The organism is Planctomycetaceae bacterium (assembly GCA_041398785.1).
Classification (GTDB): Bacteria; Planctomycetota; Planctomycetia; order Planctomycetales; family Planctomycetaceae; genus JAWKUA01.
In genome coordinates this window covers 1-115,343 of record JAWKUA010000018.1, presented here as the reverse complement: position 1 = coordinate 115,343, position 115,343 = coordinate 1, and the positions used below count along the sequence as shown (strand labels likewise).

The 115,343-nt window shown below is 60.0% G+C and carries 81 protein-coding genes, 1 tRNA gene and 2 pseudogenes; 36 read left to right on the top strand and 48 right to left on the bottom strand.

Annotated elements, in window-relative coordinates:
- Positions 1-143: 143 nt before the first annotated feature.
- The 3 genes from R3C19_19810 to R3C19_19800 all read right to left on the bottom strand — a co-directional run bounded on the left by R3C19_19810 (position 144) and on the right by R3C19_19800 (position 3,806).
- Complete coding sequence (locus R3C19_19810; GenBank protein ID MEZ6062595.1) at positions 144-1,127, bottom strand: protein kinase; 984 nt, start codon at positions 1,125-1,127, stop codon at positions 144-146.
- A gap of 11 nt (positions 1,128-1,138) precedes the next feature.
- Positions 1,139-2,980, bottom strand: a complete 1,842-nt coding sequence (locus R3C19_19805; protein ID MEZ6062594.1) for a S1 RNA-binding domain-containing protein — start codon at positions 2,978-2,980, stop codon at positions 1,139-1,141.
- Between the two features lie 121 nt (positions 2,981-3,101).
- Entirely contained in the window at positions 3,102-3,806 is a 705-nt protein-coding gene (locus tag R3C19_19800; GenBank protein MEZ6062593.1) for an SUMF1/EgtB/PvdO family nonheme iron enzyme, read from the bottom strand.
- A 354-nt stretch (positions 3,807-4,160) separates the two neighbouring features.
- Between R3C19_19800 and R3C19_19795 the strand changes: the two genes are divergently transcribed.
- The 5 genes from R3C19_19795 to R3C19_19775 all read left to right on the top strand — a co-directional run bounded on the left by R3C19_19795 (position 4,161) and on the right by R3C19_19775 (position 8,969).
- Entirely contained in the window at positions 4,161-4,562 is a 402-nt protein-coding gene (locus R3C19_19795) for a DUF2809 domain-containing protein (GenBank protein MEZ6062592.1), read from the top strand.
- 329 nt (positions 4,563-4,891) lie between these two features.
- Complete coding sequence (locus R3C19_19790) at positions 4,892-5,620, top strand: hypothetical protein (GenBank protein MEZ6062591.1); 729 nt, start codon at positions 4,892-4,894, stop codon at positions 5,618-5,620.
- 222 nt (positions 5,621-5,842) lie between these two features.
- On the top strand, positions 5,843-6,382 hold the full coding sequence (locus tag R3C19_19785) for a hypothetical protein (protein MEZ6062590.1): 540 nt from the start codon (positions 5,843-5,845) through the stop codon (positions 6,380-6,382).
- Positions 6,370-7,365, top strand: a complete 996-nt coding sequence (locus R3C19_19780) for an HTTM domain-containing protein (protein ID MEZ6062589.1) — start codon at positions 6,370-6,372, stop codon at positions 7,363-7,365. Before R3C19_19785 ends, R3C19_19780 begins: the two co-directional genes overlap by 13 nt.
- A 224-nt stretch (positions 7,366-7,589) precedes the next feature.
- Positions 7,590-8,969: a hypothetical protein gene (locus tag R3C19_19775; protein ID MEZ6062588.1), complete on the top strand. Its 1,380-nt coding sequence runs from the start codon at positions 7,590-7,592 to the stop codon at positions 8,967-8,969.
- 375 nt (positions 8,970-9,344) lie between these two features.
- Here the strand turns inward: R3C19_19775 and R3C19_19770 are convergent, their stop codons facing one another.
- Positions 9,345-10,007, bottom strand: coding sequence for a DotU family type IV/VI secretion system protein (locus tag R3C19_19770; protein MEZ6062587.1), 663 nt, complete (start codon positions 10,005-10,007; stop codon positions 9,345-9,347).
- A 53-nt stretch (positions 10,008-10,060) separates the two neighbouring features.
- Positions 10,061-11,476, bottom strand: a complete 1,416-nt coding sequence (gene tssK, locus R3C19_19765; GenBank protein ID MEZ6062586.1) for a type VI secretion system baseplate subunit TssK — start codon at positions 11,474-11,476, stop codon at positions 10,061-10,063.
- Positions 11,477-11,969: 493 nt separating this feature from the next.
- Between tssK and R3C19_19760 the strand changes: the two genes are divergently transcribed.
- The 7 genes from R3C19_19760 to R3C19_19730 all read left to right on the top strand — a co-directional run bounded on the left by R3C19_19760 (position 11,970) and on the right by R3C19_19730 (position 24,074).
- The gene (locus R3C19_19760) at positions 11,970-12,560 is read left to right on the top strand and encodes a thioredoxin family protein (GenBank protein ID MEZ6062585.1); all 591 of its coding nucleotides are present in this window, start codon (positions 11,970-11,972) and stop codon (positions 12,558-12,560) included.
- A gap of 291 nt (positions 12,561-12,851) precedes the next feature.
- Positions 12,852-13,922 (top strand): hypothetical protein, encoded by a 1,071-nt coding sequence (locus R3C19_19755; protein MEZ6062584.1) that lies wholly within the window; start codon positions 12,852-12,854, stop codon positions 13,920-13,922.
- Between the two features lie 219 nt (positions 13,923-14,141).
- Complete coding sequence (locus R3C19_19750) at positions 14,142-17,945, top strand: serine/threonine-protein kinase (GenBank protein MEZ6062583.1); 3,804 nt, start codon at positions 14,142-14,144, stop codon at positions 17,943-17,945.
- A 769-nt stretch (positions 17,946-18,714) separates the two neighbouring features.
- Complete coding sequence (locus R3C19_19745; GenBank protein MEZ6062582.1) at positions 18,715-20,493, top strand: CRTAC1 family protein; 1,779 nt, start codon at positions 18,715-18,717, stop codon at positions 20,491-20,493.
- Between the two features lie 162 nt (positions 20,494-20,655).
- A complete protein-coding gene (gene thiS / locus R3C19_19740; GenBank protein MEZ6062581.1) occupies positions 20,656-20,859 on the top strand; it encodes a sulfur carrier protein ThiS in 204 nt (67 codons plus the stop codon).
- A gap of 58 nt (positions 20,860-20,917) precedes the next feature.
- Positions 20,918-21,787, top strand: coding sequence for a thiazole synthase (locus R3C19_19735; protein MEZ6062580.1), 870 nt, complete (start codon positions 20,918-20,920; stop codon positions 21,785-21,787).
- 280 nt (positions 21,788-22,067) lie between these two features.
- Positions 22,068-24,074 (top strand): S1C family serine protease, encoded by a 2,007-nt coding sequence (locus R3C19_19730; protein ID MEZ6062579.1) that lies wholly within the window; start codon positions 22,068-22,070, stop codon positions 24,072-24,074.
- A 6-nt stretch (positions 24,075-24,080) separates the two neighbouring features.
- Here the strand turns inward: R3C19_19730 and R3C19_19725 are convergent, their stop codons facing one another.
- From R3C19_19725 to R3C19_19715, 3 genes are all read right to left on the bottom strand, one after another.
- Positions 24,081-24,302, bottom strand: coding sequence for a winged helix-turn-helix domain-containing protein (locus tag R3C19_19725; GenBank protein MEZ6062578.1), 222 nt, complete (start codon positions 24,300-24,302; stop codon positions 24,081-24,083).
- Between the two features lie 984 nt (positions 24,303-25,286).
- Entirely contained in the window at positions 25,287-25,829 is a 543-nt protein-coding gene (locus R3C19_19720; GenBank protein MEZ6062577.1) for a hypothetical protein, read from the bottom strand.
- A 38-nt stretch (positions 25,830-25,867) separates the two neighbouring features.
- Positions 25,868-26,629: an SOS response-associated peptidase gene (locus tag R3C19_19715; protein ID MEZ6062576.1), complete on the bottom strand. Its 762-nt coding sequence runs from the start codon at positions 26,627-26,629 to the stop codon at positions 25,868-25,870.
- Between the two features lie 313 nt (positions 26,630-26,942).
- On the opposite strand from R3C19_19715, the gene mobB reads away from it, so the two are divergent.
- Together mobB and R3C19_19705 are read left to right on the top strand one after the other, a co-directional pair.
- Complete coding sequence (gene mobB, locus R3C19_19710; GenBank protein MEZ6062575.1) at positions 26,943-27,440, top strand: molybdopterin-guanine dinucleotide biosynthesis protein B; 498 nt, start codon at positions 26,943-26,945, stop codon at positions 27,438-27,440.
- Between the two features lie 197 nt (positions 27,441-27,637).
- A complete protein-coding gene (locus R3C19_19705; GenBank protein MEZ6062574.1) occupies positions 27,638-28,429 on the top strand; it encodes an SDR family oxidoreductase in 792 nt (263 codons plus the stop codon).
- Positions 28,430-28,555: 126 nt separating this feature from the next.
- Here R3C19_19705 and R3C19_19700 read toward each other — a convergent pair whose 3' ends face one another.
- The 6 genes from R3C19_19700 to R3C19_19675 all read right to left on the bottom strand — a co-directional run bounded on the left by R3C19_19700 (position 28,556) and on the right by R3C19_19675 (position 37,116).
- Positions 28,556-28,810 carry a DUF1559 domain-containing protein gene (locus R3C19_19700; protein ID MEZ6062573.1) on the bottom strand — a complete coding sequence of 85 codons (255 nt, stop codon included), beginning with the start codon at positions 28,808-28,810 and terminating at the stop codon, positions 28,556-28,558.
- A complete protein-coding gene (locus R3C19_19695; protein MEZ6062572.1) occupies positions 28,810-29,145 on the bottom strand; it encodes a DUF1559 domain-containing protein in 336 nt (111 codons plus the stop codon). The genes R3C19_19700 and R3C19_19695 overlap by 1 nt, the downstream gene beginning before the upstream one ends.
- 17 nt (positions 29,146-29,162) lie before the next feature.
- Positions 29,163-29,543, bottom strand: a complete 381-nt coding sequence (locus tag R3C19_19690) for a hypothetical protein (protein ID MEZ6062571.1) — start codon at positions 29,541-29,543, stop codon at positions 29,163-29,165.
- Between the two features lie 120 nt (positions 29,544-29,663).
- Entirely contained in the window at positions 29,664-31,271 is a 1,608-nt protein-coding gene (locus R3C19_19685; protein MEZ6062570.1) for a c-type cytochrome, read from the bottom strand.
- A 159-nt stretch (positions 31,272-31,430) separates the two neighbouring features.
- Entirely contained in the window at positions 31,431-33,551 is a 2,121-nt protein-coding gene (locus R3C19_19680) for a hypothetical protein (GenBank protein ID MEZ6062569.1), read from the bottom strand.
- A gap of 385 nt (positions 33,552-33,936) precedes the next feature.
- The gene (locus tag R3C19_19675; GenBank protein ID MEZ6062568.1) at positions 33,937-37,116 is read right to left on the bottom strand and encodes a neutral/alkaline non-lysosomal ceramidase N-terminal domain-containing protein; all 3,180 of its coding nucleotides are present in this window, start codon (positions 37,114-37,116) and stop codon (positions 33,937-33,939) included.
- Between the two features lie 376 nt (positions 37,117-37,492).
- Here R3C19_19675 and R3C19_19670 point away from each other — a divergent pair, with 376 nt between their 5' ends.
- Together R3C19_19670 and R3C19_19665 are read left to right on the top strand one after the other, a co-directional pair.
- The gene (locus R3C19_19670) at positions 37,493-39,349 is read left to right on the top strand and encodes a M20/M25/M40 family metallo-hydrolase (protein ID MEZ6062567.1); all 1,857 of its coding nucleotides are present in this window, start codon (positions 37,493-37,495) and stop codon (positions 39,347-39,349) included.
- Between the two features lie 24 nt (positions 39,350-39,373).
- Positions 39,374-40,612, top strand: a complete 1,239-nt coding sequence (locus R3C19_19665; protein ID MEZ6062566.1) for a lactate racemase domain-containing protein — start codon at positions 39,374-39,376, stop codon at positions 40,610-40,612.
- Positions 40,613-40,931: 319 nt separating this feature from the next.
- Here R3C19_19665 and R3C19_19660 read toward each other — a convergent pair whose 3' ends face one another.
- Positions 40,932-41,681, bottom strand: coding sequence for a DUF2071 domain-containing protein (locus R3C19_19660; GenBank protein MEZ6062565.1), 750 nt, complete (start codon positions 41,679-41,681; stop codon positions 40,932-40,934).
- Positions 41,682-42,050: 369 nt separating this feature from the next.
- Between R3C19_19660 and R3C19_19655 the strand changes: the two genes are divergently transcribed.
- The gene (locus tag R3C19_19655) at positions 42,051-43,277 is read left to right on the top strand and encodes an acetylxylan esterase (GenBank protein ID MEZ6062564.1); all 1,227 of its coding nucleotides are present in this window, start codon (positions 42,051-42,053) and stop codon (positions 43,275-43,277) included.
- Here R3C19_19655 and R3C19_19650 read toward each other — a convergent pair.
- Complete coding sequence (locus tag R3C19_19650) at positions 43,222-44,430, bottom strand: AGE family epimerase/isomerase (protein MEZ6062563.1); 1,209 nt, start codon at positions 44,428-44,430, stop codon at positions 43,222-43,224. The two genes, R3C19_19655 and R3C19_19650, sit on opposite strands and share 56 nt — an antisense overlap.
- Positions 44,431-44,722: 292 nt before the next feature.
- Between R3C19_19650 and R3C19_19645 the strand changes: the two genes are divergently transcribed.
- Entirely contained in the window at positions 44,723-46,477 is a 1,755-nt protein-coding gene (locus R3C19_19645) for an amidohydrolase (GenBank protein ID MEZ6062562.1), read from the top strand.
- Between the two features lie 39 nt (positions 46,478-46,516).
- Positions 46,517-47,323 carry a copper homeostasis protein CutC gene (locus R3C19_19640; protein ID MEZ6062561.1) on the top strand — a complete coding sequence of 269 codons (807 nt, stop codon included), beginning with the start codon at positions 46,517-46,519 and terminating at the stop codon, positions 47,321-47,323.
- Between the two features lie 46 nt (positions 47,324-47,369).
- On the opposite strand, the gene bioA is transcribed toward R3C19_19640, so the two are convergent.
- The 4 genes from bioA to R3C19_19620 form a co-directional block, all read right to left on the bottom strand.
- Positions 47,370-48,788 carry an adenosylmethionine--8-amino-7-oxononanoate transaminase gene (gene bioA / locus R3C19_19635; protein MEZ6062560.1) on the bottom strand — a complete coding sequence of 473 codons (1,419 nt, stop codon included), beginning with the start codon at positions 48,786-48,788 and terminating at the stop codon, positions 47,370-47,372.
- Positions 48,789-48,865: 77 nt separating this feature from the next.
- Positions 48,866-49,900 (bottom strand): thioredoxin domain-containing protein, encoded by a 1,035-nt coding sequence (locus R3C19_19630; GenBank protein ID MEZ6062559.1) that lies wholly within the window; start codon positions 49,898-49,900, stop codon positions 48,866-48,868.
- 157 nt (positions 49,901-50,057) lie between these two features.
- Positions 50,058-50,507 (bottom strand): vitamin K epoxide reductase family protein, encoded by a 450-nt coding sequence (locus tag R3C19_19625; GenBank protein ID MEZ6062558.1) that lies wholly within the window; start codon positions 50,505-50,507, stop codon positions 50,058-50,060.
- Positions 50,508-51,111: 604 nt separating this feature from the next.
- Positions 51,112-53,394 (bottom strand): tetratricopeptide repeat protein, encoded by a 2,283-nt coding sequence (locus R3C19_19620; GenBank protein MEZ6062557.1) that lies wholly within the window; start codon positions 53,392-53,394, stop codon positions 51,112-51,114.
- Positions 53,395-53,737: 343 nt separating this feature from the next.
- Here R3C19_19620 and R3C19_19615 point away from each other — a divergent pair, with 343 nt between their 5' ends.
- Entirely contained in the window at positions 53,738-54,967 is a 1,230-nt protein-coding gene (locus tag R3C19_19615; GenBank protein ID MEZ6062556.1) for a tetratricopeptide repeat protein, read from the top strand.
- A 106-nt stretch (positions 54,968-55,073) separates the two neighbouring features.
- Here the strand turns inward: R3C19_19615 and R3C19_19610 are convergent, their stop codons facing one another.
- From R3C19_19610 to R3C19_19530, 17 genes and pseudogenes are all read right to left on the bottom strand, one after another.
- On the bottom strand, positions 55,074-55,550 hold the full coding sequence (locus R3C19_19610; protein MEZ6062555.1) for a hypothetical protein: 477 nt from the start codon (positions 55,548-55,550) through the stop codon (positions 55,074-55,076).
- The gene (locus R3C19_19605) at positions 55,532-55,702 is read right to left on the bottom strand and encodes a hypothetical protein (GenBank protein MEZ6062554.1); all 171 of its coding nucleotides are present in this window, start codon (positions 55,700-55,702) and stop codon (positions 55,532-55,534) included. The genes R3C19_19610 and R3C19_19605 overlap by 19 nt, the downstream gene beginning before the upstream one ends.
- Positions 55,699-55,827 (bottom strand): hypothetical protein, encoded by a 129-nt coding sequence (locus R3C19_19600; GenBank protein MEZ6062553.1) that lies wholly within the window; start codon positions 55,825-55,827, stop codon positions 55,699-55,701. The genes R3C19_19605 and R3C19_19600 overlap by 4 nt, the downstream gene beginning before the upstream one ends.
- Before the next feature lie 4 nt (positions 55,828-55,831).
- Positions 55,832-57,112 (bottom strand): tetratricopeptide repeat protein, encoded by a 1,281-nt coding sequence (locus R3C19_19595; protein ID MEZ6062552.1) that lies wholly within the window; start codon positions 57,110-57,112, stop codon positions 55,832-55,834.
- A gap of 87 nt (positions 57,113-57,199) precedes the next feature.
- Positions 57,200-57,745 carry a carboxypeptidase-like regulatory domain-containing protein gene (locus tag R3C19_19590; protein MEZ6062551.1) on the bottom strand — a complete coding sequence of 182 codons (546 nt, stop codon included), beginning with the start codon at positions 57,743-57,745 and terminating at the stop codon, positions 57,200-57,202.
- Positions 57,746-58,245: 500 nt separating this feature from the next.
- Positions 58,246-58,674: pseudogene (locus R3C19_19585) on the bottom strand (DUF1559 domain-containing protein).
- The gene (locus R3C19_19580) at positions 58,599-59,294 is read right to left on the bottom strand and encodes a DUF1559 domain-containing protein (GenBank protein MEZ6062550.1); all 696 of its coding nucleotides are present in this window, start codon (positions 59,292-59,294) and stop codon (positions 58,599-58,601) included. Before R3C19_19580 ends, R3C19_19585 begins: the two are co-directional and overlap by 76 nt.
- Before the next feature lie 759 nt (positions 59,295-60,053).
- Positions 60,054-61,100, bottom strand: a complete 1,047-nt coding sequence (locus R3C19_19575) for a hypothetical protein (GenBank protein MEZ6062549.1) — start codon at positions 61,098-61,100, stop codon at positions 60,054-60,056.
- Complete coding sequence (locus R3C19_19570; protein MEZ6062548.1) at positions 61,100-61,591, bottom strand: ASPIC/UnbV domain-containing protein; 492 nt, start codon at positions 61,589-61,591, stop codon at positions 61,100-61,102. The genes R3C19_19575 and R3C19_19570 overlap by 1 nt, the downstream gene beginning before the upstream one ends.
- A gap of 82 nt (positions 61,592-61,673) precedes the next feature.
- Positions 61,674-61,859: a VCBS repeat-containing protein gene (locus R3C19_19565; protein MEZ6062547.1), complete on the bottom strand. Its 186-nt coding sequence runs from the start codon at positions 61,857-61,859 to the stop codon at positions 61,674-61,676.
- On the bottom strand, positions 61,805-63,946 hold the full coding sequence (locus tag R3C19_19560) for an FG-GAP-like repeat-containing protein (protein MEZ6062546.1): 2,142 nt from the start codon (positions 63,944-63,946) through the stop codon (positions 61,805-61,807). Before R3C19_19560 ends, R3C19_19565 begins: the two co-directional genes overlap by 55 nt.
- Before the next feature lie 203 nt (positions 63,947-64,149).
- Positions 64,150-65,910, bottom strand: coding sequence for a penicillin-binding protein 2 (locus R3C19_19555; protein ID MEZ6062545.1), 1,761 nt, complete (start codon positions 65,908-65,910; stop codon positions 64,150-64,152).
- A 128-nt stretch (positions 65,911-66,038) separates the two neighbouring features.
- Positions 66,039-66,413, bottom strand: a complete 375-nt coding sequence (locus R3C19_19550) for a hypothetical protein (protein ID MEZ6062544.1) — start codon at positions 66,411-66,413, stop codon at positions 66,039-66,041.
- 263 nt (positions 66,414-66,676) lie between these two features.
- The gene (locus R3C19_19545; protein ID MEZ6062543.1) at positions 66,677-68,410 is read right to left on the bottom strand and encodes a LysM domain-containing protein; all 1,734 of its coding nucleotides are present in this window, start codon (positions 68,408-68,410) and stop codon (positions 66,677-66,679) included.
- On the bottom strand, positions 68,407-69,303 hold the full coding sequence (gene rsmH, locus R3C19_19540) for a 16S rRNA (cytosine(1402)-N(4))-methyltransferase RsmH (protein ID MEZ6062542.1): 897 nt from the start codon (positions 69,301-69,303) through the stop codon (positions 68,407-68,409). The genes R3C19_19545 and rsmH overlap by 4 nt, the downstream gene beginning before the upstream one ends.
- A 471-nt stretch (positions 69,304-69,774) precedes the next feature.
- A complete protein-coding gene (locus R3C19_19535; GenBank protein ID MEZ6062541.1) occupies positions 69,775-70,266 on the bottom strand; it encodes a division/cell wall cluster transcriptional repressor MraZ in 492 nt (163 codons plus the stop codon).
- A gap of 339 nt (positions 70,267-70,605) precedes the next feature.
- On the bottom strand, positions 70,606-70,896 hold the full coding sequence (locus tag R3C19_19530) for a hypothetical protein (protein MEZ6062540.1): 291 nt from the start codon (positions 70,894-70,896) through the stop codon (positions 70,606-70,608).
- A 392-nt stretch (positions 70,897-71,288) separates the two neighbouring features.
- On the opposite strand from R3C19_19530, the gene R3C19_19525 reads away from it, so the two are divergent.
- Positions 71,289-72,395, top strand: a complete 1,107-nt coding sequence (locus R3C19_19525; GenBank protein ID MEZ6062539.1) for a hypothetical protein — start codon at positions 71,289-71,291, stop codon at positions 72,393-72,395.
- Positions 72,396-72,446: 51 nt separating this feature from the next.
- Here R3C19_19525 and R3C19_19520 read toward each other — a convergent pair whose 3' ends face one another.
- From R3C19_19520 to R3C19_19510, 3 genes are all read right to left on the bottom strand, one after another.
- The gene (locus tag R3C19_19520; GenBank protein ID MEZ6062538.1) at positions 72,447-74,258 is read right to left on the bottom strand and encodes an aspartate kinase; all 1,812 of its coding nucleotides are present in this window, start codon (positions 74,256-74,258) and stop codon (positions 72,447-72,449) included.
- A 155-nt stretch (positions 74,259-74,413) separates the two neighbouring features.
- Positions 74,414-74,863, bottom strand: a complete 450-nt coding sequence (locus R3C19_19515; GenBank protein MEZ6062537.1) for an Hsp20/alpha crystallin family protein — start codon at positions 74,861-74,863, stop codon at positions 74,414-74,416.
- A 102-nt stretch (positions 74,864-74,965) separates the two neighbouring features.
- Positions 74,966-75,412 carry an Hsp20/alpha crystallin family protein gene (locus R3C19_19510; protein ID MEZ6062536.1) on the bottom strand — a complete coding sequence of 149 codons (447 nt, stop codon included), beginning with the start codon at positions 75,410-75,412 and terminating at the stop codon, positions 74,966-74,968.
- A 303-nt stretch (positions 75,413-75,715) separates the two neighbouring features.
- Between R3C19_19510 and coaD the strand changes: the two genes are divergently transcribed.
- The gene (coaD, locus tag R3C19_19505; protein ID MEZ6062535.1) at positions 75,716-76,228 is read left to right on the top strand and encodes a pantetheine-phosphate adenylyltransferase; all 513 of its coding nucleotides are present in this window, start codon (positions 75,716-75,718) and stop codon (positions 76,226-76,228) included.
- Positions 76,229-76,237: 9 nt separating this feature from the next.
- On the opposite strand, the gene R3C19_19500 is transcribed toward coaD, so the two are convergent.
- Positions 76,238-77,299 (bottom strand): hypothetical protein, encoded by a 1,062-nt coding sequence (locus R3C19_19500; protein ID MEZ6062534.1) that lies wholly within the window; start codon positions 77,297-77,299, stop codon positions 76,238-76,240.
- A gap of 12 nt (positions 77,300-77,311) precedes the next feature.
- Positions 77,312-77,677, bottom strand: coding sequence for a hypothetical protein (locus R3C19_19495; protein MEZ6062533.1), 366 nt, complete (start codon positions 77,675-77,677; stop codon positions 77,312-77,314).
- Positions 77,678-78,437: 760 nt separating this feature from the next.
- Here R3C19_19495 and R3C19_19490 point away from each other — a divergent pair.
- The 7 genes from R3C19_19490 to R3C19_19460 all read left to right on the top strand — a co-directional run bounded on the left by R3C19_19490 (position 78,438) and on the right by R3C19_19460 (position 88,021).
- Complete coding sequence (locus R3C19_19490; GenBank protein MEZ6062532.1) at positions 78,438-79,781, top strand: MotA/TolQ/ExbB proton channel family protein; 1,344 nt, start codon at positions 78,438-78,440, stop codon at positions 79,779-79,781.
- A gap of 172 nt (positions 79,782-79,953) precedes the next feature.
- Positions 79,954-82,488, top strand: coding sequence for a hypothetical protein (locus R3C19_19485; protein ID MEZ6062531.1), 2,535 nt, complete (start codon positions 79,954-79,956; stop codon positions 82,486-82,488).
- Between the two features lie 93 nt (positions 82,489-82,581).
- Complete coding sequence (locus R3C19_19480; GenBank protein MEZ6062530.1) at positions 82,582-83,721, top strand: hypothetical protein; 1,140 nt, start codon at positions 82,582-82,584, stop codon at positions 83,719-83,721.
- Positions 83,722-83,895: 174 nt separating this feature from the next.
- Positions 83,896-84,483, top strand: a complete 588-nt coding sequence (locus tag R3C19_19475) for a (2Fe-2S)-binding protein (GenBank protein ID MEZ6062529.1) — start codon at positions 83,896-83,898, stop codon at positions 84,481-84,483.
- Between the two features lies 1 nt (position 84,484).
- Entirely contained in the window at positions 84,485-86,716 is a 2,232-nt protein-coding gene (locus R3C19_19470) for a xanthine dehydrogenase family protein molybdopterin-binding subunit (protein MEZ6062528.1), read from the top strand.
- 4 nt (positions 86,717-86,720) lie between these two features.
- On the top strand, positions 86,721-87,767 hold the full coding sequence (locus R3C19_19465) for an FAD binding domain-containing protein (GenBank protein MEZ6062527.1): 1,047 nt from the start codon (positions 86,721-86,723) through the stop codon (positions 87,765-87,767).
- A gap of 14 nt (positions 87,768-87,781) precedes the next feature.
- Entirely contained in the window at positions 87,782-88,021 is a 240-nt protein-coding gene (locus tag R3C19_19460; protein ID MEZ6062526.1) for a hypothetical protein, read from the top strand.
- A 250-nt stretch (positions 88,022-88,271) separates the two neighbouring features.
- On the opposite strand, the gene R3C19_19455 is transcribed toward R3C19_19460, so the two are convergent.
- Positions 88,272-88,421: a hypothetical protein gene (locus tag R3C19_19455; GenBank protein ID MEZ6062525.1), complete on the bottom strand. Its 150-nt coding sequence runs from the start codon at positions 88,419-88,421 to the stop codon at positions 88,272-88,274.
- A gap of 300 nt (positions 88,422-88,721) precedes the next feature.
- Here R3C19_19455 and R3C19_19450 point away from each other — a divergent pair, with 300 nt between their 5' ends.
- The 5 genes from R3C19_19450 to R3C19_19430 all read left to right on the top strand — a co-directional run bounded on the left by R3C19_19450 (position 88,722) and on the right by R3C19_19430 (position 102,385).
- The gene (locus R3C19_19450; protein ID MEZ6062524.1) at positions 88,722-96,044 is read left to right on the top strand and encodes a hypothetical protein; all 7,323 of its coding nucleotides are present in this window, start codon (positions 88,722-88,724) and stop codon (positions 96,042-96,044) included.
- Complete coding sequence (locus tag R3C19_19445) at positions 96,037-97,278, top strand: hypothetical protein (protein MEZ6062523.1); 1,242 nt, start codon at positions 96,037-96,039, stop codon at positions 97,276-97,278. The genes R3C19_19450 and R3C19_19445 overlap by 8 nt, the downstream gene beginning before the upstream one ends.
- Entirely contained in the window at positions 97,269-99,212 is a 1,944-nt protein-coding gene (locus R3C19_19440; protein ID MEZ6062522.1) for a hypothetical protein, read from the top strand. Before R3C19_19445 ends, R3C19_19440 begins: the two co-directional genes overlap by 10 nt.
- A gap of 2 nt (positions 99,213-99,214) precedes the next feature.
- On the top strand, positions 99,215-99,664 hold the full coding sequence (locus tag R3C19_19435; protein ID MEZ6062521.1) for a hypothetical protein: 450 nt from the start codon (positions 99,215-99,217) through the stop codon (positions 99,662-99,664).
- Between the two features lie 228 nt (positions 99,665-99,892).
- Positions 99,893-102,385, top strand: coding sequence for a hypothetical protein (locus tag R3C19_19430; GenBank protein MEZ6062520.1), 2,493 nt, complete (start codon positions 99,893-99,895; stop codon positions 102,383-102,385).
- Here R3C19_19430 and R3C19_19425 read toward each other — a convergent pair.
- The 3 genes and pseudogenes from R3C19_19425 to R3C19_19415 all read right to left on the bottom strand — a co-directional run bounded on the left by R3C19_19425 (position 102,338) and on the right by R3C19_19415 (position 106,899).
- A complete protein-coding gene (locus tag R3C19_19425; protein ID MEZ6062519.1) occupies positions 102,338-103,948 on the bottom strand; it encodes a DUF1501 domain-containing protein in 1,611 nt (536 codons plus the stop codon). The two genes, R3C19_19430 and R3C19_19425, sit on opposite strands and share 48 nt — an antisense overlap.
- A 7-nt stretch (positions 103,949-103,955) precedes the next feature.
- Positions 103,956-106,607 (bottom strand): DUF1553 domain-containing protein, encoded by a 2,652-nt coding sequence (locus R3C19_19420; GenBank protein ID MEZ6062518.1) that lies wholly within the window; start codon positions 106,605-106,607, stop codon positions 103,956-103,958.
- A gap of 217 nt (positions 106,608-106,824) precedes the next feature.
- Positions 106,825-106,899, bottom strand: a pseudogene (locus R3C19_19415) (hypothetical protein).
- 36 nt (positions 106,900-106,935) lie between these two features.
- On the opposite strand from R3C19_19415, the gene R3C19_19410 reads away from it, so the two are divergent.
- Positions 106,936-107,091: a hypothetical protein gene (locus tag R3C19_19410; GenBank protein ID MEZ6062517.1), complete on the top strand. Its 156-nt coding sequence runs from the start codon at positions 106,936-106,938 to the stop codon at positions 107,089-107,091.
- 106 nt (positions 107,092-107,197) lie between these two features.
- Here the strand turns inward: R3C19_19410 and R3C19_19405 are convergent, their stop codons facing one another.
- Positions 107,198-107,335, bottom strand: a complete 138-nt coding sequence (locus R3C19_19405) for a hypothetical protein (protein ID MEZ6062516.1) — start codon at positions 107,333-107,335, stop codon at positions 107,198-107,200.
- A gap of 1,108 nt (positions 107,336-108,443) precedes the next feature.
- Here R3C19_19405 and R3C19_19400 point away from each other — a divergent pair.
- A tRNA-Gly gene (locus tag R3C19_19400) sits at positions 108,444-108,514 on the top strand.
- Between the two features lie 876 nt (positions 108,515-109,390).
- Here the strand turns inward: R3C19_19400 and R3C19_19395 are convergent.
- Positions 109,391-114,412, bottom strand: coding sequence for a PA14 domain-containing protein (locus R3C19_19395; GenBank protein MEZ6062515.1), 5,022 nt, complete (start codon positions 114,410-114,412; stop codon positions 109,391-109,393).
- Positions 114,413-115,343 lie beyond the last annotated feature (931 nt).

The following is a 115,343-nucleotide window of genomic DNA, read 5'->3' as shown; positions in this document are numbered from 1 at the left end:
ATGTGCGGAACGTTTCGCGGTGACGTCGAAACGTCCGGCACCAGCGCCTTCGTTGCGGCCCGAATCTCCGTGTGCCACGGCACCCGCGTGTTAATGCGGCACTTTGGAAAAATGGCTGACTGGTCATCCGTTCGGGGAGTCCTCTATTGCCGCGTCAACAGAATGATTGTGATGACAATTGTCGCGATGACAATTGCCGCGATGACCACTGCGACCGAGGAGCCGGGTGATTCCTTTCCGCCTGAGGCACCAGGCTGCGGCGCGCCGGAACGTGGTGGCGCAATATCCAGCGTCTCGGCGTCATCGAACAGTTCATCGACAATCGACCGCTTTCCGTACGACTGGCCGGCACGGTGGTCGACAATTCTTATGGATTCGCCCGCGACACTCAGCAGCAGATTGCCCAGTCGGCCCTGCACTTCACGGGCAGTCGCCGGGAACCGCGAACCGCCGGGCGATTTCAGATCATTCGCGAGGCGATGGATTTCCGATTGTACTGTCGCTCCTGAACAGTCGTCATCCACCGAGTCGTCCGGACTAGAATCGCGTGCGCCGGACAGAGCTTCCAGGATTTCGCCGAAAGCTGTTAAGTCCGCAGCCTGCGAGTTCAGCCAGTCCGCTTCGGTATGCTTTTCGAGTCTGTCGTCCGCACTGTCGATCCATCGGGAAACGCCAAAGTCGGCGACTTTGACCCGCACCACATCACTGACCAGCACGGAGTCTGTCGTCAGGCCGGAATGACTGATGCCAAGATTGTGTGCAAATTGCAAAGCTGAGGCGATCTGCCATCCCAGATCGGCAATTTCGTCCCAGGAAAACTGCTGTCCTCGCTCCAGCCGCTGTGTCAGTGTCAGGCCGCCGGGATACTCGCTGAAGTAAAACAGCGCGCCGTCCGCTTCACCGTGGCCGAGGTACTGAAGGACCGTGTCGTGGTGCAGATGCTCCAGCCGGCCGCAATCCTTGCGAAACGCAGCGCGGAACTGCGGGATATCTGACAGACCGCGGTCAAAGACCGTTACGCGCACGTCTCGTCCGGAGCCTGGCTGCGTAGCGTGAAACACGGTGAACTGCTCCGTGGCGTGCAGTTCCTCCAGCAATTCGAAGTCGGATAACGTCAGCACATCCACGGAATTGAACTTCAGGAAAAGTCCGACGGATTCCCAAAGAGGCCGCTGCCCTGGCCCTGGATACCGGTCCCGCCGCGCAGATCGGAGCTGGGCTTGCGCCGTGGCGGGGCACTTTCTTCCGGAGCAGACTCCCGGTCCGGCTTTTCAGATTCCGGCCGCTGTTCGAGAGCCTTCAGTGACAACGACACGCGTTTGCGTTTCGGATCGACTTCGATGACCTTGAAGTCATGCGTCTCACCTTCTGACAGCACTTCCTTGACGCTGCCGACGCGCCGCCATGCGAGTTCGCTGATGTGCACCATGCCTTCAATGCCCGGTTCCAGCTCCACAAATGCTCCGAAATCGGCGATCCGGCTAATGCGGCCCGAAACGATTCTTTCGGAAGCGTATTTCTCCGAAGCGCTTTGCCAGGGATTCTGCACGAGTTGCTTCATGCCAAGGCTGATGCGCTTCTTCTCTTCATCCAGTTTCAGAATCTTGACCTGAATCTCCTGGCCTTCCCTCAGGACATCGTTGGGATGATTGATCCGCGACCATGACATTTCGCCGATGTGCAGAAATCCGTCGATCGCTCCAAGACTGACGAATGCTCCGTAGTTCTTGATTGTCTTGACGGTGCCTTCCATTTCCTGGCCGACTTCCAGGGTCTTCCAGAGTTCGCCTTCGGCTTCTTCGCGTTCCGCCTGCAGCAGGACTCTGCGGCTGACGACAAGATTTCGCTTGCGGGGATTCACTTCCGTGACCTGCACGGTCAGCTTCTGGCCGACAAAACTTTCCAGGTTGCTGACGTAGCCCAGATCGACCTGACTGGCCGGAAGAAAGCCCTTCAGGTTACTGACCGTGACCTGAAGTCCGCCCTTGTTGGTGCCCGTCACAATGCAGTCAACAACCTGACCGGTCGCCAGAGCACTCCAGTCGCCGCTTGCCTTGTGCTTCGCGCGAGGCAGCCGAGCCCGCAGCAAACCGTCGCCGTCAATCGAATCGATAACGACTTCCAGTTGGTCGCCTGCGGCCGGCGGCTTTCCATCGGGAAACTGCTTCAGCGAAACAAGCAGACTGCTGCGCAGTCCCGCGTCAAGAAACACGTCGTCATGATGAATCTGCTGGACGACACCCCTGACCTTCGAGCCGATCTGCACCTCATCGTCCGTCACGGCGGGACCACCGGACTGCTGTTCGCCACCGTCGGCAGCCGCCACCGGTTCTAAAGGAACTGCCGCCGGTGCTTCAGCCGGTTCGCCCGTCATGGCCGCGTTGATTTGCTCTTCGATCGAAGCGTCGAGTTCGTCGGCTGCCGGAATGTCGATCGGCCCTTCGTAAGTCGGCGTCTCCGGGCGCTGCGACTTCACATCTTCGCTGCCCCGCGCCTTCTCGTCGCTGCGCACACCCAGCTTTTCGCGAAGACGGTCGGCGGATCGCGCTGTGTCCTGAAGTCCTCCGGTTTCGACCGATGTCTGCAGCGCGGCATCGACAACATCGGCTGATGGAACCGAGTCGACCGGTGTCTCCGCGGGCACCACCGGCGACGCTGATAACGATTGCTGGACGTCGGCCGGCTGCGAAACTGGTGCGGTGTTCGAGACTTCGGACACGATCCCGGTCTCCGGCTGCGATGATACCGGCATTTCGCCAACGACCGATGTACTGCCCGCTTCGCCTTCACGACCAGACGCGTCGGAATCGGCAACCGGCACTTCCGCGTTGACTTCCGGCGGAAGAGACTCCTTCACGCCGGAGTCATTCGTCGACAGCACAAACGTCTGTTCGGGATTCGGCTGCGTATCGACGGAATCATCGGTGGTGGTCGTCGACGTCTGCTGCGCGTCCTGGGGACGCTGTTCATCGGTTGTCATTGTCGCGTCGTCCTGATCAGAGTTCGCGGGTCGCCGCGTCCTGACGTCGGTCACCCGGTAACACCGATCGATTCATCATGTTTGTCCGTGAAAAAAGCATATCCAAACGCAATCCGCTTCGCTAGCGCCTGCGAGTTTCCTTTTCAAGGGGCTTTTTGGCGATCACACAGCGAAACCCGATCGCGTCTCCGGATGCGTATTCAGGTACCGGCAGTTTTGAAGACGAGCTCAGCAGCAGGTGATGGTCCCGCCACGATCCGCCGTGCATCGTGCGTATCGGAATTGCATCAGCATCCGAGGAAACCGCATCTGGCTGCCACTGATCCGACGTGTATTCCCAGAGGTACCCATGAACGTCATACAGATCCCACGCGTTCGGCCGCAGAACTCCCACGGCGGGATCGTTGCCGGCGGCATTGCCGGTATGCCACGCAAACTGATCGATCACCGATGTCCCGCTGTCGATCGCAGCGTCACCGAAGGAATACTGCGTGTCGGTCCCTGCCCGGCAACAGTATTCCCATTCGGCTGACGTCGGCAGTCGGACGCTTTCGTCCTTCGAAATCAGATCGGCGGCGTGCAGCAGCGCAGTCAGTTGCCGGCAAAATGCGGTGGCCTCCAGCCAACTGACGGTCTCCACCGAATTGCGAGGTCCCTTCCAGCGACTGGGATTCGCACCGGTCACGGCCTGATACAGTTCCTGAGTCGTTTCATATTTCGCGATTCGAAACGGCTGTGCTGCGCCGGTGCCGTCACCCGAATTCAACGGCGGAAACGGAGCCGTGCCGGGAGTAATCGTGACGCACTCATCGACAAACCGCTTCAAGACATCCTGTCGATCCGCCGAAGGCGCGCGCGTATCTCGCGGGTCTTGTGCTGCATCGATCGGTGGCATTACACATTGCACAAACAGCAAGAGGCAGACGATTCTTTTCATGCGGTTGCATCCGAAAACGGTACCGGGACTCTGACATTATGGCCTGGCGGCTTCAACTTCCCGGGACGATTGATGACAGTGCAGCGGATGCGTGTCAATCCGTCGGCGCAAGTGCCGCCAATCGCCAGGAAGCGCGTTGAGCGCACAGACTCCGACTGGCGTGAGCTGCACCTATGGCGGTCGGTTCCCGCAGTCGGCCCAAAACACGCTGCACGAGACTAACCGCCTTCATTTTGAATCCGGATGAGCTATGAGATGCGCTTATCGCGATTGCGTCTGACCTACGGCGGCTGCATGTTTGTGGTGATCGCGGCGGGACTTGCTTCGCGACGGTACCGTGATCAACTTCCCGCTTTTGTGGCGGAGTTTGCCGGCGACACGTTGTGGGCACTGATGGTGTTTCTGGGCGTCAGTCTTCTGATGCCGAACGCTCCCGCAACGCGTCGCGGACTGGCGGCGATCGGATTCGCGTTCGCGATTGAATTCAGTCAGCTCTATCACGCGCCGTGGATCGACGCACTGCGGCACACAACGTTCGGCGGCCTGGTGCTTGGCATCGGATTCCTCTGGACGGATTTGATCTGCTATTCGGCGGGAGTCCTTGCCGGCGTGGCGGCGGACACCGCGATCCGAATTCGCAGATGATCGCTGCGGCGAAGTGCGGTGCCGTCCATCGGCATGGCCACAGAACTTACCGGGCCGCTACTTTCCGATCGTCCGCGAGGGTTTGCCCACGGGTCGTGCGTGTACAGAAGTTGCCGAATGTCGAAGTCGATTGCGAAGTTTTCTGCGGCGAGCCCTCAATGTTTCTGGCAGAATCGATTGGCGGTTGCGTTACTGATGCGAACCGTCCTGTTTCACGCGTCTGTGAAGCGATCCCAGGAATCCCGGACCGGCGCCATTCGGCTCGGCCGCGGGCTTCGCGGACCCTGGAGGTCTCCGTCGTGTCGTCGTGCTCTGAAAGGCCACAAATCATGTTGATTCGCATTGGAAGACTGCTGCCCGCGGTTGCCCTGTTGTCTCTCGGTGTCGCGCCGGCGAACGCTCAGGTTGACTGCAACTGCAGCCCGCAACCCGTTGAGTTTTCTTCATCTCATGGCGGCTCATTCGGTTCAGCGGGAGGATCGTTCGGTTCGGCGGGCGGTTCGTTTGGATCAGCCGGCGGAGAATTTCTGCCCACCGGCAGTTCGTTCGGCTCTTCCGGAGGTTCGTTCGGCGGTGAAGGAGGTTGCTTCGGATCAGCCGGAGGTTCGTTCGGATCGGCTGGAGGATCATTCGGTTCGGCGGGTGGTTCCTATGGATCGGCAGGAGGATTTCCGCTTAGCCAGGGGATGCTGCGACCGCTCGACGATCAACACGCCCGGATCATCCTGAACGTGCCCGACGAAGCCGTGGTCGTGTATCTCGGCAAGAAGAAAATGACGACCGAAGGACTGACTCGCAGCTACCTGATTCCGGTTCCCAAACCGGACAAGACCTACAAATACGTCGTAAAGATTGTCGTGGCCGGCGACGCGGACGTGCTCAGCAAGGAATCGGAACAGACACTGAAGGCCGGTGAAACGGTTGAGCTGAACGTTTCCGTCGGCGACGAAATTACGATCGACAAAGCCGCTCCGGCTGCGGACGACGGGGCCGCCACCAACGATGCAGACGCCGACAAGGGAGCAGACGGCGGAGGTGATGACGGAGGAGAATCCTGAGCGACCTGCCGCTCAGCAATCAGAATCCCGTGCCACAACCGGAAGCCCGGCTTTTTTGAAAAGCCGGGCTTTTCGCCGTTTGAGTCCTGACGAAGATGCGATAACAATCGGCAATTGGATATCCCGCTCGTCGCGTTGCATGTCAATGACGACATTCGATCGAAACGCACCTTATTGCGACACGCGGCCGCAGGCGGCGGCAACTGCCAGGAACTGACAATCATGAGTTCGGACGAATATCCGCGCTGGTCATCGGCGGCGATGGCGGTCGTCAGCGTATGGCTGATTTACCACATTTCGGCTGTCGTCATCGCGGCCGCGTCGATACCGCCGTCTTCGACATCGGTGCAGTCGACGTGGCGGTTCTTCGCGCCCTATCTTCAGGGGCTGAATCTGAATCACGGATTCCACTACTTCGCCCCGAATCCGGGAGCCAGTTCCATGATCGCATGGAGCGCCGAGCGATCGGACGGAACCACCGACGACGGACGCTTTCCGTCGGTCGACATACAGCCGCGGCTGCTGTACCACCGCTACTTCATGCTCAGCGAGAATCTCAGCAGCGTGTCGGAAGAGATGCGCACTGAACTAATCCGCTCCTATGGCCGTTGTCTGTGCCGAAGGAAATCGGCTTCGGAAGTGACGCTGTCCCGAATCGTGCATCTGATCCCGACCGTTGAATACGTTCAGGACGGCGGAGGTCTGGAAGCGTCGGAAAGTTATCTCGAAGAGCCCCTGGAAACTGTCACGTGCGAGAACTGATCGGCGAAAGAATGCTGGCTCTCGCTCGCTGGTGGCGCGGGCTGCACGCTGCCTGGAACCGATTCTGGTTCTCCGCCGCGGATCCGGCTCCGCTGGGCATCATTCGGCTGTGGATCGGTGCGATTCTGGTCTACGCACACATCGTGTGGGGACTGCGGTTCGACGAATTCCTCGGCAATAACGGCTGGATCGACATCGAAACGCTGCGGCGAATGAGCGCCAACGGTTATGCAATTACGTTCTGGAAATTTGTGCCCGAAGCCTGGCAGGTTCCAGTTCATGTTGCGTCCATCGCCGTGCTGACCTGTTTCTGGCTGGGACTGTTCACTCGCTGGACGGCCTGGCTGACGGTGTTGATTGTGATGTCGTACACGAACCGAAATCCGATTGCAGCGTTCGGTCTGGATCAGATTTTTGGAATCCTGGTGCTGTATCTGGCGATCGGGCCATCGGGAGCCTCGTGGTCACTGGATTCGTGGCGCAGACGTCGTGCTGCAGGCCAGGCAGATCCGTCCACCGGCGATTCCAACTGTGTCGCAAAAATAAGAGGCAGGCCGTCGGTGTCGGCGAATCTGGCGATCAGACTGATTCAGTTGCATCTGTGCCTGATCTACTTTTATGCCGGTGCTTCCAAACTTCAGGGTGTGACCTGGTGGACCGGTGAGGCAATCTGGAACGTGATTGCGAACCGCGAGTACCAGACATTCGACCTGACCTGGCTGGCGCACCATTCTCAGGTCATTGAAGTGATTGCCCACGTCACCATCCTTTGGGAACTCAGTTTTCCGGCGCTGGTCTGGGTTCGTCCGCTGCGACCGATCGTTCTGGCGATGGGCGTCCTGATGCACCTTGGCATCGGTGCCTTCCTTGGCATGTGGACTTTCGGACTGGCGATGATTGCGGGCTACTGGGCATTTGCCGGCAACTGCGCCGCCGCGCCGCCAGCCGCAGATTCTGCCGATCGGACTGTTTCGCCGCGATGACCGCAGTCGCGCCGCCTCTGTGCGCACGACACGGACAGCAATTCGCCGGCACTTCCTTCGTCACGCCGGAAAAGTCAACCCAGACACCGTGTTGACTACGACGCGCAGTGTTTCGTTGTATAGCGGCCGTCTTTTGACGCACTGAGTGACGATTGTGCAGCAGGATGCCGAAAATCTGGATTACCGGAGAATCACACGACGGCCATTTTCATGGAGGTTGTTCGATGTCCTGCCTGGGCAACCGAATCTCAGTTTACCGCAACTTCGTATTTGCATTCGCCCTTCTGACGGTCTGTGTTTTCGACACGACCGTCGTGACGGCACAGGACGCAGGCGGGCCTCCATGGGGTGAATGGCTGAAAAGCCCGCTGCGAGCCGACTGCTTCAAGACCTGGCGTCGCCGCAGAGACCCGTTGCTGAATGAGCCTTTCATCAAGGAAGGCGAAGACACGCCCAAGGGGCTGGCATCGAAACTTCGTGCGCGGGAAGTGGATATCCCCAACAGAATCCGGGCAATTCATTATCTTGCCAAACGCGACTGCACCGTGTTTCCTGAAGCCAAGGAAATGCTGATCCTGGCGATGCAGGAAGACAAGTGGGAAGAAGTCCGCTACGCCGCTGCGACAGGTCTGTGCGAAATGCTGACGCGGCACTCGTGCAATCCGTGCAGCCAAAACGGTCAGAACGGCGGTCGAGGCGGATCGTGCCAAAGCTGCCAGTCGTGTAACAACGGTCGTTCGCAGCGTGGTTCCTCGACCTGCTCGAAGTGCGACAACGGACAGGGCGGATCCCGCGGCCTGGCAGACCGGGTTAAGGAAGGGTGCCGCAATCTGTCACTGAAACAATACTGGTGCGACGCTGCCTTCGACATCAAGGACGGACAAAAGGGACCGCGTGAGTCCGGTCCGGATCTGATGGAACTGCCGTGCCACTGCCGGAGCTGCTGTGACGCGGATACTCTGAAAGCTCTGGCGAAGACCGCTTACGAACTCGACGAAAAGGGCTGTCCGAGCGAACCTTCCAAGCGAGTGCGGGAAAAGGCTGTCGAAGCCATCGCCGCCTGCGGAATTCCCTGCCACTACAGCCCGTACTACGCCGTTCCGGAAGAAGAAGCTCCGCCGGCATCGGAAGAAGGCGAACGAACGGATGACGGCGGCGGTGAAAAGACCGCTCCGGTCCCGGATGAATCCGGCGACCCTTCGGCGACACTGCTGCCGGTCACTCAGGCGTCGCTGCGGTCAATCGATGTCGCACCGTCACCGATCGGCCGCCTGAACGGATTGTGCATCGTTTCGCTGAAGAACGGCCGCCAGGTCCAGGGCAGCGATCAGTTCCAGTCGATTTACAAGGGACGCATCTACACGTTCGCAAACGCGGACTGCAGGAACCTGTTTGACGCAAATCCGGAATCCTACGCGGTCGCCTTCGGCGGATGCGATCCGGTCCACTTTGTGAAGACGCATCAGGCGATGGAAGGCCGCTATCTGGTCAGTCACGCCGATCGGCTGTACATGTTCAGCACCAAAGAAAACGTCAGCCTGTTCCGCGAAAATCCGGAACGCTACATGCCGCAAACCGGCAGCCAGGTGGCATCCGCGAAGTAGATCTGCCTGAATCGACTCGACGAAACAATGAAAGCCCGGCGTCCACAGGATGTCGGGCTTTCTTCGTTGACGGCGCTGCAACATGACCGTGCTGCAACGTGTGCGGGGCGCTGCCGCGACGGCTTTGTCGTCGCAGCGACGTGTTACTTCGTCAGCCGTGCGTCGATGGATGGTGCGGGCGCGGAAGTCGGGCGAACCGGTGCGGGCGGGTCATATGGGATCGCGAGGCTCCTGCCGAATCGCTGGCGAATCGGTGATCCTTTGCCGCACGCGGCTCGGCGGGAGCCTCGCCCTCCCGTTTTCCTCGCCAATCAGATTCCATTACCCGAGCGTCGGTCGCAGATCGGCATTTATCAAATCGCGCCGGACCGCATGCTACGACGAGCCGCCTTTCAGCATCCAGCCGAGCAGAATCAGGAAAACCAGAGCAACGACTGAGAAGACCGTCATCGCGATATCCAGTCCGCGTCGGCCGCTCATCGGTTCGACGTTTCCTTCCAGAGGTTCTCCCTGAATGTCGCGGGCGTTTTCGTGGCGAATCCGCCGCTGCAACTGAGCTGCCCAGTGTTTGCGAGCTTCCGCGACGTCTTTTCGATTCCCGGGAAGATCGGTCTTCAGTTCGATCTTGAACGCGCCTTCCAGGTCACCGACGAATCCCAGCACCAGAGCCAGATAGAACAGCTCCGCGGCCTCCGAGCTGCCTGTGGGGATGCACTGTTCTCCTTCGACATAGAATTTCCAGGCGCGGTTGCGTTCGGCGTAGTATTCGTGTTCCAGCACGAAGTCCTTCCAGCCTTCGATATGCCGCGTCAGGACTTCGTCGGCCCAGTAGATCATCGCCTTTTTCAGCGACTGCCATTCCGCGTTGTTGACGTTGGCGGACCCGGAACTCACCTTCTGTTCGATGCCCTGCAGGTCGGCGGAAAGCTGCTTCTGCAGCGACTGCAGGTTGCTGTTCTGTCCGGGCGTCGGCTGATTGATAATTCCCAGAACCTTCAGAAAGAACGGTTCCGCGAGTTCGATGATGGACGTTGCCATGAGTATCCGCCGGAACTCCTGCTGATGTAAGAGAATCTGACGCTGCTGGAAAACTAGGTCCCGGACGCTTTGATGGCGAACAGCGAAAACGCAAGCGACACCAGTTCGCCGGTGTGACGGTTCTTCACGTCGATCTTGTTTTCGCCGTTGATCTGCTGAGCCACATTGCGCTCGTTGAAGCGAATGCCAAGGTTCAGAGTTTCCTCAACGCTGCGCCAGGCCTCATCGCGATCCACCCGATAGTAGTGCCAGTTGGCTCGCGGAAACGCGCGCGGCGCGTCCGCGACGGGAGCCAGCCGAACACCGCGGCGACCGAACTTGTAAATGTTGTCAACCTCGTCCGTATTACCGACCTTCATGCCCAGCGATCGTTCCGACAGCAGATCCGTGACTTCGCTGGTCTTCAGCTTGCATTCCACACCGATGTAGAACGCCCAGCTCGGCTCCAGCCACTCAGTCTGCAGCCGCACTGACATCTGCAGACCCTGAGCGGCAAACGGACGCTTGATGTACGACTCGTCCTTCGCCTCTTCAACATTCAACAGTTTCCGAAGGGCTGTGAAGCAGGTCGTCAGATCGTCATGGTCGTAGACGGGAATTTCCGGAAACCGCCGTTCGCGCCGAAAGATCGCCTGAAGTCCGACGATCCGACACAGTTCGGAATACACGATGTACGGGTGGATTCCGGGTACAAACGGCAGATGAGCAAACCCGCCGAGTGATGAATTCACCGCATGCAACTGCAGAATGCGTTCCAGATCTTCCTTGTGGCCGCTTTCGAAAGCGACGCCGCGATCGATCATCTGTCGAGCCAGCCGATCGGCGGTGGCCCCAAGACGGTCGTAGACGGAGCGAATGAAGCCGCTCAGCCACGGCCAGGCTTCCGAAGCAATCAGCGGCGGAATGTAGTCCGGATCGATTTCCGGCGGAGCTTCCGCGGTGGCTCCCAGTCGAAGCTGCATGATGGGAAGAGCGTCGTACCCCAGCGCCGCGTCGTCACCGATCAGAATCCGGGGATTGAAACGTCGGAACTGAATTTGTTCCGCGTTGCCCGGAGCGTTTTCGTCCTCAACGCTTTCGGAAGCCAGCACATAGCGGCATTGCGGATTGCTGCCGTCGGTGTCGGTATTGGAAAACCCGTTGCGGTATTCCGCGACACCCACGTACACCTTCACTCGCGTATCTGCGGACGCGAACAACTGGCGCGGGATTTCGACGGCGGAAATGTGCGAATCTTCGGGAAACCGCAAATGGGTTCCATCCGGAAGCCGCAGGTGGCAGGACGCCAGCGAGACGCGCCAGTTCGAAAGGGAGTCCAGGTCCGGTTCCAGCCGCTGCAGACCGTAGCAATGCCGATCGCCCCAGTTTTCGGCAATGCGGATCTTTTCCAGAACGCTTCGTTCGACGCACTGGAAATGATGCGGGCGAAGAAACAGGCCTTCTCCCCAATACACGGACTTGGACGCCATAAATCAATGCTCCGGAGCGACAGAGCCATTCATGCAGGTCGGTGAACGAACGAAAATCAGCGTCGGCGGCAATCGATGCGAACGTCGCGGACGGTGAATCGGGGCATAAACTACCTGCGTCATCGCTCGATGAGAAGCCTGCCCGCCAGTTTCGAATCCGCAGACCGCCGATTTGGCGGAATCGATCTTTGCCGGACTGCCTCCTTCCGCAGCAATCCAGCTTCTTCGTTCACCCGTCAGCCCGGCAGACCCGTTCATTAGCGGTTCGGCTGCTGTTCCGTTCGCGGTTTACACGCCTTCACAACCGAGCCCGATGCAAATCCGCGCCGGCGCGTCGTCGGCCGAATGCGGCGTCGAGCGTGTGTTGAATCGGCGCCGGTTTGAACACGAAGGGCAGGTGAATACACTGAACGTCCGGCGCCGCGCACGCTGTCGTGATGAACGCGGCCGTCAGCAAACATCCGAAAGACTCGTATTTCAGGAACCTGATGCAATGGTCAAGACAGCGTCCACCATGTTGTCGCTCGGGACAGTGGCACCGGACTTTTCTCTGACAAATGTCGATGGATCGACCGTTCGCCGCAGCGATTTCCGCGGCAAGCCTCTGCTGGTGATCTTCATGTGCAACCACTGCCCATTCGTCATTCACCTGCGTCCGGCACTGGCGAAGTTCGCTGCCGAATACCAGGCGAAGGGGCTGGGAATCGTGGGCATCAGTTCCAACGACATCGGCACGCATCCGCAGGACGGACCGGAAGAAATGAAAACGGAAGCTCGCACCGCCGGCTATCAGTTTCCATACCTGTACGACGAAACTCAGGAGGCCGCTCAGGCTTACAAGGCCGCCTGTACTCCCGATTTCTTCCTGTTCGACGCCGACCACACTTTGGTTTACCGGGGCCAGTTTGATTCCAGCCGGCCGGGGAATGACATTCCGGTCACGGGGAACGATCTGAAGGCCGCCTGCGACGCCGTTCTTGCCGGCAGCGATGTGACTTCGGAACAAAAACCGAGCATCGGCTGCAACATCAAATGGAAACCGGGGAACGAGCCCGAGTACTTCACCGGACAACCGGCAGGCTGATGGACGACGTTTCCACCGTGCGTGCATCGAGCCGCCACCAACTGACCTGCAGAGTTCGCGCGGTGCCGACGGTGCCGACACGTTGGTTTCTGAACGTCGGGGGCGGCACGAATCCCCGTCTGGCTGTTTGACAAACGCCGATCAGCGACGGTAAAAGTGGAAGCCTGGAAAATGATTTCCGTTCATGCCAATTGTAGCGATCCGCAGCGACGCGCCGGGTGAGCACACCGGAACAAAAACGGGTACCGGCGTTGGCGAGATCGTCGCTGATATAAACCTTCGAGGTGGTTGATGAGAAACTTCCTGTTCAAACTGATGGTTGTGGGAATCGTCGGCGTGCTGTCTCCGGTGACACACGCGTGTTGGTGGCCGTGGTTCCCGGCCTACGGCGTCGGCTACGCTCCGTACGCGGCGCCCTACGGCGGCTATGGATACGGAGCGTACTACGGCGGATACCAGCCCGTCAGTTACGCCAGCTACGCGGCTCCCGCAAATTATGCTCCGGTCTACACGGCCAGCTATGGCACGTTTGCGGCATCGAGTTGCAATACCGGATGCTGCGATTCCTGCAACACGTGCGGTGTCGCGTGCAGCTCCGGTTGCGGCAGCGGCTCGTGCGGCGTTGCCTGCATTGGTGTCGAATCCGGCACGCTGCGACCTTCCACAGATCCGATTTCCAACAAGGGCACCGGCGAAACGGCTCGTCCGCAGCGCCGTGAGGAGCCGGACCGGTCACGCCGAGGGACCTACGAAGACCCGGTGGATAATCGGTCTTCGAATCCTCCCACATTCGATCCCGATCGCGACGCGCCGATGTTTGGGCCGGGAAGCTCGACCGACGACACCACAGGCGCCGGCGGACGATCCGGTGATCCGGATTGGATCCGATCACGAGAGGGTTCCGGCAACGAAGTTGATGACATCCTGAATCGGGAACTTCCGGAAGACTTTCGACGAGCGCGGCGTCCAATCACAACTCCGGTCGACGAGCCCGCCGACGGCAAGTCTTCGCAGGAAGGCGAAACAGGTGCCGATTCCGATTCTTCGAAGGGCACTGAGAAATCAAAGGGCGACGACATCGACGCTCCGGAGTCCGATCTTGGGAAAGAAGTCAGTCCGATCGACTTCCTGGCGCCGCCGACAGATGACGAAGAACGCGCCGCCGTGGAACCCCTGATGCTGACACAATCCAGGCTTCGCAGCAGTCATTTCGACGTACTGACCGCCAGCCGTCTCGCTGCGGAATCACGGCGTCGCGAATCAGCGTCTAACACCGACACTCGCATCTCCGATTCGAAGGTCCGCGAACGAACCATCCGGTGGATCTCCGTGCCGGCACCCGAAGGTCGCGTGCGTCTGTAGTTCGTGCGGTGACAGAGTCGACTGCTGACGCGCGGTCGGACTGTCCGGCGGACTCCGTGGCTCTGCGCGAACGCCGTTCGTAAGCCGTGCGGAATATCCCGGATCGCCGAACACGGAACGGTGCGTTGTCGGCGGTATCTCAGCAGTGCCTTATCGTCAGCCGCATCGCTCCAGCGCGAAAGTCAATCCGCCCGGGCCGCGCGATGATGGGAAAGTCCGATGGCTCCGACCGCCAGAGAACTCACCAGGCTGCTGACAGAAACCGGGCTTCTGACTTCCGAAGACGTTCTGCGATGTCGCCAGCAATCAGGACTGACCGACGATGACATTTCCGGTCAGTCGCTGCTGGAACTGCTGGTCCGGGGTGAATTGCTGACCAGGTTTCAGGCCAGGACGGTTTTCGGTGGCAGGGCACAGGACCTGGTTCTCGGAAACTATGTCGTGCTGGACAAGCTGGGTGAAGGCGGCATGGGCCAGGTCTTCCGGGCTCGCCACCGGCGAATGAAGCGGGAGGTCGCATTGAAGGTGCTGACCCCGCAGTATGTTCGCAGTGCGACGGCTCTGCGCCGGTTTCATCGCGAAGTCGAAGCGGCCGCGCGGCTGAATCATCCGAATATCGTGACCGCCTACGATGCCGATGAATCAAACGGCATACACTTTCTGGCGATGGAATGTGTCAGCGGCACGGATCTGGAATCGATCGTCGCGGACGGGGGTTCATTGCCGACGGTCACGGCTGTGGGCTACGCCATTCAGGCCGCGCGCGGGCTCGCATACGCTCATGCGCAGGGCGTGGTTCATCGAGACATCAAGCCCTCCAATCTGCTGCTCGACCTCGCAGGCACCGTGAAGATCCTGGACATGGGACTGGCAAGGCTGGACGATTCCGCGGCGTCCACCAGCGCCACAGTGGCTGACCTGACGAGCCCCGGTGTCCTGATGGGAACGGTCGATTTTCTGTCGCCGGAGCAGGCCATGGACGCACAGTCGGCAGACTATCGCAGTGACATTTATGCGCTGGGCTGCACGCTGTATTTTCTGGTGTCCGGCACTGCAATGTACGAATCGGACGGCGTCATGCAGCGAGTGATGGCGCACCAGACGGCACCCATCCCACTGTTGCCCGGCGCGGATTCCGAACTGCAGCGGCTGTTCGAAAGGATGGTCGCCAAGAATCCGGACGATCGCATCGGACCGGCGCAGAACCTGGTCGACGCACTGGAAGCGTGGCTGGCGGAACACACGAACTCCGTTGCTGCCGCCGACCTGGCCGGGCCGCCGTCACGTGCGACTGCCGACGACGCACCCGACTCAACCCGATCGCCGTTGGCGCCGGCAGGTACTTCACCGACGACAGGCACCCGCGCGACGGCAGCCTCAGATACGCTGTGGCAAGTGGCGCCGAACGAAGTTGCGGAATTCAGCGCGGCCTCGCCGGCTTCCGGTCAGGCATCCCGCCGCAGAACGGATCGCCGTGCAACCGCCGGACGACCTGATTCGAAGCCAAGCACCGGCGGCAAACCGGGCAACCGAAGTCATTGGCGCGTGTTGGTCGGCGGCGGACTGATCGCGCTGGTTTTGATGGGCGGATGGTTGGTTCGATCCCGCCCGGCCAGCGGCCCAAATGACGTGTCCGTCAGCGCCGATACGTCTGTCATGCCAGTCGACCGCGACATGGCGACCAAAGCACCTGCGATCGCCGCCGCAAGCGCCATCGCGAGCGATTCGCCGGAAGCTGTCGTGGAACTACCGGACGCCGAGATTGCTCCGAATCCGGAGGTCGCCGAGAAGGTTCCGCCGGACTCTGGTCGCGATGACGGCAGCGCGATTGCCGGAGCCGCCGAGTATTCCGCGGCGCAGCCCGTTCGGAACGTTTCACATCCGGCAGTTCCGAACGAACGGGGAGCAACGTCGGTTGATGAATCGCAAATCGGCACACTTGCATCAGTCGATCTTCGCATGCATCCGAGGCCCGATTCCCTGCCCAAATTCAGTGCGAGAATTCGACCCGGCGAGCCGTTTGGCGATTTCGCGGCCGTCAGTCGGCCCGCCAGAGTCAATGATGTTCTGACGTGGTCAATCGAGCCGTTGCTGCATCGAAGCGGCTACCGGTCGATCGATGTTCGAAGTGACGGATTGATCGCCACCGGCGGCGACGACAACGCCATACGTCTGTGGACTGCGGAATTCCAGCTTGTCAAAGTGCTTGCCGGACACGAAAGCGCGATCTGTTCGGTACAGTTTTCACCGGATGGCCGGACGCTTGCTTCGGCCTCGCCGGGGCCGCGAGCAGCGCTTAACGTCTGGCATGTCGACAGCGGTCAACTGCTGAAGACATTTGATGTCGACAACTGGCCGGGTCGCGTCGCGTGGTTGCCCGACGGAACACTGCTGATCCATGCCGCGGGCACGGTGGTTGAGTTACTGGATCCGCAAACCGCCGACCGTCGCCATTCCGCGGAAGGCGCAGCAGGCACGTTCATCGGTGTTTCGCCCGACAGCAGACGGTTCGTCCTCGGTGGCAAACGGACCGCCAGAGTCTTTGATGCCAATTCTCTGCAGCTATTGACGACCATCGACATGGACGGCGACTGTTCCGTTGACTGGTCACCCGACGGTCGCTGGATCGCTGCCGCGGACGATTCCGGCACCGTCGTCCTGGACACGCGGTCGTTTCAGGAACGGCACCGATTGGACGTCAAAGGTCTGGTGTCGTTCTCTCCCGACAGCACGTCGCTGGCTGTCGCCAATGGCACTTCCTGCACGGCATTCAACACTCTGGACTGGTCACAGTGCTTCGAAGTCCCGTCAGGCCGGCGTGCAACGGACGTCGCATGGACACCGGACAGCAGACAGATTCTGATGCCGAACGCACGTGTCGACAGCCAGACCGGGCAGGCTCTGCCGATGTTGCCGCAATCGTCAACACGACCGGTTGTGACTGCCGTTGCCGACGACGGCAGTCGTGTCGCCACACTGACTTCGAACCGGCTGCGCGTCTTTGACGGGCAGACCGGCGCGATGCTGAACGAAACCGAATTTCAGCACCAGGAATGCTCGCAGCTTCTCTGGCAGCCGGGTGGCGGGCTGCTTCTGCGTCTCTGCACGGACGGCTCCGACAGTGCCGACCGAATCAGCGTGATCGATGCGGATTCCGGCAAAGTCAAACACCGATTTCTGCAGGATGCGGGACGAATCTGGCGAGCCTGCTGGTCTCCCGACGGAAAGTCGATCGCTTCGGTGGGTGACGACGGCGTCTGCCGCATCCGGGATGTCGAGTCCGGAACGGAACAACATGCCCTGCTTCACAACGATCCGCTGTGGTGGGTTCAGTGGTCCGACGATAGCGCAAAAATCGCCTGCGGTTCGGCATTCGGAGGAATCAGCGTCTGGAATGCGGAAAACGGCAAGCGGCTGCAGGAGTTCAAGACGCTATCCGCGCCGATGCAGCCACCGCGAGTCCAGCGCGCGTCCGATGGTCCTTTCTGCTTTCTGAAGGACAGCAATCAAATTCTTTATCTGGCCGGAATGACCGGATTCGAACTGCTGGATGTCAGAACAGGGCAGATTTCGCCGGCGGGTCAGGCCGAGATGGATTGCGGCGAGCGGTTGTCCGCGGGCTGGTCTCCAGATTTCAGCGTGCTGGGAGTGTACGGCAGCTACGGGGAGTTTCATCTGCGCGCAGTCGGGCAAAACGTCACCAGCGCAATCCGCTTCTTTCACACTCCACACTGGCTGGCCGACAGCCGACGCCTGCTGGGCGGCGACAACGACGGTGCCTGGGTCTCCGGCTACGATTTCAGGCGAAATCGGCGGCTCGGGACTTTGTTGGCGGAACTGCCGGACAACGCCTGGGCCATGGTTTCACCGGAGGGGGACTTCGTCAGTTCCGACAACTTCGACGATCATGTTGCCGTCGTTGCACTGCTGCGGGACGGACGCCAGCTGACGCTCTCGCTGGACGAATTTCAGGGACAATTTGGCTGGACCTCGCGGCCGGAAAAGGTCCGGTTCCTGAAATGAATGTGAGTTCGCCGGCGTTTTCCGCGAATCACCGTATCGAGCTGCCGGATTCGCGGTGAATGCGACTGCTGCGTGATCGGGAGATTTGGTCGCAACTCCGGCAGCCTGGCGGAATGAACCTGTCTGCGATCAGATTTCCCTGGTTCTTCTGCTGTCTCGCATCGTAACACGGGAACTGCTCGTCTTGGTGAAATCTGCGATGTCGGCGTACACTTTTGGGTCAGCAGCCGACTGTCTGCAGTTTTCCGGAAACTCGTGGGAGAACAGCCTGATGAAAAGACGTGAGGCGATCGCCATTCTGGCCGGATGTGCGAGCGTGCCGACATTCGTGAACAGTGCAGATTTCCTTCGCGACAGCGCGGCGGGATTCTCTATTGAAGAGTCGCTTCTGGCATGCGTTCGAGAGTGTGACGCGGTCATCCAGCGAGCACAGGAGTGCGCATCTGAGAAGTGTGGAAACTGGCAGCGAGCCGCCGTGCAGTGTATGGATTGCCGCGCCGCGTGCTGTGTGATGTTGACGCGAACCCGGCCGCAGCACGGTTACTGCACGGCGTTGCTGCAGAGTTGTGCGGACCGCTGCCGGTCCGCCGCGGCAGCGCTGCGTGACATGAATTCGCCGCATTGCCGTGCGTCTGAACGACGCTGCCTCGAAGCGGCGGCGAAATGCAGGGAGTGGCTGCTGTCATGACGTGCGCAACTATGACAACTCCGTGGCACGAACGGTGCCGAGCGTCCTTCAGGAAGCGCGAGTTCCGCGCGGGACAAGCTGATGGCTAGAGTATTTCGGGCATTTTCGCTTGCCCTTCTGTGGGCGGTGTTCAGCATCGGCTGCGACAATTCGACAACGGAGCCGGTTACGACGTCCGGTGACGCGAACGGCGCAGCGGGCCAGACGCACGGAACGTCCCCCGGCGAATCCTCCGCGCAGCCGGCGACCAGCATGCGGTTTGCCGAAATGACTGCCGACAGCGGTGTGGTCTTCACCTACCACAACGGTCAGGAGGCCGGGAATTTTTCGATTCCCGAATCACTGGGCGGCGGCATCGCTGTCATCGATGCCGATGCCGACGGACGAGAAGATCTTCTGTTTCCCGGCGGCGGACAGATCGACGCGGAACTGAAGACGTCCGGTCTGCCGTGCGGATTGTTTCGCAATCGCGGTGCTGGACGATTCGAAGATTGTTCGGCACAGTCGGGAGCCGGAGTCGCGAAGTTTTATAGTCACGGCGGTGCCGCCGCGGATTTCGACGGCGACGGATTTCGCGACGTTCTGGTCACCGGTTATGGCGGCCTGCAACTGCTGCACAACCTGGGCGATGGAACGTTTCAGGAGATCGCCGCGCCGTCCGGCCTGACCGATTCTCTGTGGAGCAGCAGCGCGGCGTGGGGCGACATCAACGGCGACGGAGCTCCCGATGTTTACATCTGTCACTACGTCGACTGGTCGAAGGAGAATCACCCGTATTGTCAGGGACCGACGGAAGGTCAGCGGGAAATCTGTCCGCCGCGTGACTTCACCGGTCTGCCCGACACGCTGTACTTCAGCGACGGCAGTGGCGGCTTTACCGACGAATCGCGGGCGATGAATCTGCAGACCGACGGCAAGGGCCTGGGCGTTGTCGTCGCCGACGTGAACGGCGACCGGCTGCTGGACGTCTACGTCACGAACGACACGGTTCCAAACACGCTGTATCACTCCACGCCGGAACACACGCTGACCGACGATTCGCTGCTCAGCGGTTCCAGCCTCAGCGATCGCGGCGTTCCCGACGGCAGCATGGGAGTGGAATTGATGGACTACAACCGGGACGGCCTGTTCGATCTGTGGGTTACGAACTACGAACGCGAAACCAGCGCTTTGTATGAGAACCACGACAACATGCTGTTCCGACATTCCAGCCAGCGACTGGGAGTCAACGCCGTGGGCGCATTGTACGTCGGCTGGGGCACGTGCGCGATGGATGCGGATCTGGATGGAGACGAGGACCTGTTTGTTTCCAACGGCCACGTGATTCGTTTTCCCAGAAGCAACTCTCTGAAACAAACCCCGCTGATGTTTGAAAATCTTTCCGGAACGCGGCTGGTCAATGTCGCGCAGGCCATCGGAGGATTCTTTGCGGAAACTCACATGGGGCGAGGCGCGGTCGCTTTCGACTTTGATGACGACGGGGATCCGGATCTGGCTGTCTCACACAACAACGATCCGGCTTCCATCGTTCAAAATACGAGCGACACGAAGCACGGCTGGCTGAAAATCGGACTGATCGGGACCCGGGGAGCTCGCGAGGCAATCGGCACCGTGGTTCGCGTGACATCCACTGACAGCGACGGAAAGCAGATCACGCAGTCCAGACAGTGGAAGGGAGGCGGCAGCTATGGTTCCACGGGAAGCCGCTGGATGCACTTCGGTCTGGGGACCGCCAAAACGGCTGATCAGGTTCAGATTGAATGGCCGGGCGGCAACGATCAGACGTACGAGGCCGTCGCCGCAAACGCGTCATGGCAAGCGGTGGAAGGCCGGAACGCTCTGGTACCGGCGATTCGTTGAGTTCCCCGCCGACTTCAAGAGCTGCCGACGAGTTCTTTGGAAACTGAGCCCGGGGGATACACACGTCGCGCGGCACCGGAATGTTCGCGGCACGGCGTGGCTTTCCGCAGGTTTCGCAGGCGGTATGATGCGGCCAGAGTGTCAGGTCACGGGAGCAGTCAGATGCCGACGATTCAACTGAACGGTGAAGCCAGGGAAGTCCCCGACGAATGGACCGTCGCCGATCTGCTGGAAGATCTGGGAATCAACAACCGATATTGCGCTGTCGAACAGAATCAGTACGTGGTCCCTCGCGAGGAACACCACGAACGGTTTCTGCAGGAAGGCGACAACATCGAGATCGTGACGCTCGTGGGCGGCGGCTGACGACGACCGAATCCGCTGTTTTTCATACATCCATCTTTCTGAACCAGACAAACCGACAATGAGCCTATCCGCATCTGCCGAGACGCAACTTCCGTCCACCGGCGCGCAGTCGCTTCAGCCCGCGGACACTCCGCTGACTCTCGGTACGCATACACTGAAGTCTCGGCTGATCGTGGGAACCGGCAAATACGCGACCTTCGAACAAATGCGCGACTGCCTGCGGGTCAGCGGAGCGGACGTGATCACTGTGGCCGTCCGCCGCGAACGGCTGGTTGACGCGGAAGGCCGCAACATTCTGGATTTCATTGATCTGGACCAGTACACGATTCTGCCGAACACAGCGGGATGCTTTTCGGCCGAAGATGCAATTCGCGTCGCTCGGCTGGGTCGTGAAATCCTGCGGGGCCTGGAAAACCCGGGAGCCGACTGGGTCAAGCTGGAAGTTCTGGGCGACACGAAAACGCTGTTGCCGGATCCCGTTGCGACGATTGACGCCTGCCGCCAGCTTGTGGACGACGGGTTTCAGGTGCTGTGCTATACGTCGGACGATCCCATGACCGCGCGGCGCTTGAAGGAAGCGGGAGCGACATCCGTGATGCCGGCCGGCAGCCCGATCGGCAGCGGGCAGGGGATTCTGAACCCCAACAGCATCCGCATCTGTCTGGAGTACCTGAAGGAAGACGACCCGGACTATCCGGTCATCGTGGATGCCGGAGTCGGCACGGCCAGCGATGTGGCGGTCGCGATGGAATTGGGATGCGACGGCGTCTTACTCAACACGGGAATCGCCGGCGCGCGCAACCCGCACCTGATGGCGGATGCCATGCGACAGGCATGTCAGGCCGGGCGGCACGCATTTCTGGCAGGACGGATTGCGAAGAAACTGTACGCGACCGCGTCCAGCCCGACGGAAGGCTGCATTGTCTGACGGCGGCGCGCCGACGAATCCTCGTCTGGCAATCACTCATTCGCAGCGTAGAATGGGCATCAAAATGACCGACGGGTACCTCGATGCCGGGGACGGATTCCGGAAAGTCGCACATCCCGGGCGTTCGCGTGTCTGATTCACCGGTGCGTTTCCCGTTATTCGAGGTACTGCGATACGACACATCGCTGCCGTGTCGGTGTTGGTTCCCGAAACGCCGTGCCAGTCCGGGCCACTGCCGGACCTACTTCCCGAAAGCGCGTCCAACGGAAAGCTGCGACAGATGATTCGTCACGCTTCTTTACTGTGCCTTTTCTTCATCCAGGTCGGCAGTCTTTCCGCAAACGAAGTTACTCTGCAACAGCGGCAGGAGCGGCTGACGGAGGCACTGAAAAGCGTGCAGCCCGCCATCGTGGGAGTCACCGACAGAATTGGTTTTGGCAGCGGTGTGGTGGTTTCCGGTGACGGAATCGTATTGACGGCAGCTCACGTCGTTGAGTCGTCACACTTCAGACGCCGCAGGTCCAGACAGTCAACGTACGTCATCTTTCCGGATGGCCGGGAATACGAATGCGACGTGCTGGGAAAGAACCGTTCCGCCGACGCGGCCATGCTGAAGATCAAGCGGATGCCCGCCGACGGCAGCGAGTTTCCTCACGTGACGATGGGGCGTTCGTCGGAGGTCAGCGCGGGAGACTTCTGTTTTGCTCTGGGACATCCTGGCGGCTTCCGCAAAGACCGCCCGGCACCCGTGCGATTCGGCCGCGTGCTGTCCGTCGGCGCAATGACAATCATTTCCGATAACGCCATTGTGCTGGGTGATTCCGGCGGACCGCTATTTGATCTGGACGGTCGGCTGATCGGCATTCACAGCATGATTACGGAAGTCATCGTCGAGAACCGCCATGTCGCCATCGACGTCTGGCATCGCGACTGGGATCGACTGAAAAACGGTGACGAATGGGGACGGCTGCGGGCGTTTGACAACGAACTTGCCGAATCCGACTTCTTCGGCACCGATCTTCGCTGGCGGCACTTCACGGCGGAAGTCCGCGGAGTCATCAGAAACGGTCCGGCCGATAAAGCCGGCATCCAGCCAAACGATACGCTGGTTTCGATCGACGGCCAGCGGTTTGCGGATCGCCTGGAACTCAGCACTTTGCTGGACCAGTTGGAAGACGGCCGGGAAGTCGACGTTGTTTTGCGCCGCAGCGATCGGGAGCGAACGGTCCATCTGAAGACCGGCATACGTCCGGACGACAGCGACGAACCGCATTCCTTTGGTCACGACGATGATGACAGCGAAGATGAAGACACGAAACTGGAATTGACACTTCATCGCCGAGTCGGGCCGTATGAGAAGCGGTCGCCAGACCAGTTGAAGGAATTCGAACCGGTCGTCAAAGCCGTTAAGAACTCCGTTGTGGAGATCCACGAATTCGGACGCTCGCTGGCGCTGGGAACCGTCATGTCGCGTAACGGCTACATTCTGACGAAAGCCAGCGAACTGCATCGCGCGGTTGACCCGGATTGCGTCTTCCCCGATGGCAGTCGCCGGAAGTTCCGGCGCGTCGCCGTCGACGATGCCTACGATCTTGCGCTGCTGAAAGTCGACGCCGCGGATCTGACTCCTGTCACCTGGGCCGGCGACGACACGACTGATCCCGGCCGTTTGGTCATCACAACGGATTTCCGGGGCAACCCGATTCTGCCGGGAGTCATCAGCGTCGATATTCACACGCTGCAGACGGCTTCGAAACCCTTTCTGGGAATCGAACCGTTCCCGCATTCGTCAGGCGTGCTGATCAGAAAAGTGATTGCCGGGGGAGCGGCCGAACGAAGCGGTCTGAAAGGCGGCGATGTCGTGCTGCAAATCAGCGGAACGGAGATGAAAGGCCCGGAACAACTGGTCTCGCACCTGCAGAACTATTCGCCGGGCGACAGGATCGACGTGAAGGTGATCCGCGATAACAAGATCATCACCGTCCCCGTGACTCTGACTGGACGGTTCATCAGTGAACAGAATGACGCGCTGCTTCCGCGCTACAGCGAACTGAAGGAGCTTGGCAAGTATGCCAGCCTGCACAACTCCGGATTCCCGGAAGCCTTCCAGCACGACACCGACCTGTTTCCGCAGCAATGCGGCGGTCCGTTGCTGGACGCGTCCGGTAATGCGATCGGCATTAACATCGCGCGGGCGGCTCGTATCAGCAGCTACGCCATTCCTGCCAGCGCCGTCCAGCGCGTGTTTGAACAACTGAAGAAACAGGACACGGAATCCGCGCTGTAAGCGATCCTAGCGAAGGCGGATGGTCCTGCTGCGGGACGTCCGTTCAACGGCAATCTTTTCTTCCCGCGCAAGCCAGCCGATTCCCTGAAGCACCAGGTCGCGCGGCGCCTCAACTCCCGTCACAAGCCTGCTCACCGAAGTCGTTCCGTGTTCGCTCAGGAAGTGCCAGATCAGGCCGGCCGTCTGTCCGATTTCTTCGATCGGATCCATCTCTGCGACTGCTGCCATTGGTTTGTTTCCGGAAGCTGAATTCAGACAGAAACGCAGCACGTTCAGCGGATCGCCACCGCCGAGACTGCAACCATGACCCACAGTATATTCGACCGCGAGGGAACGTCGACACCGCGACAGCGTTGAGTGCGCTGAACAAAAAAAGCGGACCCTTCCGAATACCGTCGCCGGCTCGAAAGAATCCGCTGTCCCTGGTGCCAATCTAAGGTGTCATGCTCTGGTGGTATCGTTCTTCGCTGGTGTCAATCAAAGGTGTGGAATCTGTTGGTGTCGTGTCACCTCGCTGATTCTGTTCTGGTCGGCAGCAGCAGGTCGCCGACGTGGTAACGAAGCAGATTTCTTCTGCCGTGAAGCGGGACAGCCGCTGAGTGCGACCGGACGCTTTAACGGAACATGCTGCGCAGCCATGCGTTCTTTCTGCGTTCCAGTTCCATGACGCGGCCCAGCACGCCTGTGTTGCCTTGCCGCAACGGCGTTCCACGGGTGAAGATCGGACGGGAGGAAGTCGAACGAAGCCGCATCGGCCGAGTCCGCGACACCGTCTGAAGGGCCGAGTCATTCGGCACAACCGTTTCGGTAACAATCGGCGCGGACGTCTTCGCATCAGCCGGCGCTGATACCGTTGACAATGTCACCGGCGTCTTCTGAGCAGACCGCACTTCATCGGCCGCATGCAGTTGCGAAGCCATCGACAGAATCAGTGCACCACTCAAAGTAACCATTAGCCGCATAGCGTGACCTTTCTGTTTCAGTGGAAGACATGCGGAACAGACGTTGTTGATCTGTTGACTGTCACGAGCTTACACGCAGAACAGAATGCGAGCGGAGAAACTGAAGGCGGCTGCGGGTTTTTCGTTCAGCAATCAGCGGCGCGAGTTTGGTTCTGTGGATTCTGATTCGACGCGCCGGAATCGCTGCAAAGTCCAGGCGTCCGTGTGACTCGTCGCAGATTACCCAGCCCGCCCTTCGCTTTACCGGCTGTCATTCCGCCGCGAAGCACAGCACCATCACACTGATCGTGGCCAGCAGCAACAACAACTGCCGACCGCATTCACGGACGGAAACCGCGCAGCGCAACACGTCCGTCGCGCGGCCGAGCCGATGCCAGATCAGCAGTCCGCCGAAGACAAAGACTCCGCCGACGCTCCAAAGTACTGCGACGGGAGCACCCAGCGATAGCAGCGTTCCGGCATCACCGACGCCGTCGATACTGCCCACGGAAAGGTATGCACCGTTGGCAATCAGGCAAAACCCGGCAAAGAACTTCGCTGCCGAGCTTCGTCGCCCGGCGGCAGCCAGCCACATGGCCGCAATCAGCGGTAGCAGGCTGCCGAACAACGGACCGCTCCAGCAGACAATCAGCGGGTGTGGATTCGGATCAACGTCGGTTCGCGAGATCGACGTCGGCCACCACACGACTTTCGACACACTTCCGCCTGACAATTTTGCGGCGATCACGTGCCCCAACTCGTGAACTCCCTGCATCCACAGCCAGCAGTTGGCGGCGATCAGAAGCAGAAACACGCTCCGGGCGACCGAGCGGAGGAAACATCGGATGTTTGTCATTCGAACAGTGAATTCTGCCGCGGACGATCCGGCGCGGCGCTATCGCTGTCCGCCGGTGAATCGCACGGTTCCGCACACGCGGGCGATTCGTTCGCGACTCGGTTGACCAGCGATGACACGGGGTAACGGCTCAGAACACCATCGGCCAGCGGCTGCATCAGCGCCTGCAACTGACCCCTGGAAGCATGAGAACTCAGCCATGCATCATGAGTTTCGGACGGCAGTATGACGGGCATCCGATCATGCATTGACCGCAGATCATCATTCGCAGCGGTCGTCAGAATCGTGCAGGATGTCACTTCCGCAGGATGTTCGGATGCGACGTTTTCGTCCGGCGATTTCGGCGACCATCGTTCCCAGAGCCCGGCAAACGCAAAAGGTTCGTTGTCCGGCAGGTGCATCAGCCAGGGCTGCTTCTTCCTGCCGGGCAGCTTTTCCCATTCATAGAAACCGTCGGCGATGATCAGGCACCGGCGGCTTTCGAAGGCTTTGCGAAATGCCGGCTTCTGCGCGGCCGTTTCGGAACGAGCGTTAATCATCCGACTGCCGATCGACTCATCCTTCGCCCAGAACGGAATGAGCCCCCACTTCATCAGCACGGCTTCGCGATTTGCCGGATCGTCGCAGATTGATCGAACACACAGCACCAGTTGCGTCGGAGCGATGTTGTAGCGGGGCGACAATGTGGGAACATCCGCCGCGCGGAACAGTTCGACAAGCCGGGCAGCCGGTGTTCGCAGAGTGAATCGTCCGCACATAGTTCACGGGCCACGGCAGCAGTCAATGTTTGTACGCGTCGTCAGCGAGACCCGGCGGAACAACCGTCGCGTCCCCGGCGCCGAGCTGACATCATCCTCTGCCGACCGGCACCGTGACTGTGATATACTATCGAATCTCCGCCGGCGGAATTCCACTCCGGCCGTCCGCTGCCGACGCAGTGGCGGAAGGACTGCAGAACTTGAATTTATGCTGGCCGCGGCGGACACCGATGATTTTCTCAACGCTATCTGCCACGAGCCCGATTGCCTCATTTCTTCCCGCTCGCGGTATATCAACAACGGCCGTCATCGCATGAAGCAGGTTCCTCGAGTTCACATCGTGGGTCGGAAGAACGCCGGAAAGACAACGCTGGTCTGCGATCTGGTGCAGAGGCTGACACAGGCCGGGCTTCAGGTGGCCACGATCAAACACACTCACCACCGCCATGAACTGGATACTCCCGGCAAGGATTCTCACCGGCATCGCCAGGCGGGTGCCGCCGCGGTCGGCATCCTGTCACCCGGAATGACGGCTGCCTTCATTCCGGGAAATCGGGATGTCAGAGAAGACGATCGCTACGAACATTTCGATGTACTGTTTCGAGACTTCGATCTGATTCTGGTGGAAGGTGATTTGCACGCCACAGCGCGGCGAATTGAAGTCTGGCGGTCAGCGCTGAACGAACTTCCGTATGCTTCGTCCGATCAACAGATTCAGGCCGTCGTCAGCGACGATGAACCTGTCGTCGACTGTCCTGTCATGCCGCGATCAGACCTGAACCCGCTGATCGACCACATCCTCAGCCGGTAAATGAGTGCTGGTTGCCGCGAATCTCAAATCTCAAATCTCAAATCTCAAATCCCGGCACCAGGTTCTCAACCCTCAGCGCCCTGATCGCGCGATTTCCGTTCGAATCGCTGTTGGTCAAATTCCGGTGATTGGGTAGTCTGCCGCCCGGGCAGCGTCACAGGGATTCGCACCGGAAAGTCAGGACAGGAGGTCTTCGAGTGGACATCAAAGGCAGGATCGTTGTCGTCACAGGCGCCGGTCGCGGAATTGGAGCGGCCCTGTGTCGCCGTTTTGCCGCCGAAGAAGCCGCTGCCGTCGTGGTGTCGGATCGCGACCTGCACGCTGCCCGACGTGTTGCAGCGGAACTCGCCGGCCGGAACACCGACTCGATCGCCATCGCCTGCGATGTGACTCGTTCGCCCGACGTGAGACGCCTGGTCGATCGGACCACCAGCCAATTCGGCGGCGTCGACGTGTTTTGTTCCAACGCGGGAGTCACCGTCAAGGGAGGCCTGACGGCTGCCGACAGTGACTGGCAGAACATGTGGGAAACCAACGTGATGTCCCGGCTGCACGCCGCAAAGTCGGTCGTGCCACAGATGCTGGAAAAAGGTGCCGGCTACCTGGTTCACACGGCGTCCGCTGCCGGAATTCTGACGGAAATCGGTTCGGCGCTGTATTCCGTGACCAAGCACGCGGACGTCGCTCTGGCCGAATGGCTCGCCGTGCGCTACGGCCGGCAGGGCATTCGCGTTTCCTGCGTGTGTCCGCTGGGAGTCGACACGGAAATGATCGACGACAGCGATCCGATTCACCGATACCTGCACCTGCATTCAATCTCCGCCGACGATGTTGCGGAATCCGTTGTTCAGGGAATGAAGGACGAACGCTTCCTGATTCTTCCGCACCCGCAGGTGGCGGAGTTCTTCAATCTCAAGGCGGACAACTACGACCGCTACATCCGCGGCATGCAGCGGCTGCGACAAAAACTGACACGCCGCGCCGCATAGCATCTTCCCGCGTTTGCGGCCGACACGCTCACGTCCGCCGGCGAACGGACGGTTTACCGTTCGCCTCATTCCATAGCTGCGCTTCTGCGACTGGGCCCGCGGGACGTGGAAGTGCGCGCCTCGCTGCTACCAGTCGCCGACTTCTTCGCCGCCGGACTTTGTCAGCAACGACTTCAGGACATTCGGGTCAATCCTGTCCGAGACGAATCTGACGGAACCGTCCGCCAGTCCCATCTGGGCACCGCCGACGTGATACGAAGACAGCACGCCTCCGGATTCACCGATTTCCGGACCGGGTGCATTCACCTGCAATGCCGCGTCCGCAATGTCGACGTCCCGAGGTTCGGTCCAAACAACCTTCGACCCGCACGATTCGACCATCAGGATGGTGTTCGAATTGCCATCCGCAATCTCGCCGAACGCTGATCCGGTTGCGTTGTTTGGAAAAACGAATCATCACCCGTCGGCAGCAGATAGGCAGTCAGGAAACGAAGTTCATCGTCAAGGCTGCTCGGGCGCGACGGGCAATCGTACAGGCCAACTTCCTGCCGTGAGAGAGGCTGATTGACGGCAGCGTCCCACGCAGCGGTCGTGTCGTATGCCTCCAGGACACTGGCCAGTTCAAGGTACGGCATCAGCGACAATCGCCACGAAACCGGCGGCGTTCCGGTCGTCGGTGCCGGAAAGTGCCCCTCGACGTCGTGGAAGTTGTGCATCGCAAGGCCAAGTTGTTTCAGGTTGTTCCTGCACTGCGTGCGTCGAGCTGCTGTCGACCGTCGCCGCTGGCCGGCCATAAGCAGCACGCGGCACCCAATCCCATCGCCACCAACAGGATCGCCGAGGTTTCTCTGCTGTCGATCTTTGTCGGATGCAGAAACCGGCGCACCAGCGCCGTGGCTGACATCACCAGTACTGCCGCCGTCAGGACCGGAATCCACATTGAACTGCCGTCCTGAATGTTCCTCAACCTGAGCGCGCTGAGCACCGTCCACGACAGAAACAAGAGCGACGTGTAGAGCCAGAAAAACAACCACCCCGGACCTGTCGCACGGCGTCGAGCAAGCACGAAGACAGCGACAGCAAACGCCACCAGCCCAATGATACTGGGTCTCAACGACCAATCCTGCACGTCAAAATTCGTCGGCGGAAATCGATGCATGACGTTCGTTCCCGTGTCTCTTCTCGTTCCAGGGCGTTATCTCGTTCCAGCGTTGGAGCCCTGGAATGAGTACCGTTACTTCGGCGGAATCAGTCGGATGGCTCGCAGGTCGATCAGGGCGGACGATGGTTGTTCGATCGCAGTAACCGTCAGTTGCTGGCGGCCGGCGTGCAGGTCGATGGTGCCGATGGTTGACGTTCGATAGTCGTTCCAGGTTCCGGTCCCGGGGACTCGTGCGGTCAGCATGCGGGTCCCCGTCGACAGACGCAGCAGATTTCCGGCCGTGCTGTTGTCGCAGGCAAAGTCGAATTCAACGGTCCAGTGGCCTGACTTCGGAACCTGAACATTCCACACCGCGTAATCGTCCGTGGACTGCCACCAGCCGATGTTTTCGTACTGCTGTTCGAACACCAGATTCGGACCGTAGATCTCGGCCGCTGTCGCCGGAAGCGTCAGACTTCCGTCGTCATTCGGCGCGACAACCGCAGGCGAATTTCCGTCGAACAGTTTCCACGGAGTGCCCGACGACTGCACGAATGCGATCACGTCCGCCAGATCCTGAGGCGACAGATCCTTTTCCAGACCTTCGGGCATCAGCGAACGGCCGGACGCGATCAGTTCGTCAATGTCTGTGCGGGCGACAACGTGTTCTTTGCCGTCGGAGGCCAGCAGAGTCAGGCTGTTGCCGGTTTCGTTCAGCAGCATCCCGTTGATGCTCAGGCCATCGCTGGTGACGGCCGTGTAACTCAGGAACTTGGCTTCGACGGCTTTGTTCGGATCCAGAATCGCCGTCAGCATTGCCGGCGTGGAACGATCCTTCAGCGCGGCCAGGTCGGCTCCGATTTGCTTGCCGACATCCTGCAGCCGATGACAGGTGGCGCACCGTTTTTCGAAGACGGCTTTCCCGTCCGACGGTCGGCCCGACACCTCCGACAGCTTCTGTCGGAACTCATCAACGACACTCTGACGAGCCGTCGGCGTCGAGTCGCCGAACAATCCGGCAGCCTGTGTTTGAATCTCACTGTTCGGGTACGTCAGCAGCCGATCGCGAGACACCGCGTCCAGGTCAGCGGACGCAAGACGCTTCGATTCCAGCGCCGCGATCAACTGCCGGGTCCGATCGGAACTTGGCAGAATGGAATTCACAATTTCGCTGCGGACCGCCGGTGTGATGTTCTTCCACTGGCTGAACAACTGATCGATGGACGCTTCGGAGTTCGTCACGACAGCGACCGCTGCCTGCTGGATTTCCGGAGGCGTCGACGGCAGAAAGAAGTCCACAAGCCTGTCGGCAACCGACGGCTCGTCACTGCCGACGGCTCCCAGAAACGTCAGCGCGGCCACGCGTCGTTCGATTGACTGATCCACATCCAGCGCCATCGCCGCGGCATGAGTTCGCGCGGCGTCAAACGCTGTTCGCGCCGAACCGTTCTGCACGGCAGCAGCGAATTCGGTATTTCGCAGCATTCCGGGAATCGCCGAGGCCGCAGCCGTCCATGCTTCGGGCGGTGAAGCTTCCGCCAGCTTCGAAACCAACTGTTCCGTCGTCCGAATGGCGGCTTCGTCCTGTCCCATGGCTGTCGCCTGCGCGACGAGTTTCCACAAGTCCTCGCTGGACGTAGTTCCGTCCTCCGCAACGTGACGCAGGACGAGTGCAATTCTGTCCGCTGTGATTGACGACATCGCTGCGGCACGGATATTCGGATCATCGGAATGACGTTTCAAAATGTCCGCCAGAGCAGCGGTAGCTGATTGCTGCGGCGATTCTCCCAGGAATACGCGAGCTGCTGAATTACGATCGGTGACGGATCATCGATCAGCCGCAAAAGTTCCGGTGGCACTTCAGCGCCGTCGGCGCTGAGCGGGACTTCCAGCAACTGCACGCCGTGGCGCCGCACTTCGGCGTCGACATCTGAAAGTGATCGCACGGCAAGATTGAAGGCAGCGGCTTTCTGACCCGGAGTCTGTGCAATTTGCGTAAAGGCATGCAGCGCCTGAACTCGAACCGCAACGAAACGTGAGACATTGCCAGGTCACTGAGTCCATCCAGCGCAGCAATGTCACCGCGGTGCAGCAGAATTCGGTGAGCGGTGTCTCGCCACCAGCCGTTCGAACTGCCCATGCGAGCGACCAGATCCGCGGTTGGAATTTCGTTCCACGGTTGAGCAGCGAACCAGCTTCGTGCGTCCGGTCGCCGCGTCGTGGCGAGACTCGACTGCGATCCGAGGCCGAGCCTAAATCCGATCCGAGCCGGATGGGACGATCTTCGCCGGCTCGCAGGTTCAGTTTTCGCTGATATTCGGCCGGAATCCGGGTCGGATGTTCGATCACGAATCGGTACATGTCCGACACGTAGATGGCTCCGTCGGGGCCGGTGCGCACCATCGTCGGGCGGAACCAGTTGTCGCTGCTGGCGAGAAATTCCGACCCGCGTTCATCGTCGGCTCGATGAGCCCTGAACGTGGCGCCATCGCGTTCCAGCACCTGCCGAGACACCAGATTGTGGACGGGTTCGCACGTGAAGGAGTTTCCGTAGAACTGATCTCCCAGCAGCCTGTCGCGATAGATCATCGTGCTGCAGGCCGACGTGAACCGATTGGCGGCATAGAAGTCGTTGAAGCGAGCCAACGTGCGGCTGGCCGGATAGACCGGAGCGGCTCCGGGGACTTCGGAAATCTGAGCGTGAGTGGTCGACACTGTGGCGTGGATTCCGCCGCAGGTAGCGATCGTCGAGTACATAATGCCAGATCGGGTTGGAATTGTTGTTGCCGAACCAGTTGCCGAAGTCGTCTCGTTCGCGACCGTACTGAGTCTGGCCGCTGACGGTGTCGATCTCACCAGTGTCCGGCTGCACGCGAATGTCACGGCCGCGTACAGAAACGGACGAGGATTCAGGATTCTGGATCGAAGATCGAGCAGACGCTGCGTCCGCCTCATGGGTTTCTCTCGATCCTGAATCCTTGATCCTCGCTCCTGTGCTTCGGATCTCGCCGCCGCTGTCGCCGTTGCCGAGATACAGCCAGCCGTCGAGCCCCAGCGCAGGCCGTTGACTCGGTGCTGCTGGTTTCCTTCGCCGAAGCCGGTGTACAGCGTTTCGCGAAGGTCCGCGCGTCCGTCACCATCGGTATCTTCGGCGTAGAAAACATCCGGAGCAGCCGTGATGATGACTCCGTTCCGCCAGTGGCAGATCCCGGTGGGGAACGGCAAGTTGTCGAGAAACGTGGTGGCTTCGTCGTACCGCCCGTCGCCATCCGTGTCGGTCAAAACGCGAATCCTCCCGCCGCCGTCTTCGGCACCGTTCGGATAGTCGCCCATTTCGACGACCCACAGTCGGCCGTTGACGTCCCAGTCGTAGGCCACCGGGTCATGAATCAGCGGTTCCGATGCGACGAGTTCCACCTTCAGCCCCGGCCCGGTGGTCATCGTTGCCAGAGCGTCTTCCGGAGACTTCGGTGCCGGAAAGTCCGTCTGCAATTCTTCCGAATAGAAGTCGTGAGGCAGCAGCTTTTGAACGGTGTCGCAGATCAGGTCTTCGGCATCCGGCGACAGCCGTGTCGGTCGAGCGTAGTACAGCATGGACGAATCGGCTTCGTAGCCGCCTTCGCGCAGGATGCGTTTCGATGCGATGTAGCACGGAACGTCGTTGCTGTACGCGTTGATCCACAACCGATCGCCGTCGAACATGTCGTTCATGCGAATGGCATAGTCGACGACGACTTCTCCGCCGAGGAAGACCATCGCCAGATCATCGCCGAAGCACCACGTTTGAACGGGATAGTCCGGGATGGTTGTAGGGATCTCTTCACCGGCATCCAGCATCGCCAGAAAGCGTCGGGCGTGAGCACCGGGGACGCCGTCCTGCTTCGCTCGTGCTTCCCATTCTTCACGCGAAGGCAGCGGCCCGAGCGGCAGGTCGATGCGCGAGGTTGCAGGTGATGTCGGGAGAGATGGGCGTGAGTCCACTCGTTCCAGTGCTCTGCGCGAACGGCTGCCTTGCAGGCTTTGCCTTCTGTTGGCTGGCTGCGTTTCGTGCCGCACCGGAGGCAGAGTTTCGACGTTCCGAGGCAGAGCCTCGGAACGAGACGTCAGTGCCGAAGGCACGGCATGTTGTAGCCCCGGGCGTGAGCCCGGGGTTGAGCTGACGAAATATGCGGTAAGCCCTGAAGGGGCGGCATTCGCGCGCTCAAACCGAGTGTCACTCGTTCCAGGGCTCTGCGCTGGAACGGGCTGGCTCGCAGGCTTTGCCTGCTGTTGGCTGGCTGCAGATTGCGCGGTTCGACCTGGCGAGCGGCGCGATGTGAGTCCGCGATCGTTATGTCGCCCCTCCGGGGCTTCGGCGTTTTTTTCGTCACGTTTCCCTTCGCCCGGGCTGACGCCCGGGACTGAATATGATCGTCATGTCGTCCCTCCGGGACTGCTGAGACGGCGTTTGACTCGGCGGATGCAACTCGCCCTCCCGAACTGCACGTCGCGCGGTTGCCAGCAATGACCGGTTCACCTCATCCGCCACTTCGCGGCCGTGCTGCTTCGCTTGCTCGTGAGTTCCGCGTGGCGAGGGGTTCGCGTCGGCTCCGGTGCCGATGGCGATCAGAGCGACGGCTCCCGGATGGTCGGCTTCGATCATGTCGGCGGCGAATCCCGGCCAGTCGCCACTGATCTGGTTGAAGTCGCCCGTTTCGGTTGTCGCATGGCAGGCATAGTTGGCCAGCACCGCGATCAGCTTCCCGTCTGCATCGTGAGCGGCCAGTACCGGCAGCCGACGATCGACCGGGCCTTGGTCGGTCTCGCCGAATCCGACCCACTGGCCGTTCGTGAGTGCTCGGCGATTCTTCGCGAAACCCGCTTTGCCTTTGCCGACAGACAGCGTTGCGGGACGACGAGCGTCAATGGCTTTGCCGACAACGTCGACCAGCTTATCGATGAGGTCTCGTTCGTATTGTTCCAGATGCGGCGCGTGGTCGGCCGGAATGTCGGCGAAGATCAGCGGCGCGAAGTCTCGCAGCCACGGCCCGGAATGCGTGTGAGTCGAACTGACGGCGAACCGTTCGCGGGCGATGCCGTATTGTTCCGCGAGTTTCGCGAACACGACTTCAGTGACTTCGTCGGGCACGCCGCAGTTGTCGACGGTGAGGAGAACGGTGAGGGGCTCTCCCCTCGTTCCAGGGCTCTGCCCTGGAACGCGCTGCCTTGCAGGCTCCGCCTGTTGTTCGCGTTCCGCATCTGACGCCGCTGAACCAGAGGCAGAGCCTCCTGGCAGTGCGTTCCGAGGCGGAGCCTCGGAACGAGGGGCGTTGCCGCCGATCACGAGGGCTCGGGCGTGGATGGGGGTTGCGATGCCTTCGGATTCCTTCGTGCGGTTTCCGTAACCGGTCAGCCGCACGGGGTAATCGGGCGTGATGTCGATGACGGCGGCTCCGACGGGCGTAGGCCGGATCGAGCGAACCGGTTCGTCGCCGGAGCGGCGGTCGCCGTCGATCGGTATCGAACCATTGTCAGATTGCTGACGCTGTTCGCCCGTTCGCGATGCTCCGGCATTCGGGGCGACCTTGTTCCGGCCTGCTTGCTCGGTTCCGCCTGCGTCCGCCGCGGCCAACAGTTCATCAAACGAAACGCGATAAATCAGATCCGGCAGATGAGCCGTGTCTTCGTTCTGCCAGCACAGGTGACGATCGTGGACGAAGAAGCCGTTGTCTTCCTGGTAGGGCCACTCGTTGCCAGCTAGATCCATCACTGTCCCATCACGAAAGAAAGATGGCCACCGCGACGCGTCTGGCAGAAGCACTTTCTTTGTCCAGCCAAGGTCTTTCGACGTCATTAGCCAGACGTGTGATTCCATCTCGTCAGAAAGACACAGGTCCATCAAGCCGTCTTGATTGACGTCCACAAACCGGATTGCCTGCAAGAGATGCCTGTTTGGATCTATAGGAAACTGCGCGTTGGTTGGAAGCCATGTTTGATCAGCCACTTCGTACTTCCAGACCTCGCTAACCGACTTTCCCGGTATGTCGGCCATCAGGTTCTCTTCGAAGTGGTTGTGGAACAGCAAGAGTTCGCAGAAACCATCGCCGTCAAAGTCAAGAAATCGGGTACCGCCGAGATACCGGGGAATCTTCAAGTCTCGAATCCCGCCAGACGGTCCGACGGGATTCGGCTTCCAGGTGCCAGTGAACTCCCATCCGGTCGGTTGTCGCTGCGCTTGCCAGTCGGCTCGCAATGGATTGGGGTCAAAGACTATCGTGATACCGTTCGCTGGATGCGAAAAGAACCTGACATGCCGGTCACTGAGCCCGTGGTTGTGTGATTCCAAGAAACAAACCGGAAACGGTGTGCTCTGCCAGGCACCATCGGTCCAGATTCTCGTTGCACGTGGATCGTCCTTTCCACGTTCCTCAGTTTCGTACATTGAACGGATGCCGCCGTAAACAATGTCGATGAATCCGTCTCCGTCAACATCCAAAATCCGTCGCTCACTGGACAGCCGGTCCCAATCGGTAAGATTGTCGCTCAGCCTCTCCGCCGCTTCGCGAAACGTCAGGAACTTCACTTTCTTTCCATGCTTCTTGACGGCGTGGTCGATTAGTTCCACGACCTGTTCGGCGGTGATCCAGCCGTGAGGGTGGAAGACCAGATTGAAGACTCCCTGCTTGTGGACCGTGATGTCCAGGGCGGCCTTCCAGTCTTCGACCGTCTGAGGATTGTTGACTCCGTGAAGGTGTTGAGCTGACCAGTCGCTGGGAGCCACGCAGGGGAACTGCCAGCACGTGTTGTTGATCACATACGGATATGGATAGTTGGTGATGTAGTTCACAAAGTTGTTGTGAACGATCTCGCCGCGTTTCAGGTTTTTGACTTTATACTTCCAGAAGCGTTCGTTGCCGTCTTCGTCCAGGACCAGATCGCGGGGGATGGATTCGTCGTCGGAGGTGAAGAAGTTCATCACGGACGAATCGATCTGCAGGTAATTTCCTTCCGGTGTCGTGCCGCTGAAGATTTCGGAATAGAACCTTGGGCTGACCGTGTTCAGGGAATCGCAGCACGGAGTTCGAAACGCGACCGGTTTGTTGCCGGGAATCTGGCTCAGCAGATCGATGCAGCGGTCGTAGGTGGACTGAGCTTTTTCCAGCGACCCCTGCAGCAGCGGGCAGGGATGGTCGATGGTGTGGACTTCGATGCTGAGTCCTTCTTCCAGCCAGCTTTGCAGTTGAGGATCATCGGGTTTGACTTCGCAGGTCATGATGCTGACGGGAGCCCGGCCGTCGATCTGTTTCAGGCGGTTCAGAATCGGCCGCAGGTACTGTTCGTATTTGGCGGTGTCCCGCATGTCGTCGATAGCCAGCACGACAACCGCTTCGACTCCGTCTTCGCCGACCCACTGCGGCGTGATGAGCTTCGGAAAGTCCTTGTCCGGGTACCACGGATTGCATTCGTCCAGGTACGCCAGGCGGTTGCCGTCGCCGGCAGCGACGATTGAGCATGCGGCGAAACACGCGAACAGTGACAGCAGGCGGGACATGTGCAGGCGGGACATGTGAGGAATCTCCCTGAACCAGAGACAACGTGCGCAGAACTCGCTCAGAACTCTGAGTATACGGCGCTGGAGATCGCAGTTGCCAGGGACCGGCGACCTTCGGCGGCCGGTCGAATGCAACGCCGGCGCGGGTTCAACTGCGGTTGCATGACCGCTGGCCTGTTGAGAAGATCCGGCAGGTTTCAATTTATACTGGCCGCGGCGGACGCCGATACTTTTCGCTCTTCTTACTCCCGCGAGCCCAAATGTCTCATTCTGCCCCGCTCGCGGTATAGCGGAATTGCAGCGGGCTTTTCGCGGGCGTTGTTCATGGGTGAACTGTCACGTCACAAGCATCGTTAGCAAAGGTGACCGGATGCACAATCTCAACAGACGGATGCTCAACCGACAGATGGCCGCGGCGTTTGCAGGAATCATGCTGCTGTGCCCGGTCGCGGGCGTCTCCGCGGACAGTGAAGCGTTTGAGGCGGCGGTGGCCCGCGTCGGCGGCGACATCAGGTACTTCGCTTCTGACGAACTGGAGGGCCGCGGAATTGAAACGCACGGCATCGAACTTGCCGCCGAACGGATTACATCCGAATTCGCCAGGCTCGGTGTCAAACCGGGGATGCCCGATGGTTCGTATCTGCAGCCCTTCGACGTTCGGATCGGCGATGTCGTCGTCGCTCCGGAAACTCACGTCCGGTTGACTCATGCCGGCAATCAGTCCATCGTCCTGAACCGGCCGAATGATTATCAGCCGATGCGACGCGGAACCAACGGGATGGCAGCGGCGGAGCTGGTGTTTATCGGCTACGGCATCACGGCGCCGGAAGAAAACTACGACGACTATGCCGGTATCGACGTCAGCGGAAAGATTCTGGTGATGATTCGCCGCGAACCACAGCATTCGCGCGCCGACGGCACGTTTCGCGGAACGGAAACGACTCAGCATTCGTACATCGATACCAAACTTCAGTTGGCCACGAATCACGGAGCCGCGGCGGTCATCTTCGTCAACGATCTGTCCACGGCCGCGTCGCCGGATCGCGATGAACTGACGCCTCCGGCGGGATTTGGAGGTGCCGAAGCCGGGATTCCCTTCATTCATGTCCGGCAGCTCGTGGTTGATCGGCTGCTGCAGATTCAACCGCTGAAGACAGGCGACGGTCAGCAGCTTTCCCGATTCGCCGACGTCGCCAGGCACATCGACAGCACGATGACGCCGATATCGCAGTCGATGGATGGCTGGTCCGCGGACATTCAGACGGAATTCAAAGTTGACAGCGTGACTACCAACAACCTGATCGGCGTCGTTGAAGGGGAAGGGCCGCTGTCCGATGAAACGATCGTGATCGGTGCGCACTACGACCACCTGGGATTCGGCGGCTTCGGATCGCGGGCGGCGCATCGCACGGGTGAAGTTCACAACGGCGCCGATGACAACGCCACCGGCACCGCCGCGGTTCTGGAACTGGCACGAAGAATCACCGCCGGTCCGAAACCAAAGCGTCGCATGATGTTCATCTGCTTTTCCGGTGAAGAACGAGGTCTGCTGGGAAGCCGGCATTATGTTCAGCATCCGGCCGTTCCGCTGGAAGAAACGGTGGCCATGCTGAATTTCGACATGATCGGCAATCTTCGGAACAACCAGATTGAAGTGAACGGCGTCGGCAGTTCGCCGCAGTTCCGGGCGATCGTGCAATCGGCCGATCAGGCGTCTCCGCTGAATGTCCGCAGCGTCGACAGCGCGTTCGCGGGCAGCGACCATCTGCCGTTCTTTCAAAAAGGCGTGCCGGTACTGTTCTGCTTCACGGGGCTGACGGACCTGTACCACACGCCCGACGACGACTTCAACACCATCAATGTCGACGGTGTCGTCAGGGTCATTGACTACAGCGAGCACCTCCTCCGGGGGATCGACGCACTGCCGGTAGCGCCGACGTTTCTGGATGGCAAGGGACGTCCGCGGCGGCGCACCCGCAACATTCCTGTGCTGGGCATCCGCCCCGATTTTTCGGGAGATCTGGACGGCCAGGGTGTGCTGGTGGAATTTGTCAGCAAAGACACGGGAGCGGAGCAAGCGGGCGTTCAGGTCGGCGATCTGATCGTCGGCCTGAATGACACGGAGATCGATTCGTTTCCGGCACTGACTGACTTCCTGAAGACCAGTCGCGCGGGTGACACGATCCAGGTGCGAGTCCGCCGCGGCCAGGAAACACTGACGATACCCGTCGTTCTGGGCGCACCGTAACCTGGATTCGTTTGCGGAATCTCCATGACTGCCGACCTGCCGACTCTGCGCCCGGATGATGTTCGCAACTGGCTGCACACCAATCTTCCCGTTGACGATTTCCGCGACCGGAAAGTGCTGCTGATCGTCCCCGACAGTACTCGCACAGCTCCCCTGAACGTGCTGTTTCCGGAGATCCGCAGGATTCTTGGTTCCGTCGCGAAGAAGCTGGACCTGCTGGTGGCGCTGGGAACTCATCCGCCGATGCCAGTGCCGAAACTTCGTACGATGCTGGGGATTGCCGACGATGATCCCTGCGACGACGTCGGACTGTTCAATCATGCCTGGAACGACCCGGAAGCGCTGACCACGATCGGCACGCTGACGGAAGCCGAAACTCGCGAAATTTCCGGCGGAGTGCTCTCGCAGGAAGTCCCGGTTCAGATCAACAGGCGAGTTCCTGACTACGACGTCGCGCTGGTTGCGGGACCCGTGTTCCCGCACGAAGTTGTGGGATTCAGCGGAGGCAACAAGTATTTCTTTCCAGGGATTTCCGGGCCGGAACTGCTGAACTTTTTTCACTGGCTGGGAGCACTGATCACCAATGTGGGCATCATTGGAATTCAGGACACTCCCGTTCGACGCATCGTCGACCGTGCGGCTCGAATGATTCCCGTCGAACGCCGCTGCCTGGCCTTTGTTGTCGCCGCAGACGCTTCGCCCTACGGCATGTTCTACGGAACGCCGGAAGATGCGTGGCGACAGGCGTCCGAACTGTCCGGGCAGGTCCACATCAAACGTTTCCGCAAACCGTTTCGACAAGTGTTGTCGTGTGCTCCGGAGATGTACGACGAACTCTGGGTGGCTGGAAAATGCATGTACAAGCTGGAACCGGTTGTCGCCGATGGCGGTGAACTGATCATCTACGCTCCGCACATGAAGGAAATTTCGGTGACGCATGCAGCGGCCATCGAAGCCGTTGGCTACCACGTTCGCGACTACTTCACAAAGCAATGGGACCGGTTCAAAAACCATCCCTGGGGAGCGCTCGCTCATTCGACTCACGTTCGCGGTTCGGGCACGTTCGAAGACGGAGTCGAGAAACCGCGAGTAACGGTGACCGTCGCTTCACAGATTCCGCGCGAAGTCTGTGAACGCATCAATCTTGCCTGGCGTGATCCGGCGACGATCGACGTCGAGTCATTCGCGAACCGCGAAGACGAAGGAATTCTGCTGGTTCGAAAAGCGGGCGAGCATCTTCACCGACTGTATGACGACGCGTGAACCCGTCGCCTTGTGTAACACTGTCTGATGCGGAACATCACCGGATATGTCAGGCGTAAGGCCTGCGGCCGATGAGAACATACCCTCCCGTTGAAACGGGAGGGTCGAGCATGATCGGCGTTCAGCCGATCATGCGAGGGAGGGTCGGCCGCGCGACGTGAGTTCCCTGTGCTCATCCCTCCCCGCGATCGAACGCCTGAACGGCATTCGATCGGCGACCCTCCCGTTTCAACGGGAGGATGAAACAATGGCCGCTCTGCACTGCTAAGTTCTTATCGTCCGATCGCCTATGCGCGAAGTTGCTCGACTTCGAAGGGGCTTACGTCGGCAGTGGTTCCAGTCGAGAAACCACAACGTCGACACCCGGCGCGAACACAGCATGGTCCGGAGATCGCTTGTGAAGGCCTTCGATTCCGGCAGCCTTCGTCAAAGTCTGCTCGCACGTCAGAAGTCGCACCGCACGAAACTCGTACGGAACATGATACACCTGCCCGCAACAGATTCGGCCGTCTCTTCGGACGGTGAACAATGTGTATCGCTCCAGCAGGAACTGCTCGCAGGTTCCTTCTTCAGCGACGGACAGCGGTGACGACAACTGTGGCTCGCACACGACCTCGTAACCGATCGGCGGTTCTGTTTTCCGTTGCCCCGCGTAGGTGATGCTGTCATCGCTTCGACGCAGCGTCATCGCCGAATGAATATAGTTCAGATGCCAGAACAACCGTGCGACACGCACCGCCACGCGACTGTTGGCGTCCAGGCTGAAGAACCACACACCGCACTTGCCGCTGGTATGGCGAACGTAGGTACGCACGTTCGTTTCCAGAAACGCGGAAATCCCCGGTACCGCCGGTGACCACCACGGTCGGATTCCTTCCATCGCAAACGGAACAAACCCCAGCCATGCGGTGCCATCGTATTCTTCGACACGAAGACCGTTCGGAATCAGCGGCTGCAGTTGTGACGCGGGAATCCGCCAATGGACGAACAGCAGGTCTCGCCAGCGCTGGTAGCCGGCAATGCGGTCCGGCAGTGAAGCTGCCGGACTGGTGGTCGTTGCAGTGTTCATACCTGTCCGACTTCTGCCGTCTGGTTTGAATGGAACATTCGTGGATCGGCGGAACGTTTGCCGCGTCGATGAGGGCTTTGCACGAGATTCCTCGCACAGATACGATTTGCGCACTGCCCGATGGATCGATACTCCCGGCGCCCATTTTCAGAAGACCGGGTTGCAGCGTCCGGTGAAAGGACAGTTCTGAACGGCCGAGACGCCGCTGGCGGAAAAACAGTCATCCGTCTCAGTCCGGTCAATTGGAGCCGCACGCAACCGCCATCTCAATGTCCGCAAGTCCGCCGCCACCTTAACGCCTTCCAAATGGGAACCGCCATGACAGCCCGAAGTTTACTCACCCCGCTTTTGATTCCGGTACTGTTGCCCATGACTGCTTTCGCGCAACCTGATGGCTTTAACTATGACGAAAGCAAGGTGCCGAAATATGAACTGCCGGACTTGCTGACGACAGTGTCCGGCGACCGAGTCACAGACGGCGAGACCTGGAATCGCATTCGGCGTCCGGAGATTCTGAACCTGTTCGAAGAAAACGTGTTCGGCAAACTGCCCCCGAATGTTCCGCAGCTTCGAACCCGGATCCGGTCTCGCGTCGACAACGCCCTCAACGGAAAGGCCATTCGCCGGGAGATCACCGTGTTCTTTTCAGACGATGACAGCGGCCCGGCCATGGATCTGCTGGTCTATACGCCGGCTGCTTCATCGGGGCCGGTCCCGGCATTCCTGGGCTGCAATTTTCACGGCAACCACACCGTCGACCCCGATCCCGCCATTCACATCACGGAATCGTGGGTCCGCAATGACAAAGAACGCGGCATTGCCGATAACCGCGCCACGGACAAGTCTCGCGGAAGCAGCAGCAGTCGCTGGGCCGTGTCGCGGATCATCGAACGCGGCTACGGACTGGTCACCGTTTATTACGGAGACATCGATCCTGATTACGACGACGGGTTTCACAACGGCATTCACGCGCTGTTTCCCGGCAGTGAAAATCGTGACGGCAACACCGGCGGTTCCATCAGCGCGTGGGCCTGGGGACTCAGCCGCGCGCTGGACGTGCTGGAATCCGACCCGCTGATCGACGGCTCAAGAGTTGCCGTCTTCGGCCATTCACGGCTGGGAAAAACCTCGCTGTGGGCGGGGGCCACCGATCCCCGATTCGCGATGGTCATTTCGAACGACAGCGGCTGCGGCGGTGCGGCACTTGCTCGACGCCGCTTCGGGGAAACGGTGGAACGCATCAACACGTCGTTTCCGCACTGGTTCTGCCTCAACCACCGCAAGTACAACGGCAATGAAGACGCGATGCCCGTCGATCATCACATGCTGATCGCGCTGATCGCGCCGCGACCCGTGTACGTGGCCAGCGCCGAAGAAGACACGTGGGCCGATCCGAAGGGCGAAATGCTGTCGCTGTACCACGCCGGTCCGGTGTATGAACTGTTCGGGAAACACGGACTGCCGTCCGACACGATGCCGAAGGTCAATGAACCCGTCCGGACGGATGTCGCCTATCACATTCGCACCGGAAAACACGACGTCACGGATTTCGACTGGGAACAGTACATGAACTTTGCGGATGCCCATCTGAAGTAAGCCACTGCCACGACCACAGCAGCATTCGCGGGATGTGAAACGGACCTTTCCACAGATTGCCCTTCAGAGTGCTGCTCAGCGTTCCATCGCGGTGGAGGTATCCGAAAAACTCACCGTGTTCGCGGTCCGCGAAGTGCTCAAAGAACCAATCGTGAGCCTTCGCGTGCCAGCCGGCATACTTCGCGTCGCCTGTCAGTTCAAACGCCAGCAGCGCGGCGAGCATCAGCTCACACTGCGGCCACCAGAACTTCATGTCGTGCCAGTATTCCTGTACCGGATGACCATCGACATCCACGAAGTACAGCAGACCGCCGTGTTCCCGGTCCCAGCCGCGTTCCCACATCCAGTCGAGCATTTCGCAGCCGGTCTTCTGAAGAACGGTGTCATTTCGATACCGGCCATCCAGCATCAGGAACCATGCGGCTTCAATCGCGTGCCCGGGATTCAGAGTTCTGCCGTCGAAATGGTCGATGATCTTTCCGTCGAGCCCGACGGTTTCCATCACGCAGCGAATATCAGGCTTCCGGTGGTCGCGACAGATAATCTCCACACTGCGGTCGATCCACGCGTTCGCACACTCGAGTGAAATGGAATCTCGCAGATCCTGCGCCGTCGCGATCGTGATCATCGGCATGCCGAGACTCCTGGCCGGGCGTTCGTCCGTGAACTTCGGCGGCGGGACGTGACTGACAAACGCGTGAAAGCACCGCTGAGCCAGTTCCGCGTATCGTCGATCGCCGGTGGCTTGAGCGAGTTCGCCGAACCCAATCGCGGCGAAACTTTCCGAAAAGGCGTACCTGCGTTTTCGCAGCGGCCGGCCTTCGCGAGTCACCTGAAACCACATCCGGCCGTCGGACTGATCGAAGCCGAAGCGTTCGATGAAATCCGCTGTCCGCAGCGCCGTCCGCAGCCACTCGTCGCGAGCTTCCACCGTGTTGCAGAGTTCTGCCAACAGCCACAGCCATCGTCCCTGCTGCCACATTCCCTTGTCGGTATCGATGACCGTACCGTCGCGATCAAGTCCGGTGATGATGCCGCCGTATTCGTCGTCGACGCCATGCCGCAGCCAAAACGGCACCACATCGTTCAACAGGCTGTCGCGGTATTTGTCGGCGACGGACTTCCGCCCCGCCGCGGTTAACAGATACACCATGTGGTCGGAATTCCTGCCCGAAGACTTGCATGCTCAGGTCACGTCGACCGCACGATAGCGAATCAGCCGGTTTGCGATACTCGCCAACCCGAACTCACTGCGTCGCGCAAGTTGTGAAGGGAAGCCGACAGGCGTGTGAAGTTGCCTGCGACGGCATTTCACATTATCCGGGGCACCTCCGGACGTGTCTGCGGCCATGCAACGAGTTATCCTGCAGCCAGTTCAGTGTCCTGCGCAACAGGCCATTCGTTCATCCGACAGATCGAGACGAACTCAAAACGAAGGCGTGACGATGCACCGACGCAGACAGCTTTTAGCCGCGTGTGTTTTGACCGCGACGTTGACGAGCCCGGTTGTTGTCGCTCAGCCTCCGGAGCTTATCTTTCTCAACGGCCACATTGTGACCGTTGACGAACCGTTTTCGATCGCTCAGGCGTTTGCCGTTCGCGGCGAACAGATCACTGCCGTCGGCAGCGACGATGACGTCCTTTTATTGAAGGCTGATTCGACGCGGGTGATTGATCTGCGGGGAAGTACGGTGCTTCCGGGGCTGATTGATTCGCACACGCATCCGACCGGTGCATCGATGTACGAGTTCGATCATCCCGTGCCCGAAATGGACACGATTAGCGACGTTCTGAACTACATCCGCCGGCGCGCGGAGCTGCTGGACGACGGCGACTGGATTGTCGTGCAGCAGGTGTTCATCACACGGCTGCGAGACCAGCGGTTTCCGACTCGCAAAGAGCTGGATCTGGTCGCACCGCGGAATCCTGTGCTGTTTCGCACCGGTCCGGACGCAGCGGTCAATTCTCTGGCTCTGGAAATCAGCGGCATCGGTGACGATTTCGAAATCACCGACGGCGAACCCGGTTACCTGGAACGCGATCCGAAAACCGGGCAACTGACCGGAATTCTTCGCAGTTGCACGCGTCTGATTAAGACCGGGGCAACCGGCAAGTCGCCGACCGACGACGACCGGACTCTGCGGCTGAAGCAGCTTCTGACCGCGTACAACGCCGTCGGGATCACCAGCATCAGTGACCGCAATGCCGGCGATGCGGCAATTGCCATTTATCAGCGACTGCTTAACAGCGGCGAACTCAGCTGCCGCGTTTTTCTGTACTACGCCGTGAACGCTCAGCAGCCGATCGAAGAGATTCAGAAGCAGATTGCACAGGCCGCATCTCACCCGCTGCACGACAGAAACGAACGGCTGTGGCTTCGCGGCGTCAAAATCTTTCTGGATGGCGGCATGCTGACCGGCAGCGCGTACATGCGTCGCCCGTGGGGAGTCAGCGACATCTATTCGATCACCGACCCGGACTACCGGGGCCTGCTGTACGTCGAACCGGAAAAGCTGCGTCAGATCGCTCACGCGGCGCTGTCTCATGAACTGCAGATGACCGCGCATTCGGTCGGCGATGGTGCCGTTGACGCGTTGATTGATGCCTACGATCACGTCAATCAGACGCTGCCCGTTGCTGAACTGCGGCCCTGCATCACTCACTGCAACTTCATGAGCGCTGAAGCCATCGATCGCATGGCCGCACTGGGAATCGTGGCGGATCTGCAGCCGGCATGGCTGTATCTGGACGGAGCCACGCTCACGAAGCAATTTGGTCTGGAACGAATGCAGTACTTTCAGCCGTACCGATCGCTGTTCGATGCCGGAGTCAGCGTCGGCGGAGGTTCGGACCATATGCAGAAGATCGGATCGCTGCGTTCCGTAAATCCTTACGACCCGTGGCTGGGACTCTGGACGGTCCTCACGCGACTGCCTCGCCGGATGGACAATCCTCTGCACTCGGAACAGGTCATTTCACGGCAGGAAGCCCTGCGGCTGTACACAGTCAACAACGCGTTTCTGACGTTCGAGGAAGACCGCAAGGGATCGCTGGAACCAGGCAAACTTGCGGACTTCATCATTGTCGATCGCGATGTCCTGACGTGCAGCGTCGACGAGTTGCGAGACACAAAGGTGCTGGAAACGTGGCTTGGCGGCCGCCGCGTTTACGGTGCCGAGGAATCCGATCCACAGCCGTAGCGTGAAATCGCTGCAAGGGAATGTGAGAGCAGACCTGTGATGAAGACACCGGATTCTTCGGCGGCCGGTTCCCGTGACCTTCGTGACGGGATCACTATCGAACTTTGTGCCGGCGGGATCGACGACGTCCGAGTCGCCGCGGAATGCCAGATTCCCCGGATCGAACTGAACTGCGGGCTGCCAGTGGGCGGACTGACTCCATCGTTGGGCCTGATGTCGGAAGCACGACGCATTTTCCACGGCACGATCATCTGCATGCTGCGGCCGCGTGAAGGCGGGTTCTGCTATTCCGATCGTGAATTCCGCCAGATGCTTGTCGATGCCCGATCGCTGCTGGACATGGGATGTGACGGCATTGCCGTCGGAATCCTGTGTGCCGACGGAACACTCGACGCAACTCGCTGCGCCGCCATTCGCAATGGCTTCCCGGACACGACGCTCGTGTTTCATCGCGCCTTCGATGTTGTGCGCGATCCCGTCGACACGCTTGAGCGGCTGGTCACGATCGGCTTTTATCGCATCCTGACCAGCGGCAGAGCACTCACGGCGCTGGCAGGTTCTGCGGAGATTCGGCGATATCGTGAGCAGGCTGCGGAACGCATCGAAATCCTGCCAGGAGGCGGGATCCGTGCCGAAAACGTCCGCGAAGTCGTCTCCTCAACGGGCTGTCGACAGGTACACACGTCGGCTCGCTATCTGTGCCGGGATTCATCCACCGCGTTGAATCCGCATTTGGCGTTTGGACCGCATGGTACGCCGTCCGGCAGCCATTCCGCGGTGTGTCGCGACGAGTTGACGCGGCTACAGGCACAGGTTGCGGCGTTTCCCGAAGCAGCAACATCGTAACACCGTGACTTGTCGCCGAGGCTGGTGGTTCGTGACGAGTTCGGCGTCACCTGGTTCGTCCGGCGTTCGCGGTCACTTCCTGAATCGCCTCGATGGCGGCATCGCAAAGTCGATGAATCAGGTGTCCCGGCATTGCGGGAGCCGGCATCAGCACGATCACATCGCCGAGCGGCCGAATGATGACTCCGCGTTTTCGTGCCGCCAGCGTGACCTGATGACCGATGCGAAGGTCCGCGCTAAACGGAAGGCTGGTTGATCTGTCGGATACAAGTTCGATACCAACCATGATTCCCTTCTGCCGAACTTCCAGAACGTGCTTGTGGTCCGTTAGTTCCTGGAGCCGCGACTTCATGATTTCCGCGGAAACGTCGGCGTTCCGCAACACGTCGTTTCGGTCAAACAGCTCCAGCGACGCCAGCGCCGCGGCGCAACCAAGCGGATTTCCTGTGTAGGTGTGGCCGTGGAAGAAAGTCCTGCCTTCGGCCGGCCGCCCCAGAAACGCGCTGTAGATTTCTTCCGTTGCCAGTGTCGCAGCCAGCGGAAGGTATCCACCGGTGATGCCCTTCGCGAGACACATCAGATCCGGCTGAACGGCTTCCTGGTCGCAGGCAAACATCGTTCCCGTGCGACCAAACCCGACTGCAACTTCGTCCGCAATCAGGGGCACCCGGTATTGTGTGCACAGGCGCCGGATGTGGGCCAGGTAACCCGGCGGATGCACCAGAATTCCGGCAGCTCCCTGTACCAGCGGTTCCATGACGAATCCGGCCGCCCGCTGATGGTGCTTGTGAAGCACCTGCTCCGCTTCGTCATGACAATGCTGAAGCCATGAGCTGCGCGTGTGTCCGGCCGGCACTCGCGTCGCTACCGGAGACGGCACCGCAATCGTCGGAAACAGCAGATGCCGGTAGCACCGATGAAACAGGTCAATTCCGCCGACACTGACTGTTCCCAGCGTATCGCCGTGGTAGGCATTGCCGACGCAAAGAAAAGTATCACGGTCTTCCGGACCGCCGGGTTTCTGCCGATGAAACTGATACGCCAGCTTGAGTGCGACTTCGACGCTGGTGGCTCCGCTGTCAGAAAAGAACACTCGTGTCAGCGATTCCGGCGTGCGGTTCACCAGTTCCTTTGCCAGCCGGATGGATGATTCACTGGAAAGCCCCAGCAGAGTCGTATGAGCAACACGGTCCAGTTGTCGGCGAAGCGCATTGTCGATTGCCGGCACGCGATGCCCGTGAACGTTGCACCACAGCGAGGAGATGCCGTCCAGATACCTGCGACCGTCAGCGTCGATCAGCTCGAAACCGTCTGCGTCGGTGATCAACGGCGCCGACTCTTCGACATACGCTGACATGGGCGTGAACGGATGCCAGACGCAGGCGTCATCCCATGCTCGCAGGGTCTCAACAGACAGGGCCGGTGCGGATGCGGATGCGGATGCGGGCGACGAAGACTCGTTCATGGGACTGCCGTGCGGTTGCTGAAGTCGTGCGGTGAACGCCTTTCAGCATAGCGAATCCGGCGTTCGCAGCATCTGCGTCATCGCTGCACGAGCTGTGATTCGATGCGGCGGCACAGGTCTGACGTGGAGTTCATTTCGCCGGTCACAGTCTCTCCGGGAAACATCAGCTTCGGAATCACTCCCGCACCGACTCGACGATACAGCTCCACATGCTTGGCGATGTACTGGTCCGCGTACGGTTTCGAAAGTTCTTCCTTCAGCGCATCGGCGCCGACGAGTTCTTCGGCATGCCGCCGCGCCGTCGCGGGCTGAGTGTTGGCGGTCGACTGAAACAGCCAGTCATGGAACTCCCGGTACTTGCCGGGATTTGTTCGCCAGACGGCGACCGCCAGTTTCGCAAGTTCGCAGGCACTCGCATGTTCAGAACCGCCTGATGCCGCGCTGTTGCAGGCACGGTTCAGAGGCACCGGCAGTGCGATCACCGCCAGATCGTCCCCATAGCGTTCGAATGCGCCCTGAACGGCGACATGTGTGTTGCGGCAGTGAGGGCACGTGTAGTCGAACATTTCGACAAAGATGTATTTCGCGTCTGACTTCCCGAGCAACGGCCAGTGCCTGGAGTTCAGGCGAATCTGATTGCCCGCGACGCTGACGATTCGTTCGTTCGGCGCCGCGGCGCCGGAGTTTTCTGTTCTTCTTCTGCTGAACCCTTTTCTGCAGAATCCGGTTCCTGAAACAGCAACTGCGACGGCGCGTGAAGGTTGTCGGCACCAGTAGCAGCAAAGTTGCCGCCATCGACGCCTCAGATTCGCGTGGCTGCGAATCCGTTTCTTCGCCAACTGCGGAATCGCCAGTTCCGCGGACTTCCACCGCTTCGCGCGACTGCTGCTGAGGAACCGTCGGGGCGTCAGTTTCGTTTGCGCGTCTGCAGGAATCACAGGTGGTTCAAAATTCACCGCCGGTGGTTCGAACAGACCACCGGGCGGTGCGAAAACATCATCCTGCGGTTCTTCCGAATTACCTGCCGCTGCGGTGGAAAGTCCGGAAACGTCGACGCTGCCCGGCGTGTCATAAACCTCAACGGCATATGTCGGCGGAATCGGAGCCATCATCTGTGCTGTGATCAGAACCGCGGTGGCGGCGACGCCGATTCCTGCCAGTTTGCGGTCGAGCGCATTCCCGCGGGTCGCTGGTACAGCACGATTGCCGCCAGGGTCAGGCCACAGCCGTGAGCAACCAGACAGTAGATACAGAGCCGCTCGATCGCGATCACCTGAAGTCCGATAAGCAAAGTGCGGCCAGTCCCGCCGACAGGCCACCCAGCGTCACTACCGACCAGCCGACGTGCTTCAGTTGCACAAGAGCCTTCGTGTTCATGAACGCCAGAATTCCAAGCAGACTTGCGTAAAGCGCGACGGCAGGAACGCTGACAGGAATCGAAAACAACCTGGCCCAGCGGCTGTGCAGAACATGACCGCAATCGAAGACGGCACCGCCACCACAGCCGTAGACGTGCCCCGCCACCATCGATGTCCACGCCAGATAGCCGCTTACCGCGAGTGCCACCAGACACAGCGAACGCACCACCCAGGTTGTGGCCACGCCCGGAAAACGCCGGTCGAATGATCTGCCGCGGACGGTAGCCGAAACTGCATCGCGAGCGATCGACGGCTGCAGAGTCGTGTATTCGCCCTGCAGCTTCTGTTCTGTTGCAAGCATCTCATTTATCTCCCGAAATCGCTCAGGATTCCGAATGTGGCCCGGCATCAAGATCATTCGGATTTTGGACGAATCCCGCCCCGGTCAGGTTTCCTTCCCGCAACAATAGACCGGATCTCTGTCAAACACGGCAATCGAAATGCCAGCCGACGCAGAAAGGCAAAAAGTTTGCCGTCGACCGCACTCATCTGTTGCGCATCCAGAAGAGTCAACGATACCAGGAATCTCACCGAATCACATCGGGAAATTCCGCAGTGGTCCGTCAACCGCTCGGGGACACATGAAAAACGTCCGGATTCGGCTACGCCAATTCGGCGCTCCCAAACGCCCGCAGCCGACGGTCTGTCGGAACTGCTTCGGCAGCGAGCTGCGGATTTCCAGTTCCCTGTTGGCAGCAGGGAAGCATTCGCCCGGGATTCACGCGACTTCCGATCGCTGATTCTGCCGACGTGTCAGCCACGGAATTCTCGATCGTCTGCAGGAAATCGATACGCACGTTTTTTGCGAAATTGAACAGCCTGCGGAATTCTCACGCGCGCGTGGGCGTTTTCTCAGAAGTGCCACTGCGGTCACTTGTTCTTGATGCCAGATTTCGAGCGTGGGACTAAGGCGTCGCAGAGCCGGATTCCTTGTCCGACGGGGACCGGCTGGCGGAAGGTCCGCGGTTTCCTGCCTTCAGCTTCGATTTCCAGCCGGCCAGTTCACGATGAATCCCGGCAAGCGCTCCCGGCGCGCTGTCCCGAGCCACCGCGCGAGCCTGTTCCCCTGCAGCGACCGCGGCGTCAAAATCTTCCGCTCGCGCACATACTTCGCCCAGCAGCATTAGCATCGTCATATCGCGGGATTCCGTGAGCCGCACGGCACGCCGGGCAAACAAGATCGCTTCATCGATTTCGCCATGTTCGGCAAGAGCCATCGACATAGACTGACAAGTCGCGGCGTTGCCCGGATCGATTTCAAACGAACTGCGGAAGCGGTGAACGGCCTCCGGGATTTTTCCCAGCGACATCAGAGCAAGTCCCGCCTGGTAATCCAGTTTGGGGTTGTACGGTTCGATCTTCTGAGCGTTCTCGTAGTGCAGCAGGGCCTGTTCTGCCTGACCATCAAGATAGGCAAGCCAGCCGAGCATTGCCTGACCATAAGGGTCGTTGGGGTCTGCCGTTTCGACGGCTTCCAGTTGTTCGATCGCCAGGTCTTTTCGCCCCGTGACCGCGTACATGGTCCCCAGTTTTCCGATTGCCGGCCCGTGTTGAGGCTGAGCCTTCACAAGCCGCTGCAGGGTGGCAATTGCGTCGTCGTACTGTTGTTCGCTGATCTGGTGATTTGCCAGATCCCAGTCCGCGTAGATCTTCGATTGAATGTCCAGCAGTTCGTTCAGGCGTTCCCGGATCTCGCGGCTGTCTTCGACCCGCAGTGCTTCTCTGACCGATGCAATCGCGGCAAAGTGGCGTTTCTGCTGCTGAAATTCGCCGGCTGTGTTCAGCCAGTGCTGTACGAGCGAATCCTTCAGTCTGGAAGCTTCGGTTACGCTGTCCGGATCCGTTTGCTGACGCAGCCATTCCCACAGAACTTCGTCGCGTGCGGTTTCATCCACACGAATCTGATGTTCGTGGCGTCTCAGGACAGCGACAAACAGATCGTCTTCCGTCTGGAAATTGACGTTGATCTTGATGCGAGCGGGCATGTGGCAGTTGACACAGTCGTTTCTCACGGGCTCCGGCAGCAGATCGTGTTCGCCGCAGTCGCTCGCGGAGTGACAGGTCAGGCACGAAACAACGCCCGAATTCGTCGCGTCGCGGGGGCGGTGTGAATCGTGACAGGTGCTGCAGGTCATGCCGTCGGCACCCTGAAAGCAGCGGCTTTCCCGCAGGTACTGAATCTGATTGGCGACGTGATCTTCATCCGGCCGACGCGAAACCAGCGTCTTGTATGTCTGGTCCAGTGGTTCGCCCGGCCGATAACTGAGCGCCGGACCAAGGTGCTTCATCGTGTTGCCGTGGCATTGCGTGCAGATTTCGATCTGACGTTCCCGGCTGAGTTCAGCCGGATTCGTGATCGCGTGCGCTGTGGTGTCGTCCGGATGTTCTCGGTGGAACTGCACATGCTGCTGCGCGGGACCGTGACACCGTTCGCAGGTGATGCCGATAATGAAATCGTCGCGGCGATATTGATTCAGCGACCCGGGAACGTATTCGAACCACGTGTTGTGGCATTCCAGACATCTCAGCGTCAGCGGACGCGAATAGTCGCCCGACCCAAACGGATCAAAATACTCGGCCGCCCACTGCTTGTGAGTGTACAGCCAGGCGACAGGCAGCTCGTACATGCGGTCGTCGTCATGCCACGCAAAGTAGATCTCATCCGCCGTTCCCGCTCCGTACACCAGGTCAATCCGCGTCTTTGTCCTCTGCTCGCCGGATTCCGTCTGGCGAATGGCCGTCTGAAAGTACTGGTCGCCGGAGCGAATCATGTCAAACTCCAGTCCTTTCACCTGCGTCTTGAAACGACCCTTACCTTCCGCGAAACCGGCCGGCATCCTGTCCGGGTCTGGTTCGCGACACGTCTGGAAGTGAGCTGTCTGCCGGAATTCGGCGACACGATCGGCATGGCACTCCACGCATTCATCCGGACCGACGTACCCCGGATTGATCGCTCGAATGCCTTCCTCCAGAGGATCGGGCTGTGAAAAGTCCAGCACCGGATGCGGTTTTGGATCGGCCGTCACGACCGGCGCCTGTTCGGGAGGCTGTCGTCGCCACAGCAGGAGGCCGCAAACCAGCGCTACGACCGCCCCGAAACCTGACAGGATCAACACTCGCCTGCGCAAGCCCGGACTGCCGTCGCGTGATGCCGAACCTCCGGCGGAGGATGATTCTTTGGAAGACATAAAGGCCGGGGCGAATAGAATGTGGAAAGGCCGGAGACGATGCCCGCCATTCTAGCAGGCCGCCCGACTCAGGCGACCGGCGCTGCGTGATAACGAAGTCGGTTGATGATGGATGTCCGAACGCTTGCTGCTTTCGGCATCTCCGGATGCGGGCTGCTTTCGGCACCTCGGGATGCTCTGCGGCCGACTGGCTCACACACGTCGTCGCACAGAAACGCCGGAAGCTCCGGTCGTGAGGCATTGTCGCCGCAGCGTCGTCGCTGTACTGCCGTGACAGTAACGATTCACTTACGATACGCAGGTTTGGTTTCGACGTTGCGCGCTAACTGCGAGAATCCGGTTTATGGTGAAGGTGTTCCGGCTTCGGCCTCTTATCCTGCTGGCATTGCTGATCGCGATCGTCGCCGTCGTCGGATGGCGATTCACCGATCGTGCGCCGGAGATCTCCGCGCCGGATCGATTCCAGCGAGCAGTGCGGGCGCTGCTGGACGGTGATCTTTCGCAGGCCGAAGCAGACCTGGCCGAACTGCCGCAGGACAGAGCTTTTCTTCCCCATACCCGCCTGCTGACCGGTGGGATTCTGCTGCGTTCCGGAAATCCTTCCGCGGCGCTTCCGTGGCTGTCGGCCGTGGAACCCGCTGACGAATTGCGACAGCCGTCGCTGCTGCTGCTGGGTGAGTGCTATTACCGGCTGCAGCGCCACGCGGAAGCGGAAATGTGTTTCCTGTACGTCGTGGAAGATGAGCCGGATCAGGTCGACGCCCGGCGCTGGCTGGGGTCAATTTACTACGATCTGGGGACTGTCAATGCCGCGATGCTTCAGATCCAGCGCGTCGTGGAACTGGATCCGGACGACTACCGTCCGCATCGGCTGCTGGGCGTCATTTCCTATGATCTGGAAAAGTATGACGATGCCGCCGCGGAGTTTCAGGCAGCACTGGATCGAAACCCGTCGGCAGAGCACCGTGAACAGCTTTACCTGGAACTCGCGAGGGCTCGCGTCAAGCTGCGGCAGTACGACCAGGCACTTGAGTCGCTCAGCAAAGCGCCCGGCCTGGCGGGCGACGCAGCCGCGCTTGCCGTCCGGGCCGAATGTGCGTTTTCGCTGGGAGAATCCGACCAGGCCGGCGAACTGCTGAAACAGGTTCTGCAGGAAGAACCCGACAACCGCGACGCGTTGCTGTTGTCAGCCGACATCGCTCAGCAGTCTCAACGCTGGCCGGAAGCAATTGCCGCACTGCAGAAAATCCTGGATTCCAGTCCCCAGGATCACGAAGCCCGATACCTGCTTGGAATCATCTATGGCCAGGCGGGACAGAAGGAGCTTTCACAGCAACAGTTGCAGTTAAGTGAAGAATCTTTGTTGCTGCGAACGGAGGCAACGGAACTCTATCGGCAGGCCGATCAGCATCCCACGGAACCCCGATATCGTGAGGAACTGGCTGCCATCTGCGAGAAGATGGGTGAACCGGAACTCGCCGAAATGTGGCGCCGCGCCGCGGAAGCCCTGCGCGTCCGCAGGACCATGCGCGGCACCGGAAATTCGGTCTCCGCACCGGTCACACCGGAATAACTGCGGTTGCCGGTGCCGAGCGTGACGGTGGGACACTGCGAGCACGCGCCAGCCGCCGAGTCCTGCCACCATTCTTCGATCGCAGCCGTCAGCCGCCGGAACTGTGTCAGGGAAGCTGCAGCGAGACCTTGCTGTCAACGGTGGTGAAGAACGCCTTCACGGTGGGCCATTCCCAAAGGTAGACGTTCCCGGCGCCGGTGATGTCTCTGTCCTGTGAATCCGGAGTGCCCAGCGCCTGTAGCACTTCCAGCGGGACCGTTTCGTTTGTGACGTCGTAGTCAGAAAGGGGAACCTTCCACATGATGCCGGTCAGTGTTGCATCCGGATCGAACGAACCGATCAGCGTCTTCTCGTCAACAACCTCATTCGACGCTTCCGGGTGTTGTCCGTAGTCCCACCGCTGACCGTCGGAAAACCGCAGCGAAAATTCTTCCGCATCATGTCCGTTGAACTTCAGGCGCACCTGAGCGGCCCAGGGTGTCGGCGACATTCCGGGCTTCTGAATTGACGGCCAGCGGGCTCCGGACTCAACAAGCATCTTCGCAATCTGAGCTCGCGTGTCATTCAGCGCAGCCCCTTCCATTCCGTGGGAGGCTCCGCATGCTTAGTGACTTCCTTTCGAGCAGCCTCTTCCTGCCAGGCGTCGGCCTTTCGGTAGGCGAAGAATCCGCCGATTGCCAACACGGCCAGAAGAATGGGAATCAGTACCGCCCGGGCCGACACTTCCGACTTCAATCCGGAGCCTGCTCCGGCGCGTCGCGGGAGTCGTTGTCATCGTCACCGGGTGATTCGGTGGTCGCCTTGTCATTCATTGCTTTGTTCTTTGCAGATTGGGAAAAGTCAATAAGTCGAACGCCCACGGAACTATGACGCCCCGGGAACACCGGACGTCTTCAGAAATGCGCGGTGCTGTTCGGCCAGGTCGTCTTCACCGTGCTGCTGGTAGTACTCCATCAGCAGGCGGTGAGCAGGAACGTGGTTCGGATCAACCGCCAGTACTGTCTTCAGCCAGTTGGCGCCCTCTTCCGCTGTTCCGAATTCAAGGTAAAGCCTTCCGACTTCGAATCGAGCTTTCAGGTCATCGGGATTCGTTACGAGATGTAACGTCAGTCTTGAGACCTCCCTGAGAGCATCACTGGCAGATTTGAAGAATTCAAGATGCTCTGCCGCTGCGTCTTTTCTTCCGGATGCCAGCAGCGCCTGAGCATAGATGTACCTGACATCCGGTTGCCTGGGGCAGGCCGCCAGTGCCGGTTCCAGCCAGGTAATCGCTTCATCCGCGTCCCCGTTATCAAGAGAAATCTTGCCCAGTCCGAGCCGGGCGGAACAGTTATCCGGTTCGTTGGCAATGGCCTGATGAAAAACATCGGCTGCTTCCTCTGGCCGTCCCTGGTTCGCGAGGCACTCGCCCCAGCCAATCAAAAGTCCGGTATCGTGTGGTCTGCTCTTCAGGCATTCCAGATATAAACGTTCGGCAACATCCAACTTCTGCTGTGCCGCAAGCACGTGTGCGAGCCCTAGTTTCGCCTCAAACAGCTCCGGGCGGCGATCCAGAGCCGCTCGAAACGCCGCTTCGGCCGCCGTCCAGTCCTGCCATTGATACCGTAGCCGTCCCCGCATCATGTACGGTTCGGCATCGACAGGAAAATCCTTTTCCCATGCGTCCAGCAGGGCAAAGGCGCGTCCGAACTGATAGTGATGTACGTACCCGTTGACGAACGCTGCGCAGATCTCCGCCCCATCGCCACCGGAATCCAGCAACATGCCCTGAAGGTACGGTTCCGCTTGTTGCAGCATTCCTGCCTGTGCCTGAGCCAGCGTGAATTCCCGCTCCAGGACATCTCTTGGCCAGCCAAGCTTTCCGGCAAGCTCCAGGTGTTGCCGCATCGCTTCAGGATCGCCGAGCCGGCGATACGCACGAGCAGTCAGGAACTGAATCTCGGCATTGTCGAATGAAAAGCGACGCGCAGTCGCCAGCCACTGAAGAGCAAGATCCGGATCATGGATTGTCAGCGCCTGACGCGCCTGACGAATACCGTGCCATCGCAGCGCATAGCTTCCCGAGAAACACACGATGACTGCCAGGACGAACAGCGAGCCGACGCGCTTCCACGAGCGAAAATGATGTCTTGTGTCATTTTCCATGTAACCGCAATCGACGGGAACTTGCCCGGCACGAAGTCAACCGTCGTGCCATTCGCTGACGAGGGAATACCGGCAGGCCGTCCGTTATCAGTTCTTTTCCGGTGCGGCCTCTTTCTTCAGTTCAAAGTTGAAAACGTTTCCGCCTCCTGCGTCAACGGTTCGCTTGAGTCCGGACGATTCTTTATCCTGGTATTGTGCAGGAACAGCCCCCGTGTCTTCGAAGGCGCTTTCGCGGTTGTTGCCGATCATCATTTTTGCATATTCCGCACTCCCGGGATTATCGGGACCGCTGGGAGTCAAAGTGCTTGGGTCCAGTCCCTTCTTGACTTCCCGCTTTGTGATCGAGATCAGGTAAGTACCCGGAACGGCACCGTCACCATCGTCATAAGTTGTCAGCGAAAACTCTCCCTGGTCGTTTGTAATCCCGTACGCTTCCCGGCTCTTGGTTTCCGAAACGGGGTGGAAATTGACCGACGCGCCGGCAACCGGTGCCCCGTCAACAGTGACGGTGCCGCTGACAGGTGATGTTTCCAGCCGGTCGTTAGCACCACCGCATCCGACGATTGGAAGAAGCGCCAGGCCGACAATCGCTGGCAACAGAACTCTACAGAACGCAACTGACTTGAACTTCACGGAAATCTCTCCTCATGTCGAAACAAAGATCTATCGATGCCCAAAGCAACGTCTACGCCGTGTGCTGGCGCTATTCAGACCGGCGAACAAAGAATGTCGCATGACCGCTGACAGGATGGGTGAGCTTGTCGCAACAGCGGGTGCGGAACGAAACATTGTAACCCGGTCGGGGCTGGATTTCAGGTCTCGGGAAGCGCAACAGGATCCTGAAGTATGTGCAGCGTGTGCCGCTCGTCTCGCGGTGCAGCGTTTCTTACCCGATCTCCGTCGCGGACTGAGAACGGCGACAAGTCACTGCACGAATGCTGCTGCGACTGCTGGTGTCGTCCCGGCATTCCGTACTGACAAAATCTGGTGGATCACGTCAAGAGTGACCACCAACGAAAAATTGCGCCGAGCAACCTGGAGAACCGTTTCCGACGACGAGCGGCGGATACCTTCGTTCAGGTCACATCGCGCAGCTTGCGTAAGCTTCACACCAACAGGGTCACACTGGCAGACTAGAATTCACCGATGACCTGTCCGTCACGGCGATCTCCCAGCTTCTGGTAAGTCATCCAGTCGATGTTTTCTGACAGGAATTTGATCGAGCCATCGGCCAGCAGAAACTGTGCTCCGCCTTCGTGACGCGACTTGAATGCCTGTGACAATCGCCAGTCACGAATGTCGTGGCACATGGACGAGTTGTCGTTGCTGTACAGCGGATCTTCCGGGCAGGTTCCCCAGTTGATCGGTCCGGCGGTTCCGGTCCAGTTCGCATTGAAACCAGCCCATCCGCCGCCAAGGTGGTAGTGGTCGCCGCAAAGGGGCCGAACTTCGCCCAGCAGAATCGTGTTGGATGCACCGTCTTTGATCATGCGAAGACTGGCACCCCATCCCCATCGAGCGTAGATGCCGGAGACACAGGAGCCATTGACGCCGTTGCTGCCGCCCTTGGCGCTGCAACCGCTCTGATGTGTACTCCGCCGTGTCCCGCGGGGCCTGTTCCGAAGACGTTGCCGGGGAACAGAGTGCAACCTGTAATGTTTGCACATTCCTGGGCGCCCGTCGAACCTGCGTAGTTTGTCAGTCCGATGTTGTTAAACGTCTTGGCATGGTCGTCGCTGGGACAGATCAATGCCGGCAGCACGACTTCCTGCAGGCGGCGGCCGGTAGCCGCGTCGACAACCTGCTGTTCCGGCGGTGCTGGATTCGTCAGGTTGCCAAAGTCCAGCTTTTCATACAGGGTGGCCTGGTCGATGTAAGGCAACAAACCGACAAAAAGACTGCCTTTCGCCTGCGATGTACCGGGATTCCAAAGGCGGGCGGAATCGCCGTCAGGATTGTCGTTCCATCCCTGTGCAAACGCAAATTGGCCGTAGGTGTCGTGATAGTTGTGCAATGCCAATCCAAGCTGATGCAGATTATTCTTGCACTGAGTACGACGTGCGGCCTCTCGTGCCTGCTGCACTGCCGGCAGGAGCAACGAGATCAGAATTGCAATGATCGCGATCACGACCAGCAATTCGATGAGGGTGAACCCTCGTTTTCGGGACTTCAGATGCTGCATCAGAGAACCTCCTTTTGAACAAACAAAGGACCAGAATGTGACTGCAAACCGTGGCGAGACCGGAATGAAACATCCACCGCCGGATCGCACAAACAACCCAAACGGCACTCGCCAAAATCATTATGATGATCCTCGGGGCGTTTGCAACCTTGAGAATGCCACGATTTTCTGATGGAACAGCCGAGAAACTTCATGTTTTTCCCTGCCGACGCGAGTGGGACTGGTGAAAGTTCTCTCCCCCAGATTGCCACAGAATCACCTCATGCGGCAGCAGAATGACTTCTCTTTGGTATGACTGCCGCACTCCCCGCTGCCATCGCATTTACTGCAGACCAGATGTTACGTTGGGTTCGTATTCGCCAGGAAGAAACCGCAGGTTCGCCAGGAAGAAACCGCAGGACTCCCCGGCCTCGCGATGGCTCACCGAGTGAATCGGAAAGGCCCGTTTCGTCTCCGTGGAAATTGATCGCGTGGGTTGCCGTCGTAAAATCGCGCAATCCTGTGCCGAGCCACGGCCGGAGTCTTCGGGACGTATCGTCATCGCTCGGGTCACCGCCAATTGCGATGCACGTGCCCAATCGAGATGCCGTGGTGGTGATTCGGGAAGATCAAAGCAGCAATGCCATGCGTCGCCCAGAGTTTGGCCGGAGAAGCTGGAGCCACCGGCCATTGTCCCACAGGTTCTGAACGAGAGTTCGAAACCGATCGCGGCCGCTACTCGGGTTTCTGCGAAGCGCGGGTTTCTGCGGAGAAGCTGGACTACTCCGACTCATCGGACGACTCCAATCGAACCAGGCAATTCGACAACGTCGCGCGCAGCTTGTTGGCACCGTCTTCGGTCACCATCGACGAAGTCAAAAACAGGCGCCGCAGGTCGTTCGCCCCGTAAAGCACGCTCAGTCCGTCGTCGGTTACGGCGGTACTATCCAATCGAATTTCCTGCAAACCGGGCAACGAAAGCTGCTTCAGCACACCATCGGTGACGCCGGGGCCGGACAATCTAACCGCCACCAGTTCAGTGAGACTGGCCAGATTGGCACGCCCTGCTTCGGTGACGTTCGGACCGACATCAAGGAAGATCAATTGGCGGAACTTCGGAAGTTCGGACAGGAACTCGTCGCCGACCGCAGTCTCAGAAACGACCAGTTGCTTCAGATTCGGCAGGCCCGCCAGGTGCAGAACCCCGGCGGACGTAATGTTCCTGCATCCACGCAGGTCGACACCCTCAAGACTCGGCATCGACGACAATTGACGGAGACCTTCGTCACCGACGTCTGTGCCGTCAAGAAAGACAAATCGAAGTTTTTCAGCAGTCGCTGTCAGCGTTTTCAGGCCTGGATCGCCGATGCGAGTATTCGTCAGCCGCAGTTCCATCAGCGATGGAGTCCGCCCGATGTATTCCAGACCGGCGTCCGTAATTTTCGTGCCAGTCAGGTCAATGCGCGCCAGCGACGTGAGTTGCTCGAACTGTGACAGTCCGTCATCGGTGACTTCCGTGTAGGCCAGATCCAGATCTCGCAGGTTTTGGAGATTCGTCAGTGTCTTCAACTTCTCATCGGTCACCTGCCCCCGCTGAAAGAACATTTCTCCGTACCCGGCGTCGCCAGACGGCCAGTGCGTGAACCCAATGCTGCCGCGCTGCCACTTGACCGTCAGTTCCGGCGGATTCTGTGCGAGTGCCGCATGCTGCTCTTCCGGATTTCCGGCAGCCCCCTTGCCGGAGTCGCTGCACCCGACAGCCGGAATCAGGGACAGCATGAGCAGCAACGGGATCGCGCGGTGCGGTCGTGTCAGGAACATGCTCATCAGGGCTTTTTCCAGACTTTGTTCGAGTCTTCAACGATTGTGTAATGTGAATTCGGTTCCGGATTCTTATACGTCTGAATTCGACCGGATGGCCAGGTCACAATGACCCTGTCCAGCTTCGAACGGTCGTCGATCCCGAAAATCAGACAACGCTGGTTCGCCGCCGAGAAGCCGTCTCCTGCGACTAGCTGCCGGGTCCACGTACGGTCGCCGCTGTCGAGCTGCACACGTGCTCCGAACGCGCATCGTTCGGATGATGTTCCAACAAGTTGAAATTTCACGAAGTTGCCGGCGTCCGGCGTAATGTTGGTCAGCAGCGCTGCGGAGGTGCCGACGCTGGTCACCGCCAGGTCCGGCAGGCCGTCCCGATTCCAGTCCAGCCGCGAAACGGCTCTGCCCAGCGCCGGTTCACTGAAGAAATTCCCCGCGCTGGCACCTGTCAATTCGTCGAATCCGGAATCGCCGCGATTCTGATAACAGGCGGGCAACATTCGATAGGGCACTCCGTCGGAAGAGAAATCGTCGAGATGCCCGTTTGCCACAACCAGATCATCATCGCCGTCCAGATCGCCGTCAAGAAATTGCGGCTCCCCAGCCCATTCGTGTGTACCCGGATTCGTGCGGCCTGAATCGCCGGGCCTGGTCTTCGAACTGACCTTCCGAAATCTGCACGAACAGGTTGTTCGGTTCCAGATAGTAGTTCGTTACGAAGAAGTCGGGTCGACCGTCGTTGTTGATGTCTCCGGCGGCGATGCCCATTCCCGACTGCGCCTGCCCGTCCGAACCAAGCGCGACGCCTGCGGAAACTCCGCGTTCCTCAAACACCGGCGGGCCTGCGGGCAATTCGGTGCGATTCTGGAACAGGAAATTGGCGGTCGTGTCGTTGGCCACGAACAGGCTGAGTCGCCCCAATTGTCCAGATCCGCCGCGACGACTCCCATGCCCTTACCGTCGGGCATCACGATTCCGGAGGCGTCAGTGACGTCGGCGAACGTACCGTCTCCCTGATTCAGATAAAGCCGGTCCTGAGCCGCCGGGAAGCTGGTCGGGTAGCACTGAATCGGACGTCCGCGATGTGTGCAGGTACGTTCCAGCACGTCGCCGGCGAGATAGTTGACCGCATAGATATCCGGCAGTCGGTCCCCGTTCAGATCGGCCATCACGCTGGAAACGGTCCAGTCTTCGCCGCTGGCACCACAACTGTCCGGAACTCTGGAGAACGTTCCGTCGCCGTTGTTGCGATACAGCGAGTTGCCCCCGATGTTCGAAAGGTACGGATCATCAAACCCATCAGCGTCGATGTCGCCGGACGTCACGCCGCACGTGTAACGGAGATCGCCGAGTCCCGAAGGTGCGGTGACGTCGGTCATCCGGTTTCCCGACATGTTGCGAAACATTCGGTCCGCGATCGCCCGCTCCTTCAGACGACTCGGCGGCCACAGGCAACCCTGTGTGAAGTACAGGTCCGGCCAGTCGTCGGCATCGAAATCGAAGGAAGCAACGCCGCCGCCGCAGAATTCGAACATCCACGCGCGATTGTCGTCCGGTTCCGAACCGTTGAAGAATTGGAATTCGAGACCCGCACTGGCAGAGTCGTCCTGAAAGCGAATCGTGACGTCTTCAGTCCTGCGAGCAGGAGCGTCCGACGAATCAGAAACCCGGACTTCCGCCGCTGAGATCGGCGGCAGGTCTGGATTCACCACGGGGCGAAATTCGGACGCGACCAGAGCCCTTGCTTCCGCGGTGCGACTTCGCAGCCCGGTCAGGCGTTCGGTAGCCCAATCGACGTCGGTGCGCATTTCGCGGGCGAGTTCGCACCAGCCAGTGGCCTCATAAAACCGTCCCATCGAATCCAACAGTTCGACAACTTCGCGAATACGCCGGGGCTCGCTGACAGCCGTCCGAATGGCATATTCCAGAGACGCCAGCTTCGCCGCATGTCGTGACAAGACTTCCGCATCCTCGGTCCTGCCGAGAGTTCGCAGGGATTGTGCGAGATGATATGCGGCCTGCCGATGTCCCGGATGAAGACGGACGGCTTCGCGAAAACAGCGAGCGGTCGTTTCCGCATCGTGTCCGAATTCCTTCGCGAACATTCCCAGCAGCACCCAGATGTCCGGGTGTTGATAAGCCGATCGCGGCAGCCGATCCCGCCACGCAAGAAACGCTTCCGGCCGCTGACTTCGCAGCAGGACGGTGCCGACGCCAACCTGTGCTTCCGGAATTTCGGGGTGTTTGTCGGCAACCTGCCGAAACACGGATTCCGCGGTACCCAGGTCATCGGCCCACAGATCCTGCCGTGCCTGGCCGAGATACGGCAGAAAATCATCGGCCACGCTGTTGTGACACATTTCCGCAAAGCGGGTTTCGTCGTCTGTCAGCAGCAGGAATTCCGTCGTTGACGCGGCAACCAGGTACTCCGCTGCGTTTATCGGAAACGCACGCCCCGTCTGTTCCGGGATGAAGCAACCGCTTTGAAACAGAGCAAGCAGCGGCTGCTGCGCGTCCCATAACCTTCCTTCGATTCGCAGCAGAAACACCAGATGATCGTTGGCACCGGTGTGCGAAGGATCGTGCCGCAACACGCGCCGCAGGCACGCTTCCGCAGTCGCCAGTCTGCCGGAACTTAGCAACTGCCGGCCGACGGCAAAAAGCTGTTCGACGGACTCCGGTTTCTGATTCGTCGCCCGCAGAAACTGGGTAACAAGGCTTTCCGCGGACGCGGCGTCACCGCGATCCAGAGCCATGGCAGCGCGATCGAGCAGCGATGTCTGTGCCGAACGACTGGTCCCGACATGCCAGAGCAGCGCTGCAAGCATCAGCGCAGCAACCGCCACGACAGCCATGTGCCGCAAGCCGGTGGTTCCTGATTCGGCAGTTCCCGGCTTGCTCGTTACGGGTTCGGTAGTTCTTGATCCCAGGGAACTCAATCCGGTCGCTCACAGACATGCACGGGATACGATGACGCGAGATTCCTGCGCGCCGAGGTGTTCGAATATTGTCGCGTTCCATCGTATCCGGGCCGCGCGGCAGCGACAACAACTGACGTTCATCGAGAACGCAACACCGCCGTGCGCTTCAGAGCGAACTGCAGAACCGCGGTGGCCGCTGGAGCCGCGACGGTTCCGCCGAAATGCGAACCTTCGCCGGTCGGTTCGTCGACCATCACCAGGACGAGAACCCGAGGTGATTCGGCCGGGGCTCCGCAGACGAACGAACACACATCCCTGGAAACGGAATACCCGCCGTTAACCGGGTCTGCCTTTTGAGCCGTTCCGGTCTTGCCGAACATGCTCAGCCCGGAAACTCGGACCGATTTCGCCGTCCCTCGTTCGACAACGCCTTTCATGGGACCGGTCACGACCCATGCGGCGACGTCCGGTCGCACCAGGCGAGATTCCACCGGCGTTGTGGGATCCACGGTCGGGATTGAGACGATCGACGCGTCAGTGGTCTGGTCGGTGGTATCGATCAGCAGTCGCGGGCGAACGAGTTGTCCGCCGGCGGCCAGCGCGGCGTGCGCGGTGATCAGTTGCAGCGGCGTTACCGCGAGTTCGTGTCCCATCGGAATCGAACCCAGCGAGTAGTCATTCCAGTCACTTCGATCCCGTACCAGGCCGTCGATTTCTCCGGGAAGTTCGATGCCGGTGCGCCGGCCAAATCCGAACGCGGCGGTCGCTTCGTACAGACCGTCAAGTCCCATGCGTTCGGCGATGCGGGCCATCCCGATGTTGCTGGACTTCACCAGCACATCTTCGACGCTGAGTTCGGAGTACGCGTGATGATCATGCAGAACTCGGCGACCCATACGGTAGGCACCGTTAAAGCAGGGAATCATCTCGTCAGGCTGAAGCAGGCCGTGCTGCATTGCCCAGGCGACGATAAACGGTTTGAACGTGGAACCGGGTTCGAACACGGCGGAAACGGCCAGATTCCGCCAGGCATTGTCAGGAATCTGTGACGGCGTGTTGGGGTCAAACGACGGTCGCGAGGCCATCGCCAGGATGTCGCCGGTCCCTGGTTCCATCACAACGGCACAGGCACCGACGGGTTGCCAGCGCCGGACCAGTTCGTCCAGTTGCCGTTCGGTTTCGATCTGCGTCAGCAGGTCCAGAGTCGAAATCACGGTGCGACCGTGTTCGGGAACCTTCGACCGGGCGGCTTCCACTTCGACGACAACGCCGCGCGCATCCCGAGTCATGACGCGGCGGCCGTCCACACCGCGGATCAGATCGTCAAGACTCTGTTCCAGCCCGCCGTGGCCGGCGTTGTCGATGTCCCGCATTCCCAGCACATGTGCCGCGAATGCTCCCTGCGGATACTGACGAAGATACTCGCGCCGAAAACCCCACGTTCGCGGCGGAAGATTGAGGTCCCGGATTACTCGCACCTGATCCTCGGTAACCCGCCGGCGCACCCAGACAAATTGCCGATCCCGGTCTTCCGTCACGCGGCGAAATAACTCGTCGGCATCCAGATTCAGCGCCGTCGCCAGGGGCAGGGCGAAATCCCAGGGATCGTCAATCTCCGCCGGCACCGCGTACAGGCTCTCACACGTTACGGTCATGGCCAGCACATGCCCGTTACGATCAAGGATCTCACCCGGTCGTGCCGGAACCGTGTCGATAAATGTGCTCTGCCGCGAGACTTTCGTGTGCAGCAGTTCGCGCTGAGCACCCTGCAACTGAATCAGACGTCCGACCAGAACAGCCCACCCCAGAATCACGCAGCCGGCGACGAATGAACTTCGCCAGTGTGCGACAACACGCTCACTGCCGCTTCGAAGCTGGTTTCCGCTGGCGACCGACATTGTCCTGGTGATTCATACAGAAGTGATCGGGCGAGGCGCGGAACAAGGTTGCCGTCCGCGCTTCGGTGAAGTTTGCCGTCAGTGATGTTTCGTCGCACTGCCCAGGGAATGGCTTCGCGCCGGAATCGTTACTCCAGAACCGCCGGATTGACGGGACGTTCCCATCTCAGCAACGGCAGTCGAGAACCGGCGGATGGATGTGCTTCCGCGTTCGCGGCCGGCTCCGTGTCCGGCGCTGCGAAACTGCGATCGCGGCGTCCGTGGTCGCGGACAAGCGTCCGTGTCGCCGGCGCGCTGTCCGATCTCAAAGCCGCCAGTTGCGCCGGAGCCGTCAGTTGCTGAATTCGCAGCCGCCGGCGAGCGTGCAGTTCCAGCAGCAGATCCGTCTGGTAGTACTGACGGCTGACCGACCGGCGAAGCCGCAGCGACTGCCGCTCCAGCGCGACGCCGATCATGGACACCGCCACGACCAGAAGTATCGCCGAAGCAAATCGAAACAGCACGAAGTCTCTCCCGGAACGAATTACGAGAAGTCGATTCGCCTGACCTGCGAACACGACCGCCCGGAGAAATCATCGGCGTTTCACAAACTTCCGGCGGCACTCGGACCGTCGGCGATTCATCGGGAGCGGTGACTACGGCGCCGGGCTTCCGGCTGTTCAGATCGGCGAAGCTTCGCTCGATTCACCGATCATGCGGAATTTGACGAGCGATCCGAACGCACAATCCCCGGCGCAGGAGGCGTCCGCAACACGGCTGCGCCATTCTATGGCAGCACGTTAACGTTGGTGGCGTCGTCCGGAAGGATGATCACGCTTCCGGGCTTCAGCTTATTCGGATCTGGCAGCGTTGATCGGTTCAGCCGATAGATCTGAATCCAGCGAGAAGAGCGGCCAAGGTGCTTTTGGGCGATTTCTGACAGCGTTTCGCGTTCGCCAATGCGATAGGCCGGTGTGCCGTCGTCCTGCACAAAGTACCCGGACGGCAACTTTGACTTCGTTTCATAGTCACGGAACAGCTCCGGATATTTCGATTCCAGCGTGGCCGCTTCAGGAATCAGAATTTTCATGCCCGGCCGCATCTTCTTCGGGTCCGGAATTCGATGCTGGTTGAACAGCGCCAGGGCCGAAAAATATCGAGCCGTTCCATACGCGCGCTTTGAGATCGACCAATAGTTATCGTTCGGCAGCACTTCGCAGATGTCGCACGGTTCGGTCGTGTGTGCAATCTGCCTGACACCGTTGTCGTAGTTGAATTCCTGTACCGTGAAACTGCGATCGAAGTGATGGTCACCGGACGAAGCTGTCGCAGATGGCAGGTGCGGAGCCTGGTGAGGGATTGGTCGCGGAAACTGGTCGAAGACTGCTTCACCTGGCTGATCGATCACCGTCGTCGACGTGTCGGTGTCATCGTTTTCGAAGTCGGCAAATCCTTCGATCGTCAGCGACGGAGGGTCGGTGGTCTGACCGGGTTCAGCGACGTCGGCACCCTGAGGCGGGTCCGGCAACTGCAGCATGGCAACTTCCGTCGCTTCATGAACGTGCGGCGCAGCCGCCGTGAAGTCGTCGAAACCATCGTCGTCGATCGCTCGCAGTGGCGAAGGGTCGTCTACTGTGGACAGAATCTCCGACGGCTCGCTATCTGTGTCGAAGTTATCGGGAGCGTGTTTGTGGTGCGGCACCGCGGCGTTCCGATCATTCTGCGCGACGTCAAAGGCGAATTCCGGAATCGCGTCGTCTGAGGGCGGCGACGGGTGCGTCTTGTGCGGTTGATGTTCCTCGCGTTCCGCGAACGCAAACGGAGCGGAATGCTCTTCGACCCCGGCGACCGTATCCCTTGCAGCCGTGCGTGCTGCCAGGTCGCTGTCGAAGCCGGAACCATCTGCCCAGTCTGTGCCCGCGGGCGCTGGTTCATGCTCCCGATGGCTTCCCGCGTTGCTACCTGCAAAGTCCTCGAACAGGCCGTGCGGTGCCGAATGATTCGGAGCGCTGGTTTCGAACGGATCTTCATTCTGAGCGCGGCCGTTATCGGCGCCGTTATCGGCATCGGCGATCAACACAGATGTTTCGACGGCAGGTTCATCGAACCCGGAGAACGGTGGTTCGTCCGAGAACTCGTCAGTCGAACCCGTGTCCAACAGATTCGACGAATACTGCGCGAAATCCTGAGAGTCCGGCGACGCCACTGTCACCGGTTCAGCAACACTGACTTCGCGGATCTCAAACGGATCGACATCATCCGGTTCAAACGCGGCAAGGCGCGTTGCGACGGGCTGCTGCAATCCAGCCGTTGCAGTGTCGTCGGCCCCGGCTGCGGCGTCGTCCTGTGACTCACCGTTTGTTGCCGCCATGCTCAGCAGGTGTTTCTGGCGAGCGTCAAATTTTCGGTACACCAGAAACCCGAAGGCGCACAGCAGGATCACCACCACGCACATTCCCAGACGAGCCTCGATCGACAGTCCGGGTTTCGCGTCGACTGCCGGCTCGGGCCGAGAATTCACGCCGCCGGTTTCCAACGGGCCGCTCTCAGCCTGGCTGACCGGCTCCTGGGATTCAAACGGATTTCGGCGGGCGTCGCCTCCACGGGTGTTTTTGTCAGAACCTGCCATCCCTGATGTCCTTTGAACGCGGATTTGACAATTCGGTCTTCGAGTGAATGAAACGCCAGCACGACAACAATGCCACCCGGCGTCATGATCTGCGGCAGCACGTCGGTCATCATGTGCTGCAGGTGCTGCAGTTCCTGATTGACGGCGATTCGCAGCGCCTGGAACACTCGCGTTGCCGGGTTTCTGGACGATTTCGCAATCGCCGCATCCGGCACCGCTGCGCGAATACACTCTTCAAGCTGCTGTGCGGTCTGCAGTCCGCCCTGCTTTCGGCGGGTAACGATCCGATCTGCGATCCTTTCGGCGAACGGTTCTTCACCAAATTCCCGGAATATCTGAATCAAGCGGGACCGGTCCGCAGTGTTCAACAGTTCGCCGGCCGGTTGTCCGAGTTGAGTGTCGAATCGCATGTCCAGCGGTCCTCCGGCATCAAATCCGAAACCGCGCGTGCGATCGGCCAACTGGTCGGACGACAGCCCAAGATCCAGCAGTACGCGATCCACACTTGTGATATTTCGTTCCGCCAATGCTTCCCTGGCGAGGCTGTAAGATGACTGAACCAGGATGACGTTGGGTTTTCTGAGCAACGGGGTGGCCAGCCGCAGCATCATGGCATCGCGATCGAAACCGATCAGCGTGCCTGTGTCACCAAGCTGGCGAAGTATCAGTTGAGAATGTCCGCCAGCTCCGACGGTCCCGTCGACCACCGTCAGCCCTTCGGAAATCTGCAGGTAATGCAGAACTTCTCGTGGCATCACGGAAACGTGAACAGGCCGCTCGGACACAAGACGGTAAAACTGGAGAGACTAGAAGGAGGGGATTCGGAGAGAGACTGACGCGGGCGGAAAAGCCTGCGAAGGGCCGGGGGTGTCGGCCCGGAATGGGAGAGGCTTCTGAATGAAGCGGCTCGAATCCTATCGCGCCGGAATGCATGGCGCGAAGAGCAAAAAACCTGGCACATCAGTCGTTCGCTTCTCGCACCATCCTTTGTGGTCAACGAAGCGAACGACTGTGGTATCTGTGAAGACACCGTACCACGGCGGAGAACGTCATGTTCTCCATTTACTTCCGCGAAGCCCGGTAAAGCCTGCGGGAGGTTCCAGGTTCGTCGAAAAAATTCTACCGTCAGACGGCGTCGTCATGACACCGGCGGCAGATCCTTTTCTGCTGATTAAAAACCACGACCGCGAACGATCACGCCTTATGTGCGACTTCGTGCCGCAGTTCGGTACGCCCTATTTCTGTTCGCTGGCCGCTTAACCCTTGAGGCGCTGGAGTGCAGCCTTTTCAGCCTGCGGCTCAAACACGGAGTTTTCCAGCGTCTCGGATGTCAGTTCATCGAAATGAAAACTTGTTTGCTCCAAAAAAGTGTCCCATGCCGACTTATCCCAGATTTCGGCATGGTCATGGACGCCAAGAATAACGACTTCGCGCTGCAGACTTGCGTGAGTGATCAGGCGATCCGGAATCCGGATCCGAGACTGCTTGTCCAGCACCACTCGCTCCGCCTTCGAATAGAACAGCCGCAGAAAACTGCGGACGTTGGCACGACCTGGCGAAACGCTGGCCACTCGCTTCGCGAACTCATCGAAGCCCTCCGGAGAGTAGACTGACAGGCAGCCTTCATTGCCGGGAGCCAGGTAGAGTTCGCCGACATCTCGAACCGAAAATCCGTCTTTCAGCGGCTTGGGAATTGCCAGTCGCCACTTTTCATCAATGGTGCGTTCAAATGTGCCGGTGAGTGCCATTTTGGTCAACGACCTGAGGGGCATCATGCCACGTAAACGCATCTGATAACAGGACTTGCGGAGAAATCCGGGATATCCCCATTTCTCCCCACTCGTCACCACGGAGACCGGAATTTAATCGCCGCGAGAAGTTCGTCAAGCGAAGCCTGGCGGAAGCGAATCTGATTTCATCGCGCCGCCGAACGTAGGTCGTTACCTGGCATGGGATTGGCGAAATCCGGATTTTTCGGAACGGCGGGATCACTGCGGTCACAACGCGCCGCGACTGCCGCGCCGCGTCCAAAGACGCTGCGCCGGCAGTCCCTGCGCCGGCTCACGAAAATGTTCGACCACGGCCGATCAGAACACATCCAGAATGAAATGATGGCCGCTGTGGTACGGCTTTTCGGTCGGATAAAAGTTGTACCAGCTCTTCTGATACACCGGAATTCGCATCTCCGGCGAGTACCGGTAGTACAGATGATCGTACTGCTGCGGCTGCTGGAACGTGTGAGGATAGTAAACATACGGATAATGGTAGAACCGCTGCCAATCGGCAGGCTGGCCTGGAGGGGCGGCTTGAGTGCTGCTGCACAGGCTGATCGAAACCGCTGCGGCAAACACAGCGATCATCGTGATTCGCTTCAACATGGTCGATCTCCGAAAACGGTCAATTCAATGTCATTGCGGCTACGCTGCACTCGACGAATGCTCGGCCAGCGAACCAGTTCAGGACAACAGTCGTCGTCACAATCGCCCCCGGAAACACTTGTTCCGGTCCGCTGGGCCGAGTTCGTCTCCTCAATCCCCGTTCGTTTTCACGAACGTACCTCGACCGCCACCGGCGCGTCACCGCGCGGCACCCGAGATTCGGGCATGGAGCCCGCCTTCCCACGACGTGATTCATCGGCCATTCGACGCTCGCACAATCACTACTTTCCGCAGAATCGATACTCCGACAGGCCCCCGGCGCTGGAGGTGCGCAGCGCCGCGTGGTAATTCTCACCACTCACCAGTAGTCAAGTCTCGGATTTGCCAACGCGATGACAATGAATTCCGACGTCCGAAGCCGCCTGATTCGGTTTTGCCAGGTGCTTGTCTGCCAGCAGGAAGCACGAGTGATCGTTCCGCCGCAGGAACCGAAATCCGGGTTCTGGTTCGGTGGCGGAAACATGGCCGAAGCAGCCGACGGAACCCTGTACGTCATCGGACGCTATCGCAACGCCGGAGATTCCCGGACCGGGACTGCCGCCGGAGTTCGCGGGCTGGAACTGGCCGTATTTCGTTCGAGCGACCGCGGCCGGACATTCGAAAAAATCGTCTCGTGGGACAAGGCCGCCCTGAACAGTTCTGTCGGTGAAGTGGTGTCCATCGAAGGAAGCTGCCTTCGGTTCACACCACGGGGCGTCGAGGTGTTCGTTTCGACGGAAAAGTCCGGGATCCCATACCCGGACCGCGTCGCGAGCTTTCTGAAGCCGGGAGCCGGCGTGTGGAGCATTGACGTGATGCGGGCCGATTCGGTCGCCGAGCTGTCGTCCGCGCCGGTTGAACCTGCGTTTTCGAGCACCTGCCCGCAGCACCTGCACGTCAAGGACCCGTTCTTCTGGGCCACCAGGTCCGGCGATCGGCTGGGATACTGCAGCCATCCGTTTTGCTGGTCGAGTTCGAATACCGGCGTGGCGGACCTGCCGGCGATCGGACAGACCGTAACCGCTCCTGAACACTCCGTTTTCGCTCGCGGAACTACGTGGGATGTGGCAATGACGCGCGGCACCTGCGTCCTGCCGATTCCGCGAATCGGTCCGTTCGCCGATCGACAGCACAGCGTGCTGTTCTACTGTGGCGGCGAGTGCCTGCGTCCACTGGACGAACACTCCGCCGCGGTGTCTCGCCCGCGAGGCTACAGTTGCGAAGAACTGGGAGGAGCGGCCTGGTTTGTTGACGACGACATCGCAAACGCCGAGCGGCTGTCGGACATTCAGCCGATGTTTCTCAGCCCGTTTGGAACAGCATGCAGCCGATACGTCGACGTCCTGCATTCGAAGGACGGTTACTACGCAACCTGGCAGCAGTCGCAGCCGGATTTCTCGCAGCCACTGGTGATGAATTTTGTGCCCGAACAGGACGCGGCGGCAATTCTGTTCCACTGACACGCGCCGCACGACGGTGGCGATGCGGCGGCAAAGTGATTGCTTCGCGCATCAGGTGACCGAAGCGTGATCCTGGCTGAATCCGAATTCCCGGCGCAGTGCAGCAAGTGCCGCGTCCACGCTGGCGGGATCGATCACGACGCTGACCTTGATTTCACTGGTATTGATCATCTGCACGTTGATCGATTCGTCCGCCAGCGTTCGAAACAGCCGCGCACCGACGGCGGTATGACTTCGCAGTCCGATTCCCACAACGGAAAGCTTTCCGATCCGCCGGTCGCAGGACACAACGGTGGTGGGCCAGCGTTCCAGGACTTCCCGCAGCAGCAGAATCGTGCGGTCGACATCTTCGCAGGGCACGGTGAACGAGATATTGGCGACGCCGTTCATGGCGACATTCTGAACAATCATGTCCACCAGCACGCCGCCGTCGGCCACTGCCGAAAAGACGTCGGCCGCCACACCGGGATCGTCAGGAAGCTGGTTGATGGTAATGCGCGCCTGATCGGTGTCGGCATAGATGTCGCTGACTACGATGTCTTCCATGTTCTGCAGGCGAGCGACGATGTCTTCGTCCAGCTTCGCCGGATCACGAAGCGCACCGGGCCGCGACTTTGTTGCCCGATAGCCAACGCTGGGCACCGTTGCCGTGCCGCGCTGCAGGTGAAATCCGTCGTGAACAGCCCTGACGGCCTCATCGCACCGCGAACGTTCAATCAGGACGGAGATCTTGATTTCGCTGGTTGTGACCAGACAGATGTTGATGCCGTTCCTTGCCAGGACGTCAAACATCTGCGCGGCCACGCCGGTATGCGTCTGCATCCCCTGGCCGACAACGGAGACCTTTGACAGGTTGGCCGAATGTTCGACTTCGCCGCTGCCCAGCAGTTTGACCGCCTGCGCGGCGACCTGCAGTGCCTGATCAAGATCGTCTTCGGCGACCGTAAAGGAGATGCTGGCCATCCCCGATTCACCGACATTCTGCACGATCATGTCGACGGGGATCTTTGCATCAGACAGCAGCGCGAAGATCTGATTCATCACACCCGGCTGGTCCGGAATGCCGTTCAGGCCGATCCGGGATTCGTTTCGAACGAACGCCACTCCGGTCACAACAGGAGCGGGATCAGCAGGCTCGGGTGCGATCAGAGTCCCGGGGCCGTCCGAATACGATGGCTTGACGCACAGATGGACGTCGTATTTCTTCGCGAACTCGATGGAACGCGAATGCATAACGCCCGCCCCCAGACTGGCCAGTTCCAGCATTTCGTCGTAGGACACCCGTTCGACCTTGGAAGCGTCAGCGACGACTCGCGGATCCGTTGTGAAGACGCCTTCAACGTCCGTGTAGATCTCGCAGAGTTCGGCATTCAGCGCGGCGGCCAGAGCGGCGGCCGTGGTATCGCTGCCTCCGCGTCCCAGAGTCGTGATGTTGAATTTTTCGTCGACGCCCTGAAACCCGGCAGCGATCACGATATGACCCGCGTCCAGCGCCTCGCGCATTCGCTGTGTCGAGATACTGACGATTCGAGCCCGCGTATGTGTGGTGTCCGTCAGTACTCCAATCTGCGCGCCGGTCAGACTGATGGCTTCTTCGCCCAGTTCGTGGACCGCCATCGCCACCAGCGCAACGGATTCCTGTTCGCCGGTTGCCAGCAGCATGTCCATTTCCCGGGGACGCGGCCTGCGACTGATTTCCGACGCAAGCTGGACCAGTTCATCCGTCTTCTTGCCGCGAGCGCTGACGACCATCACGACCTGGTGGCCGGATTGTTTGGCGGCCACGGCCCGGGCAGCCGCGCGACGGATCTTTTCCGCGTCGGCAACACTGGTTCCACCGAATTTCTGAACGATAACTGACACACCACACCTTTATGCTGAGCCCGCCCGGAGCAATTGCTGACACGGTCATTCGGAAGCGGCAAGGTGATGACGGTGTGACGTTGCTGCAAGGATCGCAGAAACGAATTCCCGAAAGAATCCGCAGTTTCACGCTTCTTTCGGAGCACGCGACGCGACTATTCGGTCGTCACTTCAATCCGACGCGGCTTTGTCCGAGTCGCCCGCGGCAATTCCACTCGCAGCAGGCCGTTATTCAGGCGAGCCGTAATCCGCTCGTGATCGACCTCGTCGCTGAGAATGAACGACCGCAGGAAATCGCCCACCTGATACTCGCCGTGAACCGGATGACCATCCAGTTCGTCCCGACGACTCACGCGGCCAAACAGCGTCAACCGATTGTCCTGAACCTGCAGGTCCAGACCATCGCGGGTCACTCCGGGCAGGTCCGCGTAAAGGACCAGTCCGTCGGCGGTTTCATAAATGTCGATCGGCGGCGTAAACAGCAGTCGGGGACCGTCTGGCAGGGTGTCGGGCGAATCGCCGCGAGTCAGCTGGACGGAATCGGACGGCACCGGAACATGCTCCGGTGACTGCGGCTGAGAAGTTTGGTCGTGATCGTCGCTCATCGGCTTTCGTCGCTTTTCAGCGAAGGCTGTTTTTCGTTCGAACAGTCCCGACGGGCGGCACGGCTTTCCGTCGGATTCCACAGGCGCGAGGAGGAGCGCTGCCTATCCGGGCCCTTCCACAACGGGAATGCTGCGGGACGGTGCAAGTTCCGCTTTCGGCAGCAGAATTCGCAGCACACCCGCCGTGTACTCTGCCTTCAGACCTTCCTCGTCGACGCGGTCGGGAAGCTGAATGCTGCGCTGCCACGGCCCCTGAAAACGTTCCTGGCGCCGAAAGGAATCGTCCCGCGCCTCTTCGGGAGGTCTGCGGACGCCCTTGATTGTCAGCAACCCGCCGGCCGCAGTGATTTCCAGGTCATTGACGTCCATCCCCGGAATCTCTGCGGTCAGCAGGAAACGATCGGGGAATTCAATAAGGTTGACGGGGGGGAATCGACGGACCGACCGCACTCCCTGCAGCGTCAGATTCATGCCCTGCAGCAGCCGATCCACTTCGCGTTCCAGGTCGCGGAGCGGATCCCAGCTTTGACCCCATCGAAAAACGGGCATGTAATCGGCCTCCACCTGCGGAACAGGCACTTTCCCAGCGACAAAATGTCCTCCCGGATCGCCTCAGCATACTGTGTACCAACAACCCCCGGCTCAGCGGCAGAAAGCGAATCATGCCGCTGCCTTGTGGTGTAACCTGTTTCAGGAAATTACTTTATGATTTGCTTCGCACTCCCGGAAGCCTGGCTTTTCGCGGGAGCCATTTCCTGCCAAATTAACAGTGCGGAATGCTGAGCGATTGCCAGCGTTCGCGCATCGTCGAGAATCCGCAGACACCGCCGCCGGAAGGTATTTGGTGATTCCATGACCGAATCAGAATCCAGAGCACACGCAGTTTATGTGGGCAGCTTCGATCCGCTGACACTGGGGCATCTGGACATCATCGAACGCGGAGCCCGGTTGTTTTCTCGCCTGACGATCGGAATCGGCATCAATCCCGACAAGGCGTCGATGTTTACGTCCGACGAACGAGTGCTGCTGTGCCGCGAAGCTGTCCGCCATCTCGACAATGTCGAAGTCAGCACGTTCGAAGGCTTGGCGGTGGAATTTGTCAGGGACTGCGGCAGCCGCATCCTGCTTCGAGGTGTGCGGACTCTGGCTGATCTCGACACGGAATTCACGATGTCGCTGGCCAACCGCGTTCTCGATTGTCGGATCGAATCCGTGTTCCTGATGGCCAGCGAGCGTTACAACCATATTTCGAGTTCGCTGATCAAGCAGATCGCTCAGCTTGGCCGACACGACATGCGATCGCGGCTGAAGGATTTCCTGCCGCCAAACGTCATTGATCCGCTGATCAAGCGCGTGCAGCGATAGCACGGTCGTTCAGGGCCGCCATTGGTACCCGGAAGGAAACAGTGACGCCTGTTCGTCGGGAGCTGGCTGCCAGGTGATGTTTTCACGAAGCAGGGACGCGGCAGTTTCCGGGGGCATCGTGATGATGTCGACGTCCGTCATCAGTTCAAAACCGGCGATCCGAGACGTGCGAGGCAGCAGGTCCAGCATCCATCGAAATGCGTCGCGCGATCTGGTTGGAGGCAGCGACAACACAAGATTCAGTGACGCACGCTCCGCCAGGTCGTCGATCGCTCTGGCGACGCTGAACAGGCTTGCCGCAAGGTCCAGCAGATCACAGGTGTTCAGCGTCTGGAACTGAAGTTTTGACTTCTCCGTCGGCAGCCATCGCACATGCAGGTTCGCTCGGCTTGCAAAGGGACAGAACACTGCCATATCACGTCCGTACCGCACGATCCGCTGCCCGAATTCACGCTCCCGCTGGAGAAGTTGTTCCACAAGTTCGTCGCCGGTCGTCAGACGATGCTCTTCTGCGCGGCGAATGCGTTCTTCCAGCAGCGGCGGAACGCAGTTCGTGGCGACAATCTGCGAATGACTGTGCAGCAGCGACGCTCCGGCACTAAAGCCCTGATTGCGAAACACGCTGACGACTTCGGTTCCGGCCTGAGCCTCCAGGAAATGAACTCGCTTCTGCCACGCCAGCAAAATGCGGGAGATCTCCGCGATCGTCAGTTCGGTCAGTCGACTTCGTCCGTCCGGACATTCAATCACGACTTCATGGGCACCGGCGATGGTGTCCGCCGGTGCATTGCTTTCGGAACCTGCGTGCGGCATCGCGTCGGCAATTCGAGACACCATCGGATATCGATTCGGAACGACTCGAAGCAGCCAGCCCGCGTGATTCGGTTGGCTGTCCGTTGTTCGAAGCGCCAGAGTTTCCTGCGGAGTCTCGCGTTCGTTTGATTCCAGGAAGGGATCGTTCTCGGCGGCAAGCGGCGGATCGACCGCGATTGCTCCAGGGCGGTCAGAGCGTCCCGGAGCCACAATTACCTGTCGGCCGGTCAGCAGATCCGTGCGAAGTTCCGATGACATTTCGCAGGCTGTTCAAAAGACGGCGGCGGGCCGGGAAAGTCCGCCCTGCGGAACGCCTGGCAGGACACCTTCCGGACCAACGGGAACTCCCTGCAGCAGCCGCTGCTCTGCGGCTCGTCGCGGTTCGCTTCGCGGACGTGTGAATTCGCGGGGACGTGACAGCGTATCCGGCCCCAGATCGACATCCGGAAACGGATCCTGTCGCTGATAGGCCTTTGCTTCCAGTTGTGGAGGAGCCGTCCACCACGTCGGCAGACGCGTGTTCATCGGCGACATGCAGCCGCCGAGCATGCAAAGGCAGCACATTGTCGAAACACATCCCGCGCGGATGATTCTTCGCTGAATCGTCAGGTCTGAAACGGAAGGAGAAGTTTTCATACAGCAACCGTTGGGGAATGACCCGCATCTGCAGCGCCGGAGGTGCGGGACTGTACAGCGATTCGCTGACGGACAGCAATGCGGATTTCTGCAGTTTCTGCCGAAGTGTGAAGCCGTACCGGCAAATGTCTCCGGAAAGATGAAGGTGATCGGGTAATTCACTTTGACACGTTTCGACGATCTCTTTAACGTCCCGCCTCCCGACTGAAAGGCATGAATGGATCTCGTGCCTGTCGGGTACGAAGCGGCGTCGGCCATGGAAGGCCAGGCCGCTTTTTTTGTGCGCGCCTGTTGCCCTTGAGTCCCTGCCGGCGCGCGGCACTGCCGGTCGTTCCGGCGTGCTTTGATGAATGCCGACGCGCGACCAGCGCCGACGTGCGCGCGGCTGATGCTTAGCCGCGTGTTACAGAAGTCGTCCGACGGGGCAGTGGCTCGTCAGGAGCATCCTCCCAATCGCCGCGCCAATGCGAGCCGGTAAGCCTTTCCGGTTATTCCGATTGAAATGCCTCAACCGGTTTTTGCGTTTATGACGATCACCTTTACAGGCTGTCGCTGCGGAGTGAATCTCCGTCGGCGCAGTCCTGCCGCACAGCACTGACCCGGGGGGCTTCGGGTGCTGGCCGCCAAATCCCCCGGCGATTCACGCTTCTTTATGCACCGCAAACCGGCAGAATCTGCCGTTCGCACTGCTTTCACGGAGTCGATCTCGCCGCACCGAACGGAATCCGAGTGTCCCCCGCAATCAGGACGGGGAGCGCCCGTGAGCAGCCAGTCATCAGCCAAATCAGCCTCGGTCGACAGTCGAAAATCCCGAGGCGGAAGTGCTCGGATCGGCATCGGTCCGGCCCTGGTCGGATTACTTCTGACGGGACTGTTTTACGGAACAGCACCGTTCATCCCGGGAATCTCGCAGTTCGTTCGACGGTACTTCTGCAGCCATCTGCTGGAAGTCATCAGCACGGGCATGTTTTTCGTCGGCGTGGCGATCCTGCTGCAGAAGTTTCGACGCTTCCCGGCAGAACGCCGCGCTGTGTCGGAAACGGAAGCGGCCATCGATGAAGCGCTTCGACACCGGAATTCTGAGAACCGCGGCGACGCAGAACGGACCGTGCGTGACTGGCTTCGCGGCAACGGCACTTCGCTTCAGGGAACTCAGGCGGGACTGCGACTGAAGGAAACTCTGCAATACGTCCAGGCCGCGTCGCGGGAAGGTCTTGAGGAACATCTGAAGTATCTGGCGGAGTTGGCCGGCGACCGGCTGCACCAGAGCTACGCCATGATTCGAACGATCACGTGGGCGATTCCCATCCTGGGATTTCTGGGCACGGTGATCGGCATCACGATGGCAATCGCGAACGTCACTCCCGAACAACTGGATTCCTCGCTGGGCGAAGTGACCGGCGGCCTGGCGGTCGCCTTTGACACAACCGCTCTGGCGCTTGGGATGTCCATCGTGATGGTGTTTTCGTCGTTCGTCGTGGAACGCAGCGAACAGTCGATTCTGAATGATGTCGAACAGTTCGGCATCGACCACCTGCTTCCGCTTTTCAGCGACAGCCAGTCGACGCGTGGCCGCCTGCCGCAGGCGGAAGAAGTCATGACGCAGGCTCTTCTGAAGCATTCGTCGGCGTGGGTCGAACAGCTTTCGGAGATGCGGTTGTCATGGAACGAAGTTTTGACGGAGCAGACTTCGCAACTGCGTTCACGGCTGGACGACGACGTTCAGCAGACGCTGCAGATCCATCGACAAGATTCCGCCGATGCACGTGACGGCTACGCGACGGCACTGCAGCAGGGTACTTCGGAATTCGCCGAACGCCTGGATCAGATGCTGGTCCGTTTCGAAGATCGCATTTCGGCGTGGCAACACGCGATGCTGGCCAGTTCACAGTCAGCCGCGGCGCAGTCCGAGGCGATTCATGACCTGGGTCGGACGCTGCTGAAGATGACGGAAACGGAAGAACGCCTGGCTCTGCTTCAGCAGCAGTTGAACCGCAACCTGGAGACGCTGCAGTTCGTGGACACACTGGAACAGACTGCCGGAAGCCTGACAGCGGCCGTCCACATTCTGACCGCAAAAACAACGGCGCGGCAGGCGGCGTAACGGGAATTCGGCAACCGGAAGCTCCGACACCGCACGGTGTCGAAACCGGCGGGCGGTCCGGGACGTAACCCTGTCGGTCGGCCGTTCCTGAAGACGCAGGACCTGCGTACCGCGTTTTCACGACGCGCGGAACAAGACTCGAACGACGAACGCAGCAGGACACTCTTCATTCATGGCGAGGCGAAATTCAGACACCTCGATTTCGCTGTTTCCCTTTCTGGCAGTTCTGGTCTGCACGATGGGTGCGCTGATTCTGTTGCTGCTGGTGACGACTCGCCGAATTCGCCATCAGCAAATCCACGCCGTCGTGGCCGTGCAGGCGGATGAGGACTCCGCGCAGCACAGCCTGATTCCGGTGGAAATTCCCGACGACCCGGTTGACGACCCGAACGGCCTGGGCGTCGCAGCTCTCAGCGATGACGATGCCGAGGCCGAGGCGCACCGGGCTGCGGACGAGATCGCCGCTCTGCGGGCAGACATCGCAGAAGCCGAAGCGGAGCATCTTCAGCTTCAGACGCAATTCCGTTCGACGAAATCAGAAGCGGCCGCGCTGGAATCGGAGATCCGCGACGCCGGTGAGCATCTGCGGCGACTTCAGCAGTCTTCAGAAGACAGCGACCAACTGGCGACCCGTCTGCAATCACTGACGGCGCTTCGCGAGCGGGAAATGACACTTCAGTCACAGCTTCACGATTCGCGGAAGCAGCTTTCAACTCTGCGAACGGCACTTGAGGAAGCCACGGAAACGACGCAGCAGGCGGAACAGCTGCTGGTTCGCCGCGAGTCGGCACTGGTCAGCCTGCGGGAACACGTTCGGGAGCAGCAGGACCGGCAGGCGTCGGCCGGCACAGATTCCACGATCATCGAATTCAGCAACAGCACCGGCACGGTGCGTGAACCCGTCATCGTGGAAATCACCGGCGACGGCCTGGTGTTTCGCCCCGGTGAAGTGCGCATGACGCCGCAGGATCTGCAGGGGTTTCCGGCTCGCGACAATCCACTGCTTTCTGGAGTCCTGGCTCTGCATCGGCTGCGGTCGCTGTCGACCAACGCCATCAATTCTGAACCGTATGTGCTGCTGCTGGTTCGACCGGAAGGCACCGCCGGATTCTATGTGGCTCAGCGGATCCTGAAGGACGCCGGAATACACTTCGGGTACGAACTGGTTGAAGCGGATCGTGAAATCAATACCGGCGTCGCTTCGGACGACGAAACACGAGTTCTGCGTGAATCGCTGCTGGCGGCACTCACGCGCCGACAGTCGCTTTATGCCGCGCTGCAGGGCACTGTGAGGAACCTGCATGACAGCGCCGGCGCGGGCTCCGGCGGCAACGCGTGGATGGCGGAAGACGAACCGCAACAGCGCGGTCAGAGGGAAGGGAATGACGCACTCGCCGGACGCTACTACGCCGGTGGACACGCTCCTGAACGGCCGCCCGTCGTCGCTCGTGCGATCGATCGCCCGCCGCTGCCGTCTCGCGAACTCGACGATCATGCCGTCGGCTCATTCCGCGACGCGCGGCCGCGAGGGCGCGTGGCGCCTCAGCCGGAAACAGCGTTCCAGCCGTTTCCGGAACCCGCGTTTGGAAACCCGAGAAACACCCGGGGCAAAGTTCGACTGGACGACACGCTTACAGCCGAAAAACCGGCCGGCACCGATCCCGGCGATGTTGATCCCGGCGCCGGCGTTCCCGGCGATCATCAGCGTGGCGCTGACGATTCCGGCGCTGGTGAGCGGTTGACCGGTCCGATGCGGGAGTTCGACAGCGTCTTCGGAACGCACGGCGATGACGCCGTTGTCGCAAACGGCGCCGCTCAGAATTCCGACAGCGAATTCTGGAACAACCTGAAACCGATCGATGATGAGACTTCGACGACGGGCGAAACCATCGGTGAACCTGGTGATTCGGCTGACACTGCTCCAGCCGACTCACCACTGCGTCGCCGCGATTCCCGCGCGCCGTCCGGCTGGTCTGGATCGTTCGCCGCTGGCGACATTCAGACATCCCGCACAGCCGGACCGGCGGGAATCGGCGGCGATCAGCAATCACCAGCTACGCCGAGTTACGCGCCGCCGATGACGTGGCACAGCGACGCTGATTCATCGGTCACAGGAAGCGAACAAAGCCCCGGAAGCGCCGGTTCTGCGTTCAACGCCAACGGAGTTGCGGTTCCGTTTTCGATGTCAGTTCAGGGCAGTCCCTCGGCGGTGCCGCAGGATATCGATCCGGAATTCCTGAAGATGCTCGCCCAGGCTCAACACGCCGCCGCGCGCTCCACGCTCAGCAGGCAGGTCGTCACGCTGTTTCTGGACCCAGGGTATGTCACGGTTGCCAGCCAGACTCCGCAGCGCGTCAGCGAGGACGATTTCGAGGAACAACTGCTGGCCGCGTTGCGGGGTGTTTCCGAGGAACTGAAGTACGCGCCTCGGCACGGCCAGAGTGTCGTGCTGCCATTCGTGCGATTCGTCGTCAGTCCGGGAGCTGAACTGACGCACCTGCGACTGAAGCGGCGCCTTTCGGAACTGGGGATTCCGTCAGTGTCGTACATCGATCTGAGCCCGCACGTCGAACCCAACCACGGCCGGTCGCTCTATTCGCACGAACAGCCTCAGTCGGAGGCATACTCGACGCTGAATGACGACGCGCCCGGCATGCCGGTCATCCGGCCCGCCGATCCGAATCAGAAGAGGAGGATTCGGCTATGAGTCGCCGTCGCAGCACAGCCGAACAGGAATTCGATCCGATTCGTTCCTGACATCATCGCCAACATTGTCGGCATTCTGATCATTCTGATCGTGGTGGCCGGAGTGAAAGTGGCCAGGCAGCCGCGCGAATCCGCGCTACCGGTCGTGACGCTGCCGTTGGTGGAGGACAGCGCGGGAAAGGTCGAAGCGGGGTTCGCGTCAAACGATGGCGTCGCTCGAAATACCGCCGCGGACAACGATGCTGAAACTGTCGAACCCGTCGTCCCGCCCGTGTTTGTCGGGCCCGAACTTCCTCAGGTTGATCCGGCTGAACTGGCGGATCTGACGGCACAGATCGCGGAGCTGAAGCTTCAACTGGATCGCGCCACGTCGACGGTTGCGGTGTCTTCCTCCGAACTTCAGCAACTGCTGGACAAAACCGAAGCCGCAAAAAAGTCCCGTGCCGAAAACACGGAACGACTGCGAACGATCACGGCGGAGTACGACGCCGCGGCGGAACGCGTCCTGCTGCTTTCGCAGTCGCTGAGTGAGAACGAACAGGGCATCGCGGCGGCAACGCAGCAGCTGAATTCCAGCGAACAGCATCACCGGTTCATCGCGGACCGGCTGCACGGCGTCAGCGTACAGACGCAGCAGTTGCAGGAAGTTCTGGACGCCGCGCTTTCGGTTCCCGATCGCAGCGAACGAATTCAGCACCGGCTGTCTCCGGTCGGTGAACCGGTCACGGAGCATGAACTTCACTTCCGCATGAACGAAGGTCACGTCGCTTACATCCCGCTGGAAGCCCTGCTGGAACGGCTCAAGGCACAGGTCAAGTCACGCAGCAGCACCGTGATGAAGATGAACCGGTATGAAGGTTCGGTTGGACCGGTCGGCGGATTTCGCCTGAACTACACCGTGGAACGCAGCTCACTGCCGCCGCTGCAGGCTCTGCAGTACGGCGGCGGCAGCTATCGAGTCAGCGTGTCGCGGTGGACGCTGGTTCCGGCGGAAACTCTGGACGCGGAATCCATCGACGAAGCGATGCTGGTCGGGTCACGTTTTCGTCAGGTCCTGGAAACGGCACCGTTTGATTCGACGGTGACGATCTGGCTGTACCCGGATGACTTCGCACAGTTCCGCAGGATTCGGGAACTCGCACACGGCCTGAACCTGCGCATCGCGGCGCGACCGCTGCCGGCCGGCACTCCGATTGCCGGATCGCCAAGCGGCAGCCGTTCCAGCGGCCAGTAGCCGCTCCGCAGACGCTGACCGACGACTCGATGCTTTCACGTCAACGCTCGCCGCGCGCTGCTCCCGGTTTCCGCTCGATTGAAGCGCTGTTGCCCATCCGATACGCTCTTGCGATCGAGTCATCCGGGCAATCCATCCGCTTCCTCTTTTCGACGAAAGTTCACGGGGGGCATCATGTCACAGTCAGCCTCGAAGGGCCTTAGCCGGCGCGGATTTCTAAGAGGGTCCGGTGCCGCCGTCGCGGCCTCAACGGTCGTTGGCAATGCCAGCGGTCAGGACACCGCAACTGCAGCGTCCCGAGTCGTCAGCGGCGAGACTTCCATCACTCTGAAAGTGAACGGAAAGTCCATGCAGGCCAAAGTTGAACCGCGCACGACACTGCTGGATGTGCTGCGATACCAGTTCGATCTGACGGGCGCGAAACCCGTCAGCGCTGACGGAAGCAGCGGAGCCAGCACGGTGCTGATTGATGGCAAGCCGGCGATGGCGTCCACCACGCTGGCACTGGCTGCGGTCGGGAAGGAAATCACCACGATCGAAAGCCTGGCAGGCGACGCCGTCCCGAAAGCCTTTGTTGACCATGACGCCCAGCAGTGCGGGTTCTGCACTCCGGGGTTCGTCATCGCGGTTCGAGCATTCCTGAATAAGAATCCGAATGCCACCGACGAACAAATCCGCGCCGGGCTGAATGGAAACATCTGCCGCTGCGGAACCTATGCGAACATCATCCAGGCCGCGACCTCGCTTGTGAAAGGAAACTGACATGGCTGAAGTGCAATACCAGTGGCCGGCAAACCATCAATCGCACCTGATCGGCAAGCGAGTGAAGCGGCTGGACGGCCCCGAAAAATCCAACGGCACCGCGAAATACACCTACGACATCAACCTGCCGAAACAGTTGATCGTCAAAGCACTCGGGTGCCCCCACTCGCACTGCAAAGTCGTTTCCGTCGATGCGTCGGAAACTCAGAAAGTGCCGGGAGTGGTCCATGTCCACTTCATCAACGCTCCTAAAGCCGGCGAAGCACCCATCGAGATCCAGACGGATGGGCTGCTTCTGGTCGCAGTGGCAGCCGAATCCGAAGCCGCCGCCGCGGAAGGAGTCGCGAAACTCAGAGTCAAGTACGAGATGCTTGATGTCTTCACTTCCGATTCCGACCTGCAGGCGGCCGAAGCAAAAGGTCGCATCAAACCGGCCGGCGGAGGTATCGAACTTGATTCCGCTCTGGGCGAACCTGGCGACAACGACGACGAAGAGGAGTGGGAGAACAGCAAGATCCAGGAACTGTTCGAACAGTCGAAGTATGTTGTCGAGGGAGAATACGGGATCGACGTGATCACGCACTGTTGCCTGGAACCTCACGGCAGCACTGTGCAGTGGGAAGGCAACAAGCTGAAGGCACATCTTTCGACTCAGAATGTTTCCCAGACCGACGACGGTTTCGCGGGCGGACTGGGAATCACAGCCGACGATGTCGACGTCCATTGCGACTACATCGGCGGCGGCTTTGGCAGCAAGTTCCAGCCCAACTACTGGGGCATCGCGGCCGCTCAGATCGCAAAGGAAACCGGGCGACCCGTCAAGTTCCTGCTGTCGCGCGATCAGGAACTGAAGATCGGCGGCAGCCGTCCTTCCGGCTTCATCAAGGTGAAGCTGGGGGCAAACGACGACGGCGTGGTGCAGGTCTGGGATTCACAGCACTGGGGAACCTCCGGCTACGATGGCAGCACCGTGTCCGTCGGCAATTTTCCCTACGTGTTCAAGCCGAAGAACATCCGCCGCAAAGCCACCGGCATCATTACCAATAATGAACCAGCGGTCGCCTGGCGAGCACCCAACCATCCGCAGGCCTGTGCTCTGACGCATACAGCGTTCGACGATCTGGCCGCCAAAATGCAGGCCGACAGTCTCGATATCTTCCTGCGAAATCTGCAGAACATCGATTCCCCCGATAAGGCTCCGGTCTACGCCGAACAACTGCGTATCGCCGCGGATCTGATCGATTGGCGGGAACACTGGCATCCTCACGGAAAGGGACCAAAACACGGCAGCGTTGTCGAAGGCCTGGGAATCGGACTGCACAAGTGGTCCGGAACTGCCAACAGCTCAAACTGCCTGCTGAAGATCCATCCGGACGGCGGTGTTGAAAGCTACTGCGGCACTCAGGACCTTGGCACCGGAACTCGTACCGTCTGCGGGATGGTTGTCGCAGAAACTCTGGGACTGCCGCTGGAAGCCGTCAAAGTCAACATCGGCAGTTCCACCTATCCGTTCAGCGGTGCCTCCGGCGGAAGCACCACCGTAGGCGCGGTCAGCGAATCGCATCGTCGAGCGGCTCAGGACGCGGTCGCTCAGATTTTCGAACTGGTCGCGAAGAAGCTGGAAGTCCCGGCAGACACATTGGAAGCTTCCAACGGCCGCATCTCCGTTGCCGGCTACGGCAACAAGAGCCTGTCATGGAAGGAGGCTTGCAGCCTGATTGGCATTAAACCGCTGGAAATCAATTCGGCCTATCAGCGCGGAGCCGACAGCAAGCTCTCCAGTGCCAACGTCGCGGGAGTGCAGATGGCGCACGTGGCCGTCGATACCGACACGGGTGTTGTCAAGATTCGCAGGATGGTCGCCGTGCAGGACATGGGCCTGATTATCAACCGCACCACGGCGGAAAGTCAGATCAACGGTGCGTTGATCATGAGCATCGCGTCGGCATTGTTCGAGCAAAGGATCAACGATCCGCAGACAGGCAATTTCGTCAACTGCGAACTGGATTCGTACCGGCTTCCGCGACTCGGCGACATCGGCGAATTGATCGTTCACCTGCATGAACCGGAAAGCGAACGCGCTCGAGGAGTCATCGGTCTTGGCGAACCTCCCGCCATCAGCGGGGCCGCCGCGATCTCCAACGCAATTTGCAACGCAACCGGTGTCCGTGTCCCGACTCTCCCCGCCACGCCCAAACGCGTGCTCGATGCACTTAAATCTGCGAAAGGATAATGCCATGAAAAACTTCGAGTACGCACAACCGCATACCGAATCGGAAGCTGTTGAACTGCTTGCCGACGAATCCCGGCAGACCGCCGTGCTCGCCGGAGGAACAGATCTGGTAGGACTGATGAAGCGCATGGTCGTCAACCCGGATCTGGTGGTGAATATCGGCGAGATTGAATCGCTGCGACACCTGGAATCGGATGACGAAGGGAATCTGTGGGTCGGTGCCGCCGTGAAGCTGGACGAATTCCTCGACGCCCGCTCGACGGATGATTTCCCGTCGGTGAAGCAGGTGATTCAGGGGATCAGTAGTATTCAGTTGCAGTCTCAGGGAACCGTTGTCGGCGAAGTCCTGCGACGGCCGACATGCTGGTATTTTCGAAACGGGCACGGCCTGCTGGCGGACTCCGGCAGGTTGGTGACCGGCGGCGATAATCGCTACCACGCCATTCTGGGTAACCGCGGAGCCGCCAAGTTTGTCAACGCCTCAAGAATGGCCCCGGCGCTGATTTCCCTGGGCGCGAAAGTACGCCTCATCGGCCCGGAGGAAGAATCAGAACAGTTTCTGAATCTGCAGGAACTCTATCGCACGCCTGGATTTGAAGGGGAATCGGAAAACGTCCTGCGACCGGGGCAACTGGTCACGCACATCATCATCCCGCCCAGCCGTAACCGCCTTTCCGCGGCCTATGAAGTCCGTCACGGAGAAGGTCCTGATCAGCCGCTGGCCGCGGCTGCGGTCTCGATGGATGTCACCCTCGGCACCGTCCGCGATGCCGCAATTGTTCTCGGCCAGGTGGCGCCCGTTCCCTGGCTGGCAGTCGCCGCGGCACGCGCACTGATCGGCAAGTCGGTCACCGAAGCGACGGCCACGGCCGCCGGCGCAGAAGCAGTTCGTGGCGCGATCGCACTCAGCGAAAACGAATACAAGATCCAGTTGACTCAGGTTGCCGTCAAACGCGCCGTCTTACGCGCCGCCGGCATGGAAACCGGCGGTCTTGACTTCCCGGTTCCGAGTGATTCCTTCCAGCAGTTGACCTCGACCAACCTTGTCTAGAATCGGAGAAACTTATGGCATACCAACGCAAGTTTGAGGGGCCAGCGTCGTCGCTGTTGCCCGTATGCATGAACCTGCGCAGCAAGGCCATCTACGTCACAGGCAACCCTGACCCTCAGTCTGAAGCGGAAGAAGGCAGCACCCGTTTCAACTGCTGGTGCAACAAGTCCCAGCACGTCATGGGCCCCGACAACCAGCTCGTCGACCGAAACTCCTGCACCGAAGGCCGCGATTGTTACGTGTCCCGAGGATAAGCCGGCAAACATCGCCATCGTTCGGCGACAGAGAAGTAAAGCACTGACGTCAGTTGCTCTGGACTCGAAATGTCGAGCTGTTCGCTGGCAGCCCGTCAGCAGTGCGACCTATAGGCCGCTTGGCAGACACTCAGCCATTCCAGCAGACAGGCGACCGAGCGCTACCTTAGGCAACTGGAGACACCGGCACACTTCACCGTGCCGTTCTCACAGTCTGCGACATTTCGCCAGTGCCACCCGGCCATTTGCTTTAGGTCAGAGTAATTCCACGACTCTTCAGACTGATTAGCACGGCGATGGGTCCCGTGCCGGAATCTGCTGCGATCATCGCAGTTTGTGCCTCCAGGCCGGATCGACGTGAATCGCGTTCGCTGACCATTCGATCAACGCCGAGTTGCATCAGGGAATTTCCTTTCGGGCGGTGACGGGAACTCCTGACGCCGTCGCTGGCCAGTTGGCTCGTCGTTCCGTTGAGGCTTTCGCCAACGGGCAAGCCATGTTGGCAGGGCGTTGACGGTGCGATCGGCCCTCTCCGGCACATCGCTTCGCTGGTGCGACCTCTCCCGGACGCTGTGCTGGGAAAGATGGTCGCGGCGCTCTCGCGGACGCGCCAGGTGTCCATACGTCTTCTGTGGTGTCTGTGTTAATTGACGCACGTTCAGGAAACGTATATCGTTGACTACCCTCAGGGAGTTTGTTGATGCCTGCGACAAAGTTGGGTGTTTACGAACTGCTCGCCCCGCAGTTTCTGGCTGGGTTTACCTTTCCTCCTCACGTTGACCGCTATCTGGCGTTTGTCAGCGTGGATGAGTTGCGAACGGCGTTTGACGATACGGGCATCGTCTATACCGGTCGCGTTTCTTTCGGCGGAGACGGCGAAGCGGCGCCGCGGCGCGAACATCGCGATCCCGGTGGCGGCGTGTTTCGCTGGGACGACGTGTTCGTCGACTTCCGGCTGACGATTCCTCGCGACGGTGCTGCGTTTATCAACACGGCCGCGACAGGCTTGATTCCTGTTCTGCCGGAGTTCGACCGACTGTTCAACGATTTGGGTGTTGTTGAGCAGGCGACTGGTACTGCGACGGAATATCCGGGTGTTCGCTTTCGCCTTGAACTGATGCTGTCGGCTCTGGTGTTCCATTTGCCGACAGACACATGGGTTCCCGGCGAAGTCGGTCCTGACTTCAAGATCCGGCCGTCAACCGACCCGGCCGACGCAGGGCAGGACGTGAAGTTCGTTCTGCCGAAAGCCGTGCTGATCTATGAGCAGGGCGATGATCTGTCGCTGCCTCCGGAATTCAAGCTGGCGTCGTGGGGCAGCGGCGGATTCGACGCGCCGCACGATCTCGCTCAGGGCGAACTGATCCGCATGGATCCGCCCATCGCGCTGCATGAAAGCGGACGGTTCGCGTTCGGCGTCGGTCAGATTCTGATCGATCTTTCCGAAGACAGCACGCCACCGGAGATTCTGGAATTCTTCGGGACGGACGAAGCGTTTCAGGGTCTGTTTGTTCGCAGCGCCAGAATCTTCTATCTGGACGAAGGCAAGGACTTCGGCTTCAACATCGGCGTGAACGATCTGTTGATTTCGTTCCGTGGCGAAATCTCGATGGAAGCGTTTGTTCACATCTTCGCCAACACGCCGATCACCGTGTTTGACGTTGAGGTGAAGTTCTTCATCGGCAAGACGGAAGTTGATTACACGAAGGGAAAAAAGGAACGGAACGACCGCACGATCACGATCACGGGCAGCCGCGCGCGAGTGACTCAAACAGCGATCGCTCAACTGGATCTTCGCGGCGGTGTTCCAAGGTATTCGATCTCCGTGACAATTGACGGGCAGCAGGTCTGGAACGACGAACGTCGCGATGCGCGGATTTCTCCCGGAATGCCCGACACGCTGCTGCCGGTGGGTGAACACGACATGGTGGTGCATGTCGTCGACGAAGCCTCACCCGGCGGCCATCACGAATTCACACAGCAGATTCGGCTGGAAGTCGTTGCCGCCGAAACGGACACGCCGGTCGATCCGGATGGCAGCGAGCTCGACCGCGAACCCGTTGAAGGTGCTCGGCAGGACGCTGTGCTGACCGTTGATCCCACGACGCCGCTGCCTCCCGGAGGCAACCTGCGACTGCTGCCCGGCAGCAGTTCAGACACGGAAACGCTCTTCATTGAAGGGGGCGAGAATCCGCACATTGTGATTCGCAACGGAGCTTCGGTGCTGACGGATCGCGTGCTGGGGCAGTCGCGGTCCGTGGCAGTGCTGTGTCCTCACGGAGCCACGCTGGACATTGAAATCGAATATCCCGGCACCACGTCTGCCACTCCGGAAGTGTTCGAGTTGTTCTTCGACTACGACAAGCCGAAGAAAAGCCAGTGGGACGGCGTGCTGACGAAGTACAAGAACGACACCGTCGACGACGCGCGGTTTCGAGCGTCGGTTCCTCCGTCCGGCGGTCCGGCGAGCCCGTCCGGCGGCGCGGCGAATCTAAAGAAGTGGATTCAGGATCGCCTGAGTCCACCCCGCAACGTGCATATCGAAGCGCGAGCCAGCGCGGAGGGCGAATCGGACTACAACAAGAAACTGTCGGAACGCCGGCTGGACGTGGCTAAGGCGATTGCGACCGCGGCCGGTGCGACCGTCGATCCGGCCAGCGAAGGAACCGGAGAAGCGTCGGCCAATCAGTCGGCGTCGACCGAAGCGGAACGCAACTTGGATCGTGTGGCCATTGTGACCGGATCCGTCGGAGCGACTTCGCCGTCGCGCACCGTTCGGGCAACTCTGTCGCGTCCGCCAAGACCGCAGCCGGATCCGCCTCAGGGTGACGGCGACGATCCGAAGCCCGTGATCAAACCGACGGACCCGGCTCCCGAGATTCCGACTCGGCGACCGCCGTATCTGCGGCGGCTGAGTTTCCGGATTCGGCTGGAACGCAACCTGTGGGTGTTGCTGGAGCTTTCCGGGGAAGTCGATTTTGAGACGGAGTTCGAAGAAGGGTTGCGGAACAACGGCGTCGACACCGGAAGTCTGGCGTTCAAACAGTTGCCGGCGGCCGTTGAAGGCAATGACAACCCGGCGGACGGAGTCGTCGAGTTTAAGCTGCTGATCACCCACGACAGAACGATCCGACAGGTCAGCGAAACACTTTATCTGGGAGCTTCGCCGCAGGACAAGGATGGTCTGCTGCGGATGACGGTGGAGCCGACGGACGATCTGAACAGTCGCCGCATCCGCAATATCGGCGGAGCACTGCTCACGCTGGCTCCGGTGCTGAACAGCGCTGCTGCGGCCGTTGATCCTCACAGTGCCGGCGACTGGGCACTGCTGGCGATTTCGCTGGGAGTGCCGATTGCAATCGGCGGGCTGGAAGTCGAATCAGGCGTGTTCATCTTTCAGACGCGATCGATCACGCTGTTCGGCGGCGAAGGACGATTTCGCCAGTTTCTGCCAGCCGACGAAGAACCCGTTCGGTTCACGGACTTCGGTGTCATTTTCGACTACGGCGTGGAATTCGGCATCGAGATTCCGCAGTTGAAGCTCAAGACCGAACGCAATCTGAAGGTTCGTTACAAGGCCGTTGGTTTCAATCTGCACTTCGAAGACGGCGTCACGTACCAGCCGATCTTCGACACCAGCCGCGGTTATGAAATCGATCTGGGTGATCCCGGGCTGTTCAATATCGGTGAGCCTTTGGGAAGCCTGATTAAGGTCTTCGGCGTTCGGCTGGCACGGTTCAATCCGCTGACGCTGGAGCTGGATCTGGGACTGAAGGTCGATCTTGGCGTGATCACCGTCGACCGCTTCAAGGTCAAGTGGCCGCTCGATCCGCTGGGAGCGCCGTCGATTCTGCCATCGGGAGTCAAGGTCAGGATCCCGGCCACGCTGGAAGGTGAAGGCCGCGTTCAGATTGTCGATCAGGAAGTCAACGGCGTTGCTCAGAAGGGCATTCTGGGTTCGCTGGACGTGACCGTGGTGCCGACCAAGCTGCGGATCGCCGCCAGTCTGGGACTGCTCGCGATCGAAGACATTGACACACGCCGCAAAGCGATTGCCGTGTTCGCCGGACTGATCGTGGAGTTCCCAACGCCAATTCTGCTGTGGTCGACCGGACTCGGCCTGTACGGCTTCAGCGGTCTGTTCGCCATGCACTTCAAACGCGACGAACCGGCCGCGATTCCCGGCGATTCGATCCCTCCGTCGCTGAAGTGGCTGGTCAAGGCGGAAGGCGAACCGGCGAAGTTGTTCAATGGATCAGGACAGGCGCTGTGGGTTCCGGAATTCGACAAATGGGCGTTCGGGCTCGGCCTGATTCTGGGAACCGTCGAAGGCGGATTTCTGGTGAACTTCCGCGGCATGTTTGTGCTGGAACTGCCGGGGCCGCGAATTTTGATCTTCGTCAAAGTTCAGGTGATTGAAGTTCTGCCGAAGCTGCCGGATCAGGGCCTGACGACGGGAATCCTCGGCGTCATTGATCTGGACTTCAATCAGGGTCAACTGACGATCGGCGTGTTGATCGACATGAAGATCGAGAAGATCGTGGAGATCAAAATCCCGATCGAGATCTTCTTCAAGTTCAACAACCTGCGAAACTGGCATCTGTACGTCGGCACGATTTCGGCTCCGGCCAGCGCTCGCGTCCTGAATCTGGTTCAGGCTCGCGGCTACTTCATGATCGACGGTAATCAGATCGCTCCGTTCCCGCCGGCGATCGCAGGGCAACCGGCCGGACCGGGCTTGCCGGGCATTGCCGTCGCCGTGGGAATCGACGCGTCCGTCATCTTTGGCGACACGTCGGTGGGTCTGTACCTGAAAGTTTCCGCCGGCGCGCATCTGGGAGTTTCCTTCGGCAGCAAGCTGTTCGTCACCGGGTTGATCTATCTGGAAGGCGAACTACGGCTATTCATCGTCAGCATTGGAGCCACCGGGACGCTGACCGTGGCCGCGCCGAATCCCACGCTGATCGACGGCGAAGTCTGCGGGAAAGTCAGCTTCTTCTTCTTCAGCGTCAAGGGCTGCGTCGGAGTTCACATCGGCAGCGGCTCGCACAGCCTTCCCGCGCCGGATCTGATCAACGGTGTGTTCCTGCAAAGTCACGCTCCGGTGATTGCCGCCGGGCAGGGCGGTGAACGTCCAATTGACGGCAGCCTTGGCAATGCGATCGACGCGGCAACCAATCCGGCGGACGCGGACCTTCCGCAGGTTCCGATTGATTCGCTGCCGGTGCTGCAGTTCTTCTGCGCTCCGCGAGTGAGCGACGGTTCGTCGTCGACAACCACGTTCACGCGACCACTCACGCCGGCTCCGAACCTGACGCCGAACGGCTGGGTGAGTCTCGGAGGCGATCGCCGAGTGCGGTACTTCCTGCGGGAGATTTCGCTGGATCAGGGATTTCTGGTTCCCGCTGGAGCGGCCGATCCGAAACCTCCTGCGACATGGCGGCGTGACGTTCCGCCGGGTGCGCAGGGAGCGAACACCAGCGTGGATCTCGCTCTGTTCTCCAACGTCCCCATTCACGGCGAACGCGCTTTGGAACGGTCCACCGAACTGAATTCGTCGGTCAAGCTGCGATGGGAGAACCTTTGTCAGAAGATAGCGCCGCCGGCCTGCGTGTTGTGGACGTTCTGCGGACAGCCATTCGGTCCCAGCGGCGAAGGCTGGCTGCTGCACGGCACTGCACAGCCCGATCCGCCCGGAACCGTGCGCGCGACTCCGCCACCAACGAAATTGCAGGTCAACGAACCAGCGCTCAGCGAACTGGAACAGCAACTGAACTTGCTGGGAGCGGCGACTCACGGACAGTTCGAAGACGCGGCTCGCGTGATCGGCAGAGTTCCCGTAGCGAACCAGCGTGACAGGCAGATCTGTGCCGTGTTCAGCAACCGTCGCCCGGCGGTGTTGGGTCGCCGATTTTTCGACAGCGGCATGACGTTCGTCGGTGCTGCTGAGTTGCGAGTGACCACAATTCGCGGACGTACGGGACTTGGCTTCCGCAATACGATCTCGATTCGGCTGCCTGAGCCTGCGTCGCTGGTTTTGGCGGAAGTGATCAATCTGCGTTCCGATGGAGTTGTCGGCTTCGTTCCGATTCGCATGGAAGCGCTTCGCGGTCGGAGAACGGTCGGCGTCGATCAACAACTTCTCCTGAGCCGGACGGCAGACATTCTGCAGATACGCGCTGACGCCATTGATTCCGTAACGATCAGCGGACCGGAAACTCTGCTGTTGCGGTTCTGCTACCTGCCGGCGAGCAGCGAGCCGAAGCTTGATCCACAGTGCTTCCGAGCGTTGCAGTTGCCTCAGTTTCTGAGCACGGAAGAACAACCGGATTTGAACCTCACGTCGCGAGTCCGAGACTTCCTGAATGCTCGCGCTGCGCGGCGTTGGATCGAACTGGAAACCGGTGCCGCCAACCAAGTGCTGCTGTATGTCAGTCTGCCGCAGAAGTTCCGGGATCGTGTGTTTGCAGTGCAGCTTGCTCAGGACGATTCAGTCGTTGAAGAGCAATCCGTCACAGCGCTTGGCCCGGCGGTAATCACGGGCATCACAACGAATCTGCCAAGTGACTGGCTGGCTGACCCATGGCAAGCCGAAGTGCTGCCGGTGGCCACGTTGATGGCCGAACTCGATGCTGAGAAACGTGAACGTCTGCTGCTGACGATCAAGCCGTCAGAAAAGATGCAGAAGCTGCGACTTGAAGTACGCGGCCCCAAAGGGAGCGACCTGCGAGTGATTCTTGGTGTCGTCGAAGTCTGTTCCCGCGAGGAAGCCGAACGAGCCGAGCACGAAGAAGAAGTTCGCACGGGCGACGTGCAAACCGTGTCGGGATATCTCAACGATGGTGCTCCGGTGCCGCTGCTGATGCCGGGCCGACGGTACACGCTGACTGCGCGATACGACGCCGAAATCGAAGGCGAAACTGCCGCCTCCCGCACTCAGCGATTCGTCTTCAAGACTGACGAAGCCCCGCCGGATCGGCTGGATTCCCGCGTGCTGGCGACGACACCGAACACGGACGAACAGTTTCACTTCTGCGACGATCCGGTGAAGATCGTGTTCAACGATCTGGCAACGATTCCGCTGTATCAGGCGTACGGCCGCAGTCTGCGAATCCGACTGCGAGCGGCGGACGGAGTGCCGATGCCGGACGACGAACTCACAACGCTCGACCCGGTGCAGTCGGCGATCAGCACGCCTTACCGCGAAGCTCTGGAAGCTTTAATTGCCGGAGGATTGCTGCCGTGTACCGGAGAAATCGATTTGCATTCGCACGGTTCGCACACCGTGCCGATACCGCTGCGTCCGCTGATGGCTTACACGCTGGACATCGAAACTGACCCGAGCGATCCGGCCACGGGCGCCGCAACCGTCCCGCTGTTCCGCCGCCAGTTCCGCACGGGACGGTTCGCAAGTCCGGCAGCACTGGTCGCGGATCTGCGCGAACGGCACATTCGTCATCGCGCTCTGACCGGCCCCATTCTGAACCTGCCTTCCGGAACTCCGCTGACGCCGGGAGGCACGCCGGTTGGAACCGCGACGGACATTGAACTGCTCAACGCGATGTCGGCCGCCGGTGAGGAGCCGATGCCGGCTCCATCGATTTCGGGGATCACGATCTATTGGATTCCCAATGCGACGGGCACGGGATTCTCACCGCACGCCGTTCTGCTGGATGCCGCCGAACCACTGTGGCGAACTCGCTTCGAACCGGTTTTGGAAACGGTTCCGCTGCAGGCACCTCCGAACGATCCGGCGTTTCAGCGAGTGGTTTTGAAGGATGTGCCGGCGATGGAAGTCACGGCGTCTCCGGCGAACATCGTGCAGCGATTCGTGAAGTCCGCCGGCGGGACACGGACGCTGTGTTTTCTTAACCCCGGCCTGAGTGTTCCGGACAGCGGACTGCCGTTGCGGCTGTCTGTTCATCGGCCCGCAAGTCTTTTGTTTTCCCTTCCGAACGAAGTCACGACGATCGTTGATCTCGTGCTGAAATCCGCGGCTCCGTGGGAGGACGATCATGAGTAGACACGTCTGGCCGCAAGCCATGCAGTTGTTCAGTCGCGGTCTGACCGATGCCGATCCGTCGGCGGTACGCACTGCGCTGGCGGAAGTCAGTCGACACAACTCCAAAGCGCCGAAGTTCGGACAACACGGCCTTCCCGTCGCGCTGCGATGGTGCAGTCTGCCGGCGCTGGGATTTCCTCGTCAGCCGTTTCAGGTGTTTCGCCGCAGCGGACGTGTGCCGCTGAAGAGCATTGCGACCGACAGGCATATCAGTGGCGAGGGCTCGATCGAATGGGGCCGCATCAACATGTTTCATGTCGAACTGAAGGCGCAGCCGGATGCCGGGTCGTCACTGACCATTCACGCACTGGATCGCAGCGGGCGAGCGATTCCCGGACAGACGATCGCCGTTGCAGCACCATCGAAGTGCCGTTTTCGAGTCGCCGGAGTTGCCGCGCTCAGTGTCGCGGGCGAAGGACAGATCAGCGGGATTTTCGGCGCTAACGCCAACGAAGTTGCGAATCTGAACGACTGGGAACTCATCGAGGTTGTCGGCCTGCCGTTTCGAAAGGATGAAATTGCGCCGCCCGCTTATGCTCCGCATCCGCAGGGCTTTCCACCGGCGAGCACGGAAGGCGTTGACGCCGCTGCCACACGTCTGCAACTGGCAACGATGCTGCATCAGCCGCTTCCGCCGACCGGGATCGCCGCGATTCCGACTCCTGACTGGCCGCCTCCCGACGTCAGCGCCTGGCTGAAGTTCGTTCGCGATCCGCCGGATTCCGTGCTGAAGATGATTGCCAAGTGCCTTGCGAACACCAACGACGCCGATCCGAACAACCTGCAGGTTGCCTTCCTGTATTCGCAGAAGGGACCGGGAATCCGTCAGGTGGACATTCCCGAAGCGGTCGCGGGAGCAGATCCGACCGAATTCGAAATTCCGGTTGTCGGTGTCACGATGCTGTCCGTCGGATCGGAATCCTATTCCGCCACGGGGCTCGGCTACGGCACGATCGACTTTCCGCCGCATTCCGATTTTCAATTTCCCGTCGCCACGGAACCTGCGATGTCGTTTAGCACCGACTTTGACTACATGGTCACCAACACGTTCATGCTTGCGGACGGCATCAAGGTGGAAGTCGCGGCACTCGCGACAGGGCCGCCCCGATCCGGAAACTGCCGCGTTCACCGCCGCGCGCTGCGTCGAAACCGGCCACCGCCGTCGATCAGCCGGAGACGGAATCCGTGCAGTTGACGTGGCACCACGCGGTTCTGCCGCAGGGCTATGCAATCGCGCTGAGTCGAAGTCCCGGAAGTTCTGCGCTGCTGAATTCGCCGCGACCGTTTCCTCAGGGCTTCGAGCTTTTCACGCCGCCGCGAGGCGAAAACGTCAACGGCGCGCCGCCGGCCGAACCTGTGACGTTTACCGACCCGGTATCGGAAGTCCCGCTGTCGGGTTCACGGACGACTGACTATCTGCTTGCGGGAGGTGACGTGTTCGGACGCTGGTCCGGCTGGACTCGCGCGACGTACGTGTCACAGGCTCCGCCGGTACAGTTGCCCGGACTGCAGTCTGTGACCACGGCACTTGATCCGGAGACGGCTCAGGGACGCAGAGTCAGCGGCGACCTGATCATCGAATTCGCTTGGGACTGGACCGATCGCACACCGCGGCAAATCGACTTCCACGGACGTTTCTACGCGGCAACGGCATCGCCACCCGGGTTCGCGACAGGGCTGCAAATGGATTCCTCGCTTGCCGCCGGCGAAGCACTCACCGTGCAGTTTGACGTCGCTCGAAACCCGTTCGTGGCATCGGCTCACACTGCGGACGTGGAAATTCTGACCCCCGTTCCCGATGACGAAAACCGTCGCTATCGATTGACAGTGCATCAGTTTTCGGCCGACTTTCAAACACAATCACAATGGAACTACGCGGTGTTTGCTCAAGCACAGGAAGCCGTTCGTCCTCCCGGTGAAGTCAGCGACGTCGCTGGTCCGCGAACAACGCCGATCTTCGATCCGCTGCCGCCCGACGTTCCGGAAATCACCGCCGATCTGCAGTGGACCGCCCTTCCCGATGCCGCCAACCGCGCGCGAGGAGTGTTGACGTGGCCATCCGACCCGCATGCTCTGGGTTATGTTGTCTGGGAATCCACGGAATCCGCGCTGCGGTTCGCGATCGACCCGAACATTCCGGAACCCACACCTGAAGCGACACCGATGGATCGCGCCTTGTCGCTGACTGCGGCTCTGGCCGATGCAGGCGCTCGCGAACGAACCTCCATCGCCTTTGCTCGGCTGAACACGGCTCCGCTACAGGCGAACCGGATTGAGCTGGAGCTTCCCGGCGGTGCGTCGACGCTGTTTGCGTATCGAGTCTCATCGCTGTCGGCCGCGAATCAGGAATCCGCGAAGTCGCCGGCAGTCGCATGGTTCGCCGTGCCGCGACGAATCAAGCCCGGACAACCGTCTCTGCGAGTTCGATCGAAGCCCGAAGGACTCGAAGTCACCGCCATTGCGGCTCCCGGACCTCAACCGACCGGCTACAACGTCTTTCGAGTTCGCAATTCCGCGCTGCTCGCGGAAACGGGAATGAAGGGACCGCCGAAGATTGCCGCGACGCACGCGAACTGGCAGGATCTGACGATCGACAACCTTCCCGCGCGACGCATCGTTGACCCGGTGTCCGAAAGCTGGCAGCCGTACTACTACCAGATCGTCGCTGTCACCGGACACGATCCTTCCAACGGAATCTTCGCCGGCGAATCTGTCCCGTCGACAACGATCGACGCATTCCGTCCGCCTTCAGGTCAGCCTGTCGTGGAAGTCCTGTCGACCGAGGCGAATTCCGAAAACCGGCTGGTCGTCTTTCGAACGAACCTGCCTTCAAAGCCCACGTCGTTGGGCACCGCGACAATTGAACTGCTGGAGTACGCGAGAATTCCCGCCGACGGCCCGCTTCAACGAAGAAGTGTGTTGACCGTTGATTCCAGCACCGTGCCGCTGGCTCCGTCCCCTTCGGCTCCGGACACCGGCAGCGTGCCCGCGAAGATGACCCGCGAACAGAACACGCCCGACGGTTTCTGCATTTTTCATCTGCAGTTTCCCGCAACGATCGCGCGAGCCGTGTTGGTTCTGCGCGATCCGTTGCTGCGAGTCGCGGAACTCCGACTGGAGGAACCATAGCCATGCCAACCATCGATGATGTCCAAGAGGCGCTGACGGTGACGGGCATTTCGGCCTTCGGGCTGAGTATGCCGGTGCTTTCGCCCAACTGGACTGACGTGGACACGAACCTGCCCAGCGTCAATTCAGCGGGCATGTCGCTGAACCTTGCAAGTGGTTCATGGCTGGCACCGGTCGACGGCACTCTGTTCAAGATGGAAGCCGACATCATCGGCGTCACGCTGACTCAGCCCAGCGGCGATGTTGTCAGTGGCCCCGGACTTCTGCTGACGCTGCCACCACAACTGTACCTGCGACTGAACCGACTGTACGCACGAGCCATTGAAGGCACCGACAATGGACTTCCCGTGCGTCCGGTTCCCGATACCTCTTTTTTCATGGGCCGGTCGATGCTCTGGATGTCAGCGGCAACATTCACGCCGGCGACAATCTCGGTCAAAGTGGAGCACTGACGGTCTACGACAACGACGGTCATCCGATCGACCCGCTGGCTGTGGCGTCCGTGTTTCAATTGCTGACAGAGCGGCATCGTCTGCTGCAGGCTCGCGCGATGGAGTTCCGTTTGACGAGACCGCGCAGCTGATCGACATCATCGGCCTTGGCGGCGCGTCGACGATTCGCGTGCGACTTGCGGACGCTGCGGGAGCCCCGTCAGCAACGAACATTTCGCCGGACTGACGGTGATTGACGCTGCCCACACTGCCAACGGCATTTTCTCGCTGGCTTCTCTGACTACGGCCGTCACGATCATCCCTCCGTCTGCCGATTTTCCGATTGAGCAACGACGACTGCTGCAACTCGGCCCCGCGACGACCGGCCGAATGGGAACTCAGTTTGTTCCGACTCTGGTCGCGGCCGGAGCACCGTCGCCGTCTCGCGACTTCTTCAGCGTTCGAGCCCTCGAACTGGGATCGTACTTGCTGGGCTCGCCGAACACGGGTTACTTCGGTCACGCTCACGAACTGAAACCAGCCATTCGCATCAACGAGGCGATGTCATTGGTCACCGACGGCAACGATCTGCTGGCCGCGGCAAACATCGCCGTGAGCGGCAATCGCGATGAAGCGCTGATCGTCGCACAGGCCATTTCGTCGGACTTCGCGCTGCCCGTCGCCACGGGTGCCGCTGCGCAATTTCCTGCGTTTCCGCCGGCGGGAGCTGTCGTGCCGGCCGCTGCCGGTCCGCTGCCGGTGAACCTTCGAGATGGTTTCGCTCCGACGGCTCAGTTCGTTGACGACGGAAACGCGAACACGGCAAACGTGGATGTGGCACTGACGCTGAACGGGCTTCCCTTGGCTGCGGCAGTGCGCGTCTACAACCGCAAGTTTGTGTTCGACGCGCGCGAAGAACGCGGCGACGGAGCTGGCGGAATCGTCACTCAGGCCGGCGCCGTTGCCGGTACCGGAACTCTGACGCTGCTGCTGCGAGATCCCTTCTCTCTTCGCCGGCCGGGAATTCCGGAGAACGCAACAAGCATTCCCGTCGACCCGGTACTGCGAGTGGACGTCGTCGTCATCAAGCAAACCGGCGAATCGCGAATCTACGGCAACGTCGAAGCGGTTGTCGCCGCCGCCGCGCCGGCTGCTTTGCCCGCGCCTGTATCTAACAGCTTCGCAGCACCGCCCGCGCCGGGACAGTTGCCGCGACGTGGTGTGTCCAACGCCGGAATTCTCGGCCTGAAGCCTCCCGCCGTTTCGCAGCCGCTCGGGCTGAATCCGCTCGACGCTGTCCTGTCCGCCGTCCTGCAGCTTGCCGGAGAATCCGACCCGCGCGATGCGCCGCGACTGCCCACGATGGCTCGGCGAGACCTGCTGGCCGCGGGACTCGCGAACGGCAACTGGAACGCTGTGCTGTCCGGCGGGCGACTCACGGCAGAAGCGCATTCGGCCGATGCACGGCGCGGCAGCCCCGGATCTCCCGGTGGCCGGGAGACGCAACTTGTCGGCGTTGCAACGCAGAATGGCCGCCTTGCGTGGGACATCGCACGCATGGCCTTTCGCCGCACCACGCAACTCGTCCCGCGACTGATTGCACTTGCACAGTCGCGCTGGAACGAACCGGCCGAACCTGCCGCAGCAAACGGTTCGTTCGCTGCGGCTGTGCTGCAAAACATCCCGCCGGGATGTGAGACACCCGAACTGGGTCCACTGAGACAGGTTCTTGAAGCCAACCCCGATTCGCTGCCCGCGACGTTTGATCAATTCGTCGATCAGGTCACCGGCTTCATCAACAGCGCCCTGAATCCGGTCATCAACCGGCTGCCGTCCGGACCGCTGAAGACCGAAGTGGAAAATCGCCGCAATCAACTGCTGCAGGCGCTGGAAGATCTCAAGGACGATAACACGCTGAATGAATCGACGTTCGAGCGGCTGTTCAACGAACTTCACCGCGAAGTGTTTTCTTCGACGCACGGTCGGCGAGACACGCAGTGGGCACTGGAAGGCGCGATCTCCCGAGCTCGCCGGTTCATCTACATCGAATCGCCCGGTTTCGCGCCGACGCAACGAGATTACAGCGCCGATTCTCCTCCCAATCCGCCGGCCTATGCAGTGAATCTGGTGGAACGAATCGCCGCGCGGCTGACGGAAGCTCCCGGCCTGCACGTGATTGTCTGCACGCCGAAGTTCCCGGATTTCGCTCCGGGCTACGAACCATTCGCTGCTCACGAAGCCAAAGAACGCCGCGCCAAACTGCTGAACCTGCCGCCCGAACGAGTCGTCGCCTTCCATCCGATCGGATTTCCCGGAAGACCCTCACGCATCGAAGCCACAACGGTTGTCGTTGACGACACGTGGGCTCTGGTGGGTTCCAGCACGTTCCGTCGCCGCGGCCTGACGTTTGACGGTTCGTCCGATGTCGTTTTTACGGACACCAATCTTCGTCAGCATGTCTCGCCCGATATCGCTCGATTCCGCCGCGATCTGCTGGCCGCAGCTGGGGTTTCCACCGTCCGACACCAATCAATTCGGAACGATGCCAGATTCTTCCTTCGTGCAACTCAGCGACGGCGTCCAGAGTTTTCACGTCGTTCGGGAAATGCTGGTCGCCGGTGGACTCGGACGAATCGCCCGCCTCTGGAACGGTGTGATTCCGAACGCACCGGTCATCGAACCCGCGCCGATCCATCAGGCGAATCCCGACGGTCTGGAATTCGACGTCGTCAGCGCTGCTGATTTCGCTGCTGCAGACCGGCAGTCGTTCTGACCGGATCGCAGAGATTTCCCGACGATCGAAGTTCTCACGCGAGGAATTCTTCCAGCAGGCGGGAATCTTCCACGCCCGTGATGCGTGCGTCCAGACCCTGAAATTTGACCGACAAACGGCGATTGTCGATTCCCAGGCCAGTACAGAATCGTGTGATTGATGTCGGAAATCTTGACCGGGTCTTCGATCACGTTGTAACTGAAATCGTCGGTTGCTCCGAGGGATCGACCGCCCTGAATGCCGCCGCCCGCCATCCACATCGTGAAACACCGGGGATGATGGTCGCGACCGTAGTTGTCCCGCGCCAGTGTGCCCTGACAATACACCGTGCGGCCGAATTCGCCGCCCCAGACAATCAGCGTGTCCTTCAGCATGTCACGCTGCTTCAGGTCCTGGATCAGTGCGCGTCGGCTGGTCGATGTCGCGGCACTGGTTGCGGATGTCGCGCGGCAGGTCGGTGTCTGGTCCCAGCCGCGGTGGAAGATCTGAATGCACTGCACGCCGCGTTCCGCCATTCGCCGCGCCAGCAGGCAACTGGCGGCGAACGTGCCGGGAGTCTGGATGTCCGGGCCGTACATGTCCAAAGTCTCTTTTGACTCCTGAGAAAAATCCGTCAGCTCCGGAACGGACGACTGCATACGAAACGCCATTTCGTACTGGGCAATACGGGCGTTCGTTTCGGGATCATGCGTCTGTTCGAACTGCAGGTGATTCAGTTCGCTCAGCCCATCCAGCATCGTGCGCCGCGTCGTCCGGTCGACGCCCGGCGGATCCGAGAGAAACAGAACCGGATCACCCTTGGCACGCAGCGCGACTCCCTGCAGTTTCGACGGCAGAAAGCCGGTTCCCCACAGACGTGAAAACAGCGCCTGAGCACTCTTGCGCCCCGTCCAGGTCGGCGTCATCACGACGTAGTTGGGCAGGTTCTCCGTTGACGTGCCCAGACCGTAGGACAGCCACGATCCGAGGCTCGGCCATCCCGGAAGTTCACGTCCCGTCTGAATGAACGTCATCGCGGGGTCGTGGTTGATCGCATTCGTGTACACGGACCGTAGAAACGACAGATCATCCACGACTTCGGCGGTGTGCGGCAGCAGTTCGCTGACCCACGCAGCCGATTCGCCGTGCTGCTGAAATTTGAACATCGACGGCGCGATGGGAAATCGCTTCTGCCCGGACGTCATCGTGGTGAAGCGCTGTCCCCGCCGGACCGAATCGGGCAGATCCTTATCAAACAGCTTGTCCAGTTCCGGCTTGTAGTCGTACAGATCGTGCTGAGCGGGCCCGCCGCTCATGAACAGATAGATCACTCGCTTTGCGGTCGGCGTGTGATGCGGAATGCCGGGCAGACCATTGCGCGCCGGCGGTGCCTCGCCTGCTGCAGCAGCGTCCGCAGTGGCCGCAGCGGCGTCCGCGGCACTTGCGCTGCCGCCGGTCAGCCTGGTCAAAGCCGCCAGGCCCAGAGCGTTGAAGCCCTGTCCCAGCAGTCGCCTCCGAGTGAGGTTCAGCATCAGTTCGGTACGCGTATCCATGATGTGTTCACCCTTTCGTAATCGTTTCATCCAGGTTCAACAACATGTTGGCGACCATTGTCCATGCGGCCAACTGGCTGGCGTTCAGGGATGTATCGCACGGGGATTCTCCGACATTCAGCAGTTCTGCAGCCGCCGCTTCGTCGGCCGTGTACCGGGCCAGACTTGCGGCGAAGACTTTCATCAGCACGGCTCGTTCGGCGTCGCCGGGGTGCCGCGATGTCACCAGGCGAAACGCGAATTCGGCGCGGTCTTCGTCGGATGTTCCGCCTTCCTTCATGATGCGTTCCGCCAATCGTCGCGACGCTTCGATAAACTGTTCGTCGTTCATCAGCGCCAGCGCGGCCAGTGGCGTGTTGGTGCGTGATCGCCGGACACTGCACGTTTCCCGCGACGGCGCGTCGAATGTGGCCATCGTCGGCGGCGGAGCTGTCCGTTTCCAGAACGTGTACAGACTGCGGCGGTGCAGCGCTTCGCCGGCATCTCGCTGGAACTTCGCCGTGTTGCTGTCCGTGTAACCCACGGCTTCCCAGATTCCCGGCGGTTGATACGGCTTGACGCTGGGACCGCCGACCTGATCGATCAGCAGGCCGCTCAGGAACAAGGCATTGTCGCGAATCATTTCCGCGTCCAGACGAAACCGCGGACCGCGGGTAAACAGCCGATTCGCGCGGTCGACCGGTGTTCCGCCGCTCGGCAGTTTCGACACCTGCCGATAGGTCGACGACATCACGATCTGTTTTTGCAGCCGTTTGACGTTCCAGCCGTTTTCGCGGAAATCCACCGCCAGCCAGTCCAGCAGTTCCGGATGCGACGGCGGCGACCCCTGCGATCCGAAGTCTTCCGCCGTCTCAACAATGCCCGTGCCGAAATACTGTTGCCAGAAGCGATTCACGGTGACACGACTGGTCAGCGGATGATTGTCCGACACCAGCCATTCGGCCAGGTGCAGCCGCGTGGGCGTTTCGCCTTCGGCTGCCTGAGTCAGCGGAGGCAAAGCTGCCGGCGTGTTGCGCTGAACGGGTTCGCCCGGTTTATCGTAGGCCCCTCGCACAAGAACGTAGGCTGGTTTCGGTTCCGCTGCATCCTTCCAGACGAGAGTCGTTGGCAGTGATGCGTCCAGTTCCGAGTGACGCTTGCGAGCAGCCTCCCGATCGACAAACGCCTTTCGAAGCGTCTCATCGGTGGACACCTTGCTGCGATAGTGATCGCGCAGCGTTTGCTGCTGTTCGGCCGTCCGTTCGTCGGAGTTGATTTCGATCAGTTTGACGATTTCCGCCGGCACGCTGACGCTGCCGATCTGAGGAATCTGTTTGGCGTCGGTCACCGCCAGCCGCACTCGTCCAAACTGATGTTGCGCGTAAACGGATTCATGCCGCAGCCGAATCTTCAGCAGCGACCCGCCATCGTGCCCGAACGGAGATTCAGCTACGAAGATGGCCGTGCGATCTTCCTTCTTCTGGTGTCCCGCGATCGCCCAGCCGGTGTCCGGATTGCCGTCGATGGCGTTGGCGATTTTGAAGTCACCGTCACCCTGTTCGTGATCGGCCCACGCCTGCTTCAGAACAACCTTCTCCCATTCCCCGGGCTCCGCGGCCGAAGCAACTTCCACTTCGAATTCGCTCAACACCACGTTGCTGTTGCTGCTGCGTCCCGCTCCTTCGGCACTCAGCGATGGATGCATCAGTCCTTCCAGCCGCACCGCCGTCAGGCCGGTCGTATCAACGCGAGCAACAAATTCGTAGACGTCCTTCGCCGCGTTTTCGCCGGATGCCAGTACGGATTCGTCTTCCAGTCGGGTGAGCGTTGCGCCGCCAGTGGATGAGAATGTATCCGGCGACAGAACTGTCCACTGCGGTTCTTCGGCTGCGCTGTTGCGAATCGTGAGTTCCCAGGCGGCCTGGGCGTCATCGACTGCGGGATTGGGCGCCGTCGTGATTTCGGTCAGTTCGGCGATGCGCTGCTGCAATTCCGCCAGTTCGGCTTTCTGCTGGGGATTCGGCACTTTCAGAACGGGAGCCGGATCCTTGCTGTTGCCGTCCATCACCGGCCCGTCGAGGCTGTTGAAGAACGCATACAACTGATAGAAGTCCTTCATCGCGTAGGGATCGAACTTGTGTTCGTGACAGACAACGCAGCCCATGGACACACCCATCCAGACGGTTGACATCGTCGCCGTTCGATCGACCGTGTAATGCACGTGATATTCTTCGTCGATCGCTCCCCCTTCACTGGTCGTCACATTGCAGCGATTGAATCCGGTGGCAATCTGTTGATCGACGGTGGGATTCGGCAACAGATCTCCGGCCAGCTGTTCGATCGTGAACTGATCGAACGGCATGTTGTCATTGAAGGCCTTGATGACCCAGTCACGGTACAGCCACATTTCCCGGAAGTTGTCCAGGTGCAGTCCGTGCGTGTCGCCGTACCGCGCCGCATCCAGCCAGTAGCGTCCCATGTGTTCGCCATACCGCTGCGAACGCAGAAGGCGGTCGACGACACGTTCGTACGCTTCCGGGGACGCGTCCGCCAGAAAAGCATCGACTTCCGAAATGGTAGGCGGAAGTCCGGTCAGGTCGAACGTGACTCGGCGGAGCAGCGTCACCCGGTCCGCCTCCGGCGAATGCTGCAGCCCTTCGCTTTCCAGTCGTGCCAGCACGAAGTGGTCGATTTCGTTCGTTGGCCGAGGCTTCCTTCACCGTCGGCAGATCGGGCCGTTGTGGAGTCATCCAGGCCCAGTGCTGCCGCCATTCGGCTCCCTGTTCAATCCACTGACGAACGAGGTCGATTTCTTCCGGTGAGCACTGCTTTTCAGAATCCACGGGCGGCATGCGCAGGTCGTCATCGTCGGTCGTCAGACGCTGCAGGAGAACGCTGGCGCTGGTGTCTCCGGGAACAACGGCGATCCCTCCGGAATCGAGTTCTGCAAACAGCCCGTCCTGAGTGTCCATGCGAAAATTCGTTTCGCGGGTTGCGGAGTCCAGGCCGTGGCAGGCAAAACACTTTTCGGCCAGCAGCGGCCGAATCTGACGTCCAAAGTCGACGCGAGGTTCCTGCGCCACCACAGTTCCGGCGGCCAGCAAAACGCTCCAGGGAAGGATCATCCCGGCGACCAGAGAAACACGAACTCGCCCAACACATGATGGATTGCAGGACATGGTGGGTGGTTTCCTGTCTGTCGAAATTTCCGCAGCGTCGTGTCAGAACATTCCGTTTCCCGCGGGTGCCGAAGATCGACAGAGTCCGCTGTCACCGATTCTGTAAGGCTCTGCACGGATCAACAACTACGCAATGATATCGTGGACAACTGTCACCATGGATATTAGTCAGCCGGAAATCGCGGCCGCCGTAACGGTCAGGCAGCTTCGTGTGATCAAATCCCGGCAGGTGCAGCATCGTGGCATGCAGATCGCGAAGATGCACGTTGCCGTCATTGGCTTCAAAACCACGGCGCCGGTGACTCCGTCCGTCAAACCGGATTTTCGAACTTGCTGCATGTCACAGGTGGGAAGCGTGCCGACGACTGACATGCAGGTCGCCGACAGAGGCAGGTGTGGCGTTCGTCTTCCGATTCCCGGCGAATGGAAGCCGGCAATCACAGACGACCGCTGACGGGAATGATATCGCGGAAGCCAGTGTTATTCAAGAATTCCGGACCGTCATGTCTCGTTTGTGCTTCGACTGCTTCGCCCTCTCGTTCCAGCGGCTCCGCCCTGGAACGCTGCCTCGACTGCTTGACGTCCAGTGCAGCAACGCACACGGGCGCTGGCCTTGTGCTTCGCTCCATCGGTCATCAATTCGCTGATGGTGATCGGGCACGAGAACGCAGCACACGCGCGTTCGTCCTCATGAACATCATCCAATAACTGTGGCTGTTCGTTGGCAACCCGATTGCCGGTCATCACGCGGCGGTCCTGATGTCGCTGATCGCCGGCTGGAAGGCCAATCACGTGGAACCATGAGCCTGGCTGCGCGATATTCTGAAGCAACTCCGACGGGCGCCTCACCCGAATCCCTGTTGCCCGAAATCCTGCTGCAGCGCAATCCTCGGTACCGCTGGAAAATCACACAGCGACGTAAGGAACTTCGACTGGCGAAACTCGAAGACCTGTACTTCGACGTGCGTTTTGCGCCACTGAAAACAGCTTGCGGCATTCCCGAATTTTCAGATCGGTTCTGGAAAACAGGCGCTTGCAGCAGAAACTCAACACACAGCGGACGGAGCAGGCGGCGAAGCTTCTGTCCTCGTGCGACGATCAGCCTGCGACGTGTGTGACGCGAGGCCGCGAATCCCTGATGTCGTGTGCCACTTCGGCGACTTTGGTGAAAACGGATCTGTCGGTTGCTGCAATCCAGGAGTGACAACGACCAATTGGGTCGAATTGTGACCACTGTGTCGGTGTAAATGACAATGGCCGAACGCCAACGAAAGCAGTGGATTGCAATTGCAAAAACACGGAAATACACTGGCAAAAGTCGATGTTCGCGTGATTTCGCGGCTGTGGTGTATTGGCAACACGAAAGCTTCCCAAGCTTTAAATGAGGGTTCGATTCCCTTCAGCCGCTTCCGTTTCTGACGCTCCTGCGTGTGGATTTCCGACTGTGTCGCTGTTCTGTGTTCCAGCCTTTCCGGACCGCTGGAGCGGCGGTCATTGATTTATCTGTGGTTTCGTGTTCCTGAAGTTCGGTGACAAGTCCCGCGTTGGAAATTGCCGCGAATCACGAACCCGCTTTGCGACAGGCGGTCATCGGGGAATCTGTCTGACATCGGTGCGGCGACCCGAGGCATCGGGTAGCGATCGGCCGGATCGCGAATTCAGCCCGGCATGCCGGTATCATCGGGGCTCGTCGCTGATTGAGCCGGCGGGGTGGGAATCATGGCCGCCCTCTTAATCGCATCCCGGCGGCGGCTTCTGATGGCAAGCAAACGTCCGACGATGCTCAGTCAACCGTCAATCAGCCGGGGTTTGATATGACGAGACGGCAGATTTCGTGGATGCTCACCGCCAGTCCTGGCGGGTATCTGGCGGCGGTCAAGATTTCCGTTCGCGCAGAATTCCCGTTCTGGCCAACGGCGATACTCACGATCGCTTTTCAGCGCCGTCCTGGGTTGGGGGCTTGCGACGCTCACGATGCCCCCGGGTGAGCCCGGATAGCTTCGGCAACAATCAGTGATGCGATCAAGGCATCGGCCGGATGGAGTCGGTCGCGATCGATACAACCGCAGGCCATTCTTTCGGCCGCGGCTACTTGCTGCGATCGTATGGTCCCGCGCGGTTGTTGTTCGGAGCGTTGGGGAATCTGGCGCAGACCGTTACCCGGTGGGCGCAGCAGGATTCGCTGGAAATGCGGCCGGGCTGAGTTACATGGTGAGTACCAGGTACAGCCCGCAAGGCTCAGCCGGTGCACAGCGATGGGGCGTTCTGGTCCTGCACGGGAGCGTCAGTGCTGGTGATCGTGGTCGCCTTCGAACAGTTCGTTGTTTTGATCTCCGCGCGAGACCACGTAGGCGAGCAGGTCCAGGATTTCCGCTTTCGTCAGCTTGTTCAGCACACCCTGGGGCATGATGCTGACCTTGCTGATTTCGCGTTCGTCGATGTCTGATTTGGAAATTGTGGTTGTCTTTTCCGGGTCCGACGGATTGTCGACAAGTGTCACTTCGTCGTCGGTTTCCTTAACGACCAGGCCGGTAACCGTCTTTCCCGACGACAGGATGAAGATGTTGGACTGATATTTCTCGTCGATCTTTTTTGACGGGTTCAGCATGTGATCCAATACGTCCGTGGCCGTGTATTCCTTTGGCAGCTTTGTCAGATCCGGGCCGATATTCGCTCCCTGATCGTTCAGCCGGTGACAACCCACACAACTGGCGACTTTGAACAACTGCTGGCCGAGTTTGAAGTTGTTGGCACGGTGCATCAGATGATCGGTGTCCGCCTGCAGGTCAGCGAGCTTCCATTCCGTATTGCGACCAAGGTATTTCAGCAGTTCGTCCTTCATTTCCATCGAATGTGCCGACAGCCAGGCAGCGGGATCGGCTTCGTACGCGCGCAGATCGTCGACGACGTACAGCGCCCCGTACATCCGTCGCCAGTGTCCGGGGTACGTGCAGACGTACGGATAGATGCCGGTTTCGGTTGGCACTTCCAGAAACACGCGGTCGCTCTGACCAGGCTGCAGCAGTTTGCTGGATTCCAGGATATCATCGGTTTCGGGGATGAAGTTTCGTGCAGCGGCGTCCGGTTCGCGACCCGTCGCCTCCGCCAGTTCACCGACGGCTTCCAGAGTTCCTGGCTTCAACACCGCGAAGTTGTGCGGCATGTTGTCGGCGTTGGTCAGCATAAACTCCACCGGTCGACCGCTCTGGACGGCCAGGATCTCCTTCGAATAGATCATGCGTTCCGGAACTGTTCCGATTTCGATCAGGGGAACGGCCAGTTCATCCAGGCGGCGCAGCAGACGTTGTTTTCCGGTGTCGGCCGGCAGGTGCTCGGCAACCTGCCGGGCCAGCGCGAAAGCACGAGTTGCGTCTGATGAATTGCGCTGCCGCGGGTCGGTATCCGCGATGTAGCGGGTCAATCCCTGAGCTGCCTGGCCCAGTTGCTGCTGCGGCCAAAAATCCGCGCTGATGGCAGCCAGTGATGTCATGGCGGTATTCAGTGACTGTCCGTCACGAATCAGGCCGATCAGGTTGCCGGCCTTCTCCTTTTCGAATCCGGGAATCTGCATGAGAGAGCGGATGGCGAGTTCCTGCATCGTTTCCTCCGACGCGACGACCAGCGCGGACGCCGGAATGGGCTGCCTGCTGAAGCCGGGACCTTCCCATTCGACCTGCAGTCCGTCGCCTCCGCCGTTGTCGAAATACGTGACGGTGATCGGATGCAGTCCCGCGGCCAGCCGAGTACGTCCGCGTTTCGACGACATGCCGTGAAGACCGTCGTTGTTGACGACCAGTTCGCTGCCAATGTAAAGCCGGGAACCGTCATCAGAAGTCGTGAAGAAGGAGTAACGTCCCGGCTGCTCAATCCGAAGACTGCCGGTGAATCGCAGCGCGAACTGGTCGCGCTGTTTCAGAATCGGCACCTCCATGCGGATATCGGGAACGATCGCTTGTGATTGCGGCGTCATGTTTGCCAGTGTCTCGACGGCCACGTTTGACGGTGACGGATGGAAGTACTCGACACGGATACCCGGCTCGCTGAGCGGCTGGTTGCCCACACTGCCTGGAAGTTTCGCAATCAGGCGCCGGATGCCCGGAAGGAGTTCCGGCTGGACGTCCATTGCGACCAGCGGAACGGAGCGCAGCAACTCCGCCGTCCGCTTGTCGTTGTCGGCCACCGCGGCAAACGCTGCGGTGCCGTTGCCGTCGGCGGTGATCCATGAAGCAAAGGCAACCTCCCGGGCTTCGGCCGACTTGCCGTCCAGCGCCAGTGACACAATGCGATCGCGGACGCGCCGCAGTTCTTCGGGAGTCCGGCTTGAAAGCAGCCGGCTGAGACTTCCCAGCACGTTGGCGTTCGCCTCATCATTGAGTTCTTCAATCAGGCCGAACAACTGCTCGATTTCCGGCGTCTGTTTCAACGTCGCCAGACCGGCCAGCGACTCCTGCAGGGCCGCCAGCGGTACGTCTTCGCGTGTCAGAATTGCACGGTAGACATCTTCGGTTCGCTGCAGCTTCAGCAGGTCGTCGACGCCCGCATTGGCGATCGCATACGCCCGTGCCGCCGGGGAAAGCTGCCGACCAGCGGCCAGTTGTTCCCGAATGTAGGCGTTCAAGTCGATCGACCGTTTTGCTTCGGCAAGATTGAAATCGATCTGAAGGTCGGTCGGATGCTGCATCGCAGCGAACAAAACTTCGGCGGCGTTCGGCGGATTCACTTCCACGGCGGCAATGACAGCCTGCGCGCGAACAAGCGGACTCGCGTCATTGGCAAGGCGTCTGATTGCATCGGCCACGGATTCCGCAGGAGGAAGCCGGAAGTCCGGGGCCATACCCCATTCCGTTAGAACTCGAACTGCCGCAGCTCGCGCGTTGGGCTCCGGTGACGACAGCACTCGGTGCAGCAGATCGCGATTGGGAACCCGCTTCTGTTGATAGACCCAGAGTGCTTCCGTCAGATCGCGCGCGTGAGCGGTATCGAGTGCATCAAAGCCAGCGGCCCATTCGTCCACGGCGGCAAGAACTTCCTGAGAATCGCGGTCGGTGAGTTCCAGGCGCGCGCGATAGCGTTCCGACAGCGTGTCTGAAGCAAGGACTCGCACGACGTCAGCAATCGGCTTCCCGCGAAACTTCGCCACCGGCATCAGTTCACGTCCCGACGCCGTGATCCGATAGACGCGGCCATGCAGGTGGTCTCTGCTGGGGTCACGCAGGTTGTGTTGCATGTGACCGATCAGCGGGTTCTGCCAGTCAAGAACGTACAGAGCTCCGTCGCCACCGATTTCCATGTCGCTCGGGCGGAAATTCGGATCGGTGGAATACACAATCGGCTCCACTTCCGTGGCATGCATGGATGCGCCGTCGTTGCTGAAGCGATACTGTGTGATTCCCTGAAACCCGATGACATTGGCAATCAGCAGGTTGCCGCGAAGCTGATCCGGGAAGTGGTCGCTGTCGAGGATTGTGATGGCGGGAACCGGACGCACCCGCTTCTCGTACAGCTGCTTCGGAGCTCCACGGCCGGGAAAACCGATATAGTTTCCGGTGCCGCCGGTTCCGTCGGTGGCAAACTGATTGCCCCACTGGTCGAACGTGTCGCCGTGTGGATTGGGGCCGATCTGAAAATGATGCTTCACTTCCCACGTCAGAGGATCGAACTGAAACACGCCGCAGCGACCACTGTCGGACCGAAAGATCTGCGTGGGAGTTTCCATATTCGTAAAGTGAAAGATGCCGCGCGAGAAATAGAACCGGCCGGCAGGGTCCATCACAAAACTGTTCGCGGTGTGGTGCGTGTCGGCGGAGTCAATTCCGTGAAACATCCGAAGCCGGATATCGGCCCGGTCGTCACCGTCGGTGTCCTTCAGGAAGAAGATGTCTGGAGCCTGTGCCAGCAGGACGCCGCCGTTCCAGAATTCGAAGCCCGTTGGATTGTGCAGACCGTCGGCGAAGGTGATACAGCGGTCGGCCCGGCCGTCACCATCGTCGTCGGGCAGGATCAGCAGCTTGTCGTTCAGTGCTTCGCGGGGATTCCAGTGCGGGTACGAAGGCCATGCGGCAACCCACAGGCGTCCGTCGGCGTCAACGGCGCTCTGGACCGGATTGACAAGCTCCGGGAACTGCTCTTCGGACGCAAACAGGTTTGCTTCCATGCCCTGGTGCATCGTCATCTGCTCGATGGCCTCTTCGCCTCCGAGGAATCTGTGGAGCCCGCCGTCCAGCGTTCCCGCTTTATTGGTCTGAACGGGAATGGCAGCGGGAAGATTGCTGTCGTCGGGTGTGATTTCGCTGGCTCCGGCCGCTGCCCAGATGACTTTGTCGCGATTTGACGTCATGACGTTCAGCATCTCAAGTTCGCGCTGCATGACCTCGAAGTTGGTCTGACCGTCAACGAACTGCAGGCCGGAACGTCCGCCAAAGACACTGAATCCGTCGGTGGCCCGATAGATGTTGTGCCAGACGTGGTTCTTTTCCCGAACCGCCTGGCAAACCGTCTGGTCCCTGGACGAATCACGGTCAGCGTTGCCGCTTCCGAACAGCGTTCTGTCCATCACAGTTGCCAGCATCTGATAGCCCTGATCCGTGGCGTGGACTCCGTTGATCGTGAACGAAGCGGAGCCAGCCGGATTGCGTCCTGTTACGGCCCCGGGCGGTTTTTGCGGATCAGGACGAAGCGGGCTGCTGTGATCATTCGTCTGCGAGTAGCTTGTTTTCGACGCCGCAAACAGATCGACGAACGGAACGCCTTTCTCTTCCGCAACGGCGCTCATCGCGGCGGAGTACATTTCCAGCCGCTGGTTGTTTTCAGTGCCGTCGGGCAGCAGCCGGCTCCGGAGATTCTCGTGAGCAATCGGACTGAACAAGACCAGCCTGGGAGCCGATTCGCCGTTGTATTGCTGACTGAGTGTATGGTCGATGAAGGCTTTCAGGTCGTCACGAAATTGCGGCAAACCGGTCTCGCCCGCGAATGATTCGTTGTAACCGAAGAATGCGAAAATAACGTCAGCCTCAACCTTTGTCAGCCACTCGTCAGGAGTGCCAAAGTTCTGCGAGCGGGGCCGCGTCGTCAGCGTATCACCGCTGAAACCAAGGTTGCGGACAACCAGTTCATGCTGAGGGAAACGCGTCTGCAGCATGGTTTCGGTCCAGCCGAAATGCTGCATGCGATCGGCCAGCGTATTGCCAATGATCGCAATGTGGTCGCCCCTGTTCAGGTCCAGCATTTCCGACTGGGCGAAAGCTGATGACAGCGAACAGGTGAGCGCGACGAACAGGCACGCACAGCTAAGCAGCGGGTTTCTCACAGGGCACCTCGGACAATTGCAGAACGGTTACAAAACGTTTCAGATTGTGAAACGAATCGCCGATGAATTACAGCGACCGACACGTTTCCCGCGACGGGAATCCCGCCGATCGTCCGCGACCGGCGCTTACATTCAGACTTTTCGGTTGAACCCCGACGGAGGTCTCAAAATCTTAGCGTAGGCCCGGACCACTAAATGAGTGCATGCTGAAGCATGACTCGGTCCTCGCCTGACTCGCATCGTTTCCACCGTTGCAGTTCCCTTGAAGTCTGAAACATAACGGGTCGCGCAGGGCATTGCCCTCGCGACCTTTTTTTCTGCGCGGTGAGGAAACATTCAGCACCTGCGAACGCCGGCCGGAGGCAGACGCTTCGACGGTCCCGACCAAACTCTCGCGCATGTCGACTCACTAGACGCTGCTGCCTGCAGACTACTGCCGCGGGCGATGCCGGCTCCCGTGACAGATTTCTGAAAGTTCCGGCAGCGATTGTGCGTCATCGCTTTTGAAACGCAGTGCGAACGTCTTGAAAAGCACGCTGCCCTCAACGGTGACCCATAGGTGATCAGGTTCCGCTGTTCCCTGGTGAACGCGGGCGAAAACTGTGCTGCTGCAAGTGAAGAGCCGACGGTCGTCCTGCCCCGTTCTCATGGCGCGCAGATCGGCGCGTGAATCAGCGCATGAATGCCGGAGACACGCCGGTAATCAGTCCGCACAGTCTGTGACGAATCGACACATTTCGAATGCCGCCACAGCCGTCATCGGCCACCACACATTTGATTGCGGTCGGTCCGCAATTGAGCCATCCACGATATCCCGTTCAGTCCTGTAGAAGTTGGAGACAATCGATGAACCACATTCTGAAAATCTCTCTTGCTTTGATCGTCGCGGTCAGTCTGTCGTCGGACTGCGTCGCCCAGCGAGGTCCGGGGC

What these genes read in the sequence shown, in the direction of transcription:
- R3C19_19425 (MEZ6062519.1), bottom strand. Translation starts at nt 103,948, where the DNA reads ATGGATACGCGTACCGAACTGATGCTGAACCTCACTCGGAGGCGACTG.
- R3C19_19485 (MEZ6062531.1), top strand. Translation starts at nt 79,954, where the DNA reads ATGGCGAGGCGAAATTCAGACACCTCGATTTCGCTGTTTCCCTTTCTG.
- R3C19_19475 (MEZ6062529.1), top strand. Translation starts at nt 83,896, where the DNA reads ATGTCACAGTCAGCCTCGAAGGGCCTTAGCCGGCGCGGATTTCTAAGA.
- R3C19_19570 (MEZ6062548.1), bottom strand. Translation starts at nt 61,591, where the DNA reads ATGTTGCCCGCCTGTTATCAGAATCGCGGCGATTCCGGATTCGACGAA.
- R3C19_19450 (MEZ6062524.1), top strand. Translation starts at nt 88,722, where the DNA reads ATGCCTGCGACAAAGTTGGGTGTTTACGAACTGCTCGCCCCGCAGTTT.
- R3C19_19625 (MEZ6062558.1), bottom strand. Translation starts at nt 50,507, where the DNA reads ATGCTTGCAACAGAACAGAAGCTGCAGGGCGAATACACGACTCTGCAG.
- R3C19_19735 (MEZ6062580.1), top strand. Translation starts at nt 20,918, where the DNA reads ATGAGCCTATCCGCATCTGCCGAGACGCAACTTCCGTCCACCGGCGCG.
- R3C19_19700 (MEZ6062573.1), bottom strand. Translation starts at nt 28,810, where the DNA reads ATGGTCGAATCGTGCGGGTCGAAGGTTGTTTGGACCGAACCTCGGGAC.
- R3C19_19715 (MEZ6062576.1), bottom strand. Translation starts at nt 26,629, where the DNA reads ATGTGCGGACGATTCACTCTGCGAACACCGGCTGCCCGGCTTGTCGAA.
- R3C19_19770 (MEZ6062587.1), bottom strand. Translation starts at nt 10,007, where the DNA reads ATGGCAACGTCCATCATCGAACTCGCGGAACCGTTCTTTCTGAAGGTT.
- R3C19_19750 (MEZ6062583.1), top strand. Translation starts at nt 14,142, where the DNA reads ATGGCTCCGACCGCCAGAGAACTCACCAGGCTGCTGACAGAAACCGGG.
- R3C19_19795 (MEZ6062592.1), top strand. Translation starts at nt 4,161, where the DNA reads ATGAGCTATGAGATGCGCTTATCGCGATTGCGTCTGACCTACGGCGGC.
- R3C19_19565 (MEZ6062547.1), bottom strand. Translation starts at nt 61,859, where the DNA reads ATGGGCATCGCCGCCGGAGACATCAACAACGACGGTCGACCCGACTTC.
- R3C19_19630 (MEZ6062559.1), bottom strand. Translation starts at nt 49,900, where the DNA reads ATGATGGCTCCGATTCCGCCGACATATGCCGTTGAGGTTTATGACACG.
- mobB (MEZ6062575.1), top strand. Translation starts at nt 26,943, where the DNA reads ATGAAGCAGGTTCCTCGAGTTCACATCGTGGGTCGGAAGAACGCCGGA.
- R3C19_19760 (MEZ6062585.1), top strand. Translation starts at nt 11,970, where the DNA reads ATGGTCAAGACAGCGTCCACCATGTTGTCGCTCGGGACAGTGGCACCG.
- R3C19_19725 (MEZ6062578.1), bottom strand. Translation starts at nt 24,302, where the DNA reads ATGGCAGCAGTCGCAGAGATGGATCCGATCGAAGAAATCGGACAGACG.
- R3C19_19665 (MEZ6062566.1), top strand. Translation starts at nt 39,374, where the DNA reads ATGACTGCCGACCTGCCGACTCTGCGCCCGGATGATGTTCGCAACTGG.
- R3C19_19640 (MEZ6062561.1), top strand. Translation starts at nt 46,517, where the DNA reads ATGAAGACACCGGATTCTTCGGCGGCCGGTTCCCGTGACCTTCGTGAC.
- R3C19_19745 (MEZ6062582.1), top strand. Translation starts at nt 18,715, where the DNA reads ATGGCTAGAGTATTTCGGGCATTTTCGCTTGCCCTTCTGTGGGCGGTG.
- R3C19_19560 (MEZ6062546.1), bottom strand. Translation starts at nt 63,946, where the DNA reads ATGGCTGTCGTGGCGGTTGCTGCGCTGATGCTTGCAGCGCTGCTCTGG.
- R3C19_19470 (MEZ6062528.1), top strand. Translation starts at nt 84,485, where the DNA reads ATGGCTGAAGTGCAATACCAGTGGCCGGCAAACCATCAATCGCACCTG.
- R3C19_19645 (MEZ6062562.1), top strand. Translation starts at nt 44,723, where the DNA reads ATGCACCGACGCAGACAGCTTTTAGCCGCGTGTGTTTTGACCGCGACG.
- R3C19_19460 (MEZ6062526.1), top strand. Translation starts at nt 87,782, where the DNA reads ATGGCATACCAACGCAAGTTTGAGGGGCCAGCGTCGTCGCTGTTGCCC.
- R3C19_19685 (MEZ6062570.1), bottom strand. Translation starts at nt 31,271, where the DNA reads ATGTCGTCAATCACAGCGGACAGAATTGCACTCGTCCTGCGTCACGTT.
- R3C19_19465 (MEZ6062527.1), top strand. Translation starts at nt 86,721, where the DNA reads ATGAAAAACTTCGAGTACGCACAACCGCATACCGAATCGGAAGCTGTT.
- R3C19_19660 (MEZ6062565.1), bottom strand. Translation starts at nt 41,681, where the DNA reads ATGAACACTGCAACGACCACCAGTCCGGCAGCTTCACTGCCGGACCGC.
- R3C19_19755 (MEZ6062584.1), top strand. Translation starts at nt 12,852, where the DNA reads ATGAGAAACTTCCTGTTCAAACTGATGGTTGTGGGAATCGTCGGCGTG.
- R3C19_19595 (MEZ6062552.1), bottom strand. Translation starts at nt 57,112, where the DNA reads ATGGAAAATGACACAAGACATCATTTTCGCTCGTGGAAGCGCGTCGGC.
- R3C19_19610 (MEZ6062555.1), bottom strand. Translation starts at nt 55,550, where the DNA reads ATGGAAGGGGCTGCGCTGAATGACACGCGAGCTCAGATTGCGAAGATG.
- R3C19_19445 (MEZ6062523.1), top strand. Translation starts at nt 96,037, where the DNA reads ATGAGTAGACACGTCTGGCCGCAAGCCATGCAGTTGTTCAGTCGCGGT.
- thiS (MEZ6062581.1), top strand. Translation starts at nt 20,656, where the DNA reads ATGCCGACGATTCAACTGAACGGTGAAGCCAGGGAAGTCCCCGACGAA.
- R3C19_19455 (MEZ6062525.1), bottom strand. Translation starts at nt 88,421, where the DNA reads ATGCAACTCGGCGTTGATCGAATGGTCAGCGAACGCGATTCACGTCGA.
- R3C19_19805 (MEZ6062594.1), bottom strand. Translation starts at nt 2,980, where the DNA reads ATGACAACCGATGAACAGCGTCCCCAGGACGCGCAGCAGACGTCGACG.
- R3C19_19785 (MEZ6062590.1), top strand. Translation starts at nt 5,843, where the DNA reads ATGAGTTCGGACGAATATCCGCGCTGGTCATCGGCGGCGATGGCGGTC.
- R3C19_19620 (MEZ6062557.1), bottom strand. Translation starts at nt 53,394, where the DNA reads ATGTCTTCCAAAGAATCATCCTCCGCCGGAGGTTCGGCATCACGCGAC.
- R3C19_19510 (MEZ6062536.1), bottom strand. Translation starts at nt 75,412, where the DNA reads ATGCCCGTTTTTCGATGGGGTCAAAGCTGGGATCCGCTCCGCGACCTG.
- R3C19_19535 (MEZ6062541.1), bottom strand. Translation starts at nt 70,266, where the DNA reads ATGGCACTCACCGGCACATTTGAACGCACCATTGATGAAAAGTGGCGA.
- R3C19_19495 (MEZ6062533.1), bottom strand. Translation starts at nt 77,677, where the DNA reads ATGAAAACTTCTCCTTCCGTTTCAGACCTGACGATTCAGCGAAGAATC.
- R3C19_19695 (MEZ6062572.1), bottom strand. Translation starts at nt 29,145, where the DNA reads ATGCACAACTTCCACGACGTCGAGGGGCACTTTCCGGCACCGACGACC.
- R3C19_19580 (MEZ6062550.1), bottom strand. Translation starts at nt 59,294, where the DNA reads ATGCAGCATCTGAAGTCCCGAAAACGAGGGTTCACCCTCATCGAATTG.
- R3C19_19790 (MEZ6062591.1), top strand. Translation starts at nt 4,892, where the DNA reads ATGTTGATTCGCATTGGAAGACTGCTGCCCGCGGTTGCCCTGTTGTCT.
- R3C19_19670 (MEZ6062567.1), top strand. Translation starts at nt 37,493, where the DNA reads ATGCTCAACCGACAGATGGCCGCGGCGTTTGCAGGAATCATGCTGCTG.
- R3C19_19730 (MEZ6062579.1), top strand. Translation starts at nt 22,068, where the DNA reads ATGATTCGTCACGCTTCTTTACTGTGCCTTTTCTTCATCCAGGTCGGC.
- R3C19_19435 (MEZ6062521.1), top strand. Translation starts at nt 99,215, where the DNA reads ATGCCAACCATCGATGATGTCCAAGAGGCGCTGACGGTGACGGGCATT.
- coaD (MEZ6062535.1), top strand. Translation starts at nt 75,716, where the DNA reads ATGACCGAATCAGAATCCAGAGCACACGCAGTTTATGTGGGCAGCTTC.
- R3C19_19775 (MEZ6062588.1), top strand. Translation starts at nt 7,590, where the DNA reads ATGTCCTGCCTGGGCAACCGAATCTCAGTTTACCGCAACTTCGTATTT.
- R3C19_19675 (MEZ6062568.1), bottom strand. Translation starts at nt 37,116, where the DNA reads ATGTCCCGCCTGCACATGTCCCGCCTGCTGTCACTGTTCGCGTGTTTC.
- R3C19_19575 (MEZ6062549.1), bottom strand. Translation starts at nt 61,100, where the DNA reads ATGAGCATGTTCCTGACACGACCGCACCGCGCGATCCCGTTGCTGCTC.
- R3C19_19615 (MEZ6062556.1), top strand. Translation starts at nt 53,738, where the DNA reads ATGGTGAAGGTGTTCCGGCTTCGGCCTCTTATCCTGCTGGCATTGCTG.
- R3C19_19650 (MEZ6062563.1), bottom strand. Translation starts at nt 44,430, where the DNA reads ATGGTGTATCTGTTAACCGCGGCGGGGCGGAAGTCCGTCGCCGACAAA.
- R3C19_19515 (MEZ6062537.1), bottom strand. Translation starts at nt 74,863, where the DNA reads ATGAGCGACGATCACGACCAAACTTCTCAGCCGCAGTCACCGGAGCAT.
- tssK (MEZ6062586.1), bottom strand. Translation starts at nt 11,476, where the DNA reads ATGGCGTCCAAGTCCGTGTATTGGGGAGAAGGCCTGTTTCTTCGCCCG.
- R3C19_19525 (MEZ6062539.1), top strand. Translation starts at nt 71,289, where the DNA reads ATGACAATGAATTCCGACGTCCGAAGCCGCCTGATTCGGTTTTGCCAG.
- R3C19_19530 (MEZ6062540.1), bottom strand. Translation starts at nt 70,896, where the DNA reads ATGTTGAAGCGAATCACGATGATCGCTGTGTTTGCCGCAGCGGTTTCG.
- R3C19_19500 (MEZ6062534.1), bottom strand. Translation starts at nt 77,299, where the DNA reads ATGTCATCGGAACTTCGCACGGATCTGCTGACCGGCCGACAGGTAATT.
- R3C19_19555 (MEZ6062545.1), bottom strand. Translation starts at nt 65,910, where the DNA reads ATGTCGGTCGCCAGCGGAAACCAGCTTCGAAGCGGCAGTGAGCGTGTT.
- R3C19_19655 (MEZ6062564.1), top strand. Translation starts at nt 42,051, where the DNA reads ATGACTGCTTTCGCGCAACCTGATGGCTTTAACTATGACGAAAGCAAG.
- bioA (MEZ6062560.1), bottom strand. Translation starts at nt 48,788, where the DNA reads ATGAACGAGTCTTCGTCGCCCGCATCCGCATCCGCATCCGCACCGGCC.